Consider the following 115,343-nt stretch of genomic DNA (forward strand, 5'->3'; position numbering starts at 1 on the left):
GCCCACTTTCACATGCCCTTTTAATAGATTCCGTGAAATGATCAGTTTTTGAATTTCATCCGTACCATCATAAATCCGCCACAACCTTGCTTCACGATACCAGCGTTCGATGGGAAGCTCTCTTGTGTAGCCCATCCCTCCGTGAATTTGAAGGACCCGATCCACTACCCGATTGCCCATATTCGATCCGTACAGCTTGGCAATCGATGCAACATGGCGATTATCTTCTCCTTGATCCAGCGTGAATGCTGCATTTAGCACAAGCCATCTGGCAGCTTCAATTTCCACGGCAGAGTCAGCGATCTGCCATTGAATCGCTTGTCTATCCGCGATTGGCTTTCCAAATGTCTCCCTTTCCTTTGAATAGTCGATCGCCATTTGAAGTAAGCGTTCCGCTGCCCCTACCGCTTGTGCCCCTACAATCCACCGTGCGAACCCGATCCATTCCAGGCCCAGATTGTAGCCACCATCGATTTCACCCAGAATATTTTCCTCAGGCACCCGCACGTCATCAAAAAACAGACTGGCCGGTCCCCATTCCCCCATGGTATGAATGTATTCAGATGTCCATCCCATGCTACGATCGGCAATAAAACAGGTTACTCCGTCCCGACCCGTCCGCCGATGCTTTTCCTTATCGGTCACCGCCATGACCATGACAAAGTCTGCTTCATTTCCGCCCGTAATAAAGGTTTTTTCACCATTTAACACCCACTCATTTCCATCCTTCACTGCGGTCATCCGAATGTTTTGAGTATCGGATCCAGCTCCCGGTTCCGTCATGGCGAAGCAGGACTTTTTCTCTCCGTTTATAGTGGGTATCAAATAATTCTTTTTCTGTTCTTCGTTGGCATAGTATAGGATGTTATCTGCATAACCACCGAAACTGAAAGGCACAAAGGTTTTGGAGATTTCCATATAAACAATGGCCATCATCATTTGCCCGAGATCCGCTCCACCGTATTCTTCAGGTGTATTGATCCCCCAGAACCCTGCTTCCTTTGCTTTTAACTGCAGCTCATTTCTTTTTTCCGTGGAAAGACTTGGTTTTCCTTCCCGTTCATTTCTTAACACTTCATTTTCTAAAGGTATCAGTTCTTTCTCAACAAATTTACGGATGGTTTTTTGGATCATCCTTTGTTCATCTGATAACCGTAAGTTCATCCAGATTCCCCCCTATAAGATGGATCGTATACTAACCAGCTAGTATTATGGCTGCAGGATTACCTTTCCTACCGTTTTTCTTGCCTGCATGAGTGAATGGACCTTTGCTGCTTCCTCTAATGGAAACACATGACCAACCGTTACTTTCAATTCCCCGGACGCGACGTAATGAAAGATTTCATGAAGGGTTTTCTGGGTTAGTTCAGCATCTCTCATGAGAGGAGGGAGAAAGAACCCGATAACAGATTGATTCTTTGCCATCAATGAAGAAGGATAAAATCTGCTCTGCTCCCCGCTTGCGACTCCGTATATGACCATTCTCCCGAAATAGTCGAGACATTTTAACGTTTTATAGAAAATGTCACCGCCAGCCATCTCCAATGCCAGATTTACACCCTTTCCATTTGTTGCTTCTAAGACGTCTGCTTCCCAGCCATCCTGAGTGTAGTTGACTAATACGTCTGCCCCCATTTCCCCGGCAAGACGTAACTTTTCTTCTGTACTGGCCGTAGCAATCACCTTACCTGCTCCAAATCGTTTTGCCATTTGTACTGCAAGCAGGCCAACGCCACCAGCAGCTGCATGGATAAGGACCGCTTCTCCCTGCTGCAATCTTCCCAATGTTTTCAAAATGTGATAGGCACTTAAACCCTGAACAGGGATGGCGGCCGCTTCTTTGAAATCCAACCCGTATGGGAGGGGGATAACCGAACGCTCATCTGTCAGGGAAAATTCTGCATAACCTCCAGAATCCATCATGGCTACAACCCGATCTCCCTTTCTTACTCTCGTCACATCTTCCCCTATTTCAGTGACGATTCCCGCCACTTCAGAACCCGGGATATAGGGGAGTGGGGTTTTTACCACGTATTGGCCTTCCCGTCTTGCTGTATCAGCATAATTGACTGCAGATGCATGAACTTCAATAAGGACTTCTCTCCCCCGAGGCGTCGGGACATTTATATCCACACTCTCTAATACATCAGGGCTTCCAAACTCTCTGAACTGAATGGCTCTCATCCTGGTCCCTCCTACCTTCCTGAAAAAGATGGTCTTCTTTTTTCTTTAAATGCTGAAACCCCTTCACCATGATCTTCTGTTGAAATCATCATTGTTTGTGTGATTCGTTCTTGTTCAAGCATTTCATCCAATGATGTAATGAATGAACGATCAATCATTTTCTTCATCATTCCATAGGCTTTACTTGGCCCCATGGCTAATTCTACAGCCCACTCAGTTGTTTTCTCTTCCAGTCTTTCAGAAGGTACAATACGGTTTACCACACCTAAGTCATACATTCTTCCAGCACCCACAGGTTCACCTGAAAAAAAGAATTCTTTCGCTAAATGGGGACCGATGATGCGTGGAAGAAAATACGAACCTCCGCCATCGGATATAAGACCTACTTTAGAGAAGCTTAAAGCAAACTGACTATCTTCTGAAGCGATGATCAAATCGCAGGCAAGGGCCAGATTAAATCCTGCACCTGCAGCAAAGCCGTGTACCGAGGCGATGACCGGTTTATCTATTTCCTTTATCGATTTAATGCACGTATTTAAGATCCCGATATGTTCATAGACTTCTGTTGATGTGGCGCTCCCCATCGTTTTCACGTCGCCGCCTGCAGAAAAGGCCCTCCCGGAACCGCGGATCACAATAGCTCTGATTTCCTGATCATGTTTTGCCTGCTCCAGTGCTTCAACGATTCCCGTCAGCATGCTCTCATCAAAGGAATTCAAGCTATCCGGTCTGTTTAATGTCAATGTAAGCACCCGGTCAGTGGTTTCTATTAGTAAAGAGGATTTCATCGTCTTGGTTCATCTCCTTGTCTTTATTCCTGGCGATCAAATGCAGCTTGATTTCCCAAAGTGATCAAAGATTCCGCAAACCGATCGAATTGAGAAAATCGTGAATCTCTCGTTTGACCCATCTTAAAGCGGTAATAGATTTGTTGCACAATGACTGCAAGCTTAAAATATGCAAAAGATAAATAAAAATGGATCTGATTTACGTCCCTTCCGCTTTTCCTCGCATATTCTTCGATAAATTGTCTTCTGCTGTAAAAACCATCCATGATCGTTACAGGAGGCTTTCCAAGACCGAACTTTAACAACCCGGGATCATCATTCTGTATCCAATACCCCATAGCCACACCTAAATCTGCAAGGGGATCGCCAACGGTCGCCATCTCCCAGTCAAATAACCCCACCATGGATTTCATGTCGGAAGAAAACATGGCATTGTTTAATTTAAAATCATAGTGAATGATTGTCGATTCAGCATTTTCTGGTACATTCTTTATCAACCAGTGTGTCAGTTGATCTACTTCATGTATTTCACTTGTTTTGGCACGCTCGTAACGTTTGATCCATCCGTGTACTTGCCTTTCCATAAAATGTTCGGGCTTGCTGATTTCATGCAGAGTTGTTTTTCGGTGATCAATGGAATGAAGTTCCACCAGTTTAGAAACCATTTCCTCCGATATTTTCCTGCAGACATCCGGTGTCACATGGAGGTGCGGGGGAAAGGAAGTATCGAATACTTCACCCCTTTTTCGTTCCATGATAAAAAATGGACTTCCTACGATACTTTCATTATCAGAGAACACATACGGCTCCGGTGCAGCCCCGAAAAGTGGTTTAATTTCTGAAAGGATCCTGAATTCTCTTTTCATATCATGAGCCTTCGGGGCGACAGGACCTAAAGGAGGGCGCCTCAGTACACCTTCCCATTCACCCACTTTTAATAGATACGTAAGATTTGAGTGTCCTGCAGAAAATTGTTCAATAGATAGCTCTTCATGAAGGAGGTTGGGGAAATGCTCTTTCAAGAAGTATTTTAAATTGGTTACATTCAGTTCTTCTCCTTGTCGCACCGATACCGTTTCATACCCTGCTTTTTCAGACATGGTCACCCTCCTTAATCAAGAATATTCAGTCTTTTCCAATCGTAGATGAATGTTTAACTGTTCTTTTAATAAATCAGGGATCATTTTGCTTTGCTGCTCAAGAAAATCAAAATAAACGATCACCGCATTTCCCTTTGCAATCAATCGATGGGTGTCCGAACATAAGATATCATGCTCTAACTGAAAGCTCTTTGATCCAATTTTTGATAGATAGGTGGTGATCTTTAGTTCTTGATTAAAATATCCTTGTGACACAAAGTCACATTTTGTTGAAGCCAGAATAAAACGCCAGTCTTTCACATCCATATCAAATCCCAGTGATTGAAAGAATTTTATTCTTGCTTCTTCTAAATAAACAAAATACGTTGTGTTGTTGATATGACCTAATGCATCCGTTTCGCAAAATCTACTCGTTACCGTGATGGTTTCCATTTACACGACATCTCCTCCCATAAATACTAACCAGTCGGTATGTTAATCCTAAAGGAAATCCTGTAGATGATTTCCCACTTACTCAGACTCAATCCCTTTTAATACCATATCGACAAAAGTCCGGGCAATTTCCTGATCGGATTTCGCACCATGGGGTTTATACCATTGATAGCTCCAATTCATCATACCGAGAATTGCAAAGGCTACAATCGATACGTCAAAGTCCTTATGAAAGTCTCCGTTCTTCCTACCTTCTTTCAGGAGAGTTTCAATATTATAGCGATACATATCCCGCTTAGGCTCAATTGCATCCAGACTTTCCTTGCTCAGGTGCCTCATTTCTCTAAAAAACACTTTGGCACTGGCCCCTTGCTCTTTAATGTCCAGAATGGAAAGGTGGACAATATCATACAGTTTTTCCATGTAGCTCTTCCGGTCATCCTTAAGAACTCTTTCCTGTTTAGATAATAAGCCATCAATGTAGCGCATGTGAATTTCCCTTAACAGCTCCTCCTTACTGGAAAAATAGTAATAAAATGTTCCTTTCGTTACACCAATGGATTCTACGATATCCTGGATGGAAGTAACGGTAAACCCTTTTTCATCAAATAAGCGTACAGCATGTTCCGTAAGTTTTTCTTTCATCTGAAATCCTCTCAATCTGCAAATATCACCTGAATTATATCATATTACCCCACGCTTTCTCGCAGAGCTCTTCTTAATATTTTCCCAACACTCGTCTTAGGAAGCTCATCACGGAACTCGATGATTTTTGGTACCTTGAATGAAGACATATTCTCCTGACAGAATCGAACCAATTCTCCTTCAGATGCCTTTTCCCCTGACTTTAAGACGACCACTGCCTTAACGGTTTCTCCTCTATAAGAGTCCGGGACTCCGATTACGACAGCTTCCTGTACGCTTGGGTGCTCGTAAATGACTTCCTCGACTTCCCTTGGATACACATTGTATCCTGATGCAATGATCATATCCTTCTTTCGGTCGACGATCGATACATACCCTTCATCATCCATCCGGGCGATGTCCCCTGTGTAAAGCCAGCCATCCCGCAGGGCGTGGGCAGTCTCTTCAGGTAAATTCCAGTAGCCTTTCATGACTTGAGGGCCTTTTATAATGAGTTCGCCCACATCCCCTAAAGGAACCTCCTTAGTACCGGTCGCTAAATCGACTACCTTATAGTCTGTGGATGGAAAGCCGATTCCGACGGTTCCCGGCTTTCTTTCTGCAAAAGCTGGGTTGCAATGAGTCGTTGGTGAAGCCTCTGATAAACCGTATCCCTCTAATATTTTCGCTCCTGTTTTCTTCTCGAATTGATTCAATAACTCTACTGGCATCGGCGCACTTCCGCTATTACAAATCTTTATAGAATCAATTCCGTACTCTTCTGCCTGTGGATGATTGGTGATTGCCACGTACATCGTCGGCACACCTGGAAACAGGGTCGGTTGCTCGTTCTTAATCGTTGTTAATACTTCGGTCAACTCAAACCTTGGGAGTAAGATCATTTCATTTGCTGAATACACTGCAAAGTTCATACAGGAATTCATCCCAAATACATGAAAGAACGGAATCACACTCAGGCTTCTCTCTTTTCCTGTTTCGATGCTGTCTTTAAAGAAGAGTTGACTTTGAATCACATTTGAAAGAATGTTTTTATGAGTGAGCATGACTCCCTTTGATGCACCGGTTGTTCCACCTGTATATTGAAGGACTGCCACGTCTTCTTCAGGATTTATCGATACTTGAGATACTTTACCGTCCCCCACCCTTAAAAATTCATCAAAGGAGTAGTCCGAAGCACTGTTTTCCCCTTGCAGGCTGACTGCGATAATCGTCTTGATCTCTGTTTCCTGTTGTATGGATTTGACCATAGGATAAAAACGGTCCAATACGACGATTGTCTCTGCCCCCGAGTCATTAAGCAGATGGATTAACTCCCTTTCAACCGACATCGGATTCACCTGTGTGACAATTCCCCCGGAAGTAAGGATCCCATAATAAGAGATCACATATTGCGGACAGTTCGGGAGCATGATCGCCACCCTGTCTCCTTTCTTCACTCCAATTTGTTGAAAGGATGAAGCAAGCATGGTGACGGCACCTTGTAGTTCACCATAGGTTATCCGCTTTTGATAAAAGCTTATACATGGATGAGCCCGGTATGAAGAAACGGTAAGTTGAAGCATTTCCGGGATTGAAAAATCGATTGCAGGAATTTCAGTCTCAAACGTATCAGGGTAACGACTGAGCCAAGTTTTAGTTGTCACATAATCATTCCTTTCATTTCAGATTATTCATGTACCAATTCGTCATGATCCCTAAAAGATCAACCCTCCACCATCAACAGATAATGTACTGCCTGTTATAAAGGATGCCTCATCTGAAGCTAAAAACAGAATCGCTGACGCTACTTCTTCTGGATTTCCAATGCGCCTTAGTGCATTGGATTGAGAAATCGCCGACCATTTCCTCTCATCCTTCTTCCAGTCAGTGATGATGTTCGTATCAATGACTCCAGGCGCAACTGCATTTACACGAATATTATCCTTCCCATACTCCAGGGCTGCATTTTGTGTCAGTAGTATGACACCACCCTTTGCCGCATTGTAGGCTGACACGTATTTCCGTCCTTTCAATCCGAGAAGGCTCGATACATTCACAATGACACCGCCTTTCTTCATCAGTTGCGGTACGGCGTACTTCATTCCCAGAAAAATACTTTTTAAGTTTGTATCGAGTACAGAATCCCATTCGTTTTCTTCCAGATCGATGCCCCTGACTTCCGACTGTCCGATCCCTGCATTATTGATAAGGATATCGAGTCCTCCGAAATGTTCCACCGTTGTATGTACGAGGGATTGAATGCTTGTACTTTCCCGTACGTTCGTTTTGAAGAAGAATGAACTCCCTTTTTTTTCCTGGATGAGTCTAACCGTCTCTTCACCACTCGCATCATCCAGATCTGCCACGACGACAGAAGCACCTTCTTCTGAGAACCTAAGGGCTGTAGCGCGCCCGATTCCTCCTCCGCCTCCCGTAATTACTGAAACCTTCCCTTTTAACCTCATCATCATCCACCTCTCTTCCTAGCTCTTTACGTGAGAAGCTTCATCGTGTTTTCTCAATTCCAATTTTGCCAATTGGGCAAGGTGCACTTCATCCGGGCCATCGGCAAGCCGCAGTGTACGGGCATTTGCCCATTGAGCTGCCAATGTGTAGTCATCCGATACACCTGCTGCCCCGAACGCTTGAATGGCCCTGTCAATCACCCGCAAAGCCATGGAAGGAGCCACCACCTTAATCATGGCGATTTCCTGTTTTGCAACTTTATTCCCAACAGTATCCATCATATAAGCCGCTTTCATCGTTAGTAGACGGGCCTGCTCAATTTCAATCCTTGAGTTCGCAATCCATTCTCTTACGACTCCCTGCCCGGCCAGTGCATTTCCAAACGCCTTCCTGTTTTGAACGCGCTTACATAATTCTTCAAGGGCTCGTTCAGCTGCACCAATTAAACGCATGCAATGGTGGATCCGGCCGGGACCTAAACGTCCCTGTGCAATGGCGAATCCCTTTCCTTCTGCCCAAATCATATTTTCCACGGGAACCCTCACCTCGGTAAAGGTGATTTCTCCGTGCCCATGGGGGGCATGATCGTACCCGAATACAGGAAGCATACGCTCTATTTTTACACCTGGCGTATTCAAAGGGACGATAATCATTGATTGCTGTTCATGACGGCCCGCTTCCGGATTGGTTTTACCCATCAAAATGGAAAAGCTGCACCGTGGGTCCCCGGCACCAGATGACCACCATTTCCTGGCGTTAATGACGTATTCATCTCCATCCCGAATGATACTCGCCTTAATGTTCGTTGCATCGGAAGACGCGACATCAGGCTCGGTCATAGAGAAACATGAACGGATATCACCATTTAGAAGTGGGATAAGATATTGTTGTTTTTGAATGGGGGTGCCATAACGTTCCAACACTTCCATATTCCCTGTATCAGGAGCATTGCAATTAAACACTTCAGGCCCAATCAGGGATCTCCCCATGATTTCACATAGTGGGGCGTATTCTACATTATTGAGCCCGGCTCCGAATTCGCTTTTGGGAAGAAATAGATTCCATAATCCCTGTTTCTTCGCTTCGGCTTTTAATTCTTCCATTACTTTAGGAACTCCACTCCAGCGGGATTCTTGCTGATTGAGCTGTTCTTCATAGAAGGACTCGTTCGGGTACACGTATTCTTCCATAAAACGTGATAGTCTATTTTGATATTCTTGTACTTTAGGAGAATAAGAGAAATCCATTTCATCCACCCTTTCTTAACTTGGAACAATCAATTTGGTTAAAATTACATGGCAGACGAACCACCGTCTACGACGAGAACTGAACCAGTGACAAAATCAGATGCACGGGCCGCCAGGAAAAGCGCTGCTCCTTTTAGATCATCTTCGGTACCGAATCGATTTAATGGTGTGCCGTTTAAAATGGCTTCCCCTGAATGAGATAGAATTCCTTTTGACATTTTTGTCGGGAAGAAACCCGGCGCGATTGCATTCACATGAATTCCGCGGGATCCCCATTTCACGGCTAGATCCTTCGTGAAATTGATGACCGCTGCTTTACTGGTACTATAGCCAATGGCATCCATATAACGAGGGTCTGTCCCTTGAAGTCCTGCTACGGAAGCGATATTAATGATTTTCCCTTCCTGTTGCTCAAGCATTACTTTCCCCACGGCCTGTGACATAATAAAAGTACCATTTACATTCACATTGATTACTTTATGCCAGGCATCAAGGGGCATATCTTCTGCAGGGGCCCCCCAGGAAGCACCACTATTATTCACTAAAATATCAATGCGGCCAAATATCTTCTTTGTTTCATCTACAACACGCTGTACATCCTCAGGATTTGTGACATCACACTTCAATGCCACTGATTGCACACCTAGTTCTTCTAATCCTTTCTTCACGTCTTCACATGCTTCAACGTTTCTCGAGCATACTACAACGTTTGCCCCCGCTTCAGCAAACCCTGTCGCGATTTGTTTTCCCAATCCTCTGCCTCCCCCTGTCACAAGGGCTACTTTACCTGAAAGATCAAATAATTCCTTCACATGCATGTTCGTGCCTCCTCATCTTTAGAGCATTTCAATCACACACCAAAGATACTAACCGGTCGGTATGTTTAATTCTATAGTAAAGAATATAGTCTGAATTTTCAATCATAACCACTCTAAATAACTAAATTTATTTGCATGCAAAAGTAAAACTGGCTCATATATGAATGAGCCAGCCCACTTGTTTAAGCTTCTGCTTCAATGATTTCTTTATTATACGTTTCGCTATCCAAATCCCCTGTCACTTTACTTGTTATCACTCCGGATGTCATCGCACCACTTACGTTAACAGCTGTCCGCCCCATGTCAATCAAAGGTTCAACAGAGATCAATAGACCCGCTAACGCTACTGGAAGATCCAGGGCGGATAGAACAAGGATGGCAGCAAATGTAGCTCCGCCTCCAACGCCTGCAACACCGAAGGAGCTGATGGCCACCACTACGATGAGCGTAAGAATAAAGGAAGGGGTTAATGGATTGATCCCGACAGTCGGTGCAATCATCACTGCAAGCATGGCAGGATACACCCCTGCACAACCATTCTGACCGATGGATAACCCGAAAGATCCCGAGAAGTTGGCAATCCCTTCTGAAACACCCAATTTATTCTTCTGTGTTTGAATATTAAGGGGCAGTGTACCGGCACTGGATCTCGACGTAAAAGCAAATGCTAATACAGGAAATACTTTTTTCATGTAAGTGACCGGATTCAAGCCAAATAGAGTAAGCATGATTAAGTGAATGGCAAACATGATAATCAAGGCCACATAAGATGCCCCAACAAATTCTCCAAGCTTCATGATAGCATCAAAATTACTTAATGCCACTGTCTTAGCCATGATGGCCAGCACACCGAATGGAGTGAGTCGTAACACTAAAGTCACAATTCTCATCACTACAGCATAGACGGAATCAACGATCTTTTTGAAGAATTCAGCAGCTTCTGGCTCTTTGCGCTGAGCCCCCAAGTAAGCGATACCGATGAAAGCTGCAAAAATTACGACTGCGATCGTCGAGGTTGCTCTTTGTCCCGTAAAGTCCAGGAACGGATTCGCAGGTAAAAGCTCGAGAATTTTTTGAGGATAACTCTGACCCTCTAAAGCTGTTGCTCTCTCTTCTAATTGAACACCCCTTGCCGCTTCAGCATCTCCTTGATCAATCTGGATCGCTTCCAGGTCAAAAGCCACAGTCGTAGCGATTCCGACAGCTGCAGCAACGGCAGTTGTGCCTACCAGCAATCCAATGATCAATACAGAAATCTTCCCTAAATTGTGAGAACGCTTCAATTTAGTGAAGGCTGAAATAATCGACACAAACACTAAAGGCATGACAATCATTTGCAGTAGTTTAATATAGCCGGTTCCGACGATGTTAAACCATTCAATCGATTGTGTTACATTTTCATCACCGGCTTCATATACCCACTGTAATCCAAGACCAAATAATATCCCCAGACCCAGAGCGGTAAACACCCGTTTTGAAAACGAAACATTTTTCTTTTGCATAAAAAGTAATACACCAATGAGAACAAGAAACACCAAAATGTTTAACAAAACAAACCAGACATTCATTCTTACCCCTCCCTCTTATCGTTGATGATGATACAAGTTAGACCGAGGTCTACTGTATAGTATGATGAGGGAGAGAGAGATATGTTGCTATAATGGTTAAATTTTTTATTCTGAACCGATCACAATCGTAAAAGCTTTTGCTGGATAGCCTGGGCTAACTTCCCTGTGCAAAACGGGTGTTTTGAAATCGCAGAAATGACTGCGACACCGTCCGCACCTGCTTCCAATACTTGAGAAGCATTATTGTATTGAATGCCTCCAATCCCGACAAGGGGGATATCGATACCATTTGTTCTTATTGATTGGATGATTTTCGGACCACGGACCTCTCTACAATCATTCTTTGTATTGGTAGGAAACATAGGACCGACTCCTAGGTAGTCTGCCCCGGACTCCACAGCTGACCTCGCTTCATTCACGTCATGAGAGGAGACACCAAGTATTCTATTCCCAATTTTCCGACGGACTTTATCGATAGGTTCATCCTCCTGACCTATATGTACTCCATCTGCGTTCATTAATAACGCCAACTCCACATCATCATTCACGATGAAAGGAACACCGTGTTTACGACATAAACGCTGCAGCTCATGAGCCAGCTCAACTTTCGCATCACCTTCTAAACCTTCCATGCCTTTTTCACGAAACTGAAACATGGTCACTCCGCCTAAAAGGGCTTCTTCTAATACATGTGCCGGATTCTTCACACAATTATGGCTTCCCATCACAAAATATAACTGCAAACTTCTTCTGAGGTTCATACATTCATACCGGCTTGGTACGCCCAATGATTCGTCGGACCGTGTTCACTCCCGATACCCAGTGAGTCACTGATCGCGGCAGTTATAAAATGTTTGGCTGTTTTGACAGAATCATAGACCGTATGTCCTTTTGCTAATTGTGCTGTAATCACAGCAGAGAATGTACACCCTGTTCCATGTGTATGTGGTGTGAAGACTCTCGGACTGCTAAACTCATAAAATCTATTCCCATCAAAGAGGATGTCAGTAGCTTGTAAAGATTGAGCATGAAATTGATGCCCACCTTTAATCACCACATGTTTAGCACCCATCTGGAACAATACCTCCGCCGCTTTCTTACGTTCAACATCGTTCAAAATGTCCATCCCTGTCAATGCCTCGGCTTCAGGAATGTTCGGCGTGACAACAAACGCAAGGGGGATCAATTCATTGACCAGAGCGTTAACGGCTTCCCTCTCCAATAATGTTGCTCCCCCTTTTGCTATCATGACAGGATCCACAACGAGCTTCTTCCAAGAGTGTGATCGAACAAAGTCGGCTACATGAGAAATAATGTCTTCGTTCACCAGCATACCCGTTTTGATGGCTTTGGGAGGTAAATCTTCAGCAATCGAGGTCAATTGATCTATGACAGCCTCTCTAGATAATGGATACACACCTTGTACACCTCTTGTATTTTGCGCCGTCACTGCTGTGATGGCAGACATCCCAAAGACATTCAGTTCCTGAAACGTCTTGAGATCTGCCTGGATCCCAGCCCCACCGCCACAATCAGATCCGGCAATCGTCAATGCTTTTTTAATCATGATGTTCTCCTCCCTTTATCCCAAATAACGATGATAAACTGATTTTGCTTCCCTTACATCTTTTGTTCCGTGAACGAGAGCACGTCCATCACGAAAGAGTACGATTCGATAAGATTCGACCTCGAATGAAATCAAATATGGATTTCTAACAACTTGTTTCCCCTGGAGTTCTAACGATTGTGATTGTTCAATAAGATCGATTTCTTGTTTTGAAACTGGACGGATCTGAACTGAATCCCTCCCACAAAGGACTGCTGTTTTGGTTTGATTTTCGTATTTTAGACTGGGGAAGGTTCGATGCTCTCCACATGAAGGGCATCCATCCCTTTTCAGCTTTCTCACATCCAGGGAAGTATGCTCATTTTTCCATAAATCAAAAGAGACCACTTTATTCCCAAGTGCCTCCATGTCTTCTACCAGTATCTTTAATGCTTCAGTTGTTTGATAAGCCACCACTGTGGAGACGGCAGGGCTGATGATGCCCGCTGTATCACAGGTCATCCCACCGATTGGAACAGTTTCTATCAAACATCGAAGACAAGGGGTGATACCGGGAAGAATAGTGAATGATAGTCCATAACTCCCAACACACGCACCATAAATCCAAGGAATGGAATATTTTTGAGAGATATCATTTATGATCATTCTTGTATCAAAGTTATCCGTTGCATCGATGATAAGATCTACGTTCTTGGCAAGTCTCAACATTTCTTCGGGCATGGCATCCAGTACATGCTCTTCAATTTTGACAGTTGAATTAATCGCTTGGAGTCTTTTTTTTGCCGCTATAGCTTTGGGGATTCGATTTCTTGCATCTTCCTCGTTATATAGCTGCTGACGTTGTAAATTACTCCATTCTACATAATCACGATCCACAATCGTCAACTTTCCGATACCAGCACGCACAAGGGCTTCTGCATTGCCTGTTCCCAGTGCTCCCGCCCCGATCAGCAACACATGTTTATTGCTTATTAACTTTTGTCCCTCTGTTCCGATGGGGTGAAACAGCGTTTGTCTTGAATATCTATCTTCTATCAAACACTCATCCCCTCCACTGGGCTGCTTGCTGTTGCATAACGTTTCTTCGGAATTCTTCCAGCCTCAAATCCGAATCGCCCCCCTTCAATCGCAAGCCTCATGGCATTCGCCATCATAACTGGATCGTTCGCAGAAGAGACGGCTGTATTGAGTAATACAGCATCAGCCCCGAGTTCCATCGCAAGAGCAGCATCTGAAGGAGAACCAATTCCAGCATCCACAATGACCGGTACTTTTGTTTGCTCAATGATGAAACGAAGATTGACTGGATTGATGATTCCCTGTCCTGATCCTATAGGGGAAGCGCCCGGCATGATGGCATGGGCCCCTAACTCTTCCAATCTCCTTGCAAGAACAACATCATCAGACGTATAGGGAAGCACCGTAAAGCCTTCTTTTATTAATTCTTCTGTTGCTTTCAGTGTTTCGACGGGATCGGGCAGCAGCGTTTTATCGCATCCGATCACTTCTACCTTAATCATGTCACAGAGCCCTGAAGCTCTCGCTAATTGTGCATGCCGGACTGCTTCCTGAGCACATTTAGCCCCTGCTGTATTCGGTAATAATGAATAGTTTTCAAGATTCAGTTTTTCTAAGAAATTAGGTTGACCAGGCTCAAATATATTCATGCGCCTTACTGTGAACGTAAGAATTTCTGCACCGGAAACCTCGACAGCTCTTTTCTGAATATCAAAATCAGGATACTTTCCCGTTCCCAGTAAAAGTCTTGAATGGAATGTGTACTTTCCGATTTTTAACATTTCAACCGCCTCCTACAAATTGGACAAGCTCAATAGTATCGCCTTTTTTTAGTTCAGCCTTTTCATGCTCATTTTTTTCAAGAATGTTTTGATTCTGTTCAACAATAATCACTCTATTTTCAAGTTTAAAATAGTGAATTAAATCTGCAATCGTCGAAATTGTGTCTGGGACCGTGACAACCTGTCCATTTATACGTAATTCCACTTTCTCAACCCCTCTGGTATTCATCTATTGGATGAGTATCCTTACCTTCAATAATATCTGCCATCATCACTCCTGTTATTGGGGCGAGGAGAATACCATTACGGTAATGCCCCGTTGCAATGGAAAGACCATCCCATTCCTCACTTCTCCCGATAAATGGAGATCCATGATGTGTGTGTGGACGTATGCCGGCCCAAGCCTTTTCCCACTCGGCGTAAGCTAAATCAGGCAATATGCTTGTCGCCAGCTGCATGAGGTTCAACAAACCATCTACGGAAATGGTTTCATCAAAGGTATGCGGCTTCTCTGTCGCCCCTATCAAAAGTCTTCCACCCATTTTCGGAACAATGTAGCAGCCATCAGTGAAAATTGTACGTTCTACTACTTTCCGGGATACTTTTACTGAAAAGCATTCTCCTTTGACTGGATACGTATTGAAAGTCTTATTCAACTGTTTCAGTAGAGATTGACTCCAAGCACCTCCCGCTACGATCGTTTCGTTAGCGTAAAAGGGACCTATAGATGTTTGAATCCCCGTTATCCAGCTTCTTTCTATTATAAAATCATAGACGTCCGTAAATTCTTTCATTTCTGCACCTAATCTTGCCGCTGCCAAACCTAACGCTTGTGTAAGCTTTAGGGCTGAGACATTTCCATCCTTTGGAATATATAACCCACCAGCCACATTTTTTGAGAGATGAGGTTCGTAGATAGATAGGCTTCCAGGAGATAACCATTCAACCTGTTCCTCTTTTGCTGCTATAGATGCAACTTTCAGTAAGTCATGGGCTTCTTCTTCTGTTTTCGCTAGTTTAATCATTCCATTTTCTACATACTCAATGTTCATTCCGCTGATTTCTTTGAGTTCCTCAGCTAATGTAGAATACATATTCCGGCTTGCCATCGCCAAATGATACATAGGACTCCCCCCATGTAATTCTGTTTGAACGCCAAGCATGCCTGCAGCGGCTTTCGAAGCTTTTCCCGCCAATTGATTCCTCTCAATCAGGAGAACTTTCTTTCCTCTTTTGGATAACTGATATGCAATGGAGCAGCCAATCACTCCTCCACCCACAATTATGACGTCATACTGCTTTACCAAACTACCTCACCTCCTTATGTAATTCTTTATAATAGGATCGGGCTGAATCAATTGGATCCTTTGAAAGGAAAATGCCTGATAAAACCGCCACCCCTCTTGCTCCAGTTTGCATTATTTCACGTACACGATTAGGTGTGATGCCACCGATAGCGATAGTGGGAACAGGGATGGATTGAACCAAATTTACCAAACTTGCTACTCCCCCGGCGGCTTTCCCTGGTTTCGAAGAAGTAGCATATACATTTCCATAGAGTAGATAATCCGCTCCCTTATCCATTGCCTGTTGTGCTTCTTCAAGGGAATGTACAGAAGCACCTATTTTCAAGGAAGGAAAAGCACTTTTCACCAAGCTGATATCCGCACTTTGATGGCCAAGCTGCACCCCTCTTACATGCTTCATAAAGGCAATGTCTGCCCGATCATTGACACATAATTTTGTTAACGGGACTCCTGCTTTTACTAATCGATCGATGGCCACAGCCATTTCTTTCCCCGTCCACTGCTTTTCGCGAAGATGGAGCATGTCGAGATATGGATAAATGGACTTCGAGATTTTCACTAATTCTTCCACAGATTGTTTTCCTGTTGATATCACATGTAATTGTTTTCTCGTTTCAATTCCCATAGCGAACATCTCCCGCCGGAAAAATAGGTAGATGGGTAGAAAAATAGTAACTGAGCACAATCATGAAGAGAATGCTCCCCAAGAAATATCCATCATATTTCGAAAAGGTTACTCTGTAGTAATAGGTTCGCTGCCCACTTCCTTTAAAACCCTTTGTTTCCATGGCCACAGCAATTCGGTGCGCTCTTCTGATGCTCTGGGCAAGCAGGGGAATGGAATACGATTTCAATTTATGGAATACGTGCTTTATTCCTCTACGTTCTTCAACTCCCCTGACTCTCATGGCGTTTCGTATCGTGAAGAATTCTTCAATCATAATGGGAATCAATCTAAATCCGGCCATAAAACTATACGCATACTTAGGTTTTAATCTCAGCTGCTGCATGAGGGAGTAGAAAAGCTTCACCGGTCTCGTTGTAAGTGCAAATAATAATCCCAAGATAGCGAATACGATGGTACGCAATCCAACATGGATCCCCCGATAAAAACTCTCTTCGGTAATGTGGATCAATCCAAGTTTCATCCATGTTGTTTCACCTTTCCCAAATAAAATCATTGATGAAGCTGTAGAGATGAAAACAAGGAAAAAGGGTAGGATCATTAGACTGACGGTTTTATATGAATATCCTGAGAACACCCATAACAGGAGAAAAAACAGTAAGCTCAAATATAACAACCAGTTAAGATAATGAATAAAAAGCAGGAATACAAAAAGCCCGATCAAGGTCATTAGCTTGAAGCTGGGATTGATTTGATGAAGCCAGGTTTCTCTGTGCTCGAGTTCTATATTCATATTGCTTTACTACCTGCAATCTCATTATAGAAATCCTGGGTGAGGCGCCCATTTTCGATGACCCATACTCTGGATGCAAAGTGAGTAATGATATTTTCATCATGGGTCACCATCAGAATGGTAGACCCTTCTTTTTGATAGTCTCGAAGCATCTCAAGTAACGCAAACGTATTTTGGGAATCCTGGCCAAAAGTCGGTTCGTCCAATAACAGAATATCTTTATTCCTGACAAGGGAAGCTGCGACGCTTAATCTACGCTTTTGCCCCATGGATAAATGATAGGGATGATGATGTTTGAATGGATCAAGCTTGAATCGCTTCAATAGTGCATGCACTTTTTCTTCCACTATCCCTTCATCCACCTTTCCCCGCCGAAAGGTATACGCAACTTCATCAAACACACTGTGTGTTACAAACTGAAACTCGGGATTTTGAAAAACAAATGTACATTCTCTTGGAACATTCTTCCCTTTTACCTGTCTTCCATATAATTCATACTTCCCGGTAGTTGGGATGAATTTCATGAGACTGTGGAGTAATGTAGATTTCCCGGCTCCGTTCTTTCCGGTGATTGCAATCCATTCACCTTTAATGCTGCCGGCATTTTGAAGGTGGATCTTCACCTCTTTTTGTACATACCCTTTGAAGTTCTCTAGCTTTATAGTCGTCCTTCCAAACGGGGCAACCTTCTCCGGTGGGTGGAAAGAAAGATAATCTTTCCACGCTTCCGGATACCATACCCCAACTGATTTCAATGTTTCCTTAAAATTTGATAAGATGTGAGACTTTGGACCATCAGCCACTATCCTTCCACAAGCATCGAAAAGAATAATACGGTCAATGATTTCCATTACGTGATCCAGCTTATGTTCAACAATAAGTAACGTTTTATCTTTACATTTCGTTTTCACTGTTTCCCATACAGATTTTGTACTCTCTTCATCCAACATGGCTGTAGGTTCATCCAGAAATAGCGTATGGGGATGGAGCGCAAGGGCAGAAGCAATGGCCAATTTTTGTTTCATCCCCCCTGATAGAGATGAGATTTTCGTATGGGAATCCCCCAGACTTAAATTCACCTTCTTTAACAGTTTTTTAATTTCCTCTGGCATTTCGTCTCTTGGGATTTGCTTGTTCTCCAAAACAAAGGCAATTTCCTCATCAACATAAGGCATACAAAATTGAGCGTCCGGATCTTGAAAGACATACCCGAAAGATTCAGGACGTTCAATCGAGTCAGCTTTCATCGGTACATCTATCGAATGGGGGATCACACCGGATAGAACCTGAAGGAGTGTGGATTTTCCACAACCAGATGGCCCGAGTAGCAATACCTTTTCCCCCTCTTTTATCTTAAGGCTTACGTCTTTAAACATCAGATTCTCTGAACCCGAAAATGTAAGCCGCAGATTTTCAACATGCATGGTCCTTCCCTCCTTTACTGATTAAGGGCATCGTAATCTCTTTGGTCAGCACGTCTTACCAAACTGGTTACCCCCGTTTTCTCCAAAGCCTTAACAAGATAAAAGGCTCCTATGCCTGCTATCAAGATGGAACCTATTAATCTGGCACCAATAAAAAGTGATAAATTCCACAGAACGAGGTCTCCCATGTATCCTTTTAAATAGTCCATCAGGATTGATCCAATTGCAGAGCCCACTGCTGCTGTACAAATGATGAAGACATCATGACGTTTATAGCGGGTGATAAGGAAAATGAACTCTGCAAACAATCCTTGAATCAGACCGAATAGGAGTACCTCGAGGCCCCATTCACTTCCCATGAGAAATTCCCCTGAAGATGCTGCAATCTCTGCCAGAAGTGCCACGCCAGGTTTCTGAATGATTAAAAAAGCCACGGTCGCCGCCATGAACCACATGCCATAGATCAGTTGATCAGCATGCAATCCAAATGGCTTTAACAGGTTGTAGACCGGTCCCCAAAGCTTATAAATGATTCCAAAACCTATGGAGATAACGACCGTTACTAAAATGTCCGTCAGCTTTAATTTAGACATGTATTCCACCTTCTTTACCAAGAGATGACTGAAACGGCCACTTCTCCAGAGTGTATGCCATTTCCCAAAACTGTAATTCATATATGCTGCTTAAAATAAAATTCTCCCTCATTCTTTCCTTATCTGTTACCGTCATCGTTTCAGCCAATCCATCCAGTCGATGGATCTGTTCTTCCACTAATTCCCGAAACCATTCTCCGCCATACGCAGCGATCCACTCCTGATAGATGGCATCCTCAGGTGTGGATGATTTCAAGCGTTCACCGATTTCATAATACAACCAGTAGCAAGGAAGTATTGCCGCCAGAATATCTGCGAGGCCTCCATACTGTGCGGAACGATACATATGCGACGTGTAGGCATAGGCAGTGGGAGAAGGTTTAAACTGCTGTTTTTCTTCTTCCGTAATCCCTAAACGGTTTGAGAAATTTTCATGAAGTGATAGCTCTGCTTCATTTGTCCCCACAGCGTGTGTTGCCATTCTCGATGTGGTATGTAAGTCTGTTGCCTTGGCTGCCCCAAGTGCCTGCACCTTTGAAAAGTGCGACAGGTAATAAGCATCTTGCAGAATGTAATATCTGAATTTTTCAAGGGGGAGCGTTCCATCGCCGATACCTTTAACGAAAGGATGTTGAAAGCTTGCTTCCCAAATTTCCTTCACTTCATTTCTTAAGTACGCTGTAAATGACATAGTATCTTTCTCCTTTTCCAGACGATCCGAAATAGGCAACAAAAAAGCCACTTTCCATTATGCATACAGCATACAGAAAGTGGCTTGAGATCAGAATGTTAGATTACGATTCTATGCGACCGTCAAACACCACTTCCCTACGCTGGTCTCAACCAGATCAGGTTCAAAGGGTCTTAAAGTCACACTTTAATCTCAGCCTTTAATAAGGCACCCCTAGTGGATCGTCCTATGAAATTTTGTATTCGATGCTATCGTACCACGATTCTTTTACTTGTCAACACCAAAAAGAGATCCTTTCATCATTTTCACATTTGTCCTTTCCAGTCAAAACCAATGATGGCAAAGGATTCCCCTTAATAAATTTAATTGAAATACTTTTTAGAATAAGGCTCTCATAAAGCAAAATTAAGCACTTATTAAAAATATATAAAAATACAAGAGATTGATTAAACATGTATAAACACTACATTAATAGCAGGGACGGACCTCCATGTTGGAGGTCCGTCCCTGCCCCATCATTTAAACCATCCTTTTTCTTTTGATTGAGTGATGGCTTCGATTCGATTTTTTACTTCAAGCTTGTCTAGAATGGTTGAGATGTAGTTTCGGACGGTACCCGTTTTGAGGCTGAGCTCATCGGCTATCTCCTTCGTGTTTTTCCCGTCGGCAACCAGCTCCAACACTTCTTTTTCTCGATCTGTGAGAGGGTTTTCTTCACCGTACACATCGTCCATGAGCTCCGGTGCATATATACGTTTACCGTCCATCACAAGACGGATCGAGTTCGCCAGTTCCTCACTTGGACTATCCTTTAACAAATAACCTTTCACCCCGCCTTTTAATGCACGTTGAAAATAACCGGACCTCGCGAAAGTTGTCAGTATGATCACTTTGCAATCTTTACCCTTTAATTCCTCTGCGGCTTCAAGACCGGTCTTTTTAGGCATTTCAATGTCCATGATACAAATATCCGGCTTCAGCTCGTGGACGAGGGCAATGGCTTCTTCTCCATTGTCGGCTTTCCCTACCACTTCCATATCATCCTCCAAGCTCAATAATGAGCCTAAAGCCCCTAGTAACATTCGCTGGTCTTCTGCAATCACAATTCGAATCATTCCATTCCCTCCCTGTCTGTCTGCTTAATTACTTTCGGCACTCTCATTATCAAAGTGGTTCCACTCTCGGAAAAAACGTCTAAGCTCCCATTCACAAATTCCAAGCGTTCTCTCATCCCGATTAGACCGCTGCCTTTAGATTGTGTGTAATCTCCCTCGATCCCCTTACCATCATCCTTCACTATGATGGTCATCTCTTTATCCGACTCTTCAATGATAAGCTCACAGTACGACGCCTTGCTGTGTTTGACAACATTTGTCACGGCTTCTTTTAGGCACATGCTCAAAATATTTTCCAGAAAGAGTGATGCCTGGGGCAGAATGATTTCATCGTCCATCACGAAATCAATTTCGGCTGCCTTTAATAGCTGTTTGATCCGGACGATTTCGTCTTTTAGCCGGATCCCCCTCATTTGTGAAACCATCGTCCTTACTTCACTTAAAGCGGTTCGTGCCGTTTGCTGAACATCCTTTAATTCATTCCGGGCCTGCTCTGGATCCTTGTACACCAATTTTCTGGCCAGATCGCTTTTCAGGCCGATGAGAGAAAGCTTTTGACCCAAAGTATCGTGCAGATCACGGGCAATCCTTTGGCGTTCTTCCTGCTTGACCAAGTCTGAAATACGTTTATTGGCATCCTCTAACTGATCTTCGAGCTGCACCTGTTTATTGCGATTATAAATATTAAAAGGTAACAGAATGACACTTATCCAAATGATCAGAATAAAAGGAAATTGGGATAGGAATAATTCATCCTGTATAACAAAATTATAATTAATCGATGCCGTCGTTAATACAAGGTGGATAATATAAAGGGTTAGAAATGCCACCCGGTTTTTTATATTCCCATTATAGTAGGCAATATAAAAAGCAAAATAGATAAAATTAAATTGAATGGTCATGGTAATGGATATGGCAATTAAAATCGACGTCCATAAATAAACCGGCCAATCCTTTGAAATAAAAGCAAATCGTAAGGAAATAAAGAACATGATGGTCAATGAAATCCCTACAACAATTTCGATCGTAGAGGAGGACTGAAAGATAAAATAAAATGGCAGGATGCTGATGATGCTCCATATGTATGGGGAAATTCCGGAACCTTTTTGTATATTGATTAACTTTTTCGGCATTTGCACGATGCAGACCTCTTTTACTTTCATTATTTTAATGATGTCTCCTATATTATTACATGAATTATCCCAATTTTCATAACAAGTGGTTGAGATTTTTTGAACCAATAGAAAAGTTAATCATAGGAAACCCTAGACTCTAAAATACTAATATTTCCGATTTTGTATCGCTTTTTGCTTCTGCATGATCCCATAGGATTTATGAATGATATCTGTTAATACATCACCTTTATAAACTCTTCCAATTTTCGTGTTTTGCTGATAGTATTCAACGATTTCATCCAATTTTTTTGATGTTTCCTTATCAACCCTTACATTAAGCTGCATTCTTCCTTGATCTGACAAGGTTCGCCCTCCTTTTCTATCTTTCTGTTAGTAACTGCTAGCACTTTGTTATCACTAGTATAACAGATGCTATCAATTGCATATACCGGCAAATGACCTATAAAAAGTTGATTCACTTTGAAAAAGCCCGAGCGTCAATCCGCCCGGGCAAGTTTTATTTGTTTTCAATCGAGATTTTAACTGGTACAATATCCATTCTCACATTGAGATATGAGTAATCGTCTTTGTTTCCATCTTTATAACCCCAAAAGCCTTCCGTTTGATCTCCTTTTTTGAAAGTAAGTTCGAATCCTTCATCTTCAGAAAAACTATAGCTTTTCACTTCATCCTGTCCAAAGTTATCAAGAAGACTATAGCTTAAATAGTTTGCAAGAGAAGGATGCGGCGTCAATACTCCTGTATGGGGAGCAGCTTTGTATTCGTAGTATTCATAGTCTTTTGTTGAGACCTTATGATCACTGATCGTATATTCCATTGTATTTAAATTTAATTGATCACCAGAGGTAATCCATGACAAATGTACATTTTTATACGTATGAGAAGATTGTGATAGAACTGACTGACTCAAATCTACTACTGAAACGCCGCCTCTACCTTTTACTTCAATGGTTTTGGCTTCGTTATCCACTATCATCGCTGTATCTTCATCGATGCCATAGGAGAATTCATTTTTTTCTCCATGTTCAGCAGTGGTTGCAATTAAACGTCCCAAACGTGCTTTTTTATCAAAATGCTGATCAACGATACCGTACGGGAAGAAACCTAATCCCTTCTCAAGATATCCAGGTCCGCCTTCTTGTTGAGACATGCCGTCATACGTATCCGTGAACCCTTTTGATAGAGTGTCATAGCTTCCACCACCCGCGATCATCACATCGCTCATGATTGCAGCTCCTGCACTTGTACCGCCAAGAACGGCTCCATTACGATAAATTTCCCACATATTTTCAAGAGCCAGTGATTTCGATCCATCTTGATTTAACAATGATTGAGTGATATCCGTTTGATCTCCACCTACAAACCAGATGGCATCATACTCTAAAATACTTTCTGCTATATCTGGATTATTTTTATTCTCCATCCACTTAGACTCATCTTCTTCTGTCCCTTTGAAGTCATGATTTGATAGAGGAAGAATGTCGATATTTTCTTGAGGTACACCATATGATTCCAGATCCTCTTTAAATGCATGTGAAGACTTTAAGCTGGAACTTGCAGCAGGGATAATCCCTATCTTCCCGTTTTCCCCAGCCCGATTGATAAATTCTCTGTACACTTCTTCATTACTACTCCCCAGAGCTCCTCCAACAATCACCAGGCTGCCTTTTGTCTCAGCATCAAAAGAACTTTCAGGCACTTCTAATGAGGATGCATGAAACTCCTGTGTAAGCTGATCTTTCTTATTAAAATCGACGGATACAGGTGAAACATTCATTTCCACATGCAATAGGGAGTATGAATCTTTTTGACCATCCTGATAACCCCAATACCCGTTTGTTTCATCTGTCTGTTTGAACTCTAACTCGAAACCATTTCCTTCAGTATCGTAAATATAACTGTAAACCTCACTTACAGCTTCGTTGTCCACCAGGGAATACGACAGGTAATGTGGTAATGTTCCATAGGATGATAGAACTCCTGTAGCCGATAGAGGTTTAAAATTATAATATTCATAGTCTTTTGTTTCAACCTTATCCTCGCTTATGTTAAATTCATTCGTTTTCACATCGAGCTCATCTCCAGGAGACATATAACTAAGATCAATGTTCTTTATTTCTTCTCCTGTTAAGGTAGATTGAGATACATCCACTACCGTAATGTTACTTCTGCCCAATACTGAAATCGTCTGTTCTTCATTGTTGACCACCATCGCAGTATCTTCATCAATCCCATAGGAAAAGTGGTTTTTGTTCGTTTCGTAGCGGATGGCTGTAGCCGCTAGTCTACCTAGCCGTGATCTTTCATTCAAATGTTGATCTACTATTCCCCACTGAAAGAATCCAAGCCCTTTTTCAATATAGACAGGTGCATATTCTCCTTCGGGATTCGAAACGTCTTCAGTTATAAACTCTTGACGAAGCCCTCCTAAACTATCACCGCCTGTAATCATCACATCACTCATGATGGCTGCTCCGGCGCTTGTCCCACCAAGGACGGCTCCCTCCCGGTAAATATTCCAAATTTCATCTAAAGCTTTCGTGTTTTTCCCATTGTCCTTTACTAATGTGTCTGTGATTTTAAGCTGATCTCCTCCGACAAACCAAATACCTGTCATCTTCTTGATTTTTTCTGTTATTTCTTTCTTTTGAGCATTATTTTTCCATTTACCTTCGTCTTCCTCCGTACCTGAGAAATCGTGAGCAGATAGAGGAAGGATTTCAATCGATTTTTCATCTACTCCATACGACATCAAATCTTCCTTGAATTGATTTGATGACTTCAGGGAGCCTGAAGCAGAAGGAATGATTCCTATTTTCGCTTTCTTTTTACCTCCTGATAGTTTAATGAACTCTTCGTAAACAGCCGAGTTGCTGCTACCTAAAGCTCCTCCGACAATCACTAGATTCCCCTTGATGCCGCTCTCGTTTTCCTTGGCAAATACACTGGAAGTTGCCAAGCTCATTATAACTGTAAATACAGCTATAACAATGAATAGTTTCTTCGCTTTACCCAAATGACCATTCATCAACATTTCTCCCTTCTATTAATCTATTTTCAATTATTTATTATGCAATTTCCATGCCAACTCTGAAGTATCTGAATTATCAGTCACATAAGAAGGAAAGGGTTAAAATAGGCTATTTATGGTGAGGTTATAAATGAACCAATAAAAAAACCTCTACATTCGTTTGGTTTCGAATGTAGAGGGTATAGCCCATATCGATTAACCGATATTTTCCTCGCAATATGAAAGAATGAGACTTTCTTCATCTTCTTCTAATTCAAAATCAAGATATTTCTCAGAGTTTCGTTCTACAATGGTCGACTGTACGATCCTGGCACCGTTTTCGTCCCGGACAAAAATGGCTTTTATGTAAATACCCTGTTCTCTATATAGCTCATCATCCTCAGGTACTTCGATATCAAGTATAACTTCGTAACGCTCTCCGCTTAGTATACCAGTAGGATCTTTAAGCTCCTCAGCACTGTGATTGATAATATTCATTCATCTAACTTCCTTTCAATCTAACACAAGTTTCTTGCATCATTCTATTATACACCTTTATTCACTTATTTTAAAAATCTAATCGATCATAACCAAGTAAAATAAATAGGCTTCTTCCTCCGTCTTCGTTATAATACTGAATAGAATCAACGTTTAAGGAGAGAATGCAATGAACTCTAAAGAAATGCAAGAGAAAATCATTCAAAATTATCAAAAGGACGAGCATATGATGATTCTTGTATTTGCACAGTGGTGTGTGAATCATGACCTGGACCCTGCTGCCCTTTACCAGAAAGCCTATCCGCATCAGGGAGAAAACCCCGCATTATTGCAAGGAATTGACTTAACGGTCCCTAAAGAAGAGGCTGAAGAAATTCCCGATACGACTTTACTTGGTGTCCTCTCCCTATTTGGAAACGATGACTTGGCACATGTCGTAACAGAAGAAATCAACAACCGCAGGTAATAAAGGATAATGAATGATTGACTACAAACCGATAAAGCGCCCCTCGATCATGATTAATCGAGGGGCGCTATTTTTTCTTTAAGCCTCATCCACCGTTTGAAGGAGATGAAAAAGGAAATCATATATGAGCTCATAGGCAGCGAACATCGTGAGTTCATCATGAAAATCCGGGATATCGTTTAAAGTAATGTTTAAATCCCATAATCCATCCTCACCATTAAACAGTAAGTCATAAGATGATTCGCCTTTTAGGGTTTTATCCAAGTACTGCTCGATTTCACTGCGATATTTCTTTTGGAGCTTTAATCCCAGCATCGCATCATACGTACCAAACACGTCATCCACTTCTATCGAAACAGCATCCACCCCAATCATATCAAACCATTCCAGTTCCAGGAAGATGAACTCGTTTTTATGTTTTTTCAGATAGGTGATCGGCTGATTCAGAAAATGAAATGATTCTTGCGTGATTAGTTCTTCTGTTTCCTTCTCACAACGCTCGATATAAGCTTCTTTGAATCGCGAACTGGATTCCGGTGTCACTATCTTGTCAGCATCCACCAATTCATGTTTCACTGCATATTCTTTTTCCTGTGGAAATAAAGCAACGCTACCATTCGATTCTTCGATATACTGCAGCAATCTCTTTCTTAACATCCTTTCCCCTCCGCAAATGTATTCTTTCTACTTCTTTTATTCACTACTCCAACTCTAAGTATACAGGACAGTGATCACTTCCGAGTATTTTAGTGTGGATCTCTGCGGTCTTTATAGCGGGTGCTAAACGGTTTGACACAATAAAGTAATCAATTCTCCACCCAATATTCCGTTCCCGCACATCACTCATATAGGACCACCAACTAAAGGCATCATCTTTTGTTGGATGGATATATCGGAAAGTATCCGTAAACCCTTCCTGCAGGAGCATGGTCATTTTCTCGCGCTCTTCATCTGTAAAGCCTGAATTCCCCCGATTTGATTTGTCATTTTTCAAATCTATTTCGGTATGTGCGACATTCAGGTCCCCACATAGAACGACAGGTTTATGATGTTCCAAATCAGCAAGATACTTCCGTAAAGTATCCTCCCACTCCAGACGTTCACTGAGCCTTGACAGATCCCTTTTTGAATTAGGTGTATATACATTCACCAAATAAAAAGAATCATACTCACAGGTAATGATCCTTCCCTCAGGCTCCATATCTTCATTAATGCCATAAGAGACAGACAGTGGCTTCTGTTTAGTGAAAACGGACGTTCCTGAATATCCCTTACGCATCGCATAGTTCCAATATTGATGGTATCCCTCTAACTCTAATGAGATTTGCCCTTCTTGAAGCTTTGTTTCTTGAAGGCAAAAAATATCTGCGTCCACATGTTGAAAATAATCTAAAAATCCTTTTTTTACACAGGCTCTAATTCCATTTACATTCCAAGATACTAATTTCATATTAATCTATTTAACTCCTTTACTCATAGCCATACCCTTTATTATCCTACCATAAAACCACCTGAAGATATTCATTATACTGATATAACATACTTATTCACGCGATGCTATTCTGATATAACTTCAACTCCTCTTTGGTATTTTGGCACAATAAAAACCATGCGGATGCATGGTTTTATCGTTTATTTTTTTGATTATTAGATTTAGAAGAGGACTTCTTTCCAATTCTTCTCCCTGTAAAGGCAGGCTTCGTTTCTGTTGCTGTCCCCTCCGAATAATTTGAAGGTTTTTGCTTTAATGAGTTAGAGGATTTTTTGCTCGTTATTTGTTTATCTTTGAACTCTCCCTTTTTCCTTGTCAGGGATTCCCGATCCTTACTATTCTTATTCCCTTGTCTATTAACTCCTTTTTTCTTAGAGGTTGTTTTCGATCTTAGAGAAATGGTATTCCCAAGGTTTTGCTTTTGAATTCGACTATTCAGCTCTGTTTCAATTTCATCCAGAAGGGTTCTTTCTTCAGAAGAATAGAGTGTATAAGCTAAGCCTGTTTCACCTGCTCTCCCGGTTCTTCCAATTCGGTGAATATAGATCTCGGCATTCTCAGGCATGTCATAATTAAATACGTGAGTGACCCCCTCGATATCCAACCCCCTGGAAGCTACGTCAGTCGCAACCAACATTGGGACTTCACCGGTTCTAAATTGCTCCATTACAATTTCTCGCTTCTCTTGAGGGATGTCCCCATGAAGTTCAGCCACTTTATATCCTTTTGATTTCAGCACTTGATATAATTTCGTCACCCGTCGTTTCGTTCTGCAAAAAACGATGGATTTACTTGGTTGAAATGCCTCTATCAATTGAATGACGGTATCTTGCTTGGCACGATCCACTGTAAAAATGGCAAATTGATTAATGGAAGAGGACCTTTCAGCTTCCACCACCTCGATAAATTTGGGTGTTTTCATATATTTGCGACCCAATTTTTTGATTTCAGCAGGTATCGTCGCAGAAAATAACATCGTTTGACGATGGGCTGGCGTTTCCCTTAAAATTTCTTCAACTTTATTTAGAAAACCTATTTGCAGAAGTTGATCTGCTTCGTCAATGACCAAAAACATAAGATGAGATAGATCGAGATTCCCTCTTTTCAGATGATCCAATAGCCTCCCGGGAGTTCCAACCACAATATTTACATTCTGTTCCAGTTCCTTGATTTCCTCCTCATGGCTTTTTCCACCATAAACGGAGAGAACGCTAAACCCTTTATTTTTCGTTGTGAGCTTTCTTATTTCACTTGTTACTTGAATAGCAAGTTCACGTGTCGGTGTAATAATCAAACTCTGAACGTGATGAGTGTTTGATTTACTTTTCTCCAAAATAGGTAAAACGTAAGCAAAGGTTTTACCAGTCCCGGTTTGTGCCTTGGCCATGAAATCTTTTCCTTCCAAAAGGACAGGGATCACATTTTCTTGTATGAGTGTCGGTTTATTTATACCGTTAGTAGATAAGGTTTTCTGTAGGCCTTTTGATAGTCCCAGAGTTGCAAACGAGTTCAATGATCATTCCCACTTTCTTAAAACGAGATTTGACTTGTCTACTAATAGTGAAGGTTTCGTGATGAAAAAGCAAGAACAAAAAAGGATCCCAAAAAGGAATCCCTTATGTTTAATCACGTATTGATCTTTCATTTCAATTAGAATGTTAATGTTACGTCTGCGTCTTTTGCGAATTCAAGGAATGTGACGGCTCCACCCACTTCAATTCCCTCCACAAATGCTTCTTTATCTAAACCCATTACATCCATCGTCATTTGGCACCCAATAAAGGATACTCCCATCTCCTGTGCCATTTCAACTAACTCAGGAATACCGGGTACATTTGCTTTTGCAAATCCTTCTTCGAAGTGTTCTTTTCCTTCTGGCATCGGAAGCTGTTTGTGACCTTCTTTATGGATAAGATTTAATCCTTCAAATGTAAAGAAAATGGCTACTTCTTGATCGGTGGCTGCTGCCGCAGTTGCAATATTGAACACTTTGTATGCATCAAATAATCCACCGTTACTTGCGATAATCGCTACTTTTTTACTCATTTTCATTCCTCCAGTTAATTTATATATCGTTTATTAGAACAGAAAATCACATTATTCCTGAAGTTGTATATCCAAAATTAAAAATGTGGTTATTCTGTCGGGCCTTCCCACGACATCATTCCACCGGTCATATTGATGACGTTAAACCCCTGACTCTCAAGAAATTGAGCTGCTTGTCCACTTCTGCCGCCTGAACGGCACACCATAATATATTCTTTCGTCTTATCTAATTCATCTATACGACTTTCAATAGAACCTAATGGAATATGTTTAGCGGTAGGAATCATTCCTGAAGCCACTTCATCATCTTCACGAACATCTATCATATTTAATGATTCTTTTCCATCAATCAATGACTCTTCCACTTGTTTAGCAGTTAATTGTTTCATTGATTATTCCTCCTCTGCGTTATCTGAATAACAACTGTATGTACACATAATATACCTATATGGGTATATTGTCAACCAATTAAAAACGCGATTACCTAGAGATCATCGCGTCCTTATGTTTACACAATATACTACTTCCTTATAAACTCATTTATTTCCTGAAAGATTTCTTCTTTGATCGCATTCACCTTTGAAAAGTCCATGGCTCCTATATAAATGGATTCAAGTTGTTCACGAAGGCACTTAGCTTCTTTAAGATAAGAGATTGCTTCTTTCATTTTATCCTTATAGGCTTTTGTCGTTCGTTCTATATCCTCAGCATATTTTTCATCTGTCCCTTGAGTAATGCATCTTTCATACATATCGATGATTTCATCAGATTCCCGATCAGGAAAATATTCATGTGGTGCAGTACTATCAAAAATGGCGATTCCTTTTTCCCTTATGATCAACATATCAAGACTATTAGGGTCAAATCCACAATGATATACCTCTACATCATAGCCATTCTCTTCACCGGCAGAAGCAATTTTCTTTAACATCGTGGACTTTCCGGATCCTGCACGCCCTTTGATAAAGTAGCGCTTACGGACATCCTCTGTTAAATTCTGGATGTAGTCAACCGCCCCATCAGGAGTCGCGGCACCTAAGAACCGATGTTTGACTGTCGAGGGTTTAGGCAGGCTGTTATTTTCAAAAAAGAGTGAAATTAACTCATTTGTTAATTCATTCGCTTTTTCGAAGTTCATGTTGGAAATATAGATGTCTTCTATGTCGTCATGGGCACTCAGGGATTCTGCAAAGGTGTCGTAAGCTTTCTGAAAGAATGAGACGATTTTATCATTCAGGCCAAGGATTGCTTCTTTGTTACGGGACAGTTCTTCCCGGTCCCAAGCCACTCCCAGATTCACATACTCTTCGATGACACCGGGTGCTTTTGGTTCTATAATATGAGGAGCTGTCCCATCCACAATCCCCACACCAAACTCTGGGAGGAGAACACCGTCGATGGATTGATTATCGGAAGCACAATGTAGATAGTCCACGTTTAATCCTTTTTCCTCAAAACGTTTTCCAATCGACTTCATTAATGAGGATTTACCTGTTCCAGGTCCACCCTTTAAGATATAAAGCCGCTCTAACCCACTTAACACAGAATCATATAGGCTGTAAAAACCTTTTGCCGTATTTCCTCCTGCATAATAGTGACGAATCTTTCCAGTCATGAAATCACCCTTTCACATCATTTATTTAAACATATGATGTGGGATCTAAATAGGTGAATACCCACTTGCAAAAGCGGAAGCGGCTTGAACAGAGGCGACAAGCTTAAGTCGATTCTGCCGGGAAGGCGTTCTTTGCTTTCCTCGCTGGATTGGCTTAAGACCTCGAGCCTCTAGCCGCTGGAGCTGGACGATCAAAAGCGGAAACGCTTGGACATAAAAAAACACTTCCACAATTGGAAATGTTTTTTTATATACCAGAATCAATCGTCACCGTTTAGGAAATCACCGATTCCACCAAGTAAACTTCCCTCACCAGTCGAACGACCTCCGCCCTGGGGAGCACTTGCATAGATTCTTTCAGCTAATCGACTAAATGGAAGTGACTGAATCCAGACGGTTCCAGGTCCACGGACCGTTGCAAAGAATAATCCCTCTCCTCCAAGGAAGGCAGATTTAATTTTTCCGACATACTCGATATTGTAATCTACATCTTTCGTCATGGCCACTAAGCAGCCGGTATCCACCCGTAACACCTCGCCAGGTTGAAGTTCTTTTCTATGAATCGTTCCGCCTGCATGAAGAAAGGCTAATCCATCTCCTTCAAGCTTCTGCATAATGAATCCTTCGCCGCCAAAGAAGCCAGTTCCTAATTTCTTTTGAAAATCGATTCCGACAGATACTCCCTTTGCTGCACAAAGAAATGAATCCTTCTGACATATCACTTTGCCACCCAATTCACTTAGATCAACCGGAATGATCTTTCCTGGATAAGGTGCAGCGAAGGAAACATGCTTTTTACCCATACCTTCATTGGTGAATACGGTCATGAACAAGCTTTCGCCTGTTAATATACGCTTTCCTGCACCAACAAGTTTACCAAAAAACCCCCCGCCGCTTCCCTGGGAACCATCCCCAAAGATCGTTTCCATCCCGATCCCATCTTCCATCATCATCATTCCACCAGCTTCAGCTACTGCACTTTCTCCTGGATCTAATTCTATTTCAACGAACTGCATATCATCTCCATGCAATTTGTATTCAATTTCGTGTGAATTCATTCCTTGTTCCTCCTTATAATTTCGAGCATATTTACCTATTCTTCAAGACTGATGCATTTCCCTTCTCTGATTCTATTTTCGCAATAATGAGATTTCACCCAAAAAACACACTCCGTCACAAATCTGGCTCGTGACGGAGTTTGTTTCCCCATTATTATGGCTTAGGAATGTTTTTACCGTAAAAAATTTCGTCCATTTCCATTTTTACTTTGTCTGTAATTTCATCCATTTCACTTTCATCCAGTCTGTCTTTTGTATACCCAAATAAATAGTTATTTAAATCAAATTCTTTCAGCTTACATTTTGTATGAAATATATTCTGGGGATACACATTTACATCAATCATGTCATACTCATCTTTAATTTCCTCTGGAATGTAATTCTGAATCGAATTAATATCATGGTCGATAAATAATTTTTTTCCATTAATATCACGTGTAAATCCCCTGACCCGATAATCCATCGTCATGATGTCTGTGTCAAATGAGTGAATAAGATAATTCAACGCTTTAAGTGGAGAAATCTCCCCGCAAGTAGAAACGTCGATATCTGCCCTGAAAGTTGAAATTCCTTCATGAGGGTGATACTCGGGATATGTGTGAACCGTAATATGACTCTTATCAAGATGCATTGTAACAGTGGATGGCAGCGGTCCCGGTGATTCATCAAAATGCTCCGTCGGAACTTCGACTATCGGTCCTTCTGAAACCAGGATCGTCACACTTGCTCCTTGGGGTACATAATCCTGCTTTGAAATATTTAAGACATGGGCTCCAATGATATCCGATACATGCGTCAGGATCTTGGTTAATCGATCAGCGTTATATTGCTCATCGATGTATTCAATGTATGCTTCACGCTCTTCTCGGGTCTTTGTGTAGCAAATATCATACATATTAAAACTCAATGACTTCGTTAAGTTATTAAATTCATGTAGTTGAATCCGTTCTTCATGAGATAATTTCATTGTTTATTTCCCCTTGTATGTAAGTTTGGTTTGTATCTCTTATGTTTTTATCTTACCCAGAGCCACCCATACTAAAACAGGTTCTTAAGATTGAAGACGGTTGAAAATGGGTATGTAGAACATAGTGACTAAGCATTTCTCTTTTTACTTATATACTAATTTGGATACAATGGTAGGTAGAATGGAGTGTTAGATATTGAGACGATTATTTTTTCTTATCATGATAGTTGTTGTTGCCTATATATCGAAGCCTGCTTGGGAGGAGAAAGTGGAAGCGACGGAACTCGATTCTGTGCTTTCAAAACTGGAAGAAATCAAGAACAGTCCTAAAGTGAAGGATGCCTTTGATCAATTATATAATGAAGTAAACCTTCTTCTCATAAAATTGGACGAGTCTTTTCGAGATCTCGAAAATCCCTCAAATCCCAAAGAAGTGAATCCTGTAGAAAAACCAACTTTAATGGTACCAAGTGATCAGACGTTCTCTATCTATAACATTGAAATGGGAGATTCCAAAGAGAGCGTTGAACAGGAACTGGGTGAAGCAAAGAGACAATCGACTAATGAATACGGTGTTTCCTGGTATGCTTATCACGAAAACTACCGGAATTTCCTAATGGTTTCTTATGATGAAAAGGAAATGGTTAATGGTCTTTACACCAATCAGGCCCTCCTTTCTTCCTCTTCAGGCATTGAAATGGGAGTTTCCAAAGAGGTGGTTCAGAATGAGCTTGGTGAACCACTCACAAATATAAGAAAAGGATTAACTCTTTATCAGCTTCAAAACAATGGAGAACAGGAAGTATATCAAGTGGATGGAAGCTTCGTAACTGTGTTTTACGACAAGCATGAAAATGACACTGTCACAGCTATACAAATAATCAATGAAAGCCTTGAAGCAAATAAGAAAAATTTCTATACTGAAGCGAGTACAGAATTGAAAGAAGGATTTGAATTCCAGCTTTTCGATTTAACAAATGCTTCGCGTGTCGAAAAAGGATTCAATGTCCTCACATGGGATGATCAAGTCAGGGACACCGCTAGAAAACATAGTTTGGATATGGCGGAGCAGGACTACTTCAGTCATACGAATCTGGAAGGTGAATCCCCTTTTGACCGTATGGAGGAAGATCAGGTAGCCTTCCGTACCGCAGGAGAAAATTTAGCCTACGGTCAATTAAGTTCAATCTTCGCACATGAAGGATTAATGAACTCAAAAGGTCACAGGGAAAACATCCTGCAACCTCATTATGAACATTTAGGTGTAGGAGTCGCATTTAACGAAAAAGAACAGCCTTATTTCACAGAGAACTTTTATAGTAAATAGTAAAAAAGCAAGTGAGCATCGCTCACTTGCTTTTTTACTGACTATTTAATGTTTGCCTTTGGATTAGACGGTGGAACATCGCATCCATTTTCATCGCAAGCCATACCCTCCGTTGCAAGAGGTTGAAGTGGTGAAGCTTCATTTTCTTCCTCCCAGACTTTTTGGATGGAACTCAAGAAAACGTCACTTGGCTGAGCACCGGAAATGGCATACTTACGATTGATCACAAAGAATGGGACACCTTGTACACCGATTTGTCTTGCCTCTTCTTCATCAGTTCGGACATCTTGAGAGAAATCACTACCTTCTAGAACAGCTTTTGCTTCATTTTCCTCTAAACCGGCTTGTTTCGCAAATCCTAAAAGGGTTTCCTTGTCACCAATATGCTTTGAAAGTGAAAAGTGAGCATGCAACAGCATTTCAGTAAGCTCTGCTTCTTTCCCCTTCGTTTCCGCAAATTTTGTCAGGCGATGGGCATCAAACGTATTCGTCGGGATATTGGTATCAAAACGAAAATCCAGACCAACAGTTGCCGCTTGTTGAGACATGGTGTCTGTCATATTTTTTGCTTGTTCAAGAGACGTACCATACTTTTTCGAAAGAATCTCTTGAATGCTCATGTCTGTATGGACTGGGGCATTGGGATCCAGCTCGAAGCTTTTAAAAACAATGTCAACTTGATCTCTTTGAGGAAATTGTTGAAGTGCTTCTTCTAAGTGGCGCTTCCCTATATAACAAAATGGACATACATAATCTGACCAAACTTCAATTTTCATATTATACACCTCTGTTTACATTTTCGATTCACATGTGATCGTATCATATATCATGCATTCATCCTTGCGATTTGCTCACGGCTTACGAATAAGGAGGCTTTCTTCTCGTTCTTCTTTTCACTCTGGCTGAATGGCAGCGATCACATATAGGAAACCCAAAGTTTGGAGGAAGTTTCTTTCCACATTGTTTACACGTTTGAGTCATGCTGGTGACCTCTGTTCTGAGACTTTCGTGAACTCCATCAGCGATTTCACTTCGAATTCGCTCCCAGTAATATGCCTCTGTTTGTCTACCTAAACGATATAAGAACAAAAGATGCAGACCAACAGCTTTATAGGAAACCTCTTTTTGTTCCAGGTTTTTATTTTTGATAGCTGGTTCCGGTAATTCTTCGCCGTCTACAATGGCGTACATACACTCTAACCACTGCTCGGTTAACTGAGCCTCTTTTTTCGAAAAAGGAAGATGTAAAAATCCGTATAGGTCATTTAATGTAAGCTTCGCCTCAATATCGGTCCCTCGGATTAAATTATATAATTCTTTTTCTTCGTATAGAGTCGCTTTCTCTGTTCCATAAGGACTTTTGAATTTCTCCCAAAAATAGAAAAACGAGTCAAGGTCATGATAATAGCGTTGAAAACGCTCAAAGACACCACTAGTCGGTGCGATGGCAAATGTTTCGAGAGAGCGATCGGGCTGATCTAAAAGATCTCTCATCACTTTGATATCCTTTGTGAAAGCGACTTTCCCTTCATTATACAGACCTTTTCTACCAGCGCGTCCGGCAATCTGCTTTACTTCCTGGGATGTCAGCCTTCTTCTTCTCGTTCCATCAAATTTATCGTTTTCCAGGAATACGATTCTTCGTATAGGTAAATTCAGACCCATTCCGATTGCATCTGTTGCTACAATCATGTTCGTTTTTCCTTTAATGAATTGCATCATTTGCCTCTTCCTTGTTTCAGGAGGCATACTACCATATATCATACTTACTTTATGACCATTATTTTGCAGCCTTGAAGCCGTATCCAATACCTTCTTCCGGGAAAAGCAAACGAGAGCGTCTCCTTTTTTCGCATGCCGCAGTTGAAATTCTCTTGATTCCACTTGCAATGGAATTTCTCTTTTATAATTATGAACCTCAAGGTAACCCTCTCCCACTAATTCCAATAGCAACTCTCGTACATTTTCACTCCCGATGATATGGACCTCTTTCGCCCTCGCTTTCGTAATGGCACGGTACCAGGAGAAACCTCTATCCTGATCGGCCAGCATTTGAGCTTCGTCAATCACAATCACTTCATATTCGTCTTTTTCGCGAAACATTTCCACTGTAGAGGAAACATGTTTCGCATCGAGAACTTCTTTTTCCTCTTCTCCCGTTTTCAGATTACATGGTACTCCATCAGCGTTTAATGTATCGAACACCTCCAGTGCCAGAAGACGGAGTGGTGCCAAATACATGCCGCTAGCGGCTTCTTTCATCCGGCTGATGGCATGATGGGTTTTCCCTGTATTGGTTTCCCCAATGTGGAGAATATACTTGATATCCCCCCGAAATGAAGGACTGTATTCCCTTCCGAAAATATCTTCCAGCATTCTCTGTTCTTCTTCTTGCTTCCGTTTTAATTCCGCTAATTCAGCAGCCTTTCTTTTCTCCCGTTCTTTTAAATCATTCTTATAAATGGAAAGATGAATTTCCTCATCAAATGGAACTTGAACAAGCTGGTATAAATCCACTACATACTCCTCTTGAATCATGGTGAAAAAGGTTGATTTCAACGTTAGGAGGAAATGGTGACTAAGTCTGCTCAAGCGTTCTTCCGATAATTGTTGATCGAATACTTTAACGTAATCCGTCAATAATTTTTCCGGCATATGATCAAGAAGAGACCGGTATACAACTTGCTCTGAATAATAGAAGACGAATCGTTCATATGGATAAAAATAGGTTTCATATTCCCACACATGCCCATCCCAGTTCTCGCTTTTCTTGTGAATGGAGCCGGTGAATTCCTTGAGAAAGTCAGATACCGTTGTAAAGGAATCACTGGCGAATCCCCCTATTTCTTCCAACTTCTCTTCCAGCATATATGGTTCCGTATGTCGATATTTTGTTTTTGTTCTTATATCATTTACAAACTTCTTTGCAAATAAATACCGTAACTCCACATACCAATTTAGCTCAAACTCTTCCATTTGAGTGTTTATGAAGGAGATGATTTCTTTTTGGATATCTTTTTGGAGGGCTGCCTGTTTTTTTTCTTCATTTTTTTTAAGATAGTTTTCTCTTACATGTAGATGGCGCTCCTCCCACTCGTCTGTTGAAGGTGGATTTCCCTTTAACCAGGTCAAAATATGAAATGGCTCAAAATCTCTAATTTCATTGCGAAATAATTTGTTTATCAGTTTCTTATCTGTTCCCTCGATATCATAGCCTTTATTTCTTAAAAAGGCTTTTTTATGGCTGCGAAGAACATCGTTGGTTACTTTGTTAAGCCAGATATTCGTCCAGATCTGATGAAAGAAGGCGCTTCTTTCAGTAACATAATCCCAGAATTCAGGGCATTTTTCATGTTTCTCTAAGTAAAGTGTGATATCTTCTTCTATTTTTCGTTTTGTCTCTTCGATTGCTTCTTCTCTAAGTATGTGAAGGTTTTGCATGGTAAGACCCCTTTATTTGTTTACAAGTTATCTTTATATGTACTTTATAGTGTATGTAATTCTTCTCTATCTAACAATCCTCATGCTTACAAATAGTTCATTATAGCATACAAGCTGCCCCGGAATGATGATAAATTGAAGCAGAAGTATGCATGGCCCCATACATAAGGGCCTGCATTTTATGTCAATTCTCTTTCGATTGTTTCTCTAACCGCTTCAGTTAGCTCCCTTGTAAGTTCATGGACCATTTTAGCAAATGTAGATTCAAGAATTTTAGCCAGTGAACTTGTGGATTCAATCGTTAAACATCCCGTCATAGCCGTATTGGAAGAGTTTACTTTTTCAGCTATAAAAAAACCTTCACCCGTAAATTTTTGATTGATACCCCTTAATAGGAACTTCACTAGAGATGGTTCCTTCCATTCTGTTACAAGTACCTTCACATGAACCTTTTTGCTCACCACCCCATATTGAACGGTGAATTTCCACGTCGATTGAACGTCAGAAAGAATAGTATGTTCCTTGTATCCAGGAACAAGAGGAGCCCAGGCATTCATATCACGTATATATTCCCATACATGTGATTGTGAAGCATATACGTTAACTTGATGAATTCCCCTTAGCATAAGAGTACCCCTTTCCTTATTAAATGAGATATACGTGCATATTATGAAGGGGTGGATGCCATTATGACTGATGGGGGCAGACAAAAAAAGAAGCTTCGCTACGAAGCCTCTCATTCCATATTATTTACGATATCGAGAACTTCATGGAGTTCTTTAATTTCATAATCAGGGACAAGATCTTGAGGGGTTTGCTGATGGCGATTAATCCAAACCGTTTTTATACCGAGCCTTGAAGCCCCTAGAATGTCTGTATTTAAATTATCTCCCACCATGATCACTTCTTCCTTTCGAAGATTTAGCCTCTCTAGTGCATGAAGGAACATCGCTGGATCTGGTTTTCCTCTTCCAATATCTCCTGAGATGATAATTTCTTCAAAGTAAGGTACGAGTTCGGGAGTCTTATCAAGTTTCGTGTTTTGTAAATGGGGAGAGCCATTCGTTAATAACAATAGTTGAAAATCCCCCTTCAATTCATTTAACACTTGAAAGGTATCTTCATACACGTAAGGTCTCTCTTTTCTTTCATTACGAAATCGCTCGGATAATTCTGACCCAAGCTCTGCATCTATAATACCTAAAGATTGCAACCCTGACGTCCAAGCCTTTTTGCGGTATGTAGGAACGATTTCTTTCATCTTAAGGAAGCCTTCATCATGTTCATCCAAAAAGTCCCCCCAAAGTCCTTCAAAGGGATTAATACCGATATTTTGTGTAAACTTATATGTATCATAGGTTGCATACAACTCTCTCGCAGCCTCTCTAACGCTAAGTTCTAAGCTTTTAGAATCTACCCCCACCTTCGTCTGTGCATAACCGCATGTGGCTTTAAACGCTTCTTCAATACTCTTGGAGTCCCATAATAATGTGTCATCCAAATCAAACATGATGGCTTTAATCATTTTCTTCTCTCCTTTTTTGATTACGTTGAGTTATATTTTAGATTACTAGCTATGCCGGAATTAGTAAACCGGCAAGTGAAAATAAGTTTCAACGTTTTTTTCAAGGCTTTTAGGGAATATAAATAAAAACAACATTCAATGAGGTGAAATTAATATGTGGATTGTATATGCAAGTATAGGGTTAATGGCGATTGCTTTAGTGATGTTGGCAGTCTCACTAATGAAAACGGTAAAGGCGACCCGGCCCATAATAAATGATATGAATCAAACGGTGGCAAGCATTCAAACCAGAATGGACAAAATTTCTTCTGAAGCGAACCAGCTTCAAGAAACACAAGGAGAAATTCAGGGAGATATAGAATACAAAAAGACGACTATTACCAACACGATTCAAGAAGTTAAACGAACACCAGAAGTACTGAAGGGATTTTTAAGCAGCATGAAGAAATAAATGAATCGGTCACCTCACTCTAATGTGAGGTGATTCTTTATGTAGCTCATTTTAATTTACATAATGAAATTACCGTTAACCCCCTCCCTTCACTTCCATCTCCCTATTTAAACATGATACAATCGACTACATTAGGCTATGAGGAGGACTCGGCATGAAAAAATGGGCATTTGTTTCTGATTTTGACGGAACGATCTCTAAAAAGGATTTTTATCATCTAGTACTGGAGAAATACTTTGCAGAGGGACAAGATTTATACAAACAATGGAAGTCAGGCGAAATAAAGGACATCGAATTCCTGCGTCAAGTTTTCACATCCATCAATCAAGAAGAAAGCCAGATTATAGATGACATCCATTCTCTCGAAATAGATGGACACGTCCCTTCCTTCATCCGTAAAGTGCAGGCACAAGGAGGAGACTTCTATATATTAAGTGCGGGCACTGATTACTATATTCATCATGTTCTTCAACGGCATGAAATCACCAATGTGAAAGTATATTCGAATGAAGGGTATTACAAAGAAAAGAATGTACATATGAATATTGATCCTGAACATCCTCATCACTCTGAAAGATATGGAATTGACAAATCAAAGGTAATTACTGATCTTAAAAATGAGTATGAAACCATCTATTTTGCAGGTGATAGTGAACCGGATAGCCATCCGGCTAAAGTAGCCGATGTAACTTTTGCAATGAAAGCATTACAGGCTATCCTAAAGGAACACCATACTTCTTTTATTGAAGTGAATGATTTCACTGACATTGACCGTTATCTAACAAATAGTGGTGTGCTGTGTTAAATAAATCGTTTTGCTAATTAGACTTATAGCGTGTTATACTAACATTGCCTCTCCCGAACATTCGCTTGTTGCGGGACACTTAACCATGTACGGACGGGAGGGGCCTCGATACAAAAACCTTCAGACTGAATTCCTATTAGGAATTCGGTCTTTTTTAATTGGCTGTTTAATTAAAGATAACAAAACTTTTTATGGATATGAAAAAAGCCAGCCCCCGATTGGGAACTGACTTGAGATACTAATGTAAGGAGCCACATTTGCCGTAATTTGATATAAGAAAGTTTTAAACCACCACTCCTCAAAGTGGGTGTTTGCAGAAGGTTTCCTGTCGTCCTCAGGTCGTGGAGGCTTGACATTCCAACTTCGATGTAAAACTCCCTATTACAGTTTAAAGGTTAAAACTTCGTTATGATTACGTACAACGCAGCCTGTATTAGTATAATACATCATCATGAATATCATTTCAACTATTGTTTTTCTTTACCAACAATGGATCATTCGTTAACAAAAGAATCGGACCAAGGTCCGTCCCCCTTACATTACGCGTCGTAAACTTCCATTTTCTCCATTACATCACCATTTCTCATTGATTTAGCGATGTCGATTCCTGAAGTCACTTTTCCAAAGACCGTATGAACACCGTTTAGGTGAGGTTGAGGCTCATGTACGATGAAGAACTGGCTGCCTCCTGTATCTTTACCTGCATGTGCCATGGATAGTGAACCTTCTTCGTGTTTATGTGGGTTTCCTTCTGTTTCACACTTAATTGTGTATCCAGGACCGCCCATCCCGTTTCCATTAGGGCATCCTCCCTGACTCACGAAACCAGGAATGACACGGTGGAAGCTTAAACCGTTGTAGAAACCTTCGTTTGCTAACTTTTCAAAATTTGCCACTGTTCCAGGTGCTTCATTGGGAAATAGATCAAATTCGATTTTTTCACCTGTTTGAAATTGTATGTATCCTTTTTTCGCCATAATTAACAGCTCCTTTTTTATATTAGGTCAATCAATATAATATCATTGAACAATTCTAATGTCACTTTAAAGGTCCGTTTTCAACAGGAAAACAATTCTCTGAACGTACCACTTCAATTATTTCCACCGTTTGTACATACTGTTTTCAGTCTCCCCTAAATCTTTGGGTACAGGTTGTCATGAAACACCATCCTGTTCGAATAAGCTTTAATAGAAGTCATTTTTCTTTTAGGGAGTGAAACAAATGATTGAAAATTTATTGAGTGGTATTTCAATCGATCCCCAAGTCACTGTACTCGTTCCAGTGCTATGGGTTTTAGGGTATGCATTGAAGAAGACTCCTCACATTCCGGATTGGTTGATTATTTGGATTTTGTTGCTCGCAGGGGTTGCTGCCAGTGGCTGGACTTTGGGATTTGATTTTAATGGAATTGCCAATGGGTTCATTGCAACGGGTGCAGCCATTACCACCCATCAATCTGTTAAACAGACGTTTTTCTCTCGGGTGAATGATCGTAATAAACGAGAAAAAAAGAAATAGGTATGAAAAAGGACTGGTCCATGTGAACTGAAACACAGTTTCTTGGCCAATCCTTTTAATATTGTATTTAGTTTGCTAACACTTCAATGAATTCTCTCATATAGTCTGGTAAATCAGGTGGCCTGCGGCTTGAAACGATATGACCATCAGTGACGACCGGTTCATTCACCCAGGTTGCCCCAGCGTTTTCCATGTCATCTTTTATTCCCGGAGTGCTGGTGACTTTTACACCTTGAAGAATTTTGGCTGAAATCAATACCCATCCCGCATGACAGATCTGACCGATAGGTTTCTTACTCCTGTCCATGCTTTGTATCATCGAAATGACATCTTCATAGCGGCGCAGCTTATCGGGAGACCATCCACCCGGTACTAGTATGGCATCATAATCTTCAGGATCGATGTCTTTAAACGCATATTCTGAAACAATCGGAACCCCGTATTTTCCGATATATTCTTGATCGGCATTTTCTCCTACAATATGTACAGTTGCTCCTTCTTCGCGCAGGCGCAATACAGGATACCACAGTTCAAGATCTTCGAAATCTGCACTTACTAATTGAATGACTTTTTTCCCCGTTAACCTCAACAGGATCCCTCCTAACATATCTTCACTATCATTGTCTAAGTTATATTTAAATATTGCAACCAATAAGCCTTAATTATACGGGCTATACTTCTTTATAGCTTGAATGATTGTTTTCGTCTGGAAATAAGATACAAGGAAGGCAACCACTGTCATGATGGAACCAAATGTGTATATAAGTCTCGAAAATTGCTTACTTGAATTTTTCCTCAAAAGAATCACCTAACCTTAAAAATTGTAATAACACTCTCCTATCATTCCCATTTCGAAAAAAAGTATGATATGGAAAAGAACCGCCAATCCAATCATATAAAGCCATGACCTGGCATATGTTGATAGTACTTTTTATGAAAGGGGTGATCTAATGTATCCTCCCCACAATTCATTTAATCCTGCTAAGAGAAGTGAAGATTGCATCTTACCCTTTTGTGCACAAACCAATGATCCTGCCCCTCTCTTTATAGCCGAGGCGTATGATAACGCACAAAAGAAAATAAACACCGTTAACTTAGAATCGTATCGGGGTAAATGGGTTATTCTGTTTTTTTATTCAAGCGATTTCACCTTCGTTTGACCGACTGAGCTGGCAGCGGTCGCTGCTATTCACCCTAAATTTCAAGCACTGCAAGCTGAGGTTCTCGGAATAAGTACGGACAGTGTTTACGCCCACAAAGTTTTCACTGAAGTATCTCCGTCTGCATCCAGAGTGCAATTTCCGTTAGTGAGTGATCGAAATCATCAAATCAGTAAAGCTTATCGGGTATTAAATGAGCGTGCCGGTGCTACGTTCAGAGCCACCATTATCATCGACCCTGAAGGCATCATTACTTCAAGAATGATCTACCCGCCTGAGGTTGGGCGTAATACGTATGAAATATTGAGAGTACTGGAAGGTATACAGTTTGGAAGAAAAACGGGAGCAGGTGTTCCGGCCAATTGGCTGCCGAACCAAGCGGGAATCCAGAAAGATCCTGACTTCATTGGAAAAATATAAAAGCCGTCCCGATTGATAAATGGGACGGCTTTATTATTATGCTTCCAATAATTTAATAAGAGCTTGAGTTCCGCTATTCTCTTCACCTTTAAGAGCTAAATCTTCATATAATGAAAGGGCCAGCTCTAACCCAGGTGTCTTAATGTCCATTTCCCTGGCTGAATCCAGGGCTATCTTAAGGTCTTTGATAAAATGCTTTACATAAAAGCCGGGAGCATAGTCTTCCTCGATCATTCGTGGAACCAGATTACTAAGTGACCAACTGCCAGCTGCCCCAGACGTGATACTCTTGAGGACATTATTTGGGTCCAATCCTGATTTTTTGGCATAAAGAAGGGCTTCACTGACCCCCATCATGTTAGAAGCAATCGTGATTTGGTTACACATCTTCGTATGCTGCCCCGCCCCAGCCTTTCCTTGATATACAACATTTGTACCCAGAAGATCTAAAAGAGGCTTTACCGTTTCGAATGGTTCTCTGTCTCCTCCTACCATGATTGAGAGCCTTGCTTCTTTTGCTCCGATGTCTCCCCCTGAAACCGGGGCATCCAGTGTAAAAACCCCTTTATCAACCCCACATGAGTAGATTTTCTCTGCTAATCTTGGAGATGATGTGGTCATATCGATGGCAATCGAACCCTGTTTCAAGTGATGAAGAATTCCACCTTCACTAAGGTAAATTTCATCTACGTCAGATGGATAACCAACGATCGTAATGACTATATCCGAAACTTCAGCGACTTTTTTTGGAGTGTCTGCCCATTTTGCACCGTTTTGTATAAGTTTTAATGCTTTCTCTTTGGTGCGATTGTAAACGACCAACGGAAAACCGGAATCGAGTAGATGCAAAGCCATGCTTTGTCCCATTACACCTGTTCCAATAAATCCTATGACGCTATCCTTGGTTAAATCTTTCATTCACTTCTTCCTCCCTTTGCATTTCTTCTATGTATATTTTTAACTAGAACTCTATAAATGTCCACTCCTGGTTTAATTTGAATCAATCACTAATGTTTAAATTCATGTATGCCGGGAAAATAAAAAACATACTAAACAAACTTTATTATTTGTAGGAGGAGAAAAAGATGAGAGTAAATAAAACCTTACTTGTTAGTGCAACAGTTACGGCAGGTTCATTAGGATGGATATTATCATCGAAAGAAAAGCGTAATCAGCTGCACAATGTTAAAGAAGGACTGGTTACGAAATTCAAAAAGAGAAGAAAAGAAGATCTTCCAGTAGAAAAAGGCGGTAATCCTGATCCCGCAAATATCGAAGACAATTCGATGGTGAGTGAAGGAGCCATGACATCGGTTCAATATTACAATGACAAGAAACAAAATTAAAAAAGCTGAACGGGGGAGTGAATCTCCTCTGTTCAGCTTTTTTTCAATTAAGTGTAAAAAAATAAACCGTTACAAATATAAGAACAACCGTTGCAACAATGGCCATCATCTTAATAAAGGCATCTGCGGATACAAATGTTTGTGTGTTTATATGCTTTCTCGTTCTATAATAGTTAACGGTTGACCCAATAATGATAACTAATCCGATGATGAGAGAGATAGCACTAATGGCAACGGCGATCCGGTCTTGGACCGCACCCCCTTCAAGCGAGTTATAATGAAGGCTTGTTGTTAAGAAACCAATCCCTATAATGGCAATGGCTGTTCGTATCCATGCCAAAAACGTTCGTTCGTTTGCGAGGTGCTGCTGAATATATTTTGATTCTTTTGTTTCATTCATGCTTTCCACTTCCCTGGTTCTTCCATTCGATACAACCACCCCCTCCAATGGGGGGGATGAATTGTACTTTGAATGCTTCTTCCTCTTTTAAACCGGCATCATTTGTTGCTTAGAGGTTAAGCATAGCTTACTTATTATCTGACAGCACACCGGTTTGGTCCGGTTTCCATTTCCCTTTTTTCATCTTCTTCAGGATCCATTTTACCCATGTTGGTTTCACGAATCTTTTCATAGCTATTCGGCTGGGGAGGAAGATTTTCTGTGACCGTTTTTCTAAATTCCTCTTCATCTTCAATATTCAAACCGTGATTTTCCTTATATAGATCACTTAAAAGATGTGAGACTGATCCATCTTCATTCATCTCGTCTATCGTCATAAAATGTGCAGGTAATACAGTTAAATGATCCTCAAGGGTTTTGTATCTGGAATACAACGTTTTTCTCAAGTCCCCTACCCAATCTTCTGCTTTTCCAGCTAAATCAGGTCTACCGATCGAATCAATAAACAGAATATCTCCTGTCAGCAAATAGCGATGATCGACAATAAAGGAAGTGCTTCCTATAGTATGTCCAGGTGAGTATACAGATTTAATGGTTGTGTCGCCCACTTGAATGACAGTATCATCATTTAATACTTTATATTCGTACTGAACTTCTTCTGCATCTTTAGGTGGTAAATAATAAGGGGCATTGTATTCATTGCTCAAAGTTCGACCGCCCGAAATATGATCTGCATGCAGATGTGTATCAAGTACCGCTTTAACGGAAAGTTTATGGTCTTGAATAAATTCCTTATAAGGTTCTAGCAGTCGGCTGGGGTCAACGAAAGCTGCTTCTCCATTTGAGACGATCGCATAGGATAAACATCCTTTTCCTATGCGGACAAATTGATAAAGTGCACCGCCTGAAATATCACCAATTTTAATAGGCTCTAAGTATTCACTCCAGGCCTGCATGCCTCCTTCAACGGAATAAATGTTGTCCATGCCGGCATCAACAAGCATTTCTGCCGTTTTCGTCGAGGAATTTCCCTTGGCACAAATTACATAAATGGCTTCATCATTAGGTAGTGTGGATTGAATAGATTGAAGATTGTCTTTCAATTCGGAAAAAGGCTTGTTAATGATCTTTACGTTCCTGCCTTCAACCTTCCAATCATCAAAGGCATCTTTCGGGCGGACGTCCAGAATAAACATCCTGTCTCCATTAAGTATCTTTTTAGTTAGTTCCTTAGAAGTCAATTGTTTTACTGTAGTTTTCATATTATGAATTCCTCCCTTATCCTATTTTCATCCCATCGTAAATAAATTATCCTATTTTCCACACTTTAAACCTATTGGGGTATTGTAGAATTAAAATATTTACTATACTTAATGAAAATCAGGGAAGAAAAGGAAAGAATTATTCAACTTTCCCTTCCCATGCGAGCATCCCACCATCCATATTTATTACATTGAACCCTTGATAGTCGAGAAACCTTACAGCTTGACTACTTCTACCACCTGATTGACAAACCACAATGTACTCCTTATTCTTATTTAATTCATTCATACGGAATTCCAGTAGTCCTAACGGAAGGTGAATACTATTTGGAATTTTCCCGTTCTTCACCTCTGCAACCTCTCGAACATCAATGATATTTAAAGGTTCTCCAGCTGACAATCGATCCATCACTTCATTTGGTGAGATTGTTTTCATTTACATTCCCTCTCTTTGTTTAAGGTTGATTCTTATATTGAGCACTTGCTTTTCAATTAAGATGGTTCTTTAAGAATAGTTAATTGGACCAGGAATTCAATCCGCCCTTAACGTTTGTAACAGATGTGAAACCTTGCTGTTTAAGCACTTTACATGCACTGGCACTTCTCATTCCACTTTGGCAGATCACGATGGTTTCTTTGTCCTTTGATAATGTGTGAGCGTTTTGTTTTAAAGATTGTAATGGGATATTCTTAAATTGCCTGATGTGATTCTGTTTGAACTCTCCGGGCGTACGAACATCAATAAATTGCTTATCAGTGTCACCAAGAAATGGTTTTAATTCAGCCGTAGAAATTTGTTTGATGTTTTTTCCTGGTTTCTTCATCATCAGAAATAGAAAAATGAGTATAGCTAAAATAATAGCTCCAATAAAATCCAAAATATCACCTCTTCTGTCTACATTAATCTGACTCTCAAAAGCATTTACTTTACATTTATAATATACCCCATTAGGTATTAAGTCAAGTCCTGTTTCTCCATAGAAAAACCGACTCTATCCTGAGAGTCGGTTTGATATTTTATAGATAATAATAGTATCGTTTATGTGGGCCCTTAAATGGAGTATTTACAATCTGCCCCCCAAGGAAGCCTAATCCCAGACCGATTAAACCTGCACCGATTGGATTAATCCCATACCCGTAGCCTCCTGCCGGCCCAAATGGAGGTGGTCCGTAACCGGGCTGGGGAAACCCTTGTGGCGGAAATCCTTGTGGACCAGCTGTACTACCATAAAGGCCTTGATTATAATAACCTGGTCCTCCACCGAATCCCCCTCCATAAGCCTGGTTACCATCCCATGGTATATAGTCTTGGTAACCGCCTTGAGGATTGCCGTCATATCCAGTCCCAAGGTTTGGAAATCCCGATCCCGAATTGAATAGGTTCATCAAATTCTTTCTGTATATGGTTCTCCTCTCAAACATCTTCGTCACTCCTCTTTATTAGCCTATTAAGAAATGGGAAAAAGGGAAGGGCAAATGTCCATGTTCCAGAAATGTAGTGAGCCATGAACTGATTTCCACTCCTGGACCCTGCTGTAATTCATGCTAAAATAGAGAAAACTGATACGGTAAATGTTTTTTATATCATAAAAAATTCACTAATTTCGACTATAATAAAACTCATGCAATTTCCTATGTAAACGGACGGGAGCGATTTACGTTGAAAAAATGGAATGTCTTGATTGTAGATGATGAACCTGAAATGCGACAGCTAATCAAACTATATTTAAAAAGGGATCATTATTTCTGTTTAGAAGCAGAGAATGGTTTGGCCGCTCTTGATCAGTTGAATAAGACCCATGTGGATATCATGGTCGTGGATATTATGATGCCCTTCATGGATGGGTATCAGCTGCTGAAAAAGGTTCGGGAAACCAGTCAGATCCCCTTTATCTTCCTTTCCGCAAAGGGCGATGATTTAGACAAAGTGAAGGGACTAAAGCTGGGAAGTGACGATTATATGGTTAAGCCCTTTAACGCCGAAGAACTTGTGGCACGGATTGAAACGATTCTAAGAAGAGCATATGGAACCCAAACTAGCCAACATTCGATGATTGAGCGGTTTGGACCCGTGTCATTTAATTTAGCATCCAGAACCGTTATCGTAGGTGAACTTTCACCTCGATTGACCTTAAAGGAATATGAACTTTTCTTATTCCTTGCCCGTAATCAAGGTAGAGTGTATAAGAGGGACCAGCTTCTTGATCAAATATGGGGAAGTGACTATGAGGGAAGCGACCGTACAGTCGACACCCATATTAAAACCTTACGACTTAAATTAAAAATTTTTGGCCATTTGATTGTCACCGTCTGGGGTCTTGGCTATAAGTTCGAGGGATCAACTTGAAAAACGTAAACCTGACTCTCAATAAAAAAGTTTCTCTTCTATTATTAAGCAGCATATTTTTAACCATTGTCTTTTCCTTTCTTTTTATTCATTTTCTCTACAAGGATTTATATATTGGGACCGTCAAGGAGTCACTGCTATATCAGGGACAAAGAACAGCAGCTCACTATCACTACGGTGATGTAAGCGGAAGTGTAAGGGATAAAATTCTATGGTATAACGTGATTTCTCCTTACGAAGTGTCAGTTGTCGAGAACCTTGACGACTTAACGAAAAGTTTCCCATATCTTATTGACCAGGAGCCTCTCATCAATAATGATGACAAAAGTGAATTGATCAAAGGTAATCAGGTAATGAAAGAAGGGTATGTAGAAGAGTTTGACCGGAATGTGATTGGAGCGATCTTTCCTCTTATGAATGAAGAAAGATTAATGGGATATTTACTTATTTATATCCCCCTCGCAGAAATGACAGAAGTCTTTAGCAAGGGGATTCCTATATTGGTACTCACTGGTGTAATGTTTTATTTTGTACTGTTCCTTTTCATTCAATCTTCTTTAGGGTCATTATTTAAACCTGTCCGGGAAATGCAGCTGTTTTCAAATAAAGTGGCCAAGGGGGATTTTTCGGGCAGGCTCAATGTCACCTCTAAAGATGAAATGGCGGAGCTTGGCCTAACCTTCAATAGTATGGTCGACTCACTTCAACATCAAGAGGAACGAAAACGTCAATTTCTTTCGAATGTTGCGCATGAACTAAGGACTCCACTTACTTATATTGGAGGATATGCAAAGGCATTGACTGACAGGGTACAAACGAACCCTGAAGAAATCGAAGAAAGTCTGCACCTGATTCAAAAGGAATCGATACGAATGCAGAAGTTAATTACAGAGCTATTGGAATTAAATAAATTGGAGGATGCCTCTTTTTCTTTAGATATTGAACCGATTGTTCTCTCTCAGCTCATAATGGATTCTTTGACACTTATCCAGCCTCATGCTGAAATCAAAAAAATTGATCTGGAACATCATTTAAATGAAGAATCGATTATAAATGGGGATCCCAACCGGGTTATGCAGGTGTTTTATAATATTTTTGATAATGCATTGAAATATTCTCCTGAACAGAGTCGGATAATCATTCATTCCTACGAGGAAGAAGGAATGGCCGTTGTGCAAATAGTGGATGCCGGCATTGGCATTCCGGCAGGATCTTTGTCTCAAATCGGGGAAAGATTTTTCCGATCGGATCTGTCGAGAACCAGGGATACGGGAGGATACGGTCTTGGTTTATCTATTGCGAAAGAGATCATGCATAAACATCAAGGTTCTTTATCCATTGATAGTGAGGAAGGCAAAGGAACGACGGTTTATCTAAGGTTTCCTTTACTTGAAATATAACAAAAAGACTGAGTCACAGGCTGACTCAGTCTTTTTTTGATTTCAAATACAGATAGACAATTACCCAAATAGATTTTTAATTGACTTAAAGAAATTAGCGATGGCATCTAACAAACCAGTAAAGAAATCAGACACTTTTTGTCCAAAGCCTTCATCATTCACAATGTCTTTAATCGTGGTTTGGATATCTTTTGTTAAGTCGTCCAATTGTTGTTGTACATTATCAAAATTTATATCAAGTAACCTCATTTTTTCAAACAGGTCGATTAATAACTGGCGATCCTCAGGACTTAGCTCGATGTTCAGTGTTTGAAGCTTCTCTTCTACGATTTTTTCAACTTCTTCTTTCGTAGCTGGATCTTGTTCGGCTATTTCCTTCTTGATTTCAGTTAACAGTTTGCTGACTTCTTCTTTATCAATCCCTGCTTCTTTAGCAAGTTCAGTCGCCACGGTCAACTCCTCATTGGCTACCTCCATGCGGACAGTATCAAGCTTCTCTCCACTGACATCATACGCTTTATAGATCCCCACTAATGCAGAGTGTCCGCTTACCTTTACTGGAGAGGCTACATCCACTACTGCGTTCTCAACCCCCGCAGTTAAAAGAGCATTAGAATACATAGAATTGGTCACTTCCGTGATATTCCCGGGCGTCACAATATTAACCTTTAAACCTTCACCTTTATCCTTACGTGTAATCATGGCGGAGGAGAACATACGGGCATTTCGGTTTTCACCGTCAATATATTTCACCAAGTCTTCTCCTGTGGCCGTAAACTCTTCTACTTCTGTTCCTTCCTCAATTCCTAATTGAGCTTGAACCTCTTTCTTTTGTTCACTAGTAAGTGTTTCTCCATATACAACGATAGGTAATCCGAATTTTTCATTAATGCTTTCTTTATCATTATCTGCCGCCGATGCCGGCTGTATGAGGCCCACCATTAGTGAAAACAGTAAGGCAATACCAATCCATTTTTTCATTAATCATTCTCCCTTTTCATGTTTGATGGATAATAGAGCTATTCCATTCATCCATTGTACTAGTGTCATTGAGTATGTTCATCCATCCAGAGTCTTATTTCTTGCAATTGATTAGACGCACAATACTAGAGGAAAGTTACAATACTTTTTATAAATATTTTAACAACCACGAAGCTATAACACAAAAATAGCTTAGTTCTTTTCAACAGAAATCTTCTTTTCAGCAGAAGATGCATTGTGAATAAGAACTAAGCTTTAAACGTTTTATAGTATATCGAGCCAGATTTTAATCGCTGTTCCCAAAATTAAAACGGCTAGAATCATTTGAAGAATCTTTGTATTCATTTTCTTTCCTGCCATCGCGCCCAGTGGAGATGCAATTAAACTCGCTACCACCATGATCATAGCTGGTAAGTAGTCCACTTGACCTGTCGATATCTTACCAATCGTTGATCCAATTGAAGATATCAACGTAATAGCCAGGGATGAGGCAATCGTCATTCTTGTAGGGATTTTAAGTACAACCAGCATGATCGGAACTAACAGGAAGGCTCCGGCCGCTCCAACGATGCCTGCTCCAATACCAACGATCAAGGCTAGTGTTGCAGATAACCATTTGTTGAATGTAACATCCTCGAGTTTTACATCATCTATCCCTTTTTTGGGGATGAACATCATGACAGCTGCAATTAATGCAAGCATTCCATACACAATATTTATCCCAGCTTCACTCATGAATTTCGATCCGTACCCGCCAATGAAGCTACCGATTAATATACTTATACCCATGTAAGTGATAAGAGTTTTATTAAGATAGCCTCCTTTACGGTAAGCCCAAACGCCACCAAGCGTGGCAAAGAATACTTGAACTGCGCTAATACCTGAAACTTCGTGAGCAGTGAATGTTGCTACTCCAAGCATCGGTGGAATATATAGGAGCATGGGATATTTAATAATACTCCCCCCGATCCCTACCATTCCTGATATATAAGAACCGATAAATCCGATTAGAAAGATTGTAATAATAAAGGCCAAATCCATCGTGTAGTTCCTCCTTCTAGTAAAACGGGAACCTCTCTGGCAGGTTCCCGTTTTGATTATTTGTTTAAATTAGTACGATTAATTATCGAACTGCACAGCGGTTTGGTCCAATTTCCATCTCACGCTGTTTCTCTTCATCAGGAGTTACTTTACCCATGTTCGTTTCACGAATTTCTTGATAAGCGTTTGGCTGAGGTGGAAGGTTTTCAGATACCAGCTTTCTGAATTCATCTTCATTTTCGATATTCAAACCATGGTTCTTTGCAAATAATGTTCCTAACTTTTCACCTACTGACCCATCTTCATTTATTTCGTCAATAATCATAAAGTGAGCAGGTAAAACGGTAAGCTCCATAGAAAGTTCTTTATACCGTTTGTAAAGACTTTCTCTAAGGTCTGCTACCCAATCTTCTGCTTTCCCGGCAAGATCCGGACGTCCGATACTATCCACAAATAGAATGTCACCTGACAATAAATACTTACCATCAATCACAAATGAAGTTGATCCAATTGTATGCCCCGGTGAGTACAGAGCTGTAATATCAATCGTTGTATTTCCAATCACGATTTTATTCCCATCTTCAAGTGCAGCATATTCAAAGGTAACTTCTTCAGCATCTTTAGGAGGTAGCCAATAGGTAGCATTTGTTGCTTCTGCTATGTTACGTCCGCCAGAAATATGGTCGGCATGCAAGTGAGTATCAAATACATTTGTAATCGTTGCACCTTTTTCTTTTGCAAAGTCGATAAAGATATCAGTCATACGAGTAGCATCGACGATCGCTGCTTCACCATTTGAAACGACCATATAGGAAAGACACCCTTTACCTAAACGCACAAATTGATAAAGCTCTCCTCCATTTGTTAATTCACCCACTTTCACAGGTTCCAAATGTTCGCTCCAAGCTTTCATTCCACCTTCAAGGTAAGAAACGTCCTTTCCTTCGTCTGAAAGCATTTCCGCTACCATAATTGAAGAACCTTCTTTCGCACACACGACAAGAATGTCTTTGTCCTTAGGAAGTTGATCCATAATTTCTTCTACACCATCTAAAAGGTCGAAGTACGGGATGTTAAGGTATTCGAATTTTTCGCCTTCGATTTTCCAATCTTCAAATGCATCTGCATTACGGACATCTAATATGAATAAACCTTCTCTATTCATTACTTTTTGAGCTACTTCTTTTGAATTCATTGGTTTGACTGCCATTAATTTAACCTCCTAGTGATATTGTAATAAATTTACTTAATATCCGATTCAACGTCTCCAGTCCAATCGCTCATTCCCGGAACTACATTGATTACATTTGAAAATCCTTTTTCAACTAACAATTGCGCTGCCATGTCACTTCTGTTTCCTGTACGGCAAACCACATATATGTCCTTGTCTTTATTCAGTTCGTCTGCACGTGTTTCAAGCTCCCCAAGTGGCATTGAAATAGCACCAGGAATATGTTTGAACGCATATTCCGCTTTTTCACGGACATCTAATACAACGATATTTTCATCGCCTAATTTACCTGCTAATGTACCATTATCTGTTACTGACTCATGTTTGCGTTCTACTGTATCTTCACCACTTGATTTACGCACAAAATGCTTCAGCACATCTCCTTCTTCAATCGTGCCCAGATAGTCATGACCGGAACTTTTTGCCCATGCTTGAAGATCAGCCTTTGATCCCTTGTCTGTTGCTTGAATTTCAATCACTTGGCCTGCTTCCAGGTTATTCATGGCCTTTTTTGTTTTAACAATAGGCATCGGACAAGCTAATCCCTTTGCATCCAATACGAAGTTTGATTCAATTGTGTTCATACATAAAACCTCCAATTACCTCATAGGGTATATTTCGTTACAAAAAAAATTAGATGAATAAGTTCACGTTACCATTTTCAGCATCCGCTAAATATGCAGCCACTCCAGCATACTCAATTTCTTCTAATAATTCGTCTTTGTGTAATCCTAATAAATCCATTGTCATGGTACAAGCAACCAGTTTGATATCTTGTTCCCTTGCCATGTCAATTAAATCAGGTAAAGGCATCGCATTATGCTTCTTCATAACACCTTTGATCATTTTAGGGCCCATGCCCATGAAATTCATGTTTGATAATCCTAGCTTATCTGCGCCACGAGGCATCATCTTGCCAAACATTTTCTCCATAAATCCTTTTTTCACAGGTACCATTTCTTCTTTTCTTAAAGCATTTAATCCCCAGAATGTATGGAAAATGGTTACGTCATGATCGTAAGCTGCAGCTCCGTTCGCAATGATATATGCAGCCATCGCTTTATCATAATCTCCACTAAAGAGAATAATATTGGTTGTTTTTCTTTCTGACATTGTATCTCCTCCAATTTACTATATGGGGTATTGATCCCCTCAAAAAAATTTAACCTTTTTTAATCCAGAATGTAAATACATCATTTTCTTCTTTTGAATCGAGCAATTCATGTCCAGTAGATTTAGCCCAAGCTGTTAAGTCACTTTTGGCACCTTTATCAGTTGTTTGAACCTCTAAAATTTGACCAGCCTCGATTTCTTTAATTGCCTTTCTGGTTTTTACAATCGGCATTGGACAAGCAAGTCCCTTTGCATCTAATACTTTATCTGCGTTCATTTATAATTCCTCCTAAAAAATGATTTAAAATACCTGTAAGGGTATAATATATGATATAAAAAAAGAAGTCAACTCTTTTTTATCGACTCTTAACTAATAAATTCACTGCTTCTTTTACAAGGTCTTCTGTACTTTCACCGGTTTCTTGTGAATCCCGTACGCATTCAACAAGATTCATACTGACGATTAAGCCTACGGAACGGTCCAGAGCTGTTTTGGCTGCGGAAAGTTGTGTAATAACGTCTTTACAATCTTCCCCTTCCTCCATCATTCTTACGATTCCTCGGAGCTGCCCTTCGACACGTTTAATTCGATTCTTAACTTGTGAATTGTATTCCATAAAGACACCTCCTGTTGGCTTGTTGTTTCTTGCTACATTTACAATAATATACCCCAATAGGTATAAAGTCAAGGGGTAATCAACAATTTTTTTAATTGGGATAGATTATTATAGAAGTTTATTTGGAACTTGTCTGGACGAAAGGCTGTGCAGTCAAAATTAAAAAGGCTCTTTTCGTAAAGTTTGTTGCTATTGTAGAGAAGAAAGTAGTAGTTGGTTTCCACTCCAGGATGCTCGCTTTCCGCGGGGCTGGCGGTGAGCCTCCTCGGCTACGCCTCCGGGGTCTCACCTGTCCAGCTATTCCCGCAGGAGTCGATCATCCTTCCGCTCCAACCAACTTTCTTAGCATGTATCCTTAATGGAAAACAATTAAAACAAGCTTTTTAGCAAACAATCTCATTTAAGGTAAGTAGAGATTGGTGTCTTAAGGAAGAAGAATGATTTTCTATTAATTTGTTTTCTGGTACACCTTGAAGCTCTGTGACAAAAATCCTGTTAAAGATGGTGAGGGGAACTGCGCAACCTCCGACGAATTTCGGTCATGCTGAGATCCCTAAGCGGAGCTGAGGAGGATCGGCCGAACGCTAGCTGTAAGCGAACCAGTTCCCTTCACCATCCAGCACCCACTAATTAACAGAGCCTTGCACAACTTATTTTAAAAACAGCAATCTTTGCGAAAAGAGCGATTAAAAAAAGAGCTTGAGTACAATTCTTACTGTACTTGAGCTCCTGATTCCATAACCGATATTTCTTTCACTTCATTATATAAGATAAAAGGACACTTGCCTTTTCGCCATGTATTCCAATCGATTTTGAATAAAGGCAACGGGTTCTTCCAGATAGATCGGGACAACCTGATTCCATTCAGGAACGTATTGCTTGATATTGAACTCCATGGCATAGCATGTATTTGCTGTTAGAGGCAGGTCACCTTTTATTGGGATGTCTCTTTGTTGATCATATAATCCCATTAAGGCCCCTGCTTCATGACAGTGGTTTCCTAAGGGGTGAGAATAAAGCATCGCCTCTATACCCTCTTCCCTTGCCTTTCTCATTGCCTGTCGAAATACTTCGTTTCCTGTTCTGCCCACTCTCATTTCTTCTGACACAACGTCCTCAAACCTTAAGGCTGTCTGTAGCGCTGATTGAATTCCTTCAGGAGCTTCTTCTTCGCCTGGATGGAGAACGTATGCAAGCTGCTGAGTATCTGTCGCTAAACCTAAGTAACGAATACCAAAGTCCACATGAACAATGTCCCCACACCGTATAATTTCCCCTTCTAACCGATCCATATCAGCTCCTTTCCTTTGTAAATCTACAGTAGGGTAAAATGACGTTTCTATTCCTAAATCCAAGACGCGTTGTCTTATCCAATCGACTACATCTTCAGTCGTTGTGATACCTGGATGAATCACCGATCCGGATAATGCTTCTGCTGCTATTTGCCGAGCCAGTTCCGCAATAAAGGGATAGGCTATGAGTTCCTTTGATGTCCTCATCGACAGCCAATCAACAATGATGTGTTGGGCAGATACAAATTTATGAGAGTACTCATCCAGTAGCATGCTTACATGTTGGTATAACGAATGACTTAAACCATCAGCTGCTGCAAAGGTAGAGGAATAGTTCAATGCTATTGTATCCGGATCATGATCTTTTACCAGTCGTTTGAGACACTCCCATTGATCACAAACTTCAGGATTCCATATCCGTTCATAAAAAGGCTCAAAATTCGGATTAGGATGCAATACCCACCTTTTCACCTGTTGATTGCCGTCGAGGAAGAACACTAAGATGGTCAGTCTCCTCGAACCGTCTATGGATGCTGGATAAAGAGTCTTCAGCACAGGATCTTCATTATACTCCCGGCCCGCAATAATCCACATATCAAGATTATGTTTTTTCATCAACGAAGGTAAAAGGGTATTAAGTCGGTGAAATAGCCAACGATTCTGTGTTTCTTCTCTTTTCTTCAAGGGGAGAATTCCCGGTAAATCCTTCTTATCACTACTCATGGGTGTCACTCCCTTATTCCATAGTTTTCATTACACACTTTCGACAAAAAATGATTTATCCCTTCTAAAAATTTAAAATGACCATTAGAGAAAATATCCTAATGGTCATTGTTTGAAATGTTTATATGTATATTCTGATGCTAAATGCTTCGTTTCCCACTAAATACCTCATGCTGTAGATTTTCTACAAATTTTTCAAGATGACGGATTGAACAGATATCTTCTTCTAATAAAGGAATCCGAAATAATGTTTGGTTTGTAAACTTCTCCATCATCATTTTTATATATAGTTTCTCCTGATTCCTCCTTTTTTCCAAGAAATTCCCATCTGCCTGAACGGGAAGGATCTTATTTATGATCAGTCCACCAATATTCAATCCGTGATTCGACATCATTTCAATAGCCTTTTCAGTTTCAAGTATCGGAAGCCTTTCAGGAATGAGTACGAAAATGAATCCTGTTCTTTTTTGATCAAGAAGGATCCCCCGAACTTTTGAAAACTTTTCACGTCGTTTTTGCAACACATCATAAATGGGATCTTCGACCGGCTCACCATCATTTAAAAGTTGAGAATAATTCTTGTTTGTTTTCTTTCTCCTCTCAAGCATACCGTCCATCCAAACTCCCATCAGTTCAGGAAGAGACAATAGTCGTATCGTGTGGCCTGTTGGGGCTGTGTCAAAGATGATTTTTTCAAACTCATTTCCTTCTTCGAGAATGATGGAAACCATTCGATCAAATAATGCGGCTTCTTCTGCCCCGGGTGCCGAGGCAGCCATATCAATTTGGCGATGTACCTCATTCACCATATTTGATTTGACCATTCCCTTTAGATTTCGTTTCACTCCGTTGATGTATCCCTGTGTTTCGACTTGTGGATCAATTTCTATTCCCCATAGATTTTCAAGTAATGGCGTTTTATATCCCTTGATTTCCTGATGGAAAATATCACCTAAATTATGAGCAGGATCTGTTGAAATGATCAACGTCTTCTTTCCCATCTTGGCAAACATTACGGCTAAAGCAGAGGCAGATGTTGATTTTCCTACTCCTCCTTTACCTCCCACAAATAAAATTGACTGGTGCAGTAATTCATTCATATACCTACCCTCCTCACTTTACTTTAACAACATCTGATGCCATCCAAGGGAGAGTGCTCCATTCCCATTCTCAAATGCCAATCATGAAATTTCTCTATTATATATGGATAAAGTTCCAATGTATAATAAAAAACGGGATTCGGCAGGCCAAGCATATCTGAATAGAGCAACAATAAGAATAAATCATCCTCATCTCTCAATTCCCTGGCAATTTCTGTTTTGTGAGGAAGACGAATCATATCGTCATAGAGCTGTATGATTCTTTTGAACTTTTCTTTCAGAGACTTATCCATTCGTGTTCCCCTCCTTATAGATGTTTCTGTAATGTGGCATGATACTTGAGATTGTCTCTTAGATAATGACCATTAATGAAAATGGCCTCTCTTTTAATTGAGAAGAGAAATGATAAAAAAGCTTTATAGAGAGGTATATGCTTTCTTATTACCTGCCTCACTAAATAATAGATGATAGAAAAGAGATTTCTAGGGTCGCAATATAGGATGGACACGGCCTGCCCATATTTTTCACTGGTTTCACAATAGAGTTTTCCAAGGGAACTTCTTTCATGATGATGATGAGAAAAATCATGTTTCATTGTGATGAACCCGTCACCACTTACCCCACCACATCAACCCATGCCTACTTCAAGCTCTGAGCGAATCATCAGTACCTCTACCATACATAATCCCTCCTTTAAAAATAAGAAGAAAAGGGGACTCAGACCCCGAGTCACCCTTATCACCTAACTAAGCAGAGAACTGTGAAGGGTCATCTCCCTTTTTAGACAGTGAAGATGCCGCAGTTATAAGAATCCACAAGGTGAAAATGAGAATGATACTTCCAAAGATAAAGAGCAGCATATTCCCTTCTGATTCACCGACACCTGACCATTCAAACACGACTTGGTTAATCATAGCCCATAAGGTCATGAACATAAGGAATACCATTGGAATCAAGGTGGCGATATAATTCCTTCCTTGGCGCTTAAGCCAAATGGTAATCAGAAGTAAACTGATTCCCGCAAGCAATTGATTCGATGTACCAAAAAGTGGCCATAGAAGATATCCACCCGACCCGAATCCTTTAGGTCCTTGAGGTAATAAGGTTAAGGCTGCGCTTGAAACAACGGCTATCGTAGTAGCAACATGAGCATTTGTTAAAGGATTCACGTTGTACTCTTCTCCCAACTCGGCAATGATATAGCGCATAAGTCGAACAGAGGAGTCCAATGTTGTTGCGGCGAAGCTCACAATGATCACTGAAACAATCGTAGCTGCGATATCCGCCGGAATTCCTACACCTGTTGCAAGTTGTCCTGCTCCTTGGATGAAGACACCCAGCCCAGCTCCGCTTGCTGCAGCAAATCCGCTGTATGTCGCTTGAAATTCTTCCACATTCGGAAAAAATGTAATACATGCAATGATCGCAATCAGTGCAAGTGCCCCTTCACCTACAGCACCTAAATATCCTACAAAGCGTGCATCCGTTTCTTTATCGAGCTGTTTGGATGATGTGCCGGAAGAAACCAGCCCATGAAACCCGGAAATGGCACCGCAGGCAATCGTAATAAATAGTAACGGGAACCATGAAACATCTGCAGCTCCGTTTGTCATTGGTGCGGTGATTTCAGGATTTGTAAAAAGGAGACCAAGATAAAGCAGTCCTAAACCAACAATTAATTGATGTGAGTTGATATAATCACGGGGCTGTAATAACTTCCAAACTGGTAGAGTTGAAGCTATGTACACATAAATCATCAGAATGACGATCCATACAAAGAAAGCCATGCTTGTTGAACTCAAGCCAAACAATGAGGTTGCCTCTTGTCCACCAAAATATCGAACCAAATCAATTTGTAAAAATCCCACCCGGCTTGCAATGACGGCTGATGCGTACATCACAGCCAGAGCCACGATTGAAGGCAATAACATACTTCCATTGCGCTTATAAACCGAATACCCAATCCACACTGCTAATGGAATCTGAATGAACACCGATACCACACTAGCAGGGAAAGTAATGAAGAGATTTGCAATTACCCAGGCAAATACTGCGTTAACCATTAACACAAGAATTAAAATAATGAATAGAAAAAGTACTTTTGCTCTTTTGCCTATTAATTTATTGGCTAAAGAACCAACGGATTGCCCCTTATTTCGGACTGAAAGAACCAAGGTACCAAAATCGTGCACGCCGGCAGCGAATACAGTTCCTAATATGACCCATAGAAAAGCAGGCAGCCATCCCCAATACACGGCAATTGCAGGGCCAACGATCGGAGCCGCCCCGGCAACAGAAGTAAAATGGTGACCCCAAAGGACAAACTTATTCGTTGGTACGAAGTCGACCCCATCTTTATATTGGTGAGCCGGTGTGACATAATTTGGGTCCAGCCGGTACACCCGCTCAGCGATAAGCTCAGAATAATATTTATACCCTAATAAAAAGACAAGCCCCCCTATTACCGCTAACCATATTCCACCCATCAAATTCCTCCCACTCTTTTAATTTGGTATACGTTCTTAAATATCTCAATTTTCAGAATGTATACGCTTACTATATTTTACATTGGGCTAATATGGATTTCAATGAGAACTTTTACTCTTAATCGACCAAGAAGTCAAATTAAAAGACAGATTCAATAATAGAATCTGCCTTACATGAGATGTTAACGGACAATTATACTATCCTCATCTGTAGGATCTACCGCTTGGGGTATATCTACTGTTGTTCTTAAAATGGTTTTGTTTGCATCCGTTGTTTTGGGATGATCCGAAGATGTAGGAAACGTGAAAGAGATCCTCTTTTCTTCACCCGCACGGATTGTACCTACCTTATCAAGGATAATCGTGTCTAAATCTTTTTCATGATAGGAAAAATCACTATCTTTTTTATCCTCCTCATATTTTTCAAGAAGCAATAATTGAATTTCGTTAATAGGCTGTTCGGCCATCCCCCCGACTAACACGACTTCACCTTCAATCGGATCCCCGGGAGAAATTTCAGTTTTGTGCACGATTGTATCCACCTTTACATGTCCTATGCCTATGCTGGACAAAAATTGTTTAATCATATTTCAGCCACCTTTCCTATAACTACTTGTCTTTACCCTATTATATACCCGTCTTATTCGTCTATTCCTACATATTCTGCTAGTATTCGGCAAAGAATATGGGAGAAACATTGAAAAGGAGTGAATAAAATGAAAAAAATGGTTGTATCTATCTTAGCTGTCTTCTTGATTAGCCTGAATGTCGGCACAATTGCAGCAGCAGAAGGTGAACCACAAACGCCGAAGGTGAACCTTACTGAAGAACAAAAAGCAGAGCTTGGCAAATTGCATGAACAAATGTATTCAACAAAGAAAGAACTTGTGAACAAATATGTAGAGTATGGCGTCTTCTCAAAAGAACAGGGAGACAACGTACTTAAAATGATGGAAGCTAAGTTTCAAAAATTGAAAGAAAATGACTATATGATGAGATGGCATCCACATCAACACCATGGAAAACAACTGGATCACAAAGAATAGGAAAATGTGGAGGGGTCCACTTCCCTTCCACCACATCCACCGTCTCCTCCCCCAGACGAATGAGAAAGAGTTTCTCACAGTTTCATTCTCCCTCTCCCCTCAATAAAAGCATCAGGAATAAAACACCATACAAAATACCCACAAAAAATATAATTATAGGAATATTCAAAACATTTACCCTTTTAATATGTTACTATTTTAATAGCTCAATCACATGAAGAAATGAACTATTAAAGCCCGGTTAGAGGAGAAGGATCATATGACAATCGGTTCTAAAATCCGCTTTCATAGACTAAAACGAAATTTAACTCAAGAAGATTTATCAAAAGGGATTATTTCCGTATCATATCTTTCCAAACTGGAAAACAATCAAGTTACTCCGTCAAATGACATAATTAATCTGCTCTGTGACCGATTAGGGGTAAACAATCTGCTTGATAACCCGAACCATTTGAATAAGCTTCTCGAGAACTGGAACCATGCATTGTTGTGGAGTAAATCAGAGGAAGCCAAGTCCATCAACGAGGTCATTAAAAAGGAGCTTGAACAAACGGATGATCTTATTCCTCATTTATTCTATAAGATCCTTTGCTTCCGTGTCCAATTGATTAAAGGGAACCTTCAGAAAGCTTTAGAGCATATGGTACAGATCCAATCCAATTATAAAGATCTCTCAGATACGCTGAAATTCTATTATCACAAATACAAAGGGAATTACTATTATTTGATTGAAGAGTACGATAAAGCCCAAGGGGAACTGAAAGAAGCTGAAACCTACTACGTACTTGGCAATGTGATTAATGAAGAAGAACGGGCAGATTTATATTATTTATTCAGCTTAGTCTTGACCCGTTTAGGTACATACCGTTTGGCAATCTTTTATGGGGAGAAGGCACTCTCCATTTTCCAGGGCGTTTACTACCAGAAGAGATGCGCCGAGGTGCATTTGATATTAGGGATTTGCTATCGGCGTATACGTTATAGCGAAGAAGCGATGAAACATTATGATTGGGCCAATTTCATTTCACATTCCATAAACTATACGTCATTAAACTCCAAGGTGGAGCAGAATTTAGGCTATTTAAAATCATTTATGAATAAGAGTGAAGAAGCCATTCAGCATTATTTACGAAGTATTGAACTTAAAGACTCAGACGAAGAAGGAAAGTTGTACTCTATTCTTTCTCTGGTCAAAGAATATTACAAAAAAAACCAATTTACCGAGGTGCGTTTCTGGTTACCTAAGGGATTACACCTTTGCTCTAAACAAAAGTATCCGGATAAGTTCTATCAATTATCTTATTATCAGTTTGCTTTAAATGATTTCCCACATGGTTTTGAAGCGTTTATGAAGGAGTATACACTGCCCTTTTTTAAAAAGAGCGGCTACCATCTGTTATATGCCGAGTATTCTAAATTCCTTGGTCAGTATTACCAGGGGGTTAGAAAATATAAACATGCAGCATTTCATCTAAATGAAGCCAATGTCATTTATGAAGAAATGTTAACTTTATAGGAGGTGAAATGATGAAAAAGCTAAAAAAATTATTACTAATCACAAGCCTAACTGCTATGGCACTCTCCGGTGTTGTCGTAATAAATGGCAATGAAGAAGAGTTCCCGCCATTCTCTAGTAAACTATAAAACCATATAGGACTGCCCATCTGGGCCAGTCCTTTTTCTTTTGTTATTATAGCTTTTATGAAACACATTTTCTTCCTCAGGTTGTTGTCCACTTCAATACCATTTCTTCTTTACGTACTTCATAAACATTATCAATGAAATTTTCTGAATAAAGAGATATAGTTAGTATTGAATACATATTGAGGGGGATTTCAGATGAATCATGCATTTGAGAAAAAGTTGGAGAGATATGCAGATTTAATCGTACAGGTAGGACTAAATCTGCAAAAGGATCAGGAATTACTGATTTCTGCACCAGTTACAGCGTACAAGTTTGTTCGTCTTGTTACTGAAAAGGCATATGGAGCCGGGGTTTTAAATGTATTAACGGACTTCTACGATGAAGAATTAAAGAAAATCCGCTTAGAGAATTCTTCCGAGGAAGGCTTGAAAGTCTTTCCTGATTGGAAAGCAAAAGGATATATCGAGATGGCAGAAAACAACGTGGCCCTTTTGAATTTAGCTGCACCAAACCCTTCCCTATTAAGAGATACAGATGCTAAAAGGGTTGCTATATTGAACAGATCCTCAGCGGAAGCCATGAAGGATTTTTCTGCTTATATAGGCGGGGGGAAAATAAGCTGGTTGATAGCTGCGTTCCCTACGGTCGAATGGGCTCAAACCGTTTTCCCTGAACTTTCCCAAGAAGAAGCAATTGATAAACTATGGGAAAACATTTTTTATACAACAAGAACGGATCAAGTGAACACAGTTGCCCTATGGGAAGCACATATTAACAACCTAAACAAGAACGCCGAACGTTTAAATCAAAACAAATATAAAAAGCTTCATTATAAAGGACCTGGAACAGATCTTACAATTGAATTCCATCCTCAAACGGAATGGATCAGTGCTCAGTTTACAAATGATCAGGGAATCCCCTTTGTTCCTAATCTACCAACGGAAGAAGTGTTTACTATTCCAGTTAAACATGGTGTGAATGGTGTAGTTTCAAGCACAAAGCCACTTAACTATAGCGGTACGTTAATTAAGAACTTTTCGCTCACGTTTAAAAAAGGAAAAGTTGTAGATTTCACAGCCGAGGAAGGGTATGACACCTTGAAAAATCTACTAGAAACAGATGAAGGGTCTTCCTATTTAGGAGAAGTGGCATTGGTTCCCCATAACTCCCCTATCTCTAATACAAACATCGTCTTTAACAACACACTTTTTGACGAAAATGCATCTTGTCATATAGCGCTGGGACGAGCCTTATCCGTCTGTGTAGAAGGTGGTAAAAGTATGTCGGCTGAACAATTACGGGAAGTAGGTTTTAACGAAAGCATGATTCATGTTGACTTCATGATAGGATCGGATCAGTTAGACATCGATGGCGAAAAGGAAGACGGGACGTTTGAACCTGTTTTCAGAGCTGGTGATTGGGTTTAAAAAATGATTATTATGGGAGAATAAAGCTGAAGGCTTAAATGAATCATTTAAGCCTTTTTTTTTAGTTCAATCAACACACTTTCACTTCCAATCAGGAATGTAAACGTATAAGTACTGCATCACTTTTTGGTAAAAGTTACATATAATATGACAAATAAATTTCTTTTTTAACATATTCAATACTTCTCGAATCCTTTACAATAGAAGTATACCTTTTTAAAGGAGCGATTTCCTTGTCAATTAATCATAAACATTTGTTTTTGTGGAGTGGCATCATCTTCACCCTCTTCACTTTATATATTCTATTTCGCACTACAAATGTTCAATCCAGTGAAAAACCTTTAACCGCTGAAGAAAAATATCCCACTGTCTTTGTACATGGGTACAAAGGTACATATAATTCTTTTAGAACGATGTTAGAACGCTTTGAAAATCAGCATGGCTGGGGTCAAAAAACGTTGGAGATTTATGTGTCTGAAGATGGGAGTGTAGTGTATAAAGGATCTCTTTCCACAAATCCCACTTCACCTCCACTCGTTCAAGTCATATTTGAAAATAACCGTGCATCGTTAGAGAAGCAAGCAATCTGGTTAGAAAATGCAATGAAGCTCTTATATCACCAATTTGACGTTTCAAACGTAAATATCGTAGGACACTCCATGGGTGGGCTTGCCTCGACTAAATATATTCTAAATACAAGAGATCACTCGTTTGTTCCGAAGACCCATAAATTCATTACGATTGCTACACCTTTCCTTGGAGTTACGAAGGAATCTTATGACCAAATTAATACAGGCGCAGCTGTTATTGATCTAAAACCCGAGTCACATGCATTAAAGGAGTTATTTATCAATCGTCATTTAATCCCTTCCCATATAAATGTATTATCCATTGCTGGATCAGGTGATGATGTGGTAAACGTTCCAAGTGCTATAGGTAGTCAATCACTATTTGAAGAAAGTCGTTTTCAATACAAGATTGTGTATGATCCATCTATTTCTCATAGCGGCCTACATGAGACGATTAAAGTAGACCGGCTTGTTGGAGATTACCTATGGAGTAAATAAGAGAATATTTACTTCCGTACTCAGATAGAGTTTCTATTCTGATACGGAAGTTTTTTTTCTGTGCAGTTGCGTAAAATCCCTTTACGTTCTATACTACACAAGAACTAAACCTCAAGGTTAGGATGTGTAGAATGACAAAAGAAAGAATCATTAAAGCAAACCCTAAGTACATACAACAATTCCAAAAAGGTTTTCCCCTCTTAAATAAAGAAAATGTGACAACATCGATAGAGAATGTACAAGACGGAGAAATTTTCAAGCTTGTTGACAATAAGAATACCTTTATTGCGAAAGGCTACTTCGGAATTCAGAACAAAGGGAGAGGCTGGCTTCTGAGCTGGAAGGAGCAAGAAGCAATTGATAAAGACTTTATCTTTAAGAAAATCCAAGCTGCCATCAATCAACGACTTCACTTCTTTTATAATGAAGATACTACAGCATTTCGTGTGTTTAATGGTGAAGGAGACGGCTTTGGGGGCATCACCATCGACTACTTTGATGGCTACTACCTCATTCAATGGTATTCAAAAGGAGCCTATTCTTTTCACGAAGAGGTTATGCAATCGTTAAGAGAACTAACCGATTTCAAAGGCATTTATCAGAAAAAGCGTTTTGCACAGGAAGGAAAATATGTGGAGGAAGATGATTTCGTCGAAGGAACTCGCCCTTCATTCCCTCTTCTCGTCAAAGAAAATGGCGTTCAATTTGCCATCTATTTAAATGACGGTGCCATGGTAGGTGTTTTCCTTGATCAGCGTGAAGTGCGTAAACGAATTCGCGATTCTTATTCTGAAGGAAAACGGGTATTAAATACGTTTTCTTACACAGGAGCATTTTCTGTTTTCGCTGCACTCGGTGGTGCCTCACAGACCACTAGTGTAGATCTTGCTAATCGCAGTCTAAGTAAAACGAATGAACAATTCAGCATTAACGGAATCGATTATGAAGCACAAAACATCATTGTGGAAGATGTCTTTAAGTACTTTAAATATGCCGTAAAAAAAGAACTCTCCTTTGATCTTGTTATTCTTGATCCACCAAGCTTTGCACGTTCAAAGAAACATACATTCAGTGCATCAAAGGATTATAAAGATTTGTTAAAAGAAGCGATTGCGATTACTGAAAAAAACGGTACCATTGTGGCATCCACTAATTGCAGTACCTTCAATATGAAAAAATTCAAAAGCTTTATTGAAGAAGCCTTTAAAGAAACCACTGGTAAATACAAAATACTTGAGGAGTACACCCTGCCAGAAGACTTTAAAACCCTCAGTCAATACAAACAGAGTGATTACCTTAAAGTCGCTTTTATTCAAAAACTATAATATACCAAATAGATAGGGACGGACCTTTGAAAGGTCCGTCCCTATCTATTTGGTATATCTGGAGGTGAGTCCTGCTCTACTCGTTTATTTCTGTAAAGAATGGTGGTAAAATTTCATTTATAGGTTTAAGTTCATACTATCTGCAAATGACAGAATACTCTGTCATTATTTCCTCGGAAACCGCATAAAGCGACACAAAATAAGGATTTGTTGGAGAATAAGATCGAATTAGGGGGATTACTGATGAAGAAAGCTGTTTTTCTGGATCGTGATGGAGTAATCAATGAGGTGAAAACCCAACGAGTGACATTTGTTAATCGACCAGATCAATTTTATTTCCTTGAGGGAGTTCTTGACGCTATTAAATTATTGACAGAATCAGACTTTCTGATTTTTGTCGTCACCAACCAGGGTGGAGTTGGGTTGGGATATCTCTCTCATGAACAATTACGATCCATACATGATCATATGGTTATGGAAATTGAAAAAGCTGGTGGATTGATTCAAGAGGTTTCCTGTTGTACTCACAAGCCGCACGAAGGTTGTAAATGCAGAAAACCCGAAGCAGGGATGCTTCTGGACTTAGCCCAAAAGTATGGTTTGGATATTGCCCAATCGTATATGGTAGGTGATCGTGATGTAGATATTGAAGCCGGCCGCAAAGCGGGATGCACAACGATCTTACTTGCCGACGGTCCTTCTCCCCTATTTAACGCCGATTACATGTTTACAAACTTAATGGAAGCTGCTGAATTCATCGTCAATAAGTAAGTCCCTCTTAGTCCCTCGGGGATGGGACTCCTTTTTCTTATTCCATCGTTTTAGTGAACAACTACATAAATGCTATATAACCTTAGAAAACACCCTTATGAGTTTTGCACAGTTGGGTGTTTTTTGTATGTACCGTGCCTGCTTTATCGTTTTCAAAATAGGGAATTCTATGGTAAAGTACTATGGAACTAGTGAGAATGGGAGGTATTCGATGAACCAGCAGGAATTGTTACAAATTATACGAGATCACTATCCCTTTGATGTTCTAACCACAGAACAGTTAGACTACATTATTTCCGGTTCTAAATACACTACCTTCAAGAAGGGTGAATTCCTTTTTCATGAAGATGAGACAGTAGAAGAATTGGATATATATTTCCTTGTCTCGGGACTTGCGAAAAATGTTCTGCATCGATCAAGTGGCAAGCAGTATTCCCTCCGATTCTATTACCCTGGGGACTTAATCGGGATCATGATCATGCTTACAAGCGGTGAAATGACCTTTTCCGTACAGGCAATAGAAAATTGTACCGTGTTTCGGATTCACAAGGATAGGCTCCTGGAGGTTATGACCAAGAACAACGACTTTTCAAAAATCATCTTCGAGAGCATCGGAAATCGTATGAAAACTTTGTACGATGAAATAAAAGCGAAGTCTGCTACGGATACCGACGATGAAAATATCAGCCTGTTTCGTACCAAAGTCCATACTTTAATGGATCGCCCCACTTTCATTGACGGCAATGCCACTGTTCTTGATGCAGCAAGAAAGATGAAAGAAGAAGATACATACGGTTTAGTAGTAGTGGATCAAGAGAAAAAAATGCATGGCATTCTTACCCAACGGGAAATCCTGTCTTATATTACAAACCCAAGTGTCAGTGAAACAGTCAAGGATTGGATGAAGAAAAAACCGTTCTGGATTCGTGATGAATCTTTTGCTTATGAAGCTCTTTCTTATTTCAAACATGAAGAAGTGGATTTTGTACCGATTATTCGCAATGATAAAGTTGTTGGGGTTCTGACAAGTACATCGTTTCTCAATATACAGGATTCAAATTATTTGGACCTATCCTATAAAATCCAAAAAGCCGTTTCGAACGATGAACTCGTAGAACTGGCAACTGTAAAAAGTAATACCTTTCAACAGTTCATTAAAGACCTACTTGTTCAGGATAGTTTTGGCTACGATATATGCGAAGTGATTTCAAACTATAATGATCGCCTTCACCGAAAAATCATTCAGTTGACCGAAAGAGAAATGCGTCAGGAAGGCTTTGGCTCTGCACCTATCAATTATTGTTTTATCGTCATGGGCAGTCAAGGCAGGAGTGAACAAGGCTTTCATACGGATCAGGATAATGGAATCATACTCGATGATTATAATCACTTATCGGATCTCAAGAAGGTTGATTTGTATTTCCAGGCTTTCACCGAAAAACTCAATTTAAAGCTTGCAGCATGCGGTTTTCCTGAATGTACTGGCGGGATCATGGCAAAGGAACAAAAATGGAAACGTTCCTATACCGATTGGAAAAAAGCGATTGATGAATGGCTCTTTGAAATAGACGCACAGGAAGTTCAAAATATTACAATGTTTTATGATTTTCGTCCGATTTACGGTGATTACTCCATCGCAGAAGAAATTCGAAATTATTTAGCGGAAAAATCGAAACGATCTCTAAATATGCAGCAATTATTAAGAAAAGATGCCCTTCGTTTCAAGCTTCCTGTCGGTCCTTTGGGACGGGTTAACCTGAAACCCAGGAATCATTTATTTAATATTAAAAAGTCAGGACTTTTGCAGATCGTCAATATGATACGTATTCATTCTGTGAGGTATGGAATTAAAGAAGTCAATACAATTAAACGTGTTCACGCATTGAAAAATATGCAGGCGTTCCATCCCAGGGATGCACAAAATGTTAAAACAGCTATGCATATACTCCTCACTCTGCGCACAAAGCAAAACCTTCTTGAACTTAAAGAAGGAAAGGCATTAAGTAACGATATTGATGTACGTACTCTTTCAAAAGAGGATCGTCAGAAATTAAAAGAATCCATCCAAATTGCTAATCGACTTCAACAAGTGATGGAAATTAGTTTTAATAGGAACCGGGTGGTTTAATGAACGATATTGGAATTAATGTGGGCTACCGCATTCTGAAATATTATTTATGGCAGCAGTTTTTCTTTCGCTTTCAAGTGAAAAAGGAAAAAGAAAAGCTTTCCTACCATAAATTATCTCGTGCCCTAAAAGAATTTGAAGAGGAAAAACCCACGCTTCAGCAAAAACATTTATTCGATTGTGACTTTACCATATTTGACCTTGAAACCACGGGCTTTTTTCCTGAGGTGGGAGATGAAATCATTTCCATCGGAGCGGTAAAGATCAAGGAAGGTAAAGTTCAAGGGAAAGACACGTTCTATCAAGTCATCAACCCCCTTCAAACGGTGTCTAGGAGTACGAAGAGATTTACTGGTCTAAGACGAAAAGACTTTCTAAACGGGGTTACACTGCCGATTGGATTGCAGCGATTTTTAGAGTTTAGCAAAGGTACCATCCTTGTTGCCCATCCTGCTAGTTTTGACATAAACTTTCTTCGGAAACGTATTTTCAAGTGGCAGCTACCTTCATTTAACCCCGAATATGTAGACTCCTTTTCACTTGCAAATGGATTATTGGAACGGGACGATTGTTACCTGGACGCCCTTGTAAAGAAGTTTGGCATCGACTACCGGACCCGTCATCATGCACTGAATGACGCGATCATGACCGCCGAAATCTTTGAGGAACTATTAAAAATCTGTTATCAGCAAGAAGTCCACACGATAAGGGGATTGAATGAGTTTATACTGGAGGAGACAAGCTCAGGGTTCTGATCAGAATTCTTCCCCTGCTACCTGATAAATGAGAAAAAACGCTTGAGAAAATATCTCAAGCGTTTTGCCATGTTTATTATCGGATTTGTCCTGTTCCATGCATCATATATTTGACGGTTGTTAACGCTGGGAGCCCCATTGGTCCTCTAGCGTGTAATTTCTGTGTAGAGATTCCGATTTCTGCACCAAATCCTAACGCTCCTCCATCAGTGAAGCGAGTGGAAGCATTATGATAAAGAGCGGCAGCATCCACGAGCATCATGAATTTCTTTGCCGTTTCTGTGTTTTCAGTGACGATGGCTTCTGAATGCTTCGTCCCGTATTGTTCAATGTGATCAACTGCTTCATCCAAAGAAGATACAATCTTCACGGCAATATCCAAACTCAGGTATTCGTTTGCCCAATCTTCTTCTCCAGCAAGCTTAGCATCTTCAATCGCTGCGACAGCTTTTTCATCACCATGAATGGAAACATTGTGTTCTTTAAGCTTTTCTACAAAAGCATCCTTATTCTCTTTAAACCAGTCATCATGAAGGATAACGGTTTCAGCAGCATTACATACCGCTGGACGGTCCGTTTTTGCATTGATGATAATGTTTAATGCTTTTTCTACATGAGCTTCCTTGTCAATATAGATATGACAGTTTCCTACGCCAGTCTCAAGAACAGGTACAGTTGCATTGTTTACAACAGCATTGATTAATGCACCGCCCCCCCGTGGAATTAACACATCAATATGCTCTTTCATTGTGAATAACTCGCTTGTTGCTTCTCGGTCGGTTGTATTAATGAATTGTACTGCATCTTTAGGAATATCCGTTTTATCAAGTGCTTCATGCATGACGTCTACAATAGCTTTGTTCGAGGTAATGGCATTTGAACCACCTTTAAGAACAATGGCATTACCGGATTTCAGGGCTAATCCTGTCGCATCAACCGTTACATTAGGACGTGCTTCATAAATCATTCCAATGACACCTAGTGGAACCGTCACTTTTTGAACTTGCAGTTGATTTTCAAGAGTCCAGTCGGATACGATTTTTCCAGTTGGGTCTTCCAGGTCAGCTACCTGACGAAGCCCATTTGCAAAGTCTTCGACACGTTCCTTCGATAGAGATAAGCGATCCATAAATGCAGCTTCGAATCCCTTTTCTCTACCTCTTTCAAGGTCTTTTTCATTTTGCTTCAGAATGGATTCGTAATTAGCTTCTAAATGATCGGCAAGGATATGAAGAGCTTTATTTTTTTGGTCCGTTGTTAGCATACTTAATGTCTTTGAAGCTTTCTTGGCTAGCATCGCTTGTTTTTTTACATCGGTTTTTTCTATAGTTAAATTCATCAAATACCTCCTGAATATTTATAAAAAGAATTCGAAAGGATTTAGCAGGATATGAAGGAGAAAAACCCCTTCGCTTATACTCCTACTGGAATGGGTACTTCTACATGACACACAAGGTGATCGATTTCAACTGCGACTTGATCGGCTTTGATGTCTGTAGGATTCTTCAGTTGACCTGAACGGAAATTCACCATTCCCAACCCAATTTCTTCATTACGATTGTCAAGAATTCGAACGACGGCCCCTTTATCAAATCGGCCTTTTACAGTATAAATATCATCTATTGTCAAACTTTCCTTCTGCTCTAAAATGCGCTCTTTCGCACTCGCATCTATGGTAATTTCACCTTCTGGACCTGAGTTAAACGCAATCCACTGCTTTTTAGAGTCAAGGTTGACGGAATCTTCAGTAGATTCAAAATACGTTCCTTTAGCTGTATGTTGGACAGCATCGTAAATGACGTTTGAATGCCCTGATTTACCAAGGAACGCCGGAATGCCTGAAGCCATTGTGATTTTAAATGCATCAATCTTAGACCTCATACCACCTGTTCCTACTGCACTTCCCGGCTCACCAGCCATATCTTCAATATCTTCAGTGATTTCCGTAACACTCTCTAACAGTTCAGCATCAGGATTTTTACGTGGATCAGAATCATATAATCCATCAATATCAGATAGAATGATGAGTTGATCAGCATCCACTAATGCCGCAACTTTGGCTGAAAGTGTATCATTATCTCCAAATTTCAATCGGTCGATCGTTACGGTATCATTTTCATTTACTATTGGAATGATTCCTCGTTCAAGAAGGACATTGATTGTGTTTCTTGCATTATTGTATCTGTCTTCATCAGAAAAATCACTACGAGTGATCAGAATTTGAGAAGCCACGTAGCCGTTGGAGATTAACAGATCAGAATACGCTTCAATTAATAGTCCTTGGCCGATAGCTGCTGCTGCCTGCTTCTCTGGAAGAGAGCTTGGACGAGTTAAGCATCCTAATTTACGATAACCTGCAGCGACGGCTCCTGAGGAAACAAGCAATACTTCATGACCGTCATCCTTTAATCGGACAACTTCATCAACAAGACGTTCCAGCTTCCTGCGACTCATTTCTCCATGCAAGCTTGTTAATGAACTACTTCCAATCTTAATTACGATACGTTTCTTCTGATTATTTTGGGACATTCAATCACTCCTAGTAAAAAGGTCCGTCCCTCGCCCCCTTTATGTGTGTAGGGACGGACTTGTATTTCTTGTTTGGTTGGTAATGTTTATATGGGGTGGTTAATAGTCGATGTTTGTTTTAGCTAGTTACTAATTGTTTGGACTGTAAGGAAGAGCTGATTTCTTTCGAACGTTTTTCTGCTCCCTTAACAGCTTCTGAGATAGCCTTACCTCCGCCGAACTCTGCTAATGCATCAAGTCCTGCAGCTGTAGTACCATTTGGGGATGTTACATTTTCTCTAAGTTGAGTAGGTGATTCTTCTCGCTCAAGCATCATTTTGGCTGCACCGAAAATGGTTTGTGCCCCGATTTTCCGAGCTAATTTTGAATCCATTCCTGCTTCAGCACCCGTTTTTTCGATGTGTTCCATTAAATAGTAGAAGTATGCTGGACCACTACCTGCAATTCCAGTGAAGATGTCCATTTGACTTTCTTCGATAACGAAAACTTCTCCGATGCTTGATAATAATTCTTTTGCATTCTCCATGTCATCTCTAGAAGTAAAGCGTCCTGCACTTATGGCTGTAGCAGATTCTTTCAACATACTTGACGTATTTGGCATGACCCGGATAACTGGCTGCCCTGCTGGTAGCTGCTCTTCCATATGAGAGGTGGTGATTCCCGCCAGCACTGACATAATCACCGTATCGTTCCTTACTAAGTGATTAATGGAATCTAATGCTTTATCAATATCCTTGGGTTTCATCGCCAGGATAAGAATATCTATTTCGTTAAAGGGTAGATCATCTTTTGTTAAAGCTGTTATATCGTACTTGGCTTTCATTTCCTGAAGTCTTCCTTGATTGCTTCGATTTGAAACAATAATTTGATGAGATGGGATTTTTCCACTTTGTACAGTTCCGGAAATCATAGCTTCCGCCATGTTTCCTGCACCTAAAAAAGCAATTGTTTTATGTTTTAACAATCATATCCACTCCTGTTCCTAAATTTAATGATTAGTTTTTAATTGTGCATTCATTTTAATAGATAGTTATAATAAGAAGGTTTTGTTTGTTGTTAAAATCACTGGTTCATGTGTCTAAAAACCTTTGTTGGCGTGTGTTTTGTTCACAACGTTTATAATCGTAACATGCTGGTAAATGATATCAAGGGCAATAAAGGAAGTAGTTAGGAATTGGCCGAAATAGCTAGTGGAAGCGTTATCATCCCCGTTTATGTTAGTCAGATTCCTTCTAAAGGCTATATATTGGCTCAGAGAGCGTATAATCAGAATTTTAAAATTCAGCCTATACTTGAAAATTTATATGATGAAGACTGCTATATCAATTCTAAGGGAACGAATTCTTTCTTTCGTTTGTACAAAAAAGCCCGTTAAGCCATTTATCAGCTTAACGGGCTTTTTGGATTCATTCAGTTGCAGCTTCATCTGAGCTTTTTCCATTAAGGAAGTCTTTTAGTGCTTTCGTGTTTTGTTCAAAGTCGATTTCAAGTACTGATCCTACACCGCTATAGCTTCCAAAACCATAGCTACCTTCAACAGGTATGGTGAGCTTATCCATATCATTCGTGTTACTCAACAAGATATCTTTAGCGATGGAAATCTGATCCAGCTTACTCATATTCGTTTGAATATAGGGTTGAATGGATCCTGCCATTTTCGGAAGCTTTGTGACGCCGCCTATTGAGAGGACCTCATCTTTAAGAGCATTTATGACTTTTTGCTGTCTTTCAACCCTTCCAAAGTCCCCCTCTGCATCAGCACGGAACCTGGCATAGCCTAATAACTCTTTCCCATTTAAATTTTGGACTCCAGGCTGGAGGGAAACACCGATGTTTTCAGACATCGCCTTTTCAACATCCATTTCAATACCTTCAGGAGCAAGTATATCAACGGATTGTTCAAACCCTTTAAAGTCGACCACCATAAAATACTGAATATCAATATCAAAATTATTTTTAATGGTTTTCCTAAGCAATTCGGGTCCACCTAAATAAAAAGCTGTATTCAGCTTGTAGTTTTTATATCCGGGTATTTCAACATAAATATCTCTCATAAAGGAAACAAGTTTGGTTTCATTTGTTTTTGGATCAATCTGTGCGAGCATCATCGTGTCGGTTCTTGATTTTTCCTCGCCCCTGCTATCGACTCCTAATAACAAAACATTAACCTTACCGTTTTCATCTTTCACACCGTTAAATTTATAATCTCCTTGAAGCTGGTCGTTTCCAGCCATTTTATATCCACTATAAAATTGATAAGCAGCATAACCGAGCAAGCTTAAGATAAGTAATAATAATACCAATAGCACTTTTCTTCCTCGTTTTTTCTTTCTACTCTTGCGATCTAATCGTGAATCCATTTCTTCACCTACTTTTATGACATTCATGAATTACTGATGATAGTATGAAATAGTACTCTATCCAAATACAATTGACAATCGCAGAATGTTGGATAAACTAACATATTTCTCCATACCATTTGAAAGTATATTTTATCATAAATATCCTAAAAAGTATTTATTTGTTCCTAGCATGATAAATGTAGTGAATGAAAATGCCTCCCGGTAAGTTCTCTTACATCATGTTCATCCTCTTTCTTGTAAGAAATGATAAATGAAGTAGAAGGTCCGCTGGATTTATCCAAGTCTTGACTAGAGGTAACCCCCTCTCTTCTTAAAGGCTTCCCCAATAAGAGACAAAGTTCATGAAAAACGCCTTTGGAGCCCACTGGCAGAATATCGATGATGGAAGGGTGATGTATACAGTCCATGAACAGGGATAGAGGGGCAACAGACGCACCATTCGTGATTACTTCATTTCCTACTAATGGCGTTCCGATAAGGGCATGAGCAAGGTTATGACAAGAGGTAAAAGGTCTCTCTTTTTTTCTCATCCCAATACAAGTAACTCCAAGAGCCGATTGATTAAGAACAATATTCGATTCAGAGCTTCCCGTTATGGGAATATCCTCTATGTTTAGTTCCCTTAGACCCTTCGTTACACCACTATAATACTTCTCCCATACAGAGTGACTAGTAAAGTTCAACAATTGAACAGCTTTAAGAGCTGCTCCCGCGGACAAGCATTCCATGACTGCTACACGGAAGCAGTAATACCCCACAGTCTCCGGATCAACAATTACCGCATCCCCTTCTTTACTTCCTATCCCTCCGCTGCAATCTGAAGCCAGGATCAGCTCTTCTTCATCTGAGATCGATATGGATATAACATCCCGATTTTGAATCATGCGATTTCTCCCCTCCTAACTCTTGAAGCCAGAGGAGGGAACAGGAAGTGGGCAATCGTCAAATTAATGAAACTGGCCAATAGTAAGGAAGGGACAATGGTGTAATAAAAGGATGCACTCAGGATAAATATAAATGGAAGTCCTGCCAGTACCCCGTTACCTATAAGAAACAGGATGGCTGCAAGTACACGTTTCCCCATGGAAAACACATATCCAAATACCCATACAAAGAAGGCCATTTCAATAGCAATGAGAACATGAAACGGTCCCAACGGGAATCCAACGTATAAGCTTGAAAGCAAGTGTCCTCCCCCTGCAACGATTGCACCCCATCTCCGATTGTAAAGGGATGCAATTAATAGTGCAGGCATACTATCTAAAGCAATCGTGCCAATTACAGCAGGTATCTTTACCATTCCACCGATCGCAGAAAAAGCCATAAACAAGGATAGTATTAAAAGAGTCTTAAGATTACTTTTCATTTTTTTTCTGAACTTTACCTGTTGAAAATACGTTTGCGCTGCGAATATATTCGACATCTTTTACATTACAACGATAATTGATCACACGTGCCAAGGCAAAAAAGTAGTCGGATAACCTATTGATATACTGCAATGTCACTATAGGAAAGTCCTCGTCCGTTTTTGAAAGTGACACCATGATTCTCTCTGCTCTCCTTGTGACCGTTCTCGCTATATGAATACTTGAAGAAGCTTTCACACCACCTGGTAAAATGAATTTTTCCAGAGGAGGCGCTTCCTTAGTGAAGCGATCGATCTTCTCTTCCAACGCCTGGACGGATTGGGGCTGGAGCTTGATCTTTCTATTTTTCGAAACGTTGGATAGGTCACCTCCGCAATCAAAGAGCTCATGCTGAATCGTCTCAAGATCTTCTAAAAGATCTGTAAAACGGTCACCATTCAGTTCGGAAATGGCCTGCCCAACAAATGAATTGATTTCATCCAATGTTCCATATGCTTCGACACGAACATCATCTTTATCTACTCTTCCACCGATTAAACTCGTTTGCCCCTTATCACCAGTTCTTGTGTAAAGCTGCATACTTACACTCTCCTTTATCTTTTTAATGATGTAGCAAGACCATACCAAACCAGCCATACTTTCTGAGACATTTCCGCCAGATCTTGATAAACCCATCCAGTCATATCCCGCCACTCCCTGGACAGCTTATCCATTGGGACAATCCCTTTCCCAATTTCTGAACCTATCCAGATTACCTTGCGATCAGGTTCTTCTTCTTCCCACTGCTTTAAGAATTGCATCAACGTGGTCAAGGACTTTCTGATTTCAGGATCATTATTTAAAATGCTTGATCGAATTCCATACTCAAGTCCCTCTATTACAATGACAGATTTTGAAAAATCGATATCCTCCAGATGAATCCTTTCCCTATTAAATAATGAAATCCAGGTTGTATCGGTACTATTAAGATTAAAATGGACTTTCACCCATTTACTTTTCCCATTAAAGGAACCTCCCGTAACGAAGTACATGTTTGATTCCTCCAATCATTTTCTGTCTTCCATACAAATTCATACCCTTCCCCATGGTTGACCTCCCATTCCCAAAACGTTCTGTGAACATCTATAGGGGATAAAGTAGTTAATAGATGTCGAATGACTCCACCATGAGTAATAAGGGCATACCGCTTCCCATTATGTTCTTTTATCTGGGCTACTATCTGTGCCCAGGCTAAATCGACTCGTTTTCCAAATTGATCTATCCCTTCCCCATTTGGTGGGGAAATGGATGGGTCCAATAACCATTCTTGATAAACATCGTCATCCTTTAAGCTCTCATAGGTCAAACCTTCCCAGCCTCCGAAGTGTATCTCTCTTAAAAGGGATGAAGAGATTAATGGGGCATGAGGAAACAAAAGATGAGCAGTTTCTAAACAGCGATTAAGATCACTCGTAAAGCATCGTTCATAATTTTCAAAAAAGGTATTTCTCCTTTTAAGTGATTCGATTCCTTTATTAGATAAACTAGAATTTGTCCAGCCGATGTATTTCCCCTTTTCATTTTCATCTGTTAAACCATGGCGAATACATGCAACAACCATATAGTCATCCATAATAACAACTCCACTCCCTCTACACTGCCCCCGATTGTATCGCCGGTCATACCGCCAAACCATTTAATGGATCTGGAATAAACAAACCAGAATAAAGCTAACGTCACCAGGGTGAATAAAGCATAAAAATAAAAGCAATTTAAAAAGAAGCTGCCGATTCCACCCAGCATTAAACCAAAAACAATCCAAATAAAATCATAACGCGTCACATTCTTACTGAGACCATATCCCATTCCTGACGACTGGGCTGCAGGGATAAAGATTAGACTCGCCCCCATCATCATTCGACTTAAAAAGGGAATCGACACAAGGACCATACCAATCAAAATTCGGGATTGGGATTGAAGGATGGTTTCATAAATAAATAAAAACCGGGATGAAAGCAATACCACCAGTGACAAAACGCCAAAGGCACCTACCCTTGGGTCTTTCATGATATCTAATCGCTTCTCCCTTTCTCTATAGGAAAAAAAGGCATCACTCGCATCCATATAGCCATCTAAATGGATACCACCAGTTAATACAATTGGCATTACCCAGATATAGAATGATATTCCCAAAGAGCTTATTTGGGTAAAAGAAGTCAGAAAAACATATCCTCCAAGGAGAAACGCACCTACAAATAAACCCAGCATTGGAAATGTACGAACCATCCACTTCATTTCCCTTTTCCCTATAGAGAATTCTTTTCGAATCGGCACAATCGTAAAAAACTGCAGGTTAAGGAGAAAGCTTTTAAATAGGATCATGAAGCAACCGTCCTTCATCATTCGGGCCCCTTTTTTTCACAACAGGGATTCCCGCTGTCATTTCAATTGCGACACATGCTTTCTTCACCATTCTTATATGTAATGAACCAAGTCGTTTCTGGAAAGTAAGAAGATCGTTTGAATCAATTGGAAGGTCAGAAACCAATTCATTACTAACCAGGATCAGTACATCAACTCTATTTAGTAACTGTAAGATAGACTGATAGATTTTCTCTTCTAGATACTGCCCCTTATAATCTCCATTAATATACATCTCATTTGTTAAGAGAGTAGTGAGGCAGTCCAATAAAACTACGGAGTGTTTAGGAATATGATTGATTATCCCTTCAATCAAATTAGGGCATTCAATCGTCGTCCATTCCACAGTAGACGCTTGCCGGTCCTGCTGGTGTTTCAGGATTCTTTGCTCCATTTCCCTGTCAGTGTTCACTCCACAAGCAAGATAGACCAATGGAACGTCAGACTTTTTCTTCTCTATTGCCCATTTTTCAGCAAAAGAGCTTTTGCCGCTTCTAACCCCTCCGGTAATAAAATATAGGGTTCCCAAGGCGATTCCCCCTCTCCACAATCACCCCTGTCATTGAAATAAATCTACTTTGTTTGATCCAAATATCGTTGAATGGCTTTTTTCGTTACCTTATACACACCGCGGCCAATCAACTTCCCTATCGGTGTAATCGGCCCGGCAAACGGTTCAAGCTCACCTCTTTGACTGGAGGCTATCAGAATACTATCGGTCGGTGTACCGGTTGCAAGCTGACCTGTTCTTCTGTCCCTCACATTCATGTCGTGAAGGGCTCTCACTTTCGCTTCTGTTGAGGTTACAAGGGCTTCTATATATGCCTCATCTGATAGATTCCCATTGATGAAAACCCATGTATTAATCGTGCCTGGCCTTGAGTCTATATCATATTGATAACTTGTTGAGACATCAATCGCATTCCCGACACCGGCTGTCACTACAACGAATACGGAATGACCCTGTACTTCGAAACGATCGCATACCATATTATTTAAAGGAAGAGCCGTCATCATACCAACAGACAATGAGGGATCCAGCTGATTATGAACAAGAAATTCTTTCATATCCCCTCGATAATCCGAGCAATCATAATCTGCAGGGACTCTACGATTGATAAAGTGCTTATACCATCCTATTCCTGCACCAATAATCCCTGAAGACATACATTTTAACGGATAAGGAGCAGAGAAATATATGTATTCTGCCCCCACCCTAAGGTACCTTTCATCTAACACAAAGTTCTCTGTCGCACTCTCCTCAGGTACTATCACCATTTGAGGTTTTGCCACTAAAGGATGAGCCTGTTTTTGAACCTTTGTATGATACACCTCTTCAATATATTTCTCTTTCAGAACCTCTTCCGGGTGATGGAGTAGTTTGGTTTTTCCTTTGTCTAAGAGAAGTAAGCGATCACAGTATAAACTTGCTAAATTCAAATCATGAAAGATCGCGATTACTGTTAATTTTTTGTGTACCGTTTGATTCTTAATTAAATCCAACAGTGACTTCTGATACGAAAGGTCAAGATGATTAGTAGGTTCATCAAGTAACAGGACTTGTGGTTCCTGAGCCAGGGCCTGTGCAAGGAACACCCGCTGCCGTTCTCCCCCGGACAACTCATGAAGGTAGCGGTGCTGGAAGGACGTAATGCCGGTTTGTTTCATAACCTTCTCGACGATCTCAATATCTCGTTCAGTCGTCCCTTTAAAAAAACCTTTTTGGTGAGCATATCTTCCGAGCATAACCGTCTCCCTCACTTCATATGAGAAGGATTCTGTCGATATCTGAGGAAGTACCGCTACTTCTGTGGCTAAATCTCTTGAAGAAAAATGATGCAGGTTTTTTCCTTTTAATGTGATATTCCCCTCCATTAATGGAAGTAGTCCCGTCATTGCTTTTAATAGCGTGGTCTTTCCACTGCCGTTAGGTCCAAGAATCCCAAAGAATTCTCCTTTGTCTATATGAAAATTCATGTCCTCCACGATTTTTTCATCGTTGTATCCTACTGTAACCCCGTTTATATCGATCATGATGAAAGACCTCTTTTCTTTAGGAGAATATAAGCAAACATGGGGGCACCAATCAGGGCTGTTATCACTCCGATTGGAAGTTCTGTCGGTGCAATGATGGTTCTCGAGATAAGATCAGCCAGAACGAGAAAACCTCCGCCGACTATGATAGACAAAGGAAGTAAGTGCCTATGATCATGACCTACCATCCTTCGCAGAAAATGAGGGACCACAAGACCAACAAATCCAATCGTACCTGAAACGGCGACAGCCGCTCCTGTCAGGATACTTCCAGCAATTAAGATGAGGAGTTTTCTCTTTTGTACGGATATCCCGATATGATGGGCTTGGTCTTCACCAAAGCTCATGCCATTCAGTTCCTTGCTATTAAAGAACAACAAAATCACTCCAATGAGGAAAAACGGGAATATTATCGCAATGTAATCCCACCCTCTCATGGATACACTCCCAAGAAGCCAACCAATGATTTGTCTTAATTCTTCTCCAGTCAGGGCGATCATTAAGGAAATAAAGGACCCTAAAAAAGAGCTGAAAATAATTCCTGTTAAAATGATGGTTTCTACCTTCATCGTTCTTTCAACTTTTTGTGCAAACCATAATACAAGGAACACGGTAATAATCGAACAAAGAATACTGAGAAAAGGAAGCGTAAACTTTCCAATGAACGGAATGCTCCAATTAAAAAACAAGGTAATAACAGCTCCAACTGATGCTCCTGAAGACACGCCTAATGTATATGGATCCGCCAACGGGTTTCGCAAAAGCCCTTGAAAAGAAGCTCCAGCGATAGCTAAGGAGCTTCCAACCAATAATGCCAATAATACTCTGGGCAATCTAATTGAATACACAATGTTTGTAAACATCGGATCCGTCTCTTCCGGTAGATGGTATCCAAACCATTTAGCTCCGACGATGAACAAAATGTCCTTTGGTGGGATTGAGATGGTTCCAATCGATATACCTGCGAGAAGAGCGAATAGTAAAAACGATACTGCCAATCCGTATGTTATCCATATTTTATTCTGTAAATAGCTCCGGATAGATCGACTTTGCAATTTCCTCTACTCCTTCAACCAGTCTTGGGCCAGTGCGTGTGACCAGGTCAGAATGAACGTCATGAACTTCTTCATTTTTCACAGCATTTACGTCTTTCCATCCTTCTCGGCCCATCACCTGTTTTTTAGGGTTTTCGCTGTAGTAACCGTATGTTGTAATGATAATGTCTGGATTTGAAGCGATGACTGCTTCTTGGTTTACTTGGACCCACCCCTCTTGGTCACTCATTACATTTTCGGCATTTACAAGTGATAGCATTTGATCGATGAATGTATTTTTACCAGTAGAATATATGTCAGGTGAAGGTGACACCTCTACATACACTTTTTTCTTCTCAGATACACCACTGACTTTTTCCTTAATGGATTCCAGATCAGCTTTCATCTCCGAAATGACGGATTCAGCTTCATCTTTCTTTCCGACCAATATGCCGATGTTTTCCATCGTGGTGTACACTTCCTCAAAGCTATTGGCATCACGTACGATATATACCTTTACCCCTGCACCTCGAAGCTGTTCTAGCCCCTCTTCTGCCGAAACAGCTGTGGACTCATGAGCGAGAACCAAATCCGGATTCAGGCTGATGATCTTCTCAACGTTAAATTCCATTCCACCTATTTTTTCTTTCGCCGCCGCTTCTTTTGGATAATTATCAAAATCTGAAACCCCCACAATTTCCTTATTCAACCCTAACTCGAATAAAATTTCTGTGTTGCTTGGAATCAACGAAACAATATGCTTAGGTTGCTCTTCCAGCGTGACTTTATTATTCAGGGCGTCGTTTACTGACAAAGGAAAAGCAGATTGTCCCTGACTGACTTCCCCGCTATTTTTTTTCTTTTCTACACTTTCACCATCAGTACCGCATGCTGAAAGGAGTCCAAGAGATAATAGTAGTGCAAGAATGATTTTGAATGTGTGTTTCATACGTTTTCCTCCTGTAAATGAACTTATTCCCAGACAAAAAAACATCTCCAGTGGGACTAGAGATGTTGTGTAAAATGCATAAAATGGCTTTCATACCGTCAGACATGCACATTACACCTTTCTATCCGCGTAGATTTGGTGCGAAAGACATTAGGCAGGTCTCCTGGCTCATGGTCATTGTTTGCTGCACCTTCCCATACCTATTGGTACAGTGGCATTCATACAGCTCACTTCCATTTACAGTGGCGGGACCGCGTTGGAATTACACCAACTTCCCTATTATGAAGCTAAAAAGTTTGTTAAAGAAACTTCCGCTTCACCTAATCTCGTATCATATGTAATTGTTCCGTTCACATGAATTATACACAAGTTATCATCGTTAGTGAATTGATTTTTACGAATTTGTTGAAATTTGCAGAATGATTGAATCTACCTGCGTAATGCAAGTTGATCGTGTGCCTATAGGAAGAGAGCTTCTGTTGATGTGAGTTATCAATTACGCACTTTTAGTAAACCATATAGGCAAATAGGCTTTGAAGCTAATTGATTGTGGCTTCCACCCTTTCATGATAAAATCTTTTTCAAGCTATCGCTTTACTACTTTAGAGCGGCATATGTATAGGAGGTTTTCGCAATGAATGAAAAGAAAGAAGTCGCTACTTTTGCCGGCGGTTGTTTTTGGTGTATGGTAAAACCTTTTGATGAACTACCGGGTATTATTGATGTCGTGTCAGGTTATTCAGGAGGGCATCTTGAGAACCCTACCTATAAGGATATCAAAGCCGGTAACAGTGGGCATTTTGAAGCTGTTCAAATCACCTTCGATCCTGCTCTCTTTCCCTATGAAAGATTATTAGAACTATACTGGCCTCAGATTGATCCGACTGATGACGGAGGACAATTCCATGATCGCGGTGACCAGTATCGCACAGCCATTTTCTATCACAACGAACAACAAAAACGTTTAGCAGAAAACACGAAGAAGGAAATAGAAGAAAGTGGCCGATTTAAAAAACCAATCGTCACACAGATCCTTCCTGCCTCAATCTTCTATCCGGCAGAAGAATATCATCAAAAGTTCTACAAAAAGAATCCCGATGAATATAAACAAGACCGGGCAAAATCTGGTCGTGACGAATTTATTGAGAGTCATTGGGAAAACCCAAAAGCTTAAGGACTTTAAAAAATTTATCATTCCTGGAGAATGAAAAAAACTCCTTTTGCCAAACTAATTGGCAGAAAGGAGTTTTTATATGAAGAAAAATGATCCCGTCAAAGACGATAAAGAGCAAGTCGTGGGATATGAAGGTCCAGGAAAACTGGTGAACTTTTTTGATCCCTATCCAGCTCAGGACGAGGCGAAAGTAAACAATTCGGATACGGTGGATAATCATAGTTCAGAATGAAAATATAAGGTGATGGTTATCATGCATCAAACCATCACCTTATATTTTTATCCAATAAAACGATTTACCTTCACTTGTTCATCCAAGATCAATTCCGCTGTAAGCTGTCCGGAAAGAGTGACCATTGGCACCCCTCCACCCGGATGGGTTGAACCTCCCACAAAATACATATTTGAGAGCACTCTGCTCTTATTCGGAACCTTGAAACCTCCATTAAGCTTTCGGTCCGTGACCGTACCATAGATAGATCCGCCATTAGCCCCGTAGAGACTTTTAAGGTCATTAGGAGTAAAAGTATATTCATATTCGATATGATCCCTTAAGTTCGTAACACCCATCTTCTCCAATTTATCCAGCACTTTGAAGCGATAGGATTCTTTATATTGGGTCCAATCTTCCCCCTCTTTTAATGGAGGCACGTGTGTTAACACAAACATGTTTTCTTTCCCTTCAGGAGCCTGGGTGGGATCCGATTTAGAAGAGATGCCGATGTAAATCGTCGGGTCGTCAGAAAGCTTTTGCTCATCAAAGATCTGCGTGAACTCTTTTTTCGGATCCTTACTGAAAAAGAAGTTATGATGAGCGAGATGTTCATATTTACGATCTACCCCGAGTAGCAGCACCAGCCCCGAAACTGTTGGAGCATATTTGCTTAATTCATCGACTTCTTTTGAAGATTCATGATAATCAGCTAATAGGGATTTGTAGCAAGGGATTGCCTCTAAGTTGGATACAACGATGTCCGCCTTCAGCTCTTCTCCTATTTTCGTTCGGACTCCTTCAGTACGGCTGCCTGATGTAAGTATATCTTCCACTTCGCAATTTAAGCGGACCTCTACATCGAGTTCCTGCAACACCTTAGCCATTGCCTCAGCAATTTTGTACATTCCGCCCTTAACATAATGGACACCAAGACCTAGCTGAACATGAGTGAGCTGTGACATGATGGCTGGCGCATGGTAAGGCGAAGACCCGACATACATGATAAGGAAATTAAATAACTGCTGTAAATGCTTGTCTTTAATAAATTTACGATTTGCAGTATCCATGGATTTCATTGGATCCATTTGCAGTAATTCTTTGACCGGATGCATTGAACGTAAGTCTTGCAAGCCATTGATGCTCTTTTTATAGAAGCTCTTCATTGTAAGTTCATACATTTTCCCACAGTAGCTTAAATAGTTAAAGAAGTTACTCGCATCCTCTTTAGATGTCTTCTTCATTTCTTCAAGCATCGTCGGAAGATCCGATGATACATCCAGCACCTTCCCATCTTCAAAAAATGTCCTCCAGCCCGGTTCCACTCTCATAATATCTACATAATCATGAAGGTCGCGATTCGCATGGGCAAAGACTTTCTCCAGTACCCAAGGCATCGTAAGGATGGAAGGTCCTGTATCGAAAGAAAAGCCTTTTCCTTCTCTTTTATTTAATTTTCCGCCAAGCCTTTCCCCTTTTTCAACTATCGTAACGTCATATCCCTCTGAGGCAAGACGGATGGCTGTTGACATACCTCCTAAGCCGCCTCCTACTACTATTACTTTCTTCTTCATTTCATTTCCTCCCAACGAGAAAGATCGTTTTCGGCTGAATCGCCTATTCAGCTTTCCATTGTACCCATTTTGTTTAAATTCATACCATGAATTAACGTAGAAGGAATCAGCCCAAAACATCCTATCCTGAAGAATAAACGTATCACCTTCAACCAAAATGGTTAAAATGTCCATACAAATTAAAAGATTAGAGGGTGAAAATATGTATATTTGGTTATGGTCTGTTATTCTTACCGTTTTTCTTTTCACTAGAATCCCGACAGTCAAAAAGTCCATTCACGTTAGGAATAGCTTTCTCGTAAAAAAATGCTCCATTATCATTCCTGCCAGGAATGAAGAAAAGACGATAGGAAATTTATTATCGAGTATTCAGAAGCAATTTATTCAGCCAGTAGAAGTGATCGTTGTGAATGATGGATCAAAGGATCGCACGAAGGATATAGCTGAAGGATTCGGAGCAACAGTCATCGATTCCCCCCCTCTGCCAAGTGGGTGGAACGGGAAATCATGGGCTTGTTGGAATGGAGTGAAAGCATCTAAGGGTGAATTCTTATTGTTTGTCGACTCTGATACATGGTTTGAGCAAGTAGGACTGCTTAGAATATGCGAAACGTATCAACGACAGCAATTTCAAGGAGTTCTAAGCATTCACCCATATCATAGGATGAATAGTGGATATGAAACATTATCCATGATGTTTCATTTAATGGTATTCGCTTCAACCGGTGTCACCCACCTCCTTTCAGGGTTGTTCAAACCTTCAGGTGGCTTTGGTCAGTGTTTCCTGTGTTCTAGAGATGTATATCAGCGAATCGGAGGCCACGAAGCAATCAAAGGAGAAATGGTGGAGCATTTTGCCTTGAGTCGACGTGCAAAAAAATGTGGTGAATCCGTAGAAGCAGTCAGCGGAAGAAATGCAATTTCCATGAGAATGTACGGTAACGGATTAAGTGGGTTATTCCGAGGGTGGTCGAAAAGTTTCGCTTCTGGGGCCAAATCGACAAATATCATATTATTGGGACTTTCTTCTTTGTGGATTGCCTCTCTCACTTCTTTCGTCATCCATTCGCCGGTAATGGTATGGACAAACCCATATACTTATATGATTCAGTACATTTTTTTAAGTGTTTACTTGTATTTCATAATTAGTAGGATAGGGAATTTCACCGTTTTTGATACGCTCTTATTTCCAATCCATGTCCTATTTTTCATTGTGACTTTTTCCCACTCCGTTTTGACTACATTTTTCACGAAAAACACGAAATGGAAGGATCGATATGTTTATATAGAAAAAGGGAAGGATGAAAAAATGAAATGATCATCCTTCTAAATATTTTTGCATGGGTAAGTATTCATTTCTTTGTTTCCTATAAAACTTCCAGATTGACCCCACATCAACTCCAGAAGTTGTCCGCCCCCTTTCAACCACTTCAAATGGAAGCAGGGGGTGGTATGTATAGGTTCGTAAGGATCCAAAAATGGAAGAAGCATATACCCGATACAGGGGGATGGTTTCGGGGAGGATTGAATAAGAATGATATCGGGCTATTTTCTCATCAGGGTAGAGTTACCTTCCTTAACGAATTGAATCGTGCTGAATTATCTCACTGGCTGCAAATGTTACCGGCACCATTCTTTTATATTCTAAATAATGGCATTGTGTCCTGGGTGATGTTTATATATGGAATTCTATTTAATCTCCCACTTATCCTCGTGCAACGCTACAATCGAATGAGAATTGGACAAATAATGGTTCAACATGCTCCACCTGAGGAATCGAGACCAGGTAAGACTAAGACCCCACATTTTTAAGCATTTTTCAAATAGTGCATAAATTTATAAAAATTTGTCCATTTTAAGAAATAAGAACCGAGGAAGTCCTCCACTACAATAATAGGCCATAAATCGCCCGATTTGCTCGGTTCCCTCATCCCCCCCCCACTCCTTCATCAATAAATCCCTTATGCAGAAAATTGTCGAACAAATAAGTCTCTTCTTTTTCTCATCAGTATGCTAAACTTACTTCATCAATTACGAGGGGGAAATAACATGCAAAAAACGTTCAAAACACTTTCATCTCAAGGAGGAGTGAACGTTTAGGTTCTTTAAACATGAAACGACGCTCCTTCTTCCAGGACATATAGTACAAAAATGGAAGTAGGAGATATGAATGAATAAACAAACGATTGCATCCCATAATATTCGGATGCTATTTTGGATCTCTTTTTTTGGTACGATCAGTTTTCTTCAGCCGGTCTTAACTTTATTCTATTTTGAAAGAGGATTAACTTCTTCTCAAATTTTGATTCTGCTCATGTTTTGGAGTGGAGGTGTTTTAATTGGAGAAGTTCCAACTGGAATGTTTGCTGATCGGTTTGGGGCAAAGAATTCTTTTTTAGTTGGTTCTGTGCTTAAAATCCTTAGTATTGCCCTGCTTTTATTCGCATATGAGCCATGGTTGTTTTTCTTGTACAGCTTTATGAATGGGTTTAGCGTGACTTTTTTTTCCGGTGCTGATGAGGCACTTATCTATGACTCACTCAAAGAATCCAATGAAGAAAATCGCATGGATCATGCAATGGGCAAAATTCAATCTGCCACATTTATCAGTATGTTGATTGCGGTTATATTCGGTTCTTATTTGGCTAAAGATTTGGCTGACAATCAATTTAATCTACTCATCGTCTTAGGCTTGGCATTCCATTTAATCGAGGTTATCTTCGTCATCAAAATTAAGCAGCCCTCTAAGGACTCCTTCAAAAAGGAAAATCCTTTTTCTCAAATTAAAAGCGGTCTGCGCGTGATTCGTCAAGCACCGGAGCTTTTGCTGATGTTTCTAAACGTAACATTGGTCTTCATTCCTGCAGGTGCTGTTTATCAATACTTTGATCAGCCTTTAATGAAGGAGGCAGGGTTGCCTGTTTATTTTATTGGTGTTTTTTATGCCATTTCAGCGGTCATGGGTTTTCTTGCTTCTAATTCCATTGGTTGGGTGACTGCAAAGTTTTCGAGGGTGAAGCTTATGAGTGTATCTGGTTTTTTAGCGGTAGCGGGTTTACTACTATCCGCTATGTTTGGTTCATCTTTATGGATTGTTATTGGATCCTTTTTCATATTAAGACTCGTTCGAGCCATCCGTTATCCGATATACTCTCAATTAAGCAATGATTTGATTCCATCCGGGATCAGGGCTACAACCATCTCCTTGCTATCCATTGTAGATTCCTGCTTGGACCTTTTTGTGTTTGGAGTGTTATCCACAGTTGCAGTGACAGGATATTCCTCTGTATTGATTGGATGTGCCTTTATCGCATTAATCGGCACGCTCCTACCGATAAAACCTGTAAGAATTCATAAAGTCCAAAATAATGTGAAACACTCTGAATTGTAACATAAAGAAAGGAGTGCTGACAGATATGGTCAGCACTCCTTTTTTTACTCAGTGAGGGGCCATCCCCTCTGGCAAGTCCCCTCACTTTCTTTTTTACTTTTTCAGATAAGTCCAGCCTTCTTCTTGATAAACGCGGTTTTCTTTCATCAGTTTTCCAAGAGCCCGTTTAAAGGAAGCTTTGCTCATATTAAAGCGATCTTTAATTTCTTCGGGCAGACTCTTATCCCAATAAGGAATGGCTCCATTTCTTTGCTCCAGATACTCGAGAATGACCTCCGAATCATCCAGCATTTTGTCCTGCTTCAACGGTAAGAACGATACATTTAAGTTACCGTCATCCTTAACGTCGATGACTCTTCCTTCTACCAGCTCTCCCAGTCTTGGTTCCGCCTTGCGTTCATTTTCGTGAACAAAGCATCGATATCCTTGTTCGGATAAGAAGAAGGTTCCGACTCTCAGTAGTCGATACACCCGTCCTTGCACTTTTGAGTTCATCATTTCTGTAGATGCTCTTCTAGATACCTGTTCAATAATATTCTCAGTTGCTAATCGTCCGTACAATCGTTCCTGCTTATCTCGATTCAGAGTTAAAAACAGTTGATCACCCGGGTTTGGCCAGAGTTCCAGAAACTTTGGAAGATCATCTGCTGAAACCAGAATATCCTTAGGCAGGCCAATGTTGACGAAAACGCCTAAATCCTCCCGTTTATCCACTACCTCAGCCCATCCGTAAGCACCTACTTGTACTTTAGGAATACGCATTGTCGCTGTCAGGCGAACATCCTTATCATGATAAAGAAATACCTTCACAGTATCTCCTTCTTGAATTTCTTCTGTTATTTCAGAATGGTGAAGTAACACACGGTCTAAATCATTCGTTAGAAAGAAACCATACGGTACTTCATGATCAACGAATAAATCAACTACCGTACCTGGTTTTAAAGAAGACATTATCCTATTTCCTCCTATTTCAATTAAGTATTAACTTAAGTTCTCTCTACTCATCGTTTGTATTCACTAAATATAGCTTTTTTCAATGATTATGTATAGTACATGTGGCGATTTTAATAATAAACGATCAATTTAGAAAATAATGAATTCATGGACATTTTTTGCTTCCATTGACCTGATGAAAGTGACTTGATATGATGCTTCTAATTCAATTATAACAAAATCTCATACACCTTGTATAAGTTCAGGAATACGGCTTGAACGTTTCTACCAGCTACCTTAAATGGCTTGTCTACAAGAATAAAGTGATTCTTTCAGAATTATTTTATCCTGTGGACATAACTCTGGTTGCATTGAACCAGAGTTTTTTTATTTTTTCTACTTGGAGGGTTATTATATATGAAAACATTCTTTCAATTTGCTGAAAGAGAAACAACTTATAGAAAAGAAACTTTAGCAGGGGTAACGACCTTCCTTTCAATGGCCTATATTCTTGTTGTCAATCCAATCATTCTCAGCCAGGCGGGAATGGATAAAGGCGCTTTATTTACAGCTACTGCCCTTTCGGCTATTGTAGGGTCCCTTTTAATTGGAATTCTTGCAAACTTCCCGATAGGCATTGCACCCAGCATGGGACTAAACTCTTTCTTCACCTTTTCCGTATGCATAGGAATGGGAGTTCCATGGGAAATTGCACTGACAGGTGTATTTGTTGCTGGTATCATCTTTATGATCTTAAGTGTCATGAAAATACGCGAGAAAATCATCAATGTCATTCCTCAGGATTTAAAATATGCGATTGCAGGTGGAATTGGATTCTTCGTAGCGTTTATAGGGTTTAAAAATGCCGGACTTGTTGTTGCCAATCCAGAAACCTTTGTTTCAATCGGAAATCTTTCTTCTTCTGCTACACTTCTTGCAGTCTTTGGATTTGTTATTACGTTGATGATGTTAGTGAGAGGTATTCGAGGCGGAATATTTTATGGAATGGTCGCAACCACAGTCCTGGGTATGATCACCGGGAAGATCGACGTGCCAAACTCCATTATTGGCAAGGTTCCCAGCTTAGAGCCTACATTTGGAGTTGTTTTTACTCATTTAGGTGACATTTTCACTCTTGAAATTATGGCGGTGATCTTCACGTTCCTATTTGTAGCATTCTTTGACACTGCGGGGGCATTGATTGCTGTTGCCAGTCAAGCGGGTATAATGAAAGACAATAAGATTCCGAACGCAGGTAGAGCTCTTTTAGCTGATTCTGCTTCAGGAGTCGCTGGAGCGATCTTTGGGACTTCAACGACAGCCTCCTTTGTAGAATCCTCTGCAGGAGTAGCCGTTGGAGGCAGAACGGGATTCACTTCCATAGTGATTGCATTATGTTTCTCTATTGCTCTTTTCTTTTCACCTATATTATCTGTTATTACACCTGAAGTGACAGCCCCGGCATTGATTATTGTCGGTGCTCTAATGGCTACTGAAGTAAGGCATATTAACTGGAGTCGCTTGGAAATCGTTATTCCTACATTTGTAACAATTATTATGATGCCTTTAACCTTCAGTGTTGCAACCGGGATCGCATTAGGGTTCATCCTTTATCCTTTAGCGATGATCTCGTTAAAAAAATTGAAAGACGTTCATCCGATCATGTACATCCTTTGTGCATTATTCATTGTTTACTTTGCTTTTTCTTAAAGGGAAGAGAGTGATTGCCGGTTTATCACCATTGCAATCACTCTCTCTTTTATTCTATGGAAGTTTATGAAAACTCCTCACCTTTTCGTCGGTAGGAAGCAGGAAGGTCATCATCCCTAGTAGTGGGAGAAAGCTGCAAAGGATCATGATGAAACGAATAGTGAAAAGGTCTGCCAATCCCCCGAAGATGACTGCACCGACAGCCCCCATACCGAAGGCAAGTCCAACGGTCAGACCAGACACCATTCCAATTTTCTGTGGTAAAAGCTCTTGTGCATACACAACGATTACACTAAAGCTTGAAGACAAGATGAACCCGATGCAAAAGATAAATGGATAGATAATACTTAATGATAAATAAGGTAATGCAAGGGTTAACGGCGCTGCGCCTAACATGGAAAAGAAAATGATATTCCTTTTTCCAAAACGGTCTGCAAGCGGCCCGCCCAAAAAGGTTCCCAGTACTCCCGCAAACATAAATACGAATATGTATGCTTGCGCATCTTTAATTGAAAGACCGTAATCTTCAATTAAATAAAACTGGTAGTAATTCGATAACCCTGCTCCATACCACGAACGGGCAAACACTAAAAACACTACTAATACCATTGCCCATTTAATTCTCGGATGAATCGGGATTTTCTTCGCATTTGTCTTGACATGACGTTTCATCTTTTCATTAGAACGTATTTGTTCAGAGTACCAAGTGGATACATGAAATAAAACAATGACCCCTAAGATTGCTACAACGGAAAACCACAGTGCCCCTTTTTGGCCAAATGGAACAAATATAAATGCCGTAATCAATGGGGCTAGTGATTGCCCTGAATTCCCACCAACTTGATAAATCGATTGAGCCAGACCCCTGCGGTTTCCGGCTGCCATATATGCTACCCTGGAACCTTCGGGATGAAAGATCGCAGAGCCGAACCCGATAAATAACACAGATAGAATGATCCAAATAAAATGACCGGATAATGCAAAGCCCACTAAACCGATTAAGCTTGAAAGCATTCCTAATGGAAGTAGATAAGGTTTAGATCGTATATCCGCATAATAACCGAATACCGGTTGCAACAACGAAGAAGTCATATTGAGTGCAAATGCGATCCAGCCAATTTGGGTATAACTCAACTGCAAGGATTTTTCAATGATCGGAAACATGGCCGGAACAACTGCCTGTAACGTATCATTGATAAAATGACCGGAACTGATGGCTAATAATATACCGTAAATGGTAGGATTCTGTTTGTGCAGGGTTTTCACAGCAGGTTGCGTCAAACATTGTCACTCCTCCCTATTATTTCGTTACTCTAAATAGTATACTGAATTCCCTGTCCATTTCCTACAGGCAAATAAAAAAAGCCGAAGCAATGTTCGACTTTTCACCATTAGGATTATCCTCTGTTCGGAAATACTCGTTTCAGCATGTCAGTAATTTCTTCTCCCAGACCCTCAATCGGTTTCCCATTCTCTGCTTTGTTCGCATAATCCCTCATGCGATCAGTGAAATCAGGATTAGTTGAAATATAAACATTATTTATATTTCCGTTTTGACTTTTCACTTGATCCGAGATCTTTTTCTCCAGGTCCTTTGAGACCTTTCCATTCATATTATCTTCAAGTACCGCTGCTACATATGCGTTTTGATCAGTTGTCAGAACATAAGCGCTTTTAACCTCTTTAAGACTAGCCACCTTATTCGCCTCTTTATCGGCAAGTGAATAATTCTCTCTCATTGTTCCGTCATTTACATACTCACGATTATTTACATAGTCACGATTTGCCTGATCATTTTTGTAGTTCACTTGTTCCAAATTACGCTCATTCATCTGTTGTCCTTCTTCGTTCATGTCATTCCCCATACCACAACCAGCTACAATCGTCATGAACATTATTCCCAAAAGGGAAATCAATAAATATTTTTTCATTTGATTACCTCCTAAATAGTTTTCAACCTTACTATCCCCACACCTTTTTAAAACTATTCAGTGCTGGTCTTGTGTTTAATTCATCACACAATAAGGGAAAACTCAATATGAAGAATGTTTATGGAGGTGAAAAAATGTTCCAGGCTGCCTTATGGGGTGGGATTGCAAGTTTATCCTTACTAATCGGAGCTGTTATGGGGATTTACTTGCACATATCAAAACGAATTGTAGCCTATATTATGGCTTTAGGAACCGGGTTGATCATAGGTTCTGCCACCTTTGATCTACTAAGTGAGGCAGAAGGTAAGGCAAACCTGCTTCATCTAACATCCATGTTCTTATCAGGGGCCCTTTTATTCACTCTTTTCGAAATCTTCATTTCCAAGAAAGGTGGAAGTGAAAGGAAAAGGTCAAAGAAGAATCCCCATGGTCATTCAGGATTAGCCATTTATGTGGGAACCATCATGGATGCAATACCCGAATCGATCATTATTGGCGTCAGCTTTATAGGAGACCAATCAATACAATGGGTGTTTATCATCGCCATTTTCATCAGTAACCTTCCTGAATCATTATCAAGCAGCATCGGGTTCAAGCTAGATGATTATAGTACCCGCAAAATTCTCACCCTCTGGGGAAGTGTTGTCGTTCTCTCCTCCCTTAGCTCCTTGCTAGGGTATATATTTTTACAAGATGCCTCAGAAAGCATCTCTTACATAATAGGCGCTTTTGGTGCAGGTGGATTATTGGCTATGGTTTCATCTACTATGCTGCCGGAGGCGTTTGAAGAAGGAGGGCCAATTGTTGGATTCCTATCGTCATTCGGTATAATCCTTTCTTTTATTTTAACCCATATATCGTAGATACTTTTAATACTTAATCCCTAAACTGAAAAGACGAACTGTAGCCAGTGCTTCAGTTCGTCTTTATGATTATTCATGTTCAATGGTTAATCCTTCTACAAAGCGCTTACTCATTTGTTTATCTTTCTTACGATTTTCTTTGCTGTTAAAAATGATATCAAAGTCATAGTCATCTGGATATAATTCTTTGGCTGACACGTACAACTCCAATCGTTTATGATTAAGACTTCTTTTTTCTCCTTTTACTTGAACTGTATAGTCTCCCTTTTCACCAGGTCCTTCATATACAATTCCGAACTCTCCATTCGGAGAAATTTTCACATTATCCCCTTTGTGAAATAATGGAACTGAGCTGTTTCTCTTTGATGAATCGGAATTACTATGAAGCCTTTTTTTGTATTTATTTACAATAACCTGCTTCTCCATTTCTTTCTTCACATGATAATCAATTTCTCCAAAGTTATAGCTTTTCTTTTCTCTATAGGTAATTTCATGGGCTTTTTCAATGATTTCAGGGTGCATTCCCAGTTTTAAAGCAATGGAAAATGCCTGACTTTCTCCTCCTTCCCCTACGATCAACCGATACGTTGGTTGCAATGTTTCAATATTAAATTCCATACTTCCATTCATAAACCCCTCGTGTTCTTCTGCAAAATGTTTTATTTCACTATAATGAGTAGTGGCGAGAATCGTTGCTCCCTTCTCATATAATTGATCCAGGATGGCGGTGGCCAGACCCATCCCTTCCAGGGGATCAGTACCTGAACCGAGTTCGTCCAACAGAACCAAGGTTCGATCATTTGTACCCTTTAGGATATCGATAATATTTTTAATATGGGAGCTGAATGTACTTAAATTTTGCTGAAGGCTTTGACCATCCCCTATATCTAAAAGAATATCTTGATAAATACTGATTGCACTGCCCTTTTCTGCCGGAATATGAAGGCCGCATTGGGTCATGAGTGTAAGAAGGCCCACCGTTTTGATGGCGACCGTCTTACCTCCAGTATTGGGACCGGTTATGACTAATGCATGAAAGCCTTCACCCATCTGAATGGATAATGGTACTGCCTGTTTTCCAAGCAGGGGATGAACTGCATTTATCAAATGTATTTGATGATCTTCATTTACCATGGGGCTCACACCATCAATGGAACGGCTATATTTCGCTTTTGCGAATAATACATCATAATGTACCATTGTTTCAATCGCCAGTTTTAATTGTGGTTCATATGATTGAACCAATCCAGTTAATGTCCAAAGGATATTCTCGACTTCACGGTCTTCCTCCAGTTTATAAAACAATAGTTGGTCCTGCTGATTGCATAATTCCTCTGGTTCAATGTATAAGGTTGACCCGGAAGCAGAAGTATCGAGTACCGCACCTTTCATTTTACCCCTGTATTCTTTCTTGATCGGGAGGACGTATCTGCCGTTTCTCTGGCTCACAATCGATTCTTGAAGGAACGATTTATACTTGGCCGACTTTACAATCGATTGGATTTTATCCTTTAAGCGGTCCTCTTGAATCCCAACTTGCTTTCTAATCCGCAGTAGCTCTTTACTTGCGTAATCATCTACTCTACCATTTCGGATGCATCGATTGATTTCTTCTCCAATTTCAGGGATATCTTCAATGGAATAGACATAAGAAGATACCCTCGGTGCCACCCATTGTTTATCCTGCATATATTTTTTCAGTTTTTTACATGCATCCAGAAAATAATACAGGTTTGTAAGCTGATCCGGCCTTAAAGGTACTCCTTTATTTAGATTAGCTATAATGTTTTCTACCCCGTCCAGTGCATGAATCGGTATACTGGCACTCTTCTCCAGGATTCTAACGGCTTCTGTTACTTCATCTAAACGCATATCAATCTGGCGGATGTTTGTTGTGGGAATCATGTTCATCAGTACTGTTTTACCTTCTTCTGTCAGAGCAAATCGGGTTAGCTCCTCTTTCACTGAGTTAAATTCTAATGTTTGAAACGTTTTTTCGTTCAATGTTTTCTCCTCCATATACAAAAATAGACCACAACGAACAATGTCCATTGTGGTCTTCCTTCACTCGTATACTAATTACCCCGTAATAGTAGCTTGTGCTTTGGCAAAACGTGTATCGTTCAAAACTCGAAGTTAGAAACGACTACATTGATTTCCCGCATTGTGCACAAAAAGAGCTGTGCACAAAGACACAGCTCTCCTAATAAAGGTTTGAGTATGCTATGACCATTGTTCTTAACTACACTTTGAAGGCACAACTAAATAAGCATTAATCAATAGCCTAATTTTAAGGCCACTGCCTACAAAATGTCCGTATTCATTTCACGGTTAGTTAAGAACGACACCTAACATATAACATACTCCCTTAATATACAGTAATTAAATTCATGATTAGTTTACGATGTATTGGATCCATTGTCAATAGGCTATTGCATAGACCGTTTATATTGGAACCTTTTCCATTGAAAACGGATAAAGCAACCGATACAGAATCCTGCAAGAGCAATTGATGCTGCCAAGAATACCATGCCTGAGAAAATATAAAAGCCTGTACTCCATCCAGCTAGAGTACTAATGATAGCTGCTCCTAGGCAGCTCACGGCAATGATATTATTAAATTGCTGTTGATCAGCGTCTTCAGCTGGATAGGATGACAATTCTTTCTTTAAGAAATGCCTCCCTGTTTTTATGACAGGATTGAACTTGAATAGTACAGACGTCAATCCCACCAGGAATGGAAGAACTAATAAGAAATCTATTTGAAATACCCATGAAAAGGCAACAGATGTAACGATAAACCATTGATTTAATTGAATGAGCGGTTTTGGTATTGAATTGAATGTATCCACTTTTAATCCATACCTTCCTTATTGGAATTGTTGTAATTATAGTGTAATGGATACAGCAGTAAAAATCAAAAGAAAAAACCGAAAGCAGCTGCCCATTTTTTGGCTACTTTCGGTTCTTATCATTTATAGGTTCCTTAGTATTTCTGCATGACGCTGTTCATCATATGCAGCCCTCAGGAATCTGCGTTTGGCTCTTGGCTCGGTAAGCCGGTTTGAAATGGATAAATAAAAGGATACCGTTTCACTTTCATCTTTAATGCTTTCTCTTATTCCTTGCCGGTAATTCGAAGGAAGGTCTCTTGGATTGACTAAATTAATGGAAGGGTAGCGACCGGTCAGTTGTAAATACGATTGTGTAAATCCATTAAAATGACGGATCTCATCTTGTCTTATTCCCAGGATCGCTTGTTTGGCTGTATCATTCGGGGCAAGCTCAGCCAGCTGTGTATAGTAAGAAATAGCTTTGAACTCATCATTAATGGCTTTTTGTATATCCCTTCTCAACTGTCGATCGATTTGACGGTCGTCATGATTTTCAAAGTAATATGGATATTGATTGTACATCATACATCTCCTCCTAAAGCATTGCCTTTTACAGACTATGACAGAAGCCCATCCATAGTGATGCTCTGCGTCATTTCTTTAACTCGTATCGATGCTGTAACTCTTCAGGAGCCATCTTCACCATAAGCTGAAGAACAAACGTAAACACTGCCAAATCATCAACAATCCCAAACAATATAAAAACATCGGGAATCAAATCAAACGGCAGCCAGAAATACCCCGCCACAAGCCCAACTGACAAGACCTTCTTAAATAGCGAAACCTCTTTAGACCGAAAAAAATCAACCAAAAAAGGAACCGACCTGCGAACATTAAAAAGAAACCTCACCCGCTTCACAAACCTCATCATTCTCTCTCATCACCTATCTTTTTTTATTAAGTTATCATAGCACAACAAACAATGGAAAGGTTCGACCATTTCAATAGCATCTGCTACTATATAGCATCGATTTTTGGCTCATTCGAGGGAAACTTCCGTTTCCCTCGCCTTTCAGCTTTGCTGAAAGGTCGCCAAGTGATAAGGGTGCCCGGGCAAAAATGCATTTTTGCCCGGGCACCCTTATCACTTGGCAGAAATGAGCCAAAAATCACCCCATACAGAATAACTCTCTCAATAAAAAGTGCTACCACCCACCCCAACCTAAAACTTCCTTCTCTCCATTCCAAGTCCTTCATTCCCTTATGTAAATAGCCGGTTAATTTATAACTGTTCCTCCCAATACTCTATCTTTTTAACGTACTCGCGTGTTATAATCTTTTAGATTGAGTATTAGGAGGTATATCATACATGATTCAAGTATCAGATGTAAGCTTACGTTTTGGTGATAGAAAACTATTCGAAGACGTGAATATAAAGTTTACTCCAGGAAATTGCTATGGCCTTATCGGAGCAAACGGTGCAGGTAAATCTACATTTTTAAAAATTCTCTCTGGAGAAATTGAAGCTCAGACTGGCCACGTATCGATGGGTTCTGGAGAGCGTCTTGCTGTATTAAAGCAGGATCACTTTGAATATGAAGAATATGAAGTGCTAAAAGTAGTGATTATGGGTCATACCCGTTTATATGAAGTAATGCAAGAAAAAGACGCCATCTACATGAAAGAAGACTTCTCTGACGAGGACGGTATGAGAGCTGCTGAATTAGAAGGAGAATTTGCCGAGCTGAACGGTTGGGAAGCGGAATCAGAAGCTGCAATCCTCCTAAAAGGCTTAGGGATCAACGAAGATCTTCACTCGAAACAAATGTCTGAACTAACAGGTGGAGAAAAAGTAAAAGTATTATTAGCTCAAGCACTATTTGGAAAACCGGATGTCCTTTTACTGGATGAGCCTACCAACCACTTGGACATTCAAGCGATTCAATGGTTAGAAGACTTTTTAATCAACTTTGAGAACACAGTCATCGTCGTATCCCATGACCGTCACTTCTTAAACAAAGTATGTACACATATCGCTGACCTTGATTTTGGTAAAATCCAAATCTATGTAGGAAACTACGATTTCTGGTATGAGTCCAGTCAATTAGCCCTTAAAATGGCTCAGGATCAGAATAAAAAGAAGGAAGAAAAAATCAAGGAACTTCAAGCGTTCGTTGCAAGATTCAGTGCTAACGCATCTAAGTCAAAACAAGCAACTTCCCGCAAAAAATCGCTGGAAAAAATCACATTGGATGATATCAAACCAAGTTCACGCCGTTATCCATATGTCCAATTCAAGCCTGAGCGCGAAATCGGAAATGACGTCCTGCGTGTAGAAGGGCTTACGAAAACGATCGATGGAGTAAAGGTTTTAAACAATGTGAATTTCATTCTTAATAAGGATGATAAAATCGCATTAGTCGGTGCGAACGAGATTGCAAAGACGACTTTATTCAAGATCCTCGCGGGAGAAATGGAGCCTGACAGCGGCTCATTCAAATGGGGAGTTACAACGTCTCAAGCATACTTCCCAAATGACAACTCCAAGTATTTTGAAGGCAATGAGCCTTCACTTGTGGATTGGTTACGTCAATACTCACCAGAGGATGAGAGCGAAACATTCCTTCGCGGATTCTTAGGTCGTATGTTATTCTCAGGTGAAGAAGTATTGAAGAAGCCAAGTGTCCTTTCCGGAGGAGAGAAAGTACGTTGTATGTTATCGAAAATGATGCTAAGTGGATCAAATGTTCTTTTATTAGACGAACCAACAAACCACTTGGATCTAGAATCCATCACAGCACTAAATAATGGCTTGATTAATTTCAAGGGCGCCATGATCTTCGCATCTCATGACCACCAGTTCATTCAAACCATCGCTAATCGCATTATTGAGATCACCGAAGATGGTGTTATTGATAAAGAAACGACTTACGATGAATTTCTTGAAATGAAAGCTTCTATGAAAGCTTAATATACAATAAAAAAGCAGGTAGCCAGACGGCACCTGCTTTTTTATATTCAGTCACTATTCCCATCACTGATGATGTCCGTGTTTGACCAAGTATCCTTTAATCTGAAAATAGCTTATTTTTTTCGGTAATTCCTCTTTAATGGGCTTTAAGAGGCCGGCCCCTACTTTCGAGACTGCATCTTCAATAAGTTCTTCTTCTTCTTCTGTAAAAAGGATATTCCAGTCATGCGTGATGCCTTCCTGATAGGAACGGATAATGTGATTTTCGATCGTTGCCGGGCTCATTCCCCGCTCTTTCGCAATTTTTTTTATATCCATATTATCTTTGAACAACTCATAGCTGACTAAATGGGACGCTGTGTCAGACTGACTTGTCTTCCGTGATCGCGAAGGCTTGACGACCTCAACTTGATGTTCGGGATTCTCAGATATAAAAACGGAAATTTCGTTTATGAAAATTTCTCCATACCGATTCAGCTTGTTTTCACCGACTCCACTAACCTGCAGGAATTCTTCTGATGTTTTAGGCATTTTCACACACATGTCTTGAAGCGACTTATCGGAGAAAATAACGAAAGGTGGTACCCCTTCTGAATCTGCAATCGACTTCCGGAGTGTTCGCAAGGTCTGGAACAATCCATCTTCTTTAAGGATCATGGCCGAAACAGTAGGCTGGATCTTTCTAGTTACGCTTCTTTCCCCCATTAACACCTCTTTGCCATTTGTTGAAACTTTCAGGATAGGGTAGCTTCCACCCTCGACTTGTATGATCCCCTCTGAAATCAAATAATCGATGAACAGGCCGACATCCTTCTGAGATTGCTCCTTCATTAATCCATAAGTGGAAAGCCGGTCGAACCCCCACTCCAGGATCTTTTTGTTCTTTGACCCCGTTAGTACACCGCTGATGAGTGAGGTTCCAAATCTTTCATTCATTCTCATCATACAGGATAATACCATTTGTGCCTCTCTCGTTACATCCTCAGAGTCCCTATCATCCAGGCAATTGCTGCAGTGACCGCATGCTTCCTCTACATGTTCACCAAAATACGCTAAAATGTAGTTCTGCAGGCATGCTTCTGTATGGACAAAGTCAACCATATCACGTAATTTCTGCATCTCATTATCATGTAATTCCTGATTTACGATATTCTGGTCAATGATATACCGCTGTGTCTGGATATCCTGAGGTGAAAATAACAGGACACATTCGCTGTTCACTCCATCACGACCTGCCCTGCCAGCCTCTTGATAGTATCCTTCCATATTCTTCGGAATTTGATAATGAATCACAAATCGGACATTTGATTTATTTATCCCCATTCCAAATGCATTGGTCGCAATCATGATAGTAATGGAATCATTGAGGAAGGCTTCCTGCTGTTCCTGCCTGATAATGTCAGGCAGCCCGCCATGATATTTCCCGACAGAAACTCCCTTTTTCTCAAGATATATATAAAGGTTTTCAACTTCCTTCCGTGTGGCACAGTAAATGATGCCGGAATGCTGATGATTCTTTTGTACATACCTTTCCACCCAACGCTTTCGATCTTCACCTTTTACAACTTGGAAGAACAAATTCGTCCGTTGAAAACCAGTTAATACTTTATATTGGTCTGGAATATGTAAATGATGAAGGATATCAGTTTGTACCTGTGGAGTTGCAGTCGCGGTCAATGCAAGAATGGCGGGATTTGATTGTAGTTGATTAACTGCTTTATAAATACCTAAATAGCTTGGTCTGAAATCATGACCCCATTGAGATAAACAATGCGCCTCGTCAACAGCTACAAGGGGGATTGGTAATGAATTGAGGAAACGAATAAACCCAAATGATTCTAATCTTTCAGGAGCAATATAAACAAGCTTGTATTCACCTAAAGAAATCTCTTCCATTCTCGTCTCTACTTCACTATTCGATAGCGTACTATTAATATAGGTTGCTTGAATACCTTGATGAATTAACGAGTCCACCTGATCTTTCATTAAAGATATGAGTGGAGAGATAACCAATGTTACTCCATCAAACATTAATGCGGGAATTTGGTAACAGAGCGATTTCCCCCCTCCCGTCGGCATGATTCCTACTGTATTTTTCCCATCAAGTATGTATTGGATAATCTTTGCTTGTCCATCTCTAAATTCGTCATATCCAAAGTATTGTTTTAATACTTGTTTTGCTTCTACGATCACATTTTTCCCCTCCAAGAAAATCATTCGTATTCCTTTATTGTATTCCAGAACAAAGAACGTGCCAATAGGAAGCTCTGATTTTTCAAATAAAAGGCTGTACAGTCGTATTCATACACGCATGTACAACCTTGCCATTAACTTAGAACCACTTAACTGTTTTTTCTTCCTTATTTACTTCAACAGGCTTTGACAACTTCCAAAAGCTTTCCCATACATTTTCTTTATTCTCAGTAGAAGTACTCTTGACTTCCTTCTCTTTCTTGTTAGACATGGTGCTCCCTCCCTTATTACATAAATACATTACATACTATTCAAATGTAAAAAAAGAGTTTAATATTTTTTAAAAAATCACTCCAGGGGGATGAGACCGGTTTAGCCAGGTCAAGAAAAAAGAACCAATCAAATGATTGGTTCTCTAAGGCCCATTAGGAAGATTTCATTGTAGGATGTGGATTGTCTACAACTTGTAATACCTTTGTAGATGTCACCATATCTTCTTTACAAAGCGGACACTTAGGTGTATCTTCACTTTTGAAGTTATCTCTCATCCAGCCTTTACAATCTTCAGCGGAACAAGCCCAAATCTTTGTTTCCTCTGTTTTGATTTCTTCCTCAACTTGATTTCTACGACCAAAAGCCATTGAACGTCCTCCTTTAAGGTAAGTAGGATTTCCTTGCTATGCTTTCTAACAGGAAAATAATGATTGTGGTAATTTATGCTGCAGATAGTATGTGGTCAGTTAGGTGTTGCCAGTATAATCGGAACAACTTCTACGATTGTTTCCATTATACCATACTTGACTTCAATTTAATATATGAACTCCTTAGGATAGGTAACAATCGCCTCATATGTACTGAAGGAAGGATAAATATCCTCCGTCATTTTTTCTTTCTGTTTCTAGAAGAAGGAGCCTTTACTCCACCTGATAATTCCTGGTTGGTTGTACCTTGTCCTTCTACTTGAGAAGAACCCAGAACAGCTTTCGATGGATCTTTTTTCTTATTGCTCATCTGCTTCACCTCCACTCCTACCTTGCCCAAATCCTTCACAGTTTATGTATATATTTTTCCTTTTTTACTTCATAGAATAAAGGACATTATGTGATAAAGAATAGGATTCATGGGAAGTCTAATTTATAAATTAAGGTTTAGGGTGTTGATTCTGTGTTTAGACGTAGAGAATTAAAAAAGGATATTGAGAACGGGTCGCCCCATAGCTTTGATATAGAAACGTTTCACAAAGAAGTGCTCACCCTGGTTAGCCATAGTGAGGATTTAGTATTTAGAATCATTACTATCGGAGAACAGAAACTCGCAGTGGTTTACTTTGAAGACCTGATCGATACAACATCGTTGCAGGATAGCATTATCCGACCCCTTGAGGAAACTGTTGGAGAGCTAAATTATCTTATCATCCAAGATACGATTAATATTGCGAAACTTACACAGACAAATCAAATGAACGATGTTATAGATAATTTAGTAAACGGGACGGCCTATATCTTTAAACAAGGTGATACTCACGGTATTTTAGCAGATGTAGCTGATAAAGGAACACGTGCATTAGAAAAAGCTGAAACAGAATCCCTAGTGTTTGGTCCTAAAATTTCATTCACAGAATCCATCACGAAGAATTTGAATTTAATCCGTTCTAATATTAACGATCCAAAACTATGCGTCGAAACCTTTATGGTCGGTTCAAGAACGAAGAAAAAAGTTCAAATGGTATACATAAAGGACATTGCTGAAGAAGAGAATGTAAATACGTTCAGACAGCGCATTACGGAAATTGAAGTCGATAGTATAGTGGATTCCACTGTGCTGGCTCAGATGATCGAAGATAATTCAATTACATTCTTCCCACAATTTATCACCACTGAGCTGCCTGATCGCTGTACCATCTCACTCCTGCATGGAAAGATCTGTTTACTTGTCGATCGCAGTCCTACAGCGATCATAGGACCATCTACGTTTATGAATTTCTTTGAATCGACAGAAGACATTTATATGAGATGGAATATGGGGACATTCCTAAGACTAATCCGCTTTGTAGCTATTTTTTTCTCCATCCTTTTGACACCTGCCTATGTGGCGGTCCTGACGTTTCATTATGAGGTCATTCCCTCTGCTCTCCTTGTTTCTCTGGGACAGTCGAGATCTAATGTTCCATTCCCTCCCGTTTTCGAGGCAATTTTATTGGAATTCATCATTGAGCTGTTAAGAGAGGCGGGAGCAAGGTTACCAACAAAGGTTGGGCAAACCATGGGGATCGTAGGTGGTATCGTCATCGGTCAAGCGTCAGTTCAAGCCGGGTTCACCAGTAATATTTTGATTATCATCATCGCGATATCTGCCTTGGGCTCCTTCACTGCTCCAAGCTATGCAATCGGAACAGCCGTAAGAATCATCCGTTTCCCGATCATCGTCATGGCGGGGTTATACGGGGGTGTGGGAATCATGTTTTGCTTCTGTTTTATTCTCATTCACTTATTGAAAGTGACAACATTGGGCAGACCTTATCTATCACCCATTTACCCATTTAGGTTTGCAGACTTCAAATACAGTCTATTCCGCTTACCTTATCAGTATTTAGTCCAACGTCCGACTTCCAACCACCCCATAGATCAGGGAAGAATCCCTGAGAAGAAAGCAAAAGAGAAGAAAGACGTTGATGAGTAAAGGATGAAATGTATGAATATTAATGTGAATCCAAAGGAACGGTTAATGTTTAATGCCTTCTTGATAATGTTTATCGTTCACACAGCCCAAACTGGAGTCGGGATTGCAGGACTGCCCAGGGTCATTTACATGGAGGCAAACAGGGACGCATGGATTTCTATCCTTTTAGCTGGAATTCTCGTTTCGTTCGTTCTATTTCTCATGGTAAAAATGCTTGAAACATACGATAGTACCGATTTGTACGGTATCCATATGGATATTTATGGAAAATGGATCAGCAAAGGATTTAACGTTCTTTATATCGGATATTATCTCAGTGTCACATACGTGATTTTAATGAACTATATCGAGATGGTCCAGGCATGGATATTCCCTAAAATGCCTACATGGCTCTTGATGGGGTTACTGATTTTTTTAATGGTTTATAGCGTGTTGGGGGGAATCCGGGTTGTGGTCGGTATTGCTTTTTTAGGGCTCATCCTTGCATTCTGGTTAGTATTTATGATCTACACCCCTATTAAATACCTGGACTTCAATCATCTTCTACCTGTTTTAACATCTTCACCCAAAGAAATAATGATGGGTATATATAAATCAAGCTTTACCCTCATTGGATTTGAATTGGTGTTATTTGTGTACCCTTACATCAAGGAAAAGAAAAAAGTACTAAAATATGGCCTGATTGGTGCAGGATATTCCACTTTTCTCTTTACGATTGTGACCGTTGTCAGTATCGGGTTTTTCTCAGAAGATGCCCTTTTAAAGACCATCTGGCCAGTCCTGTCCATGTTCAAGATATTGAGGATCCCAAACTTGGAGCGATTTGAATTCATTGCCGTCTCTTTCTGGATGCTTGTCATCCTTCCAAACATTTGTCTCTATTTTTGGACAGCTTCAAGAGGAATGAAAAGAGTATTTAATGTTTCTCAAAAAAAGTCCATTTACCTTTTCGCCATCCTGCTATGGCTATTATCCCTATGCGTACAGGATCGCCTCACGATGAATGTCATTACAGACAAAGTTGGGACCTCCAGTTTTATTCTTTCCCTTGTCTATCCCTGCCTTTTATTCATACTGGTTAAATTGAAATACATTAGTATGAAAGAAAAGGGTGTAGATGTATGATTAAAACCATCATGCTTCTTCTGCTTTGTCTTTGTACTTGTTTCTTAAGCAGCTGTGTGGAGTCAAAATATTTAGAAAAGCTGGGATTGATTACAGCCGTTGGATATGATCAGGCTGAAGACGAGAAAATAACCGGCACAATGGTCCTGTATCAGTTTAACCCGGCAATGCAGGACGTTGAAAAGGTACTTATTAGTAAGTCTAAGACCAGTAAAGGAATCCGTCTGTCGCAAAATTTAGAAACCGATCATAAGCTTGTTTCCGGTCAGTTAAGGATTACTGTTTACGGAAGGGAGCTTGCGGAAAAAGGGATTTCTCACTTAGTTGATACGTTGGAACGGGATTCTTCCATTGGGAATATGGTGTACTTAACAATTGCTGATACCACTGCCGAACAAATCCTGAATTATCAAATGACGGAAAGACCTTCGAATATGGGGACGTACTTATATAACTTGGTCAGGCAAAATGTTGAATCGGAGACGCTTGTTTCACCAACACTTCAAGAATTCGTCACTGATTACGGCAGTGTTGGCAAAGACCCCATGCTGCCGTTGTTAAAGGCATCAGACGGGAAGGTTGGAATAGATGGCTTCGCATTATTTACACGGGATAAATTCATTAAAGAGATAAAAAAGGACAAGATTTTTTTTATTCGATCTCTTATGGAAGATTACGATGCCGGCAGCGTCGAAGTGGAACTGCCATTAGAAAAGTTCAAACCTTACTTGACAAGTCCTCATCTTGGACAAGAAAAAGATAAGGTTTATATTATGATTGATAGTATCAAATCATCTCATAAGATAAAAACAAAGAAAAAAGCAACACCAACCTTTGAAGTGAAATTGAATATCGAATCACGTTTACTTGAAATGTCTGAAGAAATGAAGTTGTCAAACCCAAAAGCGTTAAGCTTACTTGAAGATGAGATTGGGGATTATATCGAAAAGAAAATTAAAGAAATTATCTTGATGCTTCAAGAGGAAGGCACGGATCCGATTGGATTTGGCATGGAGTATAAAAGTATAAGGGGGCACGAAGATTTATCGAGGGAAAAGTGGGATAAACTGTACAAAGATGCTTCTTTTCAAGTGAAAGTAGAGAATAAGATCATTCGGACAGGAGTAATTGATTAAAAGCCAAGGGTCCATCCAGTAAAGATGGACCTATTTTTTATTTTTGTTGAATTCGATCTCTGATTTGATTGAGGACGGACTCATCCTGAATTTCCATCGGTTGGTCATTTTCAAAAATGATCAATCCGTAATAGACCTGCAGATCATCGTCACACGCTTCGCAAAAAAATACTTCTCCTGGGTCCCAAAACGCAATAGAGTGCATCTTCTTACTTTTGGACTTATGATGGGTATTACTCAGTCGCCTCATTTCCTCAAGAAACCTTCCAACCGCTTCATCCCTGTTATTAAATGTCCATTCCTGAATGATATCTTTTTCCCAGCCTTCAAAAAACCACCAAGGCTCTGCATCACTCTTCGTTGTCATGACTCTCCATGTATTATTCAATGCTTCACCCTCCTCTTTTCCATGACCAAATTGTACATAAAATATGAACGAAAGAAAAATATTTAACTTATGCATCTTTTAAATTATTGACAAGTTCCCTCAAGTACAAGCATAGGTTTAATAGAAAAGACCTTGGTAAATCTACGCTAAATAGTAAAGAGGGGGAAAACCATATGAATTTTATTGTGTTAAAAAAGGGTTCCATCATCGCAATACTGGTAACAATCATGCTTATTACTGTCGGGACGATATGGGCATTATCCTCTAAAAACTCCTATCCTACGGTCTCATTATCAGATAAAGAAAGAGAGAAACAAGTCATCCAGCTGGTCACTGGGGAATTCAAGTCTGAAACAGCCTCCGGAAAAAAGATTGAGGCCTATAGATGGGACCCTGGGACGATTGTAGTTGAAAAAGAGACGCCTGTGGAATTACGAATCTACGGAGTCAACGGCATGGAACATCCGTTTTATATTGAGGGAACAGACATTAAAGGTACGGTAAAAAAAGGGGAAGAAACTGTTGTAAACGTAACGTTTTCGAAGGAGGGAACGTATCGGCTGATTTGCGAGACTCATGAAACCATTGATCGCAACGGTCCTATGATTGCATATATAGTGGTTGATTAATCCTTTTTCATATGATTATTTTACGGATCTCTAATGCGGGATTATTCCACGAAAGGGGTCCTTTTGTTTGGTATGACACCTTGCTAAGCTGCCATACCCAAGATGTATCCTGTCGCTCCAAATATGATTCCGATGATATGACTGCCAAAGAAATAAAATAGGCCCATTTTCATATTTTGTAGGAGAAGGCTTATCGTCTCCCAAATAAAGGTTGAAAAGGTGGTAAATGCCCCACACAAACCGACCCCGAAAAAGAACATGGCGGTCTCTCCAGCACCGTTTCCAACCAATAACCCTAATAGTAAAGAACCAATCGCATTAACTAGTAGGGTCGCTTTCGGAAAACTGGAACTACTCCATTTTTTAACGCCATTCGCAACCAGGTATCGTCCAATAGCCCCCAAGCTTCCGCCCAATACAATTAGCAGTATGTTAATCTCCATGAACAAGCCTCCCTCTTTTTCTTCCTGCCACATAACCTGTCCAAGCCAATAGAAGGCCACCTATAGAAGTAAAGGCAAAATACACGAAGAATAGAACCAATTGTTTTTCTATTAAAAAGGTGACTAACTCGATACTCAGTGTAGAAAAAGTCGTAAAAGAGCCTAAAAACCCTGAAGCTATAAATAAATACGATTTTTCATATTTAGCAGACCATCGACTATAGAAATAGGCTAGTAGAAAACTTCCCAAGAGATTCGCCGTTAGGGTCGCGAACGGTAACCCGCTTTGAATGGTCCAGTGATAACTTATTCCCCACCTGCACAAACTTCCTAATGCTCCACCAATGCCGACTAATAAGTATTTCATTCTGTATAACATCCCTATTTTATAAGATTATATTATTGTGAAACCTATTGTTGACATATTCGTATGTACAATTATCATATTTTCTTTTTCCATTTAGCAGTATACTTTAACTGGAATAGAGTTTATGTTTCAACAATACATTTGATCAGTAAATTAAAGGAGTCTTCTCCATTGACATTTATTATTATACAAGACTTTATAGATTTTTACTTAAGCCCATTACATTTTAGTATAGTATTTCTATTTATAATAGCTTTGATTTTGGATCATTTTCCTGGAATATATCATTTTTACGTACGACCTTATGATAAGAGCCTCGAAAGAACAAATTTCATTGTAAAGTGCGTTACAGCGAATAAGATTATTCCTATAGGGCTGAGGTTCATTGCATGCATGAAATTTCAATTTTATCATACCGATAATGACGACGAAGCCTCTTCTGTATGTTTCTAATCATGAAGCATTTATACAGAGGAGGAATAATCATTGAAAAAAATTACATTCATCATGCTCTTGTCACTATTAACTCTTTCAGGGTGTCAAAGTGCAACAACTGAGGGAGCGTTTTTTCACGACTATATTGTTAACCCATTTTCGTTTCTCATCCATGAAATAGGGACCTTCCTGGGTGGAAACTTTGGTCTTGCGATCATTGTCATTACACTTCTTATTCGTCTCGTTCTTCTTCCATTTATGCTTAACACGTATAAAAATCAACAAGAGATGAAAGGGAAAATGGCTTTACTCAAACCAGAAATGACGGAAATTCAAAAAAAGATAAAAGAAGCGAATGATAAAGATGAACAGAAGAAACTGCAACAAGAAATGATGATGCTTTACCAGAAACATGGAGTGAATCCTCTTAATATGGGATGTTTACCTTTGTTAATTCAAACACCCATATTGATCGGGTTATACTATGCAATCCGGTCATCATCTGAAATCGCAAGCCACTCCTTTCTATGGTTTAATTTGGGACAGCCGGATTATATTATGGCCATTATCGCTGGGGTGGTCTATTTAGCCCAGGCTCGGGTATCTTTAATAAATATGCCTGCAGAGCAGCAGGCCCAAATAAAAATAATGAGCTATCTTTCGCCCATGATGATTTTTATTTTTTCATTTAATGCGCCAGCCGCCTTACCCCTATATTGGACAGTTGGAGGGGCATTTCTCATCTTACAAACGCTGATTGGTAAGACTCTTTATCATCATCAACCATCTTTAGAAAAACAAGAAAGTCAATGAAAAAAGGGAGCCCAAGGGCTCCCTTCTTCCATTTAAGGGTTATTTCTTTACAGATCCTATTCGAACAATGGAAATTCCTATAATGAAAAGCAAAATCATGTATATAAAAAACGGATAAAAGAGGATTTGTTGACGTAACTCATCTTGGAAAAATAATTCTGTGCTTTTGCTCGAAGCAACTGCGTTTTTCTGTTTTACGGGAGATTTTATCACAGGATTGAGCTTTGTTGAAGCCATTTCTTCCTGCTCTTCATTATATAGTGTTAATATTCCATTTCGATCCAGGCTCTCAGTAATCTTTCCATTCTTAGGCCGGGTATATTGGAAATCCTTATTAAGCTTAAAGGAAGTATCCTCATATTGAAAGACCGTATCCTTTGGAATATGGCTTCTAGTGAAACTGTTTAATCCATAATCAAGTAGTTTTCTGGTATCTGAGTAGGTGGCTCTCTTCGACTGAGCTTTCATCGTAACAGTGACCAGAGAAAGATTATTATTTTCAGCGGAAGTCACTAGCGTATGTTTGGATTCGTCAATAAACCCATTCTTCCCTCCGGTCACTTCCGGATAAGGAAGTTCTCCTTTCACCATTTTATGATGATTATAAAGAGTAGTCTTCCATCCCTCAGTCGACCAATCTATGGATTTCAAATTAAATAGCTCTTGAAATTGTTTGTTCTTTAAAGCGTAGCTGGTAATCACCGCCATATCATAAGCCGTTGTATAGTTATTCTTACCGAACAGTCCATGAGGGTTTTCAAAATTTGTTTTCTCTACGCCAATTTCTTTTTTCAGAAAAACGTTTAATTTTTCCACAAATTGCTGAACGGATCCCTCAGTGTGTTCAGCAATGGCAACCGCTGCATCATTACCGGAGTTGACCATCAACCCCTGAAGTAACTGCTCCAAAGAAACCATTTCACCTGCTTCCAAGTAAACGGTGGAGCCTTCTGTATTACTTGCTTTCTCACTTATTACCACCTTGTCATCAAGGTTTGCATGCTCGATGGCATAAATAGCTGTAGCAATTTTTGTAATACTTGCAGGGTTCATTCGTTTTGTCGAATTTTTCGAGTACAATATACTATTTGTTTTAGAATCTATAATAATAGCCGAATCACTAAATAAGTTTTTAGGTTTTTTTACATTATTTTCTTGAGCTGATACGATAGAGGTAGAGAAGCAGAAGAAGATCAGCACAATGAACCATTTTTTCATATATCCACACACCTGTCTTGTCAATGTACTAAACCATTCTACCAAAAATATTTCTTCTTTAATCATGAATGTGCGAAATGTTAAGAAATTGAAAGAATGATGTCAATTCCTGACAACTTTTCAGCCTGGGTAATAAAAATGGGTACAACATTTCCATTTCACCTTCATTTACAATAAAATAAGAGTATGAATATGAAACCTTTTTGCACATTAAATCGTACTTAACGTAAGCATCTTTAATAAGGGGTAGATGAAATGAATACATTTCTTCAATTTTTAGTAAGAACAATCATCTCATTCAGTATAGGGACCAGTAGTTTTATCGCCTACTTACTCCTATTTGACTTAGGATTTCCTCTTACATTCTTGTCAAGTCTCGGTACGGGTATTCTTCTTTTCTTCGTCGTAAAGGGACTGCAAAAGAGATGGTGGCTGAAAAAAAATGGACTTTCCTCACAGGAATTTCGATATATTAACAAGAATTTAAAAGAAGCGAAAGAAAAAGTAAAACGCCTTCAAAAACAACAGTTAAGGGTTAGGTCACTTGGGGCCTTTAAACAGATCCTCGAATTGAACAGATTGAGCAGAAGAATTTATCAACTCGTAAAGAAAGAGCCAAAAAGATTCTTTTATGCAGAATCATTTTTCTTCTACCATCTGGATTCAGTTGTTGAAATTACAGAAAAATATACATTCCTTGCTGCACAACCCGGGAAAAACAAGGAAGCATTCTTATCACTTCAACAAACCCGTACAACACTTGATGACCTGACAGGGTCATTGGAAAAAGACCTGCAAAACGTACTGGCTAATGATATGGATACACTCCAGTTTGAACTAAACTTTGCCAATCAACATTTATCTCATAAAAAAGACTTAAAATAGATATCGGAGGTTTTATGATGGAGCAACGAAATGAACAATCTGAACTGGACCTGCTGCTTTCCAACCCGTTTGGAGATGAAATGCCTGCTGTAAGTGAACAGACAAAGTCTCCTTTGCTACTCGACCGCTTACCAAAAGAACAGCAGGAAAAGGCAAAACAATTGGCGGCGCAGATTGACTATAAAGACTATGAAGCGATATTAAAATATGGAACTGCCGCTCAGACCCAGCTATCCACTTTCTCCCACTCCATGCTCGATCATGTACAAAAACGGGACATCGGTCCAATTGGCGATGTGTTGGGAGATTTAATGAAAAAGCTCGAGCAAATGAATCCGGATGAGCTTAACACCAAGCAAAAAGGTGTTTTCAAAAAGCTATTCCGTAAAGTCTCTTCTTCCCTGCAGGAGGTCCTTTCCAAATACCAAAAGATCGGCTCACAGATCGATCGCATTTCTGTCAGACTAGAACATTCAAAAAAGACCCTGCTTGATGACAATCGACTATTGGAAACCCTGTATGATAAAAATAAAGACTATTTTCAAGCCCTGAATATGTATATTGCAGCAGCTGAAATTAAACGTGAAGAGATTCAACATACACTTCTTCCTTCATTACGCAAGAGGGCGGAAGAAACGGATGACGAGTTAATTTACCAGGAAGTCAATGATACGATGCAGTTTCTGGATCGGTTGGATAAACGTATTCATGATTTGAAGCTAAGTAGACAAATGACCATTCAGTCTGCCCCCCAAATACGCCTAATTCAAAATACGAACCAGGCACTGGCAGAAAAAATACAGGCTTCGGTGCTCACAGCCATTCCTCTTTGGAAGAATCAAATTGCCATAGCACTGACTCTTCTGAATCAGCAAAAGGCTGTAGCCGCTCAGAAACAGGTTTCGCGCACCACCAATGAGCTCCTTCTGAAAAATTCAGAGATGCTTAAAACAAATAGTATTGAAACTGCGAAAGAAAATGAACGTGGAATCATTGATATTGAAACGTTGAAGAAAACACAGGAAAACCTTATTTCCACCATTGAAGAAACATTGGCCATACAAGCAGAAGGACGCCAGAAACGTCAGCAGGCAGAACAGGAAATGGTCACGATGGAAAACGACTTAAAACAAAAACTCATTGAAATCAGAAAGTAAAAGAGGAGCCGATTTGGCTCCTCTTTTA

The 115,343-nt window shown here is 40.1% G+C and carries 121 protein-coding genes, 1 other RNA gene and 3 riboswitches (1 of these 125 cut by a window edge); of the genes, 32 read left to right on the top strand and 90 right to left on the bottom strand.

What is annotated here, in order from left to right; translation table 11 throughout:
* The 27 genes from ACCB35_RS11815 to ACCB35_RS11945 all read right to left on the bottom strand — a co-directional run.
* Nucleotides 1-1,164, bottom strand: partial view of an acyl-CoA dehydrogenase family protein gene (locus ACCB35_RS11815; RefSeq protein ID WP_374053894.1) — the 5' portion only. 12 nt of this gene lie to the left of the window's left edge; only the first 1,164 of its 1,176 coding nucleotides appear in the window; its start codon is at nucleotides 1,162-1,164; its stop codon lies off the left edge, out of view.
* Nucleotides 1,165-1,209: 45 nt separating this feature from the next.
* The gene (locus ACCB35_RS11820; protein WP_374053895.1) at nucleotides 1,210-2,184 is read right to left on the bottom strand and encodes a zinc-binding alcohol dehydrogenase family protein; all 975 of its coding nucleotides are present in this window, start codon (nucleotides 2,182-2,184) and stop codon (nucleotides 1,210-1,212) included.
* Between the two features lie 11 nt (nucleotides 2,185-2,195).
* Nucleotides 2,196-2,972, bottom strand: a complete 777-nt coding sequence (locus ACCB35_RS11825; protein ID WP_374053896.1) for an enoyl-CoA hydratase/isomerase family protein — start codon at nucleotides 2,970-2,972, stop codon at nucleotides 2,196-2,198.
* Nucleotides 2,973-2,995: 23 nt separating this feature from the next.
* Nucleotides 2,996-4,072, bottom strand: a complete 1,077-nt coding sequence (locus ACCB35_RS11830) for a phosphotransferase family protein (protein ID WP_374053897.1) — start codon at nucleotides 4,070-4,072, stop codon at nucleotides 2,996-2,998.
* Between the two features lie 15 nt (nucleotides 4,073-4,087).
* Entirely contained in the window at nucleotides 4,088-4,504 is a 417-nt protein-coding gene (locus tag ACCB35_RS11835) for an acyl-CoA thioesterase (protein WP_374053898.1), read from the bottom strand.
* Nucleotides 4,505-4,582: 78 nt separating this feature from the next.
* Nucleotides 4,583-5,149, bottom strand: coding sequence for a TetR/AcrR family transcriptional regulator (locus ACCB35_RS11840; RefSeq protein ID WP_374053899.1), 567 nt, complete (start codon nucleotides 5,147-5,149; stop codon nucleotides 4,583-4,585).
* A gap of 44 nt (nucleotides 5,150-5,193) precedes the next feature.
* Nucleotides 5,194-6,792, bottom strand: a complete 1,599-nt coding sequence (locus tag ACCB35_RS11845; protein WP_374053900.1) for a long-chain fatty acid--CoA ligase — start codon at nucleotides 6,790-6,792, stop codon at nucleotides 5,194-5,196.
* Nucleotides 6,793-6,843: 51 nt separating this feature from the next.
* Entirely contained in the window at nucleotides 6,844-7,593 is a 750-nt protein-coding gene (locus ACCB35_RS11850) for an SDR family NAD(P)-dependent oxidoreductase (RefSeq protein WP_374057004.1), read from the bottom strand.
* Between the two features lie 18 nt (nucleotides 7,594-7,611).
* A complete protein-coding gene (locus ACCB35_RS11855) occupies nucleotides 7,612-8,841 on the bottom strand; it encodes an acyl-CoA dehydrogenase family protein (protein ID WP_374053901.1) in 1,230 nt (409 codons plus the stop codon).
* Between the two features lie 44 nt (nucleotides 8,842-8,885).
* Nucleotides 8,886-9,659 (bottom strand): SDR family oxidoreductase, encoded by a 774-nt coding sequence (locus ACCB35_RS11860; protein WP_374053902.1) that lies wholly within the window; start codon nucleotides 9,657-9,659, stop codon nucleotides 8,886-8,888.
* Nucleotides 9,660-9,841: 182 nt separating this feature from the next.
* On the bottom strand, nucleotides 9,842-11,227 hold the full coding sequence (locus ACCB35_RS11865) for an L-cystine transporter (RefSeq protein WP_374053903.1): 1,386 nt from the start codon (nucleotides 11,225-11,227) through the stop codon (nucleotides 9,842-9,844).
* A 119-nt stretch (nucleotides 11,228-11,346) separates the two neighbouring features.
* A complete protein-coding gene (thiE, locus tag ACCB35_RS11870) occupies nucleotides 11,347-11,988 on the bottom strand; it encodes a thiamine phosphate synthase (RefSeq protein ID WP_374053904.1) in 642 nt (213 codons plus the stop codon).
* Nucleotides 11,985-12,794 (bottom strand): bifunctional hydroxymethylpyrimidine kinase/phosphomethylpyrimidine kinase, encoded by an 810-nt coding sequence (thiD, locus tag ACCB35_RS11875; protein WP_374053905.1) that lies wholly within the window; start codon nucleotides 12,792-12,794, stop codon nucleotides 11,985-11,987. Before thiD ends, thiE begins: the two co-directional genes overlap by 4 nt.
* A 15-nt stretch (nucleotides 12,795-12,809) precedes the next feature.
* Entirely contained in the window at nucleotides 12,810-13,829 is a 1,020-nt protein-coding gene (locus ACCB35_RS11880) for a thiazole biosynthesis adenylyltransferase ThiF (protein WP_374057005.1), read from the bottom strand.
* Nucleotides 13,829-14,593, bottom strand: a complete 765-nt coding sequence (locus ACCB35_RS11885) for a thiazole synthase (RefSeq protein ID WP_044336948.1) — start codon at nucleotides 14,591-14,593, stop codon at nucleotides 13,829-13,831. The genes ACCB35_RS11880 and ACCB35_RS11885 overlap by 1 nt, the downstream gene beginning before the upstream one ends.
* 1 nt (nucleotide 14,594) lies before the next feature.
* Nucleotides 14,595-14,798 (bottom strand): sulfur carrier protein ThiS, encoded by a 204-nt coding sequence (gene thiS / locus ACCB35_RS11890; protein WP_044336947.1) that lies wholly within the window; start codon nucleotides 14,796-14,798, stop codon nucleotides 14,595-14,597.
* 4 nt (nucleotides 14,799-14,802) lie between these two features.
* On the bottom strand, nucleotides 14,803-15,900 hold the full coding sequence (gene thiO, locus ACCB35_RS11895) for a glycine oxidase ThiO (protein WP_374053906.1): 1,098 nt from the start codon (nucleotides 15,898-15,900) through the stop codon (nucleotides 14,803-14,805).
* 1 nt (nucleotide 15,901) lies between these two features.
* Entirely contained in the window at nucleotides 15,902-16,525 is a 624-nt protein-coding gene (locus ACCB35_RS11900; RefSeq protein WP_374053907.1) for a thiamine phosphate synthase, read from the bottom strand.
* Nucleotides 16,515-17,318 carry an energy-coupling factor transporter transmembrane protein EcfT gene (locus ACCB35_RS11905; protein WP_044336944.1) on the bottom strand — a complete coding sequence of 268 codons (804 nt, stop codon included), beginning with the start codon at nucleotides 17,316-17,318 and terminating at the stop codon, nucleotides 16,515-16,517. The genes ACCB35_RS11900 and ACCB35_RS11905 overlap by 11 nt, the downstream gene beginning before the upstream one ends.
* The gene (locus ACCB35_RS11910; RefSeq protein ID WP_374053908.1) at nucleotides 17,315-18,742 is read right to left on the bottom strand and encodes an ABC transporter ATP-binding protein; all 1,428 of its coding nucleotides are present in this window, start codon (nucleotides 18,740-18,742) and stop codon (nucleotides 17,315-17,317) included. The genes ACCB35_RS11905 and ACCB35_RS11910 overlap by 4 nt, the downstream gene beginning before the upstream one ends.
* Nucleotides 18,743-18,756: 14 nt before the next feature.
* The gene (locus tag ACCB35_RS11915) at nucleotides 18,757-19,335 is read right to left on the bottom strand and encodes an ECF transporter S component (protein WP_374053909.1); all 579 of its coding nucleotides are present in this window, start codon (nucleotides 19,333-19,335) and stop codon (nucleotides 18,757-18,759) included.
* Nucleotides 19,328-20,026 (bottom strand): thiaminase II, encoded by a 699-nt coding sequence (tenA, locus tag ACCB35_RS11920; protein WP_374053910.1) that lies wholly within the window; start codon nucleotides 20,024-20,026, stop codon nucleotides 19,328-19,330. The genes ACCB35_RS11915 and tenA overlap by 8 nt, the downstream gene beginning before the upstream one ends.
* A 117-nt stretch (nucleotides 20,027-20,143) precedes the next feature.
* Nucleotides 20,144-20,251: riboswitch (TPP riboswitch) on the bottom strand.
* A 290-nt stretch (nucleotides 20,252-20,541) separates the two neighbouring features.
* Nucleotides 20,542-21,141 carry a response regulator transcription factor gene (locus ACCB35_RS11925; protein ID WP_044336940.1) on the bottom strand — a complete coding sequence of 200 codons (600 nt, stop codon included), beginning with the start codon at nucleotides 21,139-21,141 and terminating at the stop codon, nucleotides 20,542-20,544.
* The gene (locus ACCB35_RS11930) at nucleotides 21,138-22,274 is read right to left on the bottom strand and encodes a sensor histidine kinase (RefSeq protein ID WP_374057006.1); all 1,137 of its coding nucleotides are present in this window, start codon (nucleotides 22,272-22,274) and stop codon (nucleotides 21,138-21,140) included. Before ACCB35_RS11930 ends, ACCB35_RS11925 begins: the two co-directional genes overlap by 4 nt.
* A gap of 147 nt (nucleotides 22,275-22,421) precedes the next feature.
* On the bottom strand, nucleotides 22,422-22,619 hold the full coding sequence (locus ACCB35_RS11935; protein ID WP_044336939.1) for a hypothetical protein: 198 nt from the start codon (nucleotides 22,617-22,619) through the stop codon (nucleotides 22,422-22,424).
* Nucleotides 22,620-22,773: 154 nt separating this feature from the next.
* Complete coding sequence (locus ACCB35_RS11940; RefSeq protein ID WP_374053911.1) at nucleotides 22,774-25,305, bottom strand: cyanophycinase; 2,532 nt, start codon at nucleotides 25,303-25,305, stop codon at nucleotides 22,774-22,776.
* Between the two features lie 198 nt (nucleotides 25,306-25,503).
* Nucleotides 25,504-25,785, bottom strand: a complete 282-nt coding sequence (locus ACCB35_RS11945) for a DUF6509 family protein (RefSeq protein WP_374053912.1) — start codon at nucleotides 25,783-25,785, stop codon at nucleotides 25,504-25,506.
* Between the two features lie 169 nt (nucleotides 25,786-25,954).
* Here ACCB35_RS11945 and ACCB35_RS11950 point away from each other — a divergent pair, with 169 nt between their 5' ends.
* Nucleotides 25,955-26,251: a hypothetical protein gene (locus tag ACCB35_RS11950; RefSeq protein ID WP_374053913.1), complete on the top strand. Its 297-nt coding sequence runs from the start codon at nucleotides 25,955-25,957 to the stop codon at nucleotides 26,249-26,251.
* A gap of 78 nt (nucleotides 26,252-26,329) precedes the next feature.
* On the opposite strand, the gene ACCB35_RS11955 is transcribed toward ACCB35_RS11950, so the two are convergent.
* From ACCB35_RS11955 to speD, 8 genes are all read right to left on the bottom strand, one after another.
* On the bottom strand, nucleotides 26,330-26,908 hold the full coding sequence (locus ACCB35_RS11955; protein WP_374053914.1) for a branched-chain amino acid aminotransferase: 579 nt from the start codon (nucleotides 26,906-26,908) through the stop codon (nucleotides 26,330-26,332).
* A 43-nt stretch (nucleotides 26,909-26,951) separates the two neighbouring features.
* On the bottom strand, nucleotides 26,952-27,701 hold the full coding sequence (locus ACCB35_RS11960; RefSeq protein WP_374053915.1) for an exodeoxyribonuclease III: 750 nt from the start codon (nucleotides 27,699-27,701) through the stop codon (nucleotides 26,952-26,954).
* 175 nt (nucleotides 27,702-27,876) lie between these two features.
* Nucleotides 27,877-29,256 (bottom strand): DEAD/DEAH box helicase, encoded by a 1,380-nt coding sequence (locus tag ACCB35_RS11965; protein WP_374053916.1) that lies wholly within the window; start codon nucleotides 29,254-29,256, stop codon nucleotides 27,877-27,879.
* A 137-nt stretch (nucleotides 29,257-29,393) separates the two neighbouring features.
* Nucleotides 29,394-29,789, bottom strand: coding sequence for a DsrE/DsrF/DrsH-like family protein (locus ACCB35_RS11970; RefSeq protein WP_374053917.1), 396 nt, complete (start codon nucleotides 29,787-29,789; stop codon nucleotides 29,394-29,396).
* Between the two features lie 89 nt (nucleotides 29,790-29,878).
* Nucleotides 29,879-30,178, bottom strand: a complete 300-nt coding sequence (locus ACCB35_RS11975) for a rhodanese-like domain-containing protein (protein WP_374053918.1) — start codon at nucleotides 30,176-30,178, stop codon at nucleotides 29,879-29,881.
* Between the two features lie 131 nt (nucleotides 30,179-30,309).
* Complete coding sequence (locus ACCB35_RS11980) at nucleotides 30,310-31,404, bottom strand: PRK06851 family protein (RefSeq protein WP_374053919.1); 1,095 nt, start codon at nucleotides 31,402-31,404, stop codon at nucleotides 30,310-30,312.
* A gap of 260 nt (nucleotides 31,405-31,664) precedes the next feature.
* Nucleotides 31,665-32,462 carry a TIGR00266 family protein gene (locus tag ACCB35_RS11985; protein ID WP_044336922.1) on the bottom strand — a complete coding sequence of 266 codons (798 nt, stop codon included), beginning with the start codon at nucleotides 32,460-32,462 and terminating at the stop codon, nucleotides 31,665-31,667.
* Between the two features lie 154 nt (nucleotides 32,463-32,616).
* Entirely contained in the window at nucleotides 32,617-33,429 is an 813-nt protein-coding gene (gene speD, locus ACCB35_RS11990; protein ID WP_044336920.1) for an adenosylmethionine decarboxylase, read from the bottom strand.
* Nucleotides 33,430-33,625: 196 nt separating this feature from the next.
* On the opposite strand from speD, the gene ACCB35_RS11995 reads away from it, so the two are divergent.
* Nucleotides 33,626-34,756, top strand: coding sequence for a CAP domain-containing protein (locus tag ACCB35_RS11995; protein WP_374053920.1), 1,131 nt, complete (start codon nucleotides 33,626-33,628; stop codon nucleotides 34,754-34,756).
* Nucleotides 34,757-34,797: 41 nt separating this feature from the next.
* Here ACCB35_RS11995 and ACCB35_RS12000 read toward each other — a convergent pair whose 3' ends face one another.
* The 4 genes from ACCB35_RS12000 to ACCB35_RS12015 form a co-directional block, all read right to left on the bottom strand.
* A complete protein-coding gene (locus tag ACCB35_RS12000; protein ID WP_374053921.1) occupies nucleotides 34,798-35,532 on the bottom strand; it encodes a DsbA family oxidoreductase in 735 nt (244 codons plus the stop codon).
* 82 nt (nucleotides 35,533-35,614) lie between these two features.
* Nucleotides 35,615-38,197, bottom strand: a complete 2,583-nt coding sequence (locus tag ACCB35_RS12005; RefSeq protein ID WP_374053922.1) for a helicase-related protein — start codon at nucleotides 38,195-38,197, stop codon at nucleotides 35,615-35,617.
* A gap of 179 nt (nucleotides 38,198-38,376) precedes the next feature.
* A complete protein-coding gene (locus ACCB35_RS12010) occupies nucleotides 38,377-38,823 on the bottom strand; it encodes an SRPBCC family protein (RefSeq protein ID WP_374053923.1) in 447 nt (148 codons plus the stop codon).
* 110 nt (nucleotides 38,824-38,933) lie between these two features.
* Complete coding sequence (locus ACCB35_RS12015; protein ID WP_374053924.1) at nucleotides 38,934-39,722, bottom strand: HAD family hydrolase; 789 nt, start codon at nucleotides 39,720-39,722, stop codon at nucleotides 38,934-38,936.
* A 154-nt stretch (nucleotides 39,723-39,876) separates the two neighbouring features.
* Here ACCB35_RS12015 and ACCB35_RS12020 point away from each other — a divergent pair, with 154 nt between their 5' ends.
* Both ACCB35_RS12020 and ACCB35_RS12025 read left to right on the top strand, forming a co-directional pair.
* Nucleotides 39,877-40,173, top strand: coding sequence for a DUF948 domain-containing protein (locus ACCB35_RS12020; protein ID WP_374053925.1), 297 nt, complete (start codon nucleotides 39,877-39,879; stop codon nucleotides 40,171-40,173).
* Between the two features lie 154 nt (nucleotides 40,174-40,327).
* On the top strand, nucleotides 40,328-40,978 hold the full coding sequence (locus ACCB35_RS12025; RefSeq protein ID WP_374053926.1) for an MtnX-like HAD-IB family phosphatase: 651 nt from the start codon (nucleotides 40,328-40,330) through the stop codon (nucleotides 40,976-40,978).
* A gap of 244 nt (nucleotides 40,979-41,222) precedes the next feature.
* On the opposite strand, the gene ssrS is transcribed toward ACCB35_RS12025, so the two are convergent.
* Nucleotides 41,223-41,411, bottom strand: a non-coding RNA gene (gene ssrS, locus ACCB35_RS12030) — 6S RNA.
* A gap of 106 nt (nucleotides 41,412-41,517) precedes the next feature.
* Complete coding sequence (locus ACCB35_RS12035) at nucleotides 41,518-41,955, bottom strand: peptidylprolyl isomerase (RefSeq protein ID WP_044336908.1); 438 nt, start codon at nucleotides 41,953-41,955, stop codon at nucleotides 41,518-41,520.
* 244 nt (nucleotides 41,956-42,199) lie between these two features.
* Here ACCB35_RS12035 and ACCB35_RS12040 point away from each other — a divergent pair, with 244 nt between their 5' ends.
* On the top strand, nucleotides 42,200-42,496 hold the full coding sequence (locus ACCB35_RS12040) for a phage holin family protein (RefSeq protein ID WP_044336906.1): 297 nt from the start codon (nucleotides 42,200-42,202) through the stop codon (nucleotides 42,494-42,496).
* A gap of 67 nt (nucleotides 42,497-42,563) precedes the next feature.
* Here the strand turns inward: ACCB35_RS12040 and ACCB35_RS12045 are convergent, their stop codons facing one another.
* Nucleotides 42,564-43,085, bottom strand: a complete 522-nt coding sequence (locus tag ACCB35_RS12045) for a type 1 glutamine amidotransferase domain-containing protein (RefSeq protein ID WP_374053927.1) — start codon at nucleotides 43,083-43,085, stop codon at nucleotides 42,564-42,566.
* A gap of 361 nt (nucleotides 43,086-43,446) precedes the next feature.
* Here ACCB35_RS12045 and ACCB35_RS12050 point away from each other — a divergent pair, with 361 nt between their 5' ends.
* Complete coding sequence (locus ACCB35_RS12050) at nucleotides 43,447-44,076, top strand: peroxiredoxin (protein WP_374053928.1); 630 nt, start codon at nucleotides 43,447-43,449, stop codon at nucleotides 44,074-44,076.
* Nucleotides 44,077-44,112: 36 nt separating this feature from the next.
* Here ACCB35_RS12050 and ACCB35_RS12055 read toward each other — a convergent pair whose 3' ends face one another.
* Nucleotides 44,113-44,994 (bottom strand): NAD(P)-dependent oxidoreductase, encoded by an 882-nt coding sequence (locus tag ACCB35_RS12055; protein ID WP_374053929.1) that lies wholly within the window; start codon nucleotides 44,992-44,994, stop codon nucleotides 44,113-44,115.
* Between the two features lie 167 nt (nucleotides 44,995-45,161).
* Between ACCB35_RS12055 and ACCB35_RS12060 the strand changes: the two genes are divergently transcribed.
* Entirely contained in the window at nucleotides 45,162-45,422 is a 261-nt protein-coding gene (locus ACCB35_RS12060) for a hypothetical protein (protein WP_374053930.1), read from the top strand.
* A 43-nt stretch (nucleotides 45,423-45,465) separates the two neighbouring features.
* Here the strand turns inward: ACCB35_RS12060 and ACCB35_RS12065 are convergent, their stop codons facing one another.
* The 5 genes from ACCB35_RS12065 to ACCB35_RS12085 form a co-directional block, all read right to left on the bottom strand.
* Nucleotides 45,466-45,861, bottom strand: a complete 396-nt coding sequence (locus tag ACCB35_RS12065) for a YidH family protein (protein WP_374057007.1) — start codon at nucleotides 45,859-45,861, stop codon at nucleotides 45,466-45,468.
* A gap of 95 nt (nucleotides 45,862-45,956) precedes the next feature.
* On the bottom strand, nucleotides 45,957-47,084 hold the full coding sequence (locus ACCB35_RS12070; RefSeq protein ID WP_374053931.1) for an MBL fold metallo-hydrolase: 1,128 nt from the start codon (nucleotides 47,082-47,084) through the stop codon (nucleotides 45,957-45,959).
* Nucleotides 47,085-47,223: 139 nt separating this feature from the next.
* A complete protein-coding gene (locus ACCB35_RS12075; RefSeq protein ID WP_374053932.1) occupies nucleotides 47,224-47,520 on the bottom strand; it encodes a rhodanese-like domain-containing protein in 297 nt (98 codons plus the stop codon).
* A gap of 79 nt (nucleotides 47,521-47,599) precedes the next feature.
* A complete protein-coding gene (locus ACCB35_RS12080) occupies nucleotides 47,600-47,911 on the bottom strand; it encodes a rhodanese-like domain-containing protein (protein ID WP_374057008.1) in 312 nt (103 codons plus the stop codon).
* 190 nt (nucleotides 47,912-48,101) lie between these two features.
* On the bottom strand, nucleotides 48,102-48,470 hold the full coding sequence (locus tag ACCB35_RS12085) for a hypothetical protein (RefSeq protein ID WP_374053933.1): 369 nt from the start codon (nucleotides 48,468-48,470) through the stop codon (nucleotides 48,102-48,104).
* Nucleotides 48,471-48,744: 274 nt separating this feature from the next.
* Between ACCB35_RS12085 and ACCB35_RS12090 the strand changes: the two genes are divergently transcribed.
* On the top strand, nucleotides 48,745-49,431 hold the full coding sequence (locus ACCB35_RS12090; protein ID WP_374053934.1) for a response regulator transcription factor: 687 nt from the start codon (nucleotides 48,745-48,747) through the stop codon (nucleotides 49,429-49,431).
* Nucleotides 49,428-50,831 carry a sensor histidine kinase gene (locus ACCB35_RS12095; RefSeq protein WP_374053935.1) on the top strand — a complete coding sequence of 468 codons (1,404 nt, stop codon included), beginning with the start codon at nucleotides 49,428-49,430 and terminating at the stop codon, nucleotides 50,829-50,831. Before ACCB35_RS12090 ends, ACCB35_RS12095 begins: the two co-directional genes overlap by 4 nt.
* Nucleotides 50,832-50,891: 60 nt before the next feature.
* Here the strand turns inward: ACCB35_RS12095 and ACCB35_RS12100 are convergent, their stop codons facing one another.
* From ACCB35_RS12100 to ACCB35_RS12155, 12 genes are all read right to left on the bottom strand, one after another.
* On the bottom strand, nucleotides 50,892-51,812 hold the full coding sequence (locus ACCB35_RS12100) for a DUF1002 domain-containing protein (RefSeq protein ID WP_374053936.1): 921 nt from the start codon (nucleotides 51,810-51,812) through the stop codon (nucleotides 50,892-50,894).
* A 264-nt stretch (nucleotides 51,813-52,076) separates the two neighbouring features.
* Nucleotides 52,077-52,853 carry a sulfite exporter TauE/SafE family protein gene (locus tag ACCB35_RS12105; protein WP_044336882.1) on the bottom strand — a complete coding sequence of 259 codons (777 nt, stop codon included), beginning with the start codon at nucleotides 52,851-52,853 and terminating at the stop codon, nucleotides 52,077-52,079.
* A gap of 82 nt (nucleotides 52,854-52,935) precedes the next feature.
* A complete protein-coding gene (locus tag ACCB35_RS12110; RefSeq protein WP_374053937.1) occupies nucleotides 52,936-54,063 on the bottom strand; it encodes an MBL fold metallo-hydrolase in 1,128 nt (375 codons plus the stop codon).
* A gap of 32 nt (nucleotides 54,064-54,095) precedes the next feature.
* Entirely contained in the window at nucleotides 54,096-54,668 is a 573-nt protein-coding gene (locus tag ACCB35_RS12115; RefSeq protein ID WP_044336878.1) for a sulfurtransferase TusA family protein, read from the bottom strand.
* Between the two features lie 49 nt (nucleotides 54,669-54,717).
* Nucleotides 54,718-55,197, bottom strand: coding sequence for a DsrE/DsrF/DrsH-like family protein (locus ACCB35_RS12120; protein WP_374053938.1), 480 nt, complete (start codon nucleotides 55,195-55,197; stop codon nucleotides 54,718-54,720).
* 49 nt (nucleotides 55,198-55,246) lie between these two features.
* Nucleotides 55,247-55,474 (bottom strand): sulfurtransferase TusA family protein, encoded by a 228-nt coding sequence (locus ACCB35_RS12125; RefSeq protein WP_044336874.1) that lies wholly within the window; start codon nucleotides 55,472-55,474, stop codon nucleotides 55,247-55,249.
* A gap of 79 nt (nucleotides 55,475-55,553) precedes the next feature.
* Entirely contained in the window at nucleotides 55,554-55,814 is a 261-nt protein-coding gene (locus ACCB35_RS12130; RefSeq protein WP_374053939.1) for a metal-sensitive transcriptional regulator, read from the bottom strand.
* 761 nt (nucleotides 55,815-56,575) lie between these two features.
* Nucleotides 56,576-57,829: a M24 family metallopeptidase gene (locus tag ACCB35_RS12135; protein ID WP_374053940.1), complete on the bottom strand. Its 1,254-nt coding sequence runs from the start codon at nucleotides 57,827-57,829 to the stop codon at nucleotides 56,576-56,578.
* Between the two features lie 140 nt (nucleotides 57,830-57,969).
* On the bottom strand, nucleotides 57,970-58,929 hold the full coding sequence (locus ACCB35_RS12140; RefSeq protein WP_374053941.1) for an ArsA family ATPase: 960 nt from the start codon (nucleotides 58,927-58,929) through the stop codon (nucleotides 57,970-57,972).
* Between the two features lie 23 nt (nucleotides 58,930-58,952).
* A complete protein-coding gene (locus ACCB35_RS12145) occupies nucleotides 58,953-59,222 on the bottom strand; it encodes a cory-CC-star protein (protein WP_374053942.1) in 270 nt (89 codons plus the stop codon).
* 453 nt (nucleotides 59,223-59,675) lie between these two features.
* Nucleotides 59,676-61,415 (bottom strand): carbon starvation protein A, encoded by a 1,740-nt coding sequence (locus tag ACCB35_RS12150; RefSeq protein ID WP_374053943.1) that lies wholly within the window; start codon nucleotides 61,413-61,415, stop codon nucleotides 59,676-59,678.
* Nucleotides 61,416-61,597: 182 nt separating this feature from the next.
* Complete coding sequence (locus tag ACCB35_RS12155) at nucleotides 61,598-62,002, bottom strand: sporulation protein (RefSeq protein ID WP_374053944.1); 405 nt, start codon at nucleotides 62,000-62,002, stop codon at nucleotides 61,598-61,600.
* Between the two features lie 129 nt (nucleotides 62,003-62,131).
* Between ACCB35_RS12155 and ACCB35_RS12160 the strand changes: the two genes are divergently transcribed.
* From ACCB35_RS12160 to ACCB35_RS12195, 8 genes are all read left to right on the top strand, one after another.
* Complete coding sequence (locus ACCB35_RS12160; protein WP_374053945.1) at nucleotides 62,132-62,461, top strand: DUF2680 domain-containing protein; 330 nt, start codon at nucleotides 62,132-62,134, stop codon at nucleotides 62,459-62,461.
* 259 nt (nucleotides 62,462-62,720) lie between these two features.
* Complete coding sequence (locus ACCB35_RS12165; RefSeq protein ID WP_044336857.1) at nucleotides 62,721-63,977, top strand: helix-turn-helix transcriptional regulator; 1,257 nt, start codon at nucleotides 62,721-62,723, stop codon at nucleotides 63,975-63,977.
* A gap of 323 nt (nucleotides 63,978-64,300) precedes the next feature.
* The gene (locus ACCB35_RS12170; RefSeq protein ID WP_374053946.1) at nucleotides 64,301-65,533 is read left to right on the top strand and encodes an aminopeptidase; all 1,233 of its coding nucleotides are present in this window, start codon (nucleotides 64,301-64,303) and stop codon (nucleotides 65,531-65,533) included.
* A 233-nt stretch (nucleotides 65,534-65,766) separates the two neighbouring features.
* The gene (locus tag ACCB35_RS12175; protein ID WP_374053947.1) at nucleotides 65,767-66,600 is read left to right on the top strand and encodes an alpha/beta hydrolase; all 834 of its coding nucleotides are present in this window, start codon (nucleotides 65,767-65,769) and stop codon (nucleotides 66,598-66,600) included.
* 131 nt (nucleotides 66,601-66,731) lie between these two features.
* Nucleotides 66,732-67,925, top strand: a complete 1,194-nt coding sequence (locus ACCB35_RS12180) for a class I SAM-dependent rRNA methyltransferase (protein ID WP_374053948.1) — start codon at nucleotides 66,732-66,734, stop codon at nucleotides 67,923-67,925.
* A 243-nt stretch (nucleotides 67,926-68,168) separates the two neighbouring features.
* On the top strand, nucleotides 68,169-68,696 hold the full coding sequence (locus ACCB35_RS12185) for a D-glycero-alpha-D-manno-heptose-1,7-bisphosphate 7-phosphatase (protein WP_374053949.1): 528 nt from the start codon (nucleotides 68,169-68,171) through the stop codon (nucleotides 68,694-68,696).
* Between the two features lie 211 nt (nucleotides 68,697-68,907).
* Entirely contained in the window at nucleotides 68,908-70,824 is a 1,917-nt protein-coding gene (locus ACCB35_RS12190) for a DUF294 nucleotidyltransferase-like domain-containing protein (RefSeq protein WP_374053950.1), read from the top strand.
* A complete protein-coding gene (locus tag ACCB35_RS12195) occupies nucleotides 70,824-71,579 on the top strand; it encodes a PolC-type DNA polymerase III (RefSeq protein ID WP_374053951.1) in 756 nt (251 codons plus the stop codon). The genes ACCB35_RS12190 and ACCB35_RS12195 overlap by 1 nt, the downstream gene beginning before the upstream one ends.
* 76 nt (nucleotides 71,580-71,655) lie before the next feature.
* Here the strand turns inward: ACCB35_RS12195 and ACCB35_RS12200 are convergent, their stop codons facing one another.
* The 14 genes from ACCB35_RS12200 to ACCB35_RS12265 form a co-directional block, all read right to left on the bottom strand.
* Nucleotides 71,656-72,918 carry a glutamate-5-semialdehyde dehydrogenase gene (locus tag ACCB35_RS12200; protein ID WP_374053952.1) on the bottom strand — a complete coding sequence of 421 codons (1,263 nt, stop codon included), beginning with the start codon at nucleotides 72,916-72,918 and terminating at the stop codon, nucleotides 71,656-71,658.
* A gap of 74 nt (nucleotides 72,919-72,992) precedes the next feature.
* On the bottom strand, nucleotides 72,993-74,108 hold the full coding sequence (gene proB, locus ACCB35_RS12205; RefSeq protein WP_044336842.1) for a glutamate 5-kinase: 1,116 nt from the start codon (nucleotides 74,106-74,108) through the stop codon (nucleotides 72,993-72,995).
* Between the two features lie 118 nt (nucleotides 74,109-74,226).
* Complete coding sequence (proC, locus tag ACCB35_RS12210) at nucleotides 74,227-75,072, bottom strand: pyrroline-5-carboxylate reductase (protein WP_374053953.1); 846 nt, start codon at nucleotides 75,070-75,072, stop codon at nucleotides 74,227-74,229.
* A gap of 442 nt (nucleotides 75,073-75,514) precedes the next feature.
* The gene (locus tag ACCB35_RS12215) at nucleotides 75,515-76,468 is read right to left on the bottom strand and encodes an LCP family protein (protein ID WP_374057009.1); all 954 of its coding nucleotides are present in this window, start codon (nucleotides 76,466-76,468) and stop codon (nucleotides 75,515-75,517) included.
* 167 nt (nucleotides 76,469-76,635) lie between these two features.
* On the bottom strand, nucleotides 76,636-77,355 hold the full coding sequence (locus ACCB35_RS12220) for an ATP-binding protein (protein WP_374053954.1): 720 nt from the start codon (nucleotides 77,353-77,355) through the stop codon (nucleotides 76,636-76,638).
* Complete coding sequence (locus ACCB35_RS12225) at nucleotides 77,352-77,837, bottom strand: ECF transporter S component (protein ID WP_374053955.1); 486 nt, start codon at nucleotides 77,835-77,837, stop codon at nucleotides 77,352-77,354. Before ACCB35_RS12225 ends, ACCB35_RS12220 begins: the two co-directional genes overlap by 4 nt.
* On the bottom strand, nucleotides 77,827-78,417 hold the full coding sequence (locus ACCB35_RS12230; protein ID WP_374053956.1) for a cob(I)yrinic acid a,c-diamide adenosyltransferase: 591 nt from the start codon (nucleotides 78,415-78,417) through the stop codon (nucleotides 77,827-77,829). Before ACCB35_RS12230 ends, ACCB35_RS12225 begins: the two co-directional genes overlap by 11 nt.
* Nucleotides 78,418-78,431: 14 nt before the next feature.
* On the bottom strand, nucleotides 78,432-78,869 hold the full coding sequence (locus tag ACCB35_RS12235; RefSeq protein ID WP_374053957.1) for a bifunctional adenosylcobinamide kinase/adenosylcobinamide-phosphate guanylyltransferase: 438 nt from the start codon (nucleotides 78,867-78,869) through the stop codon (nucleotides 78,432-78,434).
* Nucleotides 78,821-79,450, bottom strand: a complete 630-nt coding sequence (locus ACCB35_RS12240; protein WP_374053958.1) for a histidine phosphatase family protein — start codon at nucleotides 79,448-79,450, stop codon at nucleotides 78,821-78,823. The genes ACCB35_RS12235 and ACCB35_RS12240 overlap by 49 nt, the downstream gene beginning before the upstream one ends.
* Nucleotides 79,408-80,199 carry an adenosylcobinamide-GDP ribazoletransferase gene (locus ACCB35_RS12245; RefSeq protein WP_374053959.1) on the bottom strand — a complete coding sequence of 264 codons (792 nt, stop codon included), beginning with the start codon at nucleotides 80,197-80,199 and terminating at the stop codon, nucleotides 79,408-79,410. Before ACCB35_RS12245 ends, ACCB35_RS12240 begins: the two co-directional genes overlap by 43 nt.
* Complete coding sequence (locus tag ACCB35_RS12250; RefSeq protein ID WP_374053960.1) at nucleotides 80,186-80,767, bottom strand: bifunctional adenosylcobinamide kinase/adenosylcobinamide-phosphate guanylyltransferase; 582 nt, start codon at nucleotides 80,765-80,767, stop codon at nucleotides 80,186-80,188. The genes ACCB35_RS12245 and ACCB35_RS12250 overlap by 14 nt, the downstream gene beginning before the upstream one ends.
* Before the next feature lie 44 nt (nucleotides 80,768-80,811).
* Nucleotides 80,812-82,272 carry an adenosylcobinamide amidohydrolase gene (locus ACCB35_RS12255; RefSeq protein WP_374053961.1) on the bottom strand — a complete coding sequence of 487 codons (1,461 nt, stop codon included), beginning with the start codon at nucleotides 82,270-82,272 and terminating at the stop codon, nucleotides 80,812-80,814.
* The gene (locus ACCB35_RS12260; RefSeq protein ID WP_374053962.1) at nucleotides 82,269-83,327 is read right to left on the bottom strand and encodes a FecCD family ABC transporter permease; all 1,059 of its coding nucleotides are present in this window, start codon (nucleotides 83,325-83,327) and stop codon (nucleotides 82,269-82,271) included. Before ACCB35_RS12260 ends, ACCB35_RS12255 begins: the two co-directional genes overlap by 4 nt.
* Nucleotides 83,290-84,255, bottom strand: coding sequence for an ABC transporter substrate-binding protein (locus ACCB35_RS12265; RefSeq protein ID WP_374053963.1), 966 nt, complete (start codon nucleotides 84,253-84,255; stop codon nucleotides 83,290-83,292). Before ACCB35_RS12265 ends, ACCB35_RS12260 begins: the two co-directional genes overlap by 38 nt.
* Before the next feature lie 135 nt (nucleotides 84,256-84,390).
* A riboswitch (cobalamin riboswitch) is annotated at nucleotides 84,391-84,594 on the bottom strand.
* Nucleotides 84,595-84,889: 295 nt separating this feature from the next.
* Between ACCB35_RS12265 and msrA the strand changes: the two genes are divergently transcribed.
* Both msrA and ACCB35_RS12275 read left to right on the top strand, forming a co-directional pair.
* Nucleotides 84,890-85,429, top strand: a complete 540-nt coding sequence (msrA, locus tag ACCB35_RS12270; RefSeq protein WP_044336817.1) for a peptide-methionine (S)-S-oxide reductase MsrA — start codon at nucleotides 84,890-84,892, stop codon at nucleotides 85,427-85,429.
* Between the two features lie 79 nt (nucleotides 85,430-85,508).
* On the top strand, nucleotides 85,509-85,661 hold the full coding sequence (locus ACCB35_RS12275) for a hypothetical protein (protein ID WP_374053964.1): 153 nt from the start codon (nucleotides 85,509-85,511) through the stop codon (nucleotides 85,659-85,661).
* A 47-nt stretch (nucleotides 85,662-85,708) separates the two neighbouring features.
* On the opposite strand, the gene ACCB35_RS12280 is transcribed toward ACCB35_RS12275, so the two are convergent.
* The gene (locus ACCB35_RS12280; RefSeq protein ID WP_374053965.1) at nucleotides 85,709-87,214 is read right to left on the bottom strand and encodes a phytoene desaturase family protein; all 1,506 of its coding nucleotides are present in this window, start codon (nucleotides 87,212-87,214) and stop codon (nucleotides 85,709-85,711) included.
* A 202-nt stretch (nucleotides 87,215-87,416) separates the two neighbouring features.
* Between ACCB35_RS12280 and ACCB35_RS12285 the strand changes: the two genes are divergently transcribed.
* From ACCB35_RS12285 to ACCB35_RS12295, 3 genes are all read left to right on the top strand, one after another.
* The gene (locus tag ACCB35_RS12285; protein ID WP_374053966.1) at nucleotides 87,417-88,532 is read left to right on the top strand and encodes a glycosyltransferase family 2 protein; all 1,116 of its coding nucleotides are present in this window, start codon (nucleotides 87,417-87,419) and stop codon (nucleotides 88,530-88,532) included.
* A complete protein-coding gene (locus tag ACCB35_RS12290; RefSeq protein ID WP_374053967.1) occupies nucleotides 88,529-89,026 on the top strand; it encodes a hypothetical protein in 498 nt (165 codons plus the stop codon). The genes ACCB35_RS12285 and ACCB35_RS12290 overlap by 4 nt, the downstream gene beginning before the upstream one ends.
* A 358-nt stretch (nucleotides 89,027-89,384) precedes the next feature.
* Complete coding sequence (locus tag ACCB35_RS12295) at nucleotides 89,385-90,605, top strand: MFS transporter (RefSeq protein ID WP_374053968.1); 1,221 nt, start codon at nucleotides 89,385-89,387, stop codon at nucleotides 90,603-90,605.
* A gap of 93 nt (nucleotides 90,606-90,698) precedes the next feature.
* Here ACCB35_RS12295 and ACCB35_RS12300 read toward each other — a convergent pair whose 3' ends face one another.
* The gene (locus ACCB35_RS12300) at nucleotides 90,699-91,556 is read right to left on the bottom strand and encodes a S1 RNA-binding domain-containing protein (RefSeq protein ID WP_374053969.1); all 858 of its coding nucleotides are present in this window, start codon (nucleotides 91,554-91,556) and stop codon (nucleotides 90,699-90,701) included.
* Between the two features lie 214 nt (nucleotides 91,557-91,770).
* A riboswitch (purine riboswitch) is annotated at nucleotides 91,771-91,871 on the top strand.
* An 84-nt stretch (nucleotides 91,872-91,955) separates the two neighbouring features.
* Between ACCB35_RS12300 and ACCB35_RS12305 the strand changes: the two genes are divergently transcribed.
* Nucleotides 91,956-93,248, top strand: coding sequence for an NCS2 family permease (locus tag ACCB35_RS12305; RefSeq protein ID WP_374053970.1), 1,293 nt, complete (start codon nucleotides 91,956-91,958; stop codon nucleotides 93,246-93,248).
* A 54-nt stretch (nucleotides 93,249-93,302) separates the two neighbouring features.
* On the opposite strand, the gene ACCB35_RS12310 is transcribed toward ACCB35_RS12305, so the two are convergent.
* Together ACCB35_RS12310 and ACCB35_RS12315 are read right to left on the bottom strand one after the other, a co-directional pair.
* Entirely contained in the window at nucleotides 93,303-94,514 is a 1,212-nt protein-coding gene (locus ACCB35_RS12310; RefSeq protein WP_374057010.1) for an MFS transporter, read from the bottom strand.
* 131 nt (nucleotides 94,515-94,645) lie between these two features.
* Nucleotides 94,646-95,179, bottom strand: coding sequence for a YhcN/YlaJ family sporulation lipoprotein (locus ACCB35_RS12315; protein ID WP_374053971.1), 534 nt, complete (start codon nucleotides 95,177-95,179; stop codon nucleotides 94,646-94,648).
* A gap of 107 nt (nucleotides 95,180-95,286) precedes the next feature.
* Between ACCB35_RS12315 and ACCB35_RS12320 the strand changes: the two genes are divergently transcribed.
* Nucleotides 95,287-96,042: a ZIP family metal transporter gene (locus ACCB35_RS12320; protein WP_374053972.1), complete on the top strand. Its 756-nt coding sequence runs from the start codon at nucleotides 95,287-95,289 to the stop codon at nucleotides 96,040-96,042.
* Between the two features lie 69 nt (nucleotides 96,043-96,111).
* On the opposite strand, the gene ACCB35_RS12325 is transcribed toward ACCB35_RS12320, so the two are convergent.
* From ACCB35_RS12325 to ACCB35_RS12340, 4 genes are all read right to left on the bottom strand, one after another.
* A complete protein-coding gene (locus ACCB35_RS12325; RefSeq protein ID WP_374053973.1) occupies nucleotides 96,112-98,046 on the bottom strand; it encodes an endonuclease MutS2 in 1,935 nt (644 codons plus the stop codon).
* Nucleotides 98,047-98,471: 425 nt separating this feature from the next.
* Nucleotides 98,472-98,894, bottom strand: coding sequence for a DUF4395 domain-containing protein (locus tag ACCB35_RS12330; RefSeq protein WP_374053974.1), 423 nt, complete (start codon nucleotides 98,892-98,894; stop codon nucleotides 98,472-98,474).
* A gap of 123 nt (nucleotides 98,895-99,017) precedes the next feature.
* On the bottom strand, nucleotides 99,018-99,461 hold the full coding sequence (locus tag ACCB35_RS12335) for a ferritin-like domain-containing protein (RefSeq protein ID WP_374053975.1): 444 nt from the start codon (nucleotides 99,459-99,461) through the stop codon (nucleotides 99,018-99,020).
* 67 nt (nucleotides 99,462-99,528) lie between these two features.
* Nucleotides 99,529-99,747 carry a YkvA family protein gene (locus tag ACCB35_RS12340; RefSeq protein ID WP_374053976.1) on the bottom strand — a complete coding sequence of 73 codons (219 nt, stop codon included), beginning with the start codon at nucleotides 99,745-99,747 and terminating at the stop codon, nucleotides 99,529-99,531.
* Between the two features lie 498 nt (nucleotides 99,748-100,245).
* Between ACCB35_RS12340 and ACCB35_RS12345 the strand changes: the two genes are divergently transcribed.
* Nucleotides 100,246-101,847 (top strand): ABC-F family ATP-binding cassette domain-containing protein, encoded by a 1,602-nt coding sequence (locus ACCB35_RS12345; protein ID WP_044336794.1) that lies wholly within the window; start codon nucleotides 100,246-100,248, stop codon nucleotides 101,845-101,847.
* Between the two features lie 63 nt (nucleotides 101,848-101,910).
* Here the strand turns inward: ACCB35_RS12345 and recQ are convergent, their stop codons facing one another.
* The 4 genes from recQ to ACCB35_RS12365 all read right to left on the bottom strand — a co-directional run bounded on the left by recQ (nucleotide 101,911) and on the right by ACCB35_RS12365 (nucleotide 105,051).
* Nucleotides 101,911-104,040 carry a DNA helicase RecQ gene (gene recQ, locus ACCB35_RS12350; RefSeq protein ID WP_374053977.1) on the bottom strand — a complete coding sequence of 710 codons (2,130 nt, stop codon included), beginning with the start codon at nucleotides 104,038-104,040 and terminating at the stop codon, nucleotides 101,911-101,913.
* A gap of 139 nt (nucleotides 104,041-104,179) precedes the next feature.
* Nucleotides 104,180-104,311, bottom strand: coding sequence for a hypothetical protein (locus ACCB35_RS12355; protein WP_301280405.1), 132 nt, complete (start codon nucleotides 104,309-104,311; stop codon nucleotides 104,180-104,182).
* Nucleotides 104,312-104,465: 154 nt separating this feature from the next.
* Nucleotides 104,466-104,681 (bottom strand): cold-inducible protein YdjO-related protein, encoded by a 216-nt coding sequence (locus tag ACCB35_RS12360; RefSeq protein WP_034758928.1) that lies wholly within the window; start codon nucleotides 104,679-104,681, stop codon nucleotides 104,466-104,468.
* Between the two features lie 238 nt (nucleotides 104,682-104,919).
* Nucleotides 104,920-105,051 carry a YuzL family protein gene (locus tag ACCB35_RS12365; protein ID WP_374053978.1) on the bottom strand — a complete coding sequence of 44 codons (132 nt, stop codon included), beginning with the start codon at nucleotides 105,049-105,051 and terminating at the stop codon, nucleotides 104,920-104,922.
* Nucleotides 105,052-105,204: 153 nt separating this feature from the next.
* On the opposite strand from ACCB35_RS12365, the gene ACCB35_RS12370 reads away from it, so the two are divergent.
* From ACCB35_RS12370 to ACCB35_RS12380, 3 genes are read left to right on the top strand one after another with little or no spacing between them, the layout of a single operon-like run.
* Nucleotides 105,205-106,719, top strand: a complete 1,515-nt coding sequence (locus tag ACCB35_RS12370; protein WP_374053979.1) for a spore germination protein — start codon at nucleotides 105,205-105,207, stop codon at nucleotides 106,717-106,719.
* Nucleotides 106,720-106,731: 12 nt separating this feature from the next.
* Nucleotides 106,732-107,844, top strand: coding sequence for a GerAB/ArcD/ProY family transporter (locus tag ACCB35_RS12375; protein WP_374053980.1), 1,113 nt, complete (start codon nucleotides 106,732-106,734; stop codon nucleotides 107,842-107,844).
* On the top strand, nucleotides 107,841-108,980 hold the full coding sequence (locus ACCB35_RS12380; protein ID WP_374053981.1) for a Ger(x)C family spore germination protein: 1,140 nt from the start codon (nucleotides 107,841-107,843) through the stop codon (nucleotides 108,978-108,980). Before ACCB35_RS12375 ends, ACCB35_RS12380 begins: the two co-directional genes overlap by 4 nt.
* Before the next feature lie 37 nt (nucleotides 108,981-109,017).
* Here ACCB35_RS12380 and ACCB35_RS12385 read toward each other — a convergent pair whose 3' ends face one another.
* The gene (locus ACCB35_RS12385) at nucleotides 109,018-109,368 is read right to left on the bottom strand and encodes a DUF1033 family protein (RefSeq protein WP_374053982.1); all 351 of its coding nucleotides are present in this window, start codon (nucleotides 109,366-109,368) and stop codon (nucleotides 109,018-109,020) included.
* A 173-nt stretch (nucleotides 109,369-109,541) separates the two neighbouring features.
* Between ACCB35_RS12385 and ACCB35_RS12390 the strand changes: the two genes are divergently transcribed.
* Entirely contained in the window at nucleotides 109,542-109,997 is a 456-nt protein-coding gene (locus ACCB35_RS12390; RefSeq protein WP_044336786.1) for a cupredoxin domain-containing protein, read from the top strand.
* A gap of 83 nt (nucleotides 109,998-110,080) precedes the next feature.
* Here the strand turns inward: ACCB35_RS12390 and ACCB35_RS12395 are convergent, their stop codons facing one another.
* On the bottom strand, nucleotides 110,081-110,440 hold the full coding sequence (locus ACCB35_RS12395) for a CrcB family protein (RefSeq protein WP_374053983.1): 360 nt from the start codon (nucleotides 110,438-110,440) through the stop codon (nucleotides 110,081-110,083).
* On the bottom strand, nucleotides 110,430-110,807 hold the full coding sequence (locus tag ACCB35_RS12400) for a CrcB family protein (protein ID WP_374053984.1): 378 nt from the start codon (nucleotides 110,805-110,807) through the stop codon (nucleotides 110,430-110,432). The genes ACCB35_RS12395 and ACCB35_RS12400 overlap by 11 nt, the downstream gene beginning before the upstream one ends.
* 507 nt (nucleotides 110,808-111,314) lie before the next feature.
* On the opposite strand from ACCB35_RS12400, the gene yidC reads away from it, so the two are divergent.
* Nucleotides 111,315-112,055 carry a membrane protein insertase YidC gene (gene yidC / locus ACCB35_RS12405; RefSeq protein WP_374057011.1) on the top strand — a complete coding sequence of 247 codons (741 nt, stop codon included), beginning with the start codon at nucleotides 111,315-111,317 and terminating at the stop codon, nucleotides 112,053-112,055.
* Nucleotides 112,056-112,094: 39 nt separating this feature from the next.
* Here the strand turns inward: yidC and ACCB35_RS12410 are convergent, their stop codons facing one another.
* Nucleotides 112,095-113,273, bottom strand: coding sequence for a D-alanyl-D-alanine carboxypeptidase family protein (locus ACCB35_RS12410; RefSeq protein WP_374053985.1), 1,179 nt, complete (start codon nucleotides 113,271-113,273; stop codon nucleotides 112,095-112,097).
* Nucleotides 113,274-113,528: 255 nt separating this feature from the next.
* On the opposite strand from ACCB35_RS12410, the gene ACCB35_RS12415 reads away from it, so the two are divergent.
* Entirely contained in the window at nucleotides 113,529-114,158 is a 630-nt protein-coding gene (locus ACCB35_RS12415; protein WP_374053986.1) for a 5-bromo-4-chloroindolyl phosphate hydrolysis family protein, read from the top strand.
* A 14-nt stretch (nucleotides 114,159-114,172) separates the two neighbouring features.
* A complete protein-coding gene (locus ACCB35_RS12420) occupies nucleotides 114,173-115,315 on the top strand; it encodes a toxic anion resistance protein (RefSeq protein WP_374053987.1) in 1,143 nt (380 codons plus the stop codon).
* Nucleotides 115,316-115,343: the final 28 nt, after the last annotated feature.

The sequence above is a fragment of the Rossellomorea sp. FM04394 genome, from assembly GCF_041889765.1.
Taxonomy (GTDB): domain Bacteria; phylum Bacillota; class Bacilli; order Bacillales; family Bacillaceae_B; genus Rossellomorea; species Rossellomorea aquimaris_B.

Bases quoted from the DNA above. Each gene is read 5' to 3' on its own strand.
- ACCB35_RS11820 (WP_374053895.1), bottom strand. From the start codon at position 2,184: ATGAGAGCCATTCAGTTCAGAGAGTTTGGAAGCCCTGATGTATTAGAG.
- ACCB35_RS11825 (WP_374053896.1), bottom strand. From the start codon at position 2,972: ATGAAATCCTCTTTACTAATAGAAACCACTGACCGGGTGCTTACATTG.
- ACCB35_RS11830 (WP_374053897.1), bottom strand. From the start codon at position 4,072: ATGTCTGAAAAAGCAGGGTATGAAACGGTATCGGTGCGACAAGGAGAA.
- ACCB35_RS11835 (WP_374053898.1), bottom strand. From the start codon at position 4,504: ATGGAAACCATCACGGTAACGAGTAGATTTTGCGAAACGGATGCATTA.
- ACCB35_RS11840 (WP_374053899.1), bottom strand. From the start codon at position 5,149: ATGAAAGAAAAACTTACGGAACATGCTGTACGCTTATTTGATGAAAAA.
- ACCB35_RS11850 (WP_374057004.1), bottom strand. From the start codon at position 7,593: ATGAGGTTAAAAGGGAAGGTTTCAGTAATTACGGGAGGCGGAGGAGGA.
- ACCB35_RS11855 (WP_374053901.1), bottom strand. From the start codon at position 8,841: ATGGATTTCTCTTATTCTCCTAAAGTACAAGAATATCAAAATAGACTA.
- ACCB35_RS11860 (WP_374053902.1), bottom strand. From the start codon at position 9,659: ATGCATGTGAAGGAATTATTTGATCTTTCAGGTAAAGTAGCCCTTGTG.
- ACCB35_RS11865 (WP_374053903.1), bottom strand. From the start codon at position 11,227: ATGAATGTCTGGTTTGTTTTGTTAAACATTTTGGTGTTTCTTGTTCTC.
- thiE (WP_374053904.1), bottom strand. From the start codon at position 11,988: ATGAACCTCAGAAGAAGTTTGCAGTTATATTTTGTGATGGGAAGCCAT.
- thiD (WP_374053905.1), bottom strand. From the start codon at position 12,794: ATGATTAAAAAAGCATTGACGATTGCCGGATCTGATTGTGGCGGTGGG.
- ACCB35_RS11885 (WP_044336948.1), bottom strand. From the start codon at position 14,593: ATGTTAAAAATCGGAAAGTACACATTCCATTCAAGACTTTTACTGGGA.
- ACCB35_RS11900 (WP_374053907.1), bottom strand. From the start codon at position 16,525: ATGGGAATTGAAACGAGAAAACAATTACATGTGATATCAACAGGAAAA.
- ACCB35_RS11905 (WP_044336944.1), bottom strand. From the start codon at position 17,318: ATGAATATAGAACTCGAGCACAGAGAAACCTGGCTTCATCAAATCAAT.
- ACCB35_RS11910 (WP_374053908.1), bottom strand. From the start codon at position 18,742: ATGCATGTTGAAAATCTGCGGCTTACATTTTCGGGTTCAGAGAATCTG.
- ACCB35_RS11915 (WP_374053909.1), bottom strand. From the start codon at position 19,335: ATGTCTAAATTAAAGCTGACGGACATTTTAGTAACGGTCGTTATCTCC.
- tenA (WP_374053910.1), bottom strand. From the start codon at position 20,026: ATGTCATTTACAGCGTACTTAAGAAATGAAGTGAAGGAAATTTGGGAA.
- ACCB35_RS11925 (WP_044336940.1), bottom strand. From the start codon at position 21,141: ATGATTCGAATTGTGATTGCAGAAGACCAGCGAATGTTACTAGGGGCT.
- ACCB35_RS11930 (WP_374057006.1), bottom strand. From the start codon at position 22,274: ATGCCGAAAAAGTTAATCAATATACAAAAAGGTTCCGGAATTTCCCCA.
- ACCB35_RS11940 (WP_374053911.1), bottom strand. From the start codon at position 25,305: ATGAATGGTCATTTGGGTAAAGCGAAGAAACTATTCATTGTTATAGCT.
- ACCB35_RS11945 (WP_374053912.1), bottom strand. From the start codon at position 25,785: ATGAATATTATCAATCACAGTGCTGAGGAGCTTAAAGATCCTACTGGT.
- ACCB35_RS11950 (WP_374053913.1), top strand. From the start codon at position 25,955: ATGAACTCTAAAGAAATGCAAGAGAAAATCATTCAAAATTATCAAAAG.
- ACCB35_RS11955 (WP_374053914.1), bottom strand. From the start codon at position 26,908: ATGTTAAGAAAGAGATTGCTGCAGTATATCGAAGAATCGAATGGTAGC.
- ACCB35_RS11960 (WP_374053915.1), bottom strand. From the start codon at position 27,701: ATGAAATTAGTATCTTGGAATGTAAATGGAATTAGAGCCTGTGTAAAA.
- ACCB35_RS11970 (WP_374053917.1), bottom strand. From the start codon at position 29,789: ATGAGTAAAAAAGTAGCGATTATCGCAAGTAACGGTGGATTATTTGAT.
- ACCB35_RS11975 (WP_374053918.1), bottom strand. From the start codon at position 30,178: ATGAAACAATTAACTGCTAAACAAGTGGAAGAGTCATTGATTGATGGA.
- ACCB35_RS11980 (WP_374053919.1), bottom strand. From the start codon at position 31,404: ATGACTGGAAAGATTCGTCACTATTATGCAGGAGGAAATACGGCAAAA.
- ACCB35_RS11985 (WP_044336922.1), bottom strand. From the start codon at position 32,462: ATGAATTCACACGAAATTGAATACAAATTGCATGGAGATGATATGCAG.
- speD (WP_044336920.1), bottom strand. From the start codon at position 33,429: ATGAAATTATCTCATGAAGAACGGATTCAACTACATGAATTTAATAAC.
- ACCB35_RS12000 (WP_374053921.1), bottom strand. From the start codon at position 35,532: ATGAAAATTGAAGTTTGGTCAGATTATGTATGTCCATTTTGTTATATA.
- ACCB35_RS12005 (WP_374053922.1), bottom strand. From the start codon at position 38,197: ATGCAAAACCTTCACATACTTAGAGAAGAAGCAATCGAAGAGACAAAA.
- ACCB35_RS12010 (WP_374053923.1), bottom strand. From the start codon at position 38,823: ATGCTAAGGGGAATTCATCAAGTTAACGTATATGCTTCACAATCACAT.
- ACCB35_RS12015 (WP_374053924.1), bottom strand. From the start codon at position 39,722: ATGATTAAAGCCATCATGTTTGATTTGGATGACACATTATTATGGGAC.
- ACCB35_RS12020 (WP_374053925.1), top strand. From the start codon at position 39,877: ATGTGGATTGTATATGCAAGTATAGGGTTAATGGCGATTGCTTTAGTG.
- ACCB35_RS12025 (WP_374053926.1), top strand. From the start codon at position 40,328: ATGAAAAAATGGGCATTTGTTTCTGATTTTGACGGAACGATCTCTAAA.
- ACCB35_RS12035 (WP_044336908.1), bottom strand. From the start codon at position 41,955: ATGGCGAAAAAAGGATACATACAATTTCAAACAGGTGAAAAAATCGAA.
- ACCB35_RS12040 (WP_044336906.1), top strand. From the start codon at position 42,200: ATGATTGAAAATTTATTGAGTGGTATTTCAATCGATCCCCAAGTCACT.
- ACCB35_RS12055 (WP_374053929.1), bottom strand. From the start codon at position 44,994: ATGAAAGATTTAACCAAGGATAGCGTCATAGGATTTATTGGAACAGGT.
- ACCB35_RS12060 (WP_374053930.1), top strand. From the start codon at position 45,162: ATGAGAGTAAATAAAACCTTACTTGTTAGTGCAACAGTTACGGCAGGT.
- ACCB35_RS12070 (WP_374053931.1), bottom strand. From the start codon at position 47,084: ATGAAAACTACAGTAAAACAATTGACTTCTAAGGAACTAACTAAAAAG.
- ACCB35_RS12075 (WP_374053932.1), bottom strand. From the start codon at position 47,520: ATGAAAACAATCTCACCAAATGAAGTGATGGATCGATTGTCAGCTGGA.
- ACCB35_RS12080 (WP_374057008.1), bottom strand. From the start codon at position 47,911: ATGATGAAGAAACCAGGAAAAAACATCAAACAAATTTCTACGGCTGAA.
- ACCB35_RS12085 (WP_374053933.1), bottom strand. From the start codon at position 48,470: ATGAACCTATTCAATTCGGGATCGGGATTTCCAAACCTTGGGACTGGA.
- ACCB35_RS12100 (WP_374053936.1), bottom strand. From the start codon at position 51,812: ATGAAAAAATGGATTGGTATTGCCTTACTGTTTTCACTAATGGTGGGC.
- ACCB35_RS12105 (WP_044336882.1), bottom strand. From the start codon at position 52,853: ATGGATTTGGCCTTTATTATTACAATCTTTCTAATCGGATTTATCGGT.
- ACCB35_RS12110 (WP_374053937.1), bottom strand. From the start codon at position 54,063: ATGGCAGTCAAACCAATGAATTCAAAAGAAGTAGCTCAAAAAGTAATG.
- ACCB35_RS12115 (WP_044336878.1), bottom strand. From the start codon at position 54,668: ATGAACACAATTGAATCAAACTTCGTATTGGATGCAAAGGGATTAGCT.
- ACCB35_RS12120 (WP_374053938.1), bottom strand. From the start codon at position 55,197: ATGTCAGAAAGAAAAACAACCAATATTATTCTCTTTAGTGGAGATTAT.
- ACCB35_RS12125 (WP_044336874.1), bottom strand. From the start codon at position 55,474: ATGAACGCAGATAAAGTATTAGATGCAAAGGGACTTGCTTGTCCAATG.
- ACCB35_RS12130 (WP_374053939.1), bottom strand. From the start codon at position 55,814: ATGGAATACAATTCACAAGTTAAGAATCGAATTAAACGTGTCGAAGGG.
- ACCB35_RS12135 (WP_374053940.1), bottom strand. From the start codon at position 57,829: ATGAGTAGTGATAAGAAGGATTTACCGGGAATTCTCCCCTTGAAGAAA.
- ACCB35_RS12140 (WP_374053941.1), bottom strand. From the start codon at position 58,929: ATGAATGAATTACTGCACCAGTCAATTTTATTTGTGGGAGGTAAAGGA.
- ACCB35_RS12145 (WP_374053942.1), bottom strand. From the start codon at position 59,222: ATGGATAAGTCTCTGAAAGAAAAGTTCAAAAGAATCATACAGCTCTAT.
- ACCB35_RS12150 (WP_374053943.1), bottom strand. From the start codon at position 61,415: ATGGGTGGAATATGGTTAGCGGTAATAGGGGGGCTTGTCTTTTTATTA.
- ACCB35_RS12155 (WP_374053944.1), bottom strand. From the start codon at position 62,002: ATGATTAAACAATTTTTGTCCAGCATAGGCATAGGACATGTAAAGGTG.
- ACCB35_RS12160 (WP_374053945.1), top strand. From the start codon at position 62,132: ATGAAAAAAATGGTTGTATCTATCTTAGCTGTCTTCTTGATTAGCCTG.
- ACCB35_RS12165 (WP_044336857.1), top strand. From the start codon at position 62,721: ATGACAATCGGTTCTAAAATCCGCTTTCATAGACTAAAACGAAATTTA.
- ACCB35_RS12170 (WP_374053946.1), top strand. From the start codon at position 64,301: ATGAATCATGCATTTGAGAAAAAGTTGGAGAGATATGCAGATTTAATC.
- ACCB35_RS12180 (WP_374053948.1), top strand. From the start codon at position 66,732: ATGACAAAAGAAAGAATCATTAAAGCAAACCCTAAGTACATACAACAA.
- ACCB35_RS12185 (WP_374053949.1), top strand. From the start codon at position 68,169: ATGAAGAAAGCTGTTTTTCTGGATCGTGATGGAGTAATCAATGAGGTG.
- ACCB35_RS12190 (WP_374053950.1), top strand. From the start codon at position 68,908: ATGAACCAGCAGGAATTGTTACAAATTATACGAGATCACTATCCCTTT.
- ACCB35_RS12195 (WP_374053951.1), top strand. From the start codon at position 70,824: ATGAACGATATTGGAATTAATGTGGGCTACCGCATTCTGAAATATTAT.
- ACCB35_RS12200 (WP_374053952.1), bottom strand. From the start codon at position 72,918: ATGAATTTAACTATAGAAAAAACCGATGTAAAAAAACAAGCGATGCTA.
- proB (WP_044336842.1), bottom strand. From the start codon at position 74,108: ATGTCCCAAAATAATCAGAAGAAACGTATCGTAATTAAGATTGGAAGT.
- ACCB35_RS12215 (WP_374057009.1), bottom strand. From the start codon at position 76,468: ATGGATTCACGATTAGATCGCAAGAGTAGAAAGAAAAAACGAGGAAGA.
- ACCB35_RS12220 (WP_374053954.1), bottom strand. From the start codon at position 77,355: ATGATTCAAAATCGGGATGTTATATCCATATCGATCTCAGATGAAGAA.
- ACCB35_RS12225 (WP_374053955.1), bottom strand. From the start codon at position 77,837: ATGAAAAGTAATCTTAAGACTCTTTTAATACTATCCTTGTTTATGGCT.
- ACCB35_RS12230 (WP_374053956.1), bottom strand. From the start codon at position 78,417: ATGCAGCTTTACACAAGAACTGGTGATAAGGGGCAAACGAGTTTAATC.
- ACCB35_RS12235 (WP_374053957.1), bottom strand. From the start codon at position 78,869: ATGTACTTCGTTACGGGAGGTTCCTTTAATGGGAAAAGTAAATGGGTG.
- ACCB35_RS12240 (WP_374053958.1), bottom strand. From the start codon at position 79,450: ATGGATGACTATATGGTTGTTGCATGTATTCGCCATGGTTTAACAGAT.
- ACCB35_RS12245 (WP_374053959.1), bottom strand. From the start codon at position 80,199: ATGATCCTATTTAAAAGCTTTCTCCTTAACCTGCAGTTTTTTACGATT.
- ACCB35_RS12255 (WP_374053961.1), bottom strand. From the start codon at position 82,272: ATGATCGATATAAACGGGGTTACAGTAGGATACAACGATGAAAAAATC.
- ACCB35_RS12265 (WP_374053963.1), bottom strand. From the start codon at position 84,255: ATGAAACACACATTCAAAATCATTCTTGCACTACTATTATCTCTTGGA.
- msrA (WP_044336817.1), top strand. From the start codon at position 84,890: ATGAATGAAAAGAAAGAAGTCGCTACTTTTGCCGGCGGTTGTTTTTGG.
- ACCB35_RS12275 (WP_374053964.1), top strand. From the start codon at position 85,509: ATGAAGAAAAATGATCCCGTCAAAGACGATAAAGAGCAAGTCGTGGGA.
- ACCB35_RS12280 (WP_374053965.1), bottom strand. From the start codon at position 87,214: ATGAAGAAGAAAGTAATAGTAGTAGGAGGCGGCTTAGGAGGTATGTCA.
- ACCB35_RS12285 (WP_374053966.1), top strand. From the start codon at position 87,417: ATGTATATTTGGTTATGGTCTGTTATTCTTACCGTTTTTCTTTTCACT.
- ACCB35_RS12290 (WP_374053967.1), top strand. From the start codon at position 88,529: ATGATCATCCTTCTAAATATTTTTGCATGGGTAAGTATTCATTTCTTT.
- ACCB35_RS12295 (WP_374053968.1), top strand. From the start codon at position 89,385: ATGAATAAACAAACGATTGCATCCCATAATATTCGGATGCTATTTTGG.
- ACCB35_RS12300 (WP_374053969.1), bottom strand. From the start codon at position 91,556: ATGTCTTCTTTAAAACCAGGTACGGTAGTTGATTTATTCGTTGATCAT.
- ACCB35_RS12305 (WP_374053970.1), top strand. From the start codon at position 91,956: ATGAAAACATTCTTTCAATTTGCTGAAAGAGAAACAACTTATAGAAAA.
- ACCB35_RS12315 (WP_374053971.1), bottom strand. From the start codon at position 95,179: ATGAAAAAATATTTATTGATTTCCCTTTTGGGAATAATGTTCATGACG.
- ACCB35_RS12320 (WP_374053972.1), top strand. From the start codon at position 95,287: ATGAAGAATGTTTATGGAGGTGAAAAAATGTTCCAGGCTGCCTTATGG.
- ACCB35_RS12335 (WP_374053975.1), bottom strand. From the start codon at position 99,461: ATGATGTACAATCAATATCCATATTACTTTGAAAATCATGACGACCGT.
- ACCB35_RS12345 (WP_044336794.1), top strand. From the start codon at position 100,246: ATGATTCAAGTATCAGATGTAAGCTTACGTTTTGGTGATAGAAAACTA.
- ACCB35_RS12355 (WP_301280405.1), bottom strand. From the start codon at position 104,311: ATGTCTAACAAGAAAGAGAAGGAAGTCAAGAGTACTTCTACTGAGAAT.
- ACCB35_RS12360 (WP_034758928.1), bottom strand. From the start codon at position 104,681: ATGGCTTTTGGTCGTAGAAATCAAGTTGAGGAAGAAATCAAAACAGAG.
- ACCB35_RS12365 (WP_374053978.1), bottom strand. From the start codon at position 105,051: ATGAGCAATAAGAAAAAAGATCCATCGAAAGCTGTTCTGGGTTCTTCT.
- ACCB35_RS12375 (WP_374053980.1), top strand. From the start codon at position 106,732: ATGAATATTAATGTGAATCCAAAGGAACGGTTAATGTTTAATGCCTTC.
- ACCB35_RS12380 (WP_374053981.1), top strand. From the start codon at position 107,841: ATGATTAAAACCATCATGCTTCTTCTGCTTTGTCTTTGTACTTGTTTC.
- ACCB35_RS12390 (WP_044336786.1), top strand. From the start codon at position 109,542: ATGAATTTTATTGTGTTAAAAAAGGGTTCCATCATCGCAATACTGGTA.
- ACCB35_RS12395 (WP_374053983.1), bottom strand. From the start codon at position 110,440: ATGGAGATTAACATACTGCTAATTGTATTGGGCGGAAGCTTGGGGGCT.
- ACCB35_RS12400 (WP_374053984.1), bottom strand. From the start codon at position 110,807: ATGAAATACTTATTAGTCGGCATTGGTGGAGCATTAGGAAGTTTGTGC.
- yidC (WP_374057011.1), top strand. From the start codon at position 111,315: ATGCTCTTGTCACTATTAACTCTTTCAGGGTGTCAAAGTGCAACAACT.
- ACCB35_RS12410 (WP_374053985.1), bottom strand. From the start codon at position 113,273: ATGAAAAAATGGTTCATTGTGCTGATCTTCTTCTGCTTCTCTACCTCT.
- ACCB35_RS12415 (WP_374053986.1), top strand. From the start codon at position 113,529: ATGAATACATTTCTTCAATTTTTAGTAAGAACAATCATCTCATTCAGT.
- ACCB35_RS12420 (WP_374053987.1), top strand. From the start codon at position 114,173: ATGATGGAGCAACGAAATGAACAATCTGAACTGGACCTGCTGCTTTCC.